Here is a 115343-nt window from a genome sequence, read left to right on the forward strand (position 1 = left end):
GGTAACACAATAAAAAAGTTCACTTTGAACTTATCTTTCATTTTCGTTCCCTGTGTGCGTACAGCTGCTATAGTCGTATCCGAAATGAAAGAAAGATTATCACCGAACATGGCACCACCAATGACCGCAGCCATGGAAAGGGCAACAGATATATCCGTTTGATCACTGATTCCTACTCCAATAGGTGCTAAAGCCACTATCGTTCCCATACTTGTCCCCATTGATAATGAGATAAAGCAGGCGATAATAAATAACCCCACCATTAAAAGATTTTGCGGAACAATTGAAAGTGCTAGATTCACCGTAGACGCTACGGCCCCCATCCCATTTGCCACTTCCGAAAAAGCCCCAGCCAATAGGAATATGACAACCATCAACATGATGTTTGAATCCCCGGCACCTTTACAAAAGATTTCTACTTTCTGATCGAATGATTCCTTTCGATTCATTGCCAGTGCCGTAGCAGATGCAATGGCTATGGCAACAATCACTGGAAATGTGTAAAAATCTTTTGTAATAACACCTGAACCTATAAATAATATCAAAAAAACGATAAACGGCGTTAAAGCCCATGGATTCCCTTTATTGTCTAAACTCATGATGTACACCTCTTTAGTATTTTGCATGGTAATGGTAATGGATACTCTTTTTGGACTCTCTAAATTTTCCGGCATCCCTTCATTTTAATATGGTCTTGATTATAGAATAGTAACAAACCATCAAGAACAGATTCCTATCCTATGAGTACAAAAAGACCTCTTCCGTTTTATTACAAGAAGAGGTCTTTTAATCTATAAACACTCCTCTTATCTTTCAGGTCAATCGCCTGCTGGATTTGGCACAGCACTCTAAATAAGTCTGCTGCCGAGACATCTTCGGGCCAGTCCCTCAGTCTCTCTTGATAAGAAGTAAGAAATATTCATTTTTTCAAAGCAAATATAAGAGTACAGCATTTTAAGAGTTTTCGCAAGGTAAAGTATTAAAGATTTTTATAAACTGATGGAATGCATTAGTTTTTAGCTTTCGGGGCGAAAAGGTAGTTAGTGTGAAAGCACCTTTATTCTTCTACATTGATGGGTACCACTTTTCCATCTTCGACCGCTCCTACAACGACTTTTGCTGCGAATCCACCGTTTTCGTCAATCGATGGTATATTGTAAATTTTCTGTTCAGGTGCCGTATTTGTCAGCCCATCCTGCATATGGTCACGGATCGCATTCACATCATCGACTGTTCCCGCCGCTTTCATTGCCTCCACAAAGGCATACATAGCAATGTAATTCAACCCCACTTCAGAACTAGCATCTTCCTTATAAATTTTTTTATATTTATCAATGAATGCCGGTATTGCTTCTTCCTTGGAATCGATTAGCGGAAGAACACCGATCGAACCTTCCAATGTTTCGTACGAGCCCGCTATTGGTTTCATTTGATCCAGTTTCGCCTGGTCCATGATAATGAAACCGCCTTTAAAGCCTAGTTCCCTTGCTTGTTTTGCAACCTTGGCCGTAGGCTCTGACGCCCCCCCGATGAAAAGGACATCAGGCTTTTCTTTTAGGGCATTTGTAACAGTCGTGAAGAAATCCGTTTCTTTAGAAAAATCAATGGAGGCATTATACACGACTTCACCACCCTGTTTTTCCCAATGAGGAAGTAGGTTTTCCGCCCAGTCCTTCCCGTACTGGGAAGATGGTGGCAATGCCGCAATTTTCTTTCCGAAGTTTTCCATTGCATACGTAGAAAACGGTTCAATATACCCTTCATAATTTGGCGGGATCCTCACCGTTAATGAATTACCGCTTTCCGTGATGGCTGGTTCACTCGAATAGCCACCGATGATGAATTTCTCTTTTTCGTTAAAAACCTGAAGGGCGAGTATCCCTCCACTATGAGGAGTGAAAATAATCGGAGTTTTGTATTCCTGAATTAAACGTTTAGCATTTGAACCCGTTTCATTCGGTAAGTACTTATCATCCAACGAAACCAGGTTGAGCGTATATTTTTCCCCTTCCACTTCAAACCCACCAGCATCATTGATTTCATTTACTGCCATCTCCACACCATTTAACGTTCGTTTTCCATATAAGGCTGCTGCTCCACTCAAAGGACCGCTAAAACCGATATTGACGACATTCTTCCCTTTACTGGCCTTTCCTCCCCCACTTGAGGCAGGGCTGTCTCCTTTGTTACAGCCGGCTAGTGCCGTTAGGACGAGTAATAGCATGACAAAGAATACACTCAATTTTTTCATGAAAATCCCCCATTCATTTTTAAACTCTTATGCTCCGATATAAGCTTTCCGTACTTCATCATTAGCCAATAATTCTTTTGCAGTCCCTTCGACGACAATTTCCCCATTTTCAAAAACATATCCCTTATCTGCAATGCTAAGAGCCGCATTCGCATTCTGTTCGGCTAGTAGAACGGTTATGCCTTCCCGGTTTATTTCTTCAATGACTTGGAACATCTGTTCAACGATCAAAGGAGCGAGGCCCACGGAAGGTTCATCTAGCATCAAAAGCTTTGGCTTAGACATCAAGGCCCTGCCAATGGCTAGCATCTGTTGCTGTCCACCACTCAAGCTGCCGGCTTCATCATGGAGTTTTTCTTTTAAAATAGGAAATAAATGATAGACATTTTCCAATGAGGCCTTGATTTCCATCTTTTTTTTTCGATGTACGTAAGCTCCCATCTTCAAGTTTTCCTGGACAGTCATCTGAGGAAACAGTTTCCGCCCTTCTGCACATTGCACGATTCCAGCTTGGACATTCTTATCCGGATCCCTACCTCCGATAGCCAGTTCCTCAAAATGAATTTCACCCTGAGCCAGCTTGCTTATGCCGCTGATAGAACGGAATGTCGTGCTTTTCCCTGCTCCATTCGCTCCCAGTAGAACGACAATTTCCCCTTTTTTCACTTCAATATTCACATGCTTGATCGCAGAGAAGCTCCCATAACATACAGTAACATCAGTTAACTTAAGCACTAGCACTACCTCCTAAATAGGCTTTAATAACCGCCTCATTCGCCCTGATTTCTTTTGGAGTGCCTTCAGCAATCTTTTCCCCGTAGTTCAGGACCATGATATGGTCAGCTAAGTTCATGATCATATGCATCTTGTGCTCGATCAAGCAAATCGTGAAGCCCGACTGATTCAACTCCTTGATCAGTTCTGTAAGCCCTTCTGTTTCATCAGGGTTTATGCCGGCGGCCGGTTCATCAAGAAAGATGATTTCCGGATCCGTCGCAAGGGCAAGGGCAATCGCAGTCCGCTTCTTTTCCTCTTGAGAAATACTCGAGACCATCTTATTTGCCGAATCCATTAAGCCGACAATTTTCAATACTTCCATCGCTTTATCACGACAGGCCTTTTCCTCCCGTTTTAACCTCTTCGTCCTTAGGATAGCATCTACCAAATTCGATTTAGTTCGAAGCCTATGCCCTACAATCACGTTATCCAAGATGGTGGATTGCTCAAAAAGACTAGTCGTCTGGAACGTTCTTGCTATGCCAAGCCCCGCTATTTCATTGGCAGGAAGCTTCGTGATGTCTTTCCCTTTGAAGAGGACTGCTCCAGAACTTGGACGATGGAAGCCGCTGATCAAGTTGAAAAACGTAGACTTCCCGGCTCCATTAGGCCCGATAATCGCATTGATCTTTCCTTTTTCAATGGTGAAATCCACATTTTTTACAGCTGCCAATCCCCCGAAACTCTTTGTTAAATTCTTCGTTTCGATAAACATCTTCATCCCTCCTCCGCATTAACCGGAACGTCCTTACTCATAATCAGTTGTTTCTTATCTCTTCGTTTAATTTTCCAATCAAAGAATGCACCCGAAATACCGCGTGGATAGAAAATTATGATCAACGTAAGTAAAGGTCCAAAGATCAACATTCGATACTCTTGGAGAAATTGTAGATTCTGGGATAGTATGACGAGAAGCAAAGTTCCAACCAAAGGTCCCGATAGAGTTCCTATTCCGCCGACCAGTAGATACATCAACAAGTCGAACATTATGGCCGTAGACCCGATATCCGGTCCGATAAACCGCACGAATGAAGCATATAAGGCACCTGCCAAGCCTGCAAAAAATGTAGAAAGAACAAATGCGGTCAACTTATTCTTCATCGTGGATATGCCTATCGTTTGGGCAAGTTCCTCACTATTCCTGATGGCCATATAGGTTCTCCCTGTCAACGAATGAACAATACGATACATGACCAAAATGACGCCAAGTAGGAAAATGAGCACCAAATAATATTGTGAAGCGGCCGTCTCGAAAGTGATGGGTCCGATATTTCCAGGGGCCGGAATCCCAATCAAGCCTCTAACTCCTTCTGTAAGACCTTCCCATTTATCGATGACCAGGTAGATGATATATCCGACGCATAAAGTATAAATTGCGAAAAAGTGTTCTTTTGTTCTCAATGCTATTAAGCCGACCAAAAAACCAAGCGCCCCGGAAATTAGGCAAGACAAGACCAGTGCCAACCAAAAGTTCATTCCCGCTTTTACCGTCAATAACCCCAATGAGTACGCCCCAATGGCAAAGTATCCAGCATGGGCAAGCGAAAGATAGCCCGTATAGCCCGCTAACAGATTAATTCCATATACCGCGATTGCCCAGATGAAAGACAACGTTAACATATGAACGTAATAGTCATTCTGCGCGATGATTGGAAATAAAAAGGCCAGGATGATCAAAATTAAGATGACATTTCGTTTTGATAAGATATTCAAACTACCTCTCCCCCTTTGCGAAAAGACCCGTCGGTTTGACCGTTAAGATGACTACTAAAAGGAAGAAGGCTATGATATCCTTATAATCATTGGATATATAGGTTGCGCCAAGGCTTTCACTGAATCCAAGAATATATCCACCAACGATTGCACCTGGAACGCTTCCCATCCCTCCTAGGATGATAATCACGAAAGCCTTTAATATCACTAAATGACCCATGCCTGGAAAAACTAGATTGATGGGAGATGCAAGGGAGGAAGCAATGGCGGCTAGCCCCCCAGAAATCATGAAGGTCAGCATGGCAACTTTATTGATGTTAATCCCGACTAGCGAAGCCCCTTCACGACTTTGGGACATCGCGATGATCGTGGAACCTGTATACGTCTTCTTTAAGAACAGATAGAGAACCGACATGACCACGATTGCCGCCACAATAATCAACAAACGTTGCATCGTGAACGTCAAGCCCATGATATTGACTACTTGTCCATAAGGAGATTGCATGGTTTGAAAATCAGCTCCCCAGACAAATTGTGCAAAGGCTTCAAGAAAAAGTAAAATTCCAATGGCTGCAATTTTATCATGCAACGGTGGAGCATCCCTTAACAAACGGAATACGAATCGTTCCAATAAAACCCCAAGAAGGCCCACGACAATGACGGACACGAACATAGCAATCCAGTAATTCAGCCCAGATAACGTCATCATCGACAACGTGACATACCCTCCTATCATATAGAGAGCACCATGGGCAAAGTTAGGGATATGAAGAATCCCATATACCAATGTCAACCCAAGGGCAACTAGGCTATATACGCTTCCGATTGTTAAACCATTAAACAATTGCTGAATTAAAATCTCCATTTCCTTCCTCCCTTATCCCAATGAATGTTCGTAGGTAATGCTTTACTTGAATACAACATCCCTAACCATAAGGAACTCTTCTCCATGACCCTATCGAATTGTTAATGCCAACCTTTTTTGTTAGCGCTTTCATTATTTCATCGCGTAATCCATCGAAAGGCTACCCGCTTCTTCTGTAACCTCGTTTCGACCCATTTTTCCGTAATCTTTATCTACTTTTTTAGTTGTCTGCATCCCATTTTATGATTTCATGAATACTATCTTCATATCTGTCAACTGAATAACGCTGTGCAATCGTCGGAAACGTTCCACAGTCACCTCACATTCCCCATAAATCATTTGTAAAGCATTTCCTTAATAACAATGCAAGTACTATGCCATCTTGAAAAAGCCATACTAAGTCACTTTACGAAATAAGAATGATTCACTTTTGATTCAAATAATTGAATTCATATGGCATAACCATCATTCACTTTTGACTGAACGAACCACTTTTGAATTAGAATGGATTGTCTTTCAGATTCATAGATATATTATTATCCAGATGACTACTAGGGAAGAAATGAAAAGGGGTATTCCCCTTACGGAAATCCCCCTTTGCTTACCTATTCTTTTCACTGACTCTCAATCCATATTTTTTTAGTTTCCTGACAATCGTAGCCTGGCTTGAATCAAGAGCTTCAGCAATTTCATATGTGGTCTGATAAGTTTGCGCTGCTTTTGTCAATATTTCTTTTTCAGCTCCCTCCACCGCTTCCTTTAGAGACTGAGAATCACGAGAGTTGGTTTGGCTCATGTTTTCTTGCTGATATTCTACAGGCAAGTCGCTTACCGAGATGACGGAACCATTCGTTAACACGACCAGTCTTTCCACTATATTAATCAGTTCTCGGACATTTCCCGGCCAATCATAATGAAAAAAATAATCTTTTAACGCTGAATCTAACTTTTTGGTCAATTTATATTGGTTGTTGGCCTTGGTTAAAAATAAATCAGACAATGCGAGGATATCTTCTCTTCTTTCCCTAAGAGGTGGAATCACAATGGGGATGACATTCAGGCGATAATATAAATCTTCGCGAAATTCTCCCGCTTTGACCATATCCAATAGATTTCGATTTGTGGCCGCGATAATACGAACATCGATTTTCTTCGGTTTCGTTCCTCCGATTCTTTGTATTTCCCTTTCCTGAAGAACACGAAGTAATTTTACCTGAAGCTGAAGTGGGAGTTCACCGACTTCATCCAAAAATAATATTCCGTTATCAGCTATTTCGAACATCCCCGGTTTCCCCTTGTGATTAGCCCCGGTAAACGCTCCCCCCTCATAGCCAAACAGTTCAGACTCCAATAAATCGGCAGGAATCGCCCCACAGTTTATTTTAACGAAATCCCCTTTTTTTGAACGGATGCTCCCGTTAAAGATATTGCGGGCCAATACGTCCTTTCCCACACCCGTTTCCCCTAATATAAGGACTGTCGCGTCAATGTCTGAAATCCTTTCAGCAATTTCGTAAATCTTCCTTATCTTTTCACTAACAAAAACGACTCCATCTTGATTTGTAATCTTTCTTAGCTTTTCGATTTCCTGCTTATACTGATTGTTCAATTCATTCACTTTCGTCAATTCATGCATCAGTTCATTCAAATCGGATAAATCACGTATATTCGTAACGATCTGTTCAATCTCCCCTTCACCATTAAACACCGGGCTTCCCGTGATCAGCGTCTCTTTTCCGGCGAAGTTATCCTGTACGACTGATACAGTCCTCCTCTGCTTTACCACTTTATGTGTAACCGAGGCATTCAGTATTCCACGCTTAATCAACTGATTTACTGATTTGCCGATATAATACTCTTTAGGAATCCCCGTAATTCTCTCAATAGCCGGGTTTGTATATATTGTCACTCCATCAGGATCGGTGATATAAATGCCATCATAGGAATTCTCAATGATGGCATCCAATGCGCGGTTCATTTTTTTGGTTTCCCCGAATTCTTCCATTACATCATCGACATATGAAGTTTGACCCCCTACATATAAATGCTCGCCTTTTTCCAATTGCATCACTGAGATAAATACATATCGATTGGTGCCATGGTATGCTGTTGCCAGCCTATTATTATCAAAAAATATCCATCTATCAAATAAATCTGAAAGGGTATTTCTATTCTGCATCTGTTCCTTAAAATATTGGCTCCATTCTTTAATCTTGCCTTCATCATCAAGGATAATGGCAGGAAATGGCCATTCTTTGATCCATTTGATCTGGGAATCCTGTTTCAGTTGATTCAATACATTCACCACCGCAAAAGAATTCTTTCTAATTCAATTCTCGATATCTTTCGAATCCCCTTTAATAATGTCGAAATTCCAATAAAAAATAGTGATGAAATAACTTCATCACTACCTATCATTCAATATACTTTGAATATGACCTCCCCACTGATTGTTTCCTTGCCTACTTGATTGACGGCAACTACAACAAAATGGTACGTATCTTCCTTTTTCTCTTTTAAATAGGCTTGAAGCGTGATGACATCATCTAGAAAAACCATACTCTTGAATCGTATTTTATACTCTTCAATAAATCCGATGTCATAAGAATCACTGAATAACTTTGCAAGGTTTCCCATCGTCCACATTCCATGGGCAATGATTCCAGGTAGACCGGCCTTTTTAGCTTCTTCATCAATGGTATGAATGGGATTGAAGTCACCGGAAGCACCAGCGTATTTAATGAGATCTAGGCGTGAAACAGGATCCAACTTTATCGATTGTACAGAATCTCCAGGATTCAATTCTTTTAACAAACTCATCGGCTCCCCACCGACTTTCTTACCGTATCATTGATGATGACCAATTGATCGGCAGTAAATACTATCTCACCATTTGCATCGGTTCCATAATTTTTTAATGCTAGAAACCCCAAATCCCCCTGTTTTCCACTCTTCTCATAATAATCCTTCACTTCTGTATAACACGTGATTTCTTCCCCTACCAGAAGGGGCCGCTTATAATGATAAATCTGCTCGCCGTGAATTAACCCTTTAGCAGGGAGGTTCAACCCTTCAATCACTCCATAATCAAAGACCCGTGGGAATGTAGGAGGGGCAATATTCGTGCCGTACCTTGATTGTTTTCCTATCTCTTCATCAATGAAAATAGGATGCAAGTCACCGATTGCTTCCGCGAATTTTTTCACGGCCCCACGTTCGACTGAATTTTTGACCGGTTTGGAACGTTTTTCGATACAATCTTTAAACATATCATCCCCACCTAATCAGTTAATTTTTTGGACCACCTGCAACGTAAAGAACTTGACCATTAACAAAGGAAGAAGCTTCATCAGCAAAAAAAGCAACAGCATTTGCGATATCACTTGGCTTCCCGCTTCTAGCAACTGGAATCTTCTTCACACTTCCCTCAACGAACTGCTCAAAACTGACCCCCACACGACGTGCAGTTTCTTTCGTCATCTCCGTTTCAATGAATCCAGGGGCTACCGAATTAGCTGTGATTCCATATTTACCGAGCTCAATCGCTAACGTTTTCGTTAACCCTTGCAGCCCCGCCTTTGCAGCTGCATAATTCGATTGTCCTCGATTGCCGAGAGCCGAAGTGGACGAAATATTGATGATTCTTCCATATTTTCTTTCAACCATGTATTTCTGAGCAGCACGGACTGAATTGAACGTACCCTTCAAATGTACATCCATGACTGTCTGCCAATCCGAATCGGTCATTTTGAATATTAGGTTATCGCGAATGACCCCCGCGTTATTGACAAGGATATCAAGTGAACCGAATGTTTCCGCTATTTCCTTGACAGCAGTTTCCACCTCTTCTGCCTCGACTACATTTGCCACTTTTGTATAAATGGTATAGCCTTGGTCACGTAGTTCATTTCCCGCTACATTCAGGACCTCTTCATTAATATCGATGATTCCTACCTTTGCTCCTTCACTTGCTAGTAGTTCAACGATTGCCCTTCCAATCCCCCTGCTTCCACCAGTTACTAATGCTGTTTTTCCTAAAAATCTTCCTGTCATGTTTGTTCCTCCTCATCTATTATAAAAATTGTCCTAGTTTAACATGTCCTTTAATTAAGTTCCTTGAAATGATCATACGCTGAATTTCATCTGTACCATCGTATATTCTCCAGAGCCTTGCTTCACGGTACCAACGCTCAATAGGCAGTTCTTTTGTATAACCCATGCCACCATGGATTTGCAAAACACGATCGACGACTCGATTCCCCATATTCGAGCCATAAAGTTTAGCCATCGAGGCTAGATGACGATTGTCTTCTCCATTATCAAGTGTGAAAGCTGCATTTAAGACTAACCACCTTGCCGCTTCAATTTCAACAGCAGAGTCTGCAATCTGCCATTGAATGGCCTGACGTTCCGCAATAGGCTTCCCGAAAGTTACCCGCTCCTTTGCATAGTCGATGGCCATTTGGAGTAATCGTTCAGCTGAACCCACTGCCCTTGCCCCAACAATCCATCTTGCAAAACCTATCCACTCGAGACCCAATTTGTAGCCACCATGTATTTCCCCTAATATATTCTCCTCAGGTACCCGCACATTGTCGAACACTAAACCGGCAGGTCCCCATTCGCCCATCGTATTGATATATTCTGATTTCCATCCCATGTCCCGATCCACGATGAAACAGGTGACGCCTTCCGTCCCCGTTGCCTGGTGACGTTCTTTGTCCGTAACCGCAATGACCATGACAAAATCTGCATCATTTCCACCGGTGATGAACGTTTTTTCGCCATTCAGCACCCACTCGTCTCCATCCTTAATGGCCGTCATTTTTATGTTGCGTGTATCGGATCCAGCCCCTGGTTCCGTCATCGCAAAACAAGACTTCTTCTCCCCATTGATCGTTGGAATCAGATATTTCTTCTTCTGTTCTTCATTTCCATAATACAGAATATTATCAGCTGATCCACCGAAACTGAAAGGAACGAATGTCTTCGAAACTTCCATCAGCACGATGGCCATCATCATTTGCCCTAAATCAGCCCCACCATATTCTTCAGGTGTATTAACTCCCCAAAACCCCGCCTTTTTTGCTTTTCCCTGTAATTCCTGTAATGTCTCTGCAGGTAAACTGGGCTTTCCGGCTATTTCATTCCGGAGCACTTCATTTTCCAGTGGAATCAGTTCATTTTCGACAAACTTACGAATCGTTTTTTGCACCATTCTTTGTTCATCCGATAAACGTAAATCCATTACAATCCCTCCAGCTTCCATTAAAATTATTTTGAATGCGCTTTCTTCAATTGCCCTGTAATGATGTTTTTCTGGATTTCCGACGTACCTTCATAAATTCTAGTAATTCTTGCATCCCGAAAGAAACGTTCGATAGGAAAATCCTTAATATATCCGAGTCCTCCATGAATCTGGACCGCTTTATCCGCCACCCGATTATATACTTCCGAACCGAAAAGCTTCAGCATGGCCGCTTCCTTAATGATTTTCTCTCCCTGATCGACCATCCAGGCCACTCTATAGGTAAAAGAACGAAGTGCCTCTATTTCCATTGCCATCTCAGCTATCATATGGGATACAGCCTGGTGTTCAATAATCGGTACATCAAATTGTTCCCGTTCCATTGCATAATGAATGGATAAATCCAATAAGTACTGACATGAACCTAAATTGCGTGCTGCGAGTCCTGCTCGACCGTTTGCCAGGATTTTAAGGGCATTGACGTATCCTTGGCCAACTTCCCCCAGTACATTTTCCAAAGGAACCTCGCAATTTTCAAAAATCAGTTCTGCAGAATGGGAACCTCGTAGCCCCATTTTCCTTTCCATACTACCTACTTGGAATCCTGGGAATCCCTTTTCTACGATGAATGAAGTGATTCCTTTTGCTCCTTTTTCCTTATCCGTAACAGCCATGACGGTGAAAATATCTGCCACATCCGCATTCGTTATATAGTGCTTTGTTCCATTCAGGATATATCTATCACCTGATTTTACCGCGGTCATTTTTAAATTTGTGGCATGTGATCCTGCAGCTGGTTCCGTTAAAGCAAATGCTCCGATTCGATTTCCACTTGCCATGTCAGAAAGATACTTTTGCTTTTGTTCTTCATTCCCCATCTCCACAATACCGACTGTTCCGATACCGGTATGGGCTCCTATCAACGTCGTATACCCATTATGCGTTTTTCCTATTTCCTCATATAAGGCACATTTTTCGACCATACCGATACCTAGTCCATCATACCTCTCAGGGATACTAAGACCGAATAAGCCCATTTCTTTAGATAATTGAATGAGAGAATCAGGGATACGGTCTTCCTCTTCAATCTGCATGGCAAATGGTTCGATTTCGTCTTGAATAAATTGCCGGATATTTTCTTTCAAAAGTAGAGTCTCTGCATCAAAGCGAAAGTCCATGCCGTTAGCCCCCCTTTTTTTTAAATTGGTTTCTGCCGATCGAACCTTTTTCACATGAGTTGTTTCTTAACTTAAAGCACTATGTATAGGCTTTTGTTTAAATGAACCGCAGTTTAATAGAAATACGAGTCGAAGATTAAAAAATATGTCTTTTTGACGAGCATGTAGGAAGGTCATTTCAATTTTTTTCAAGATTAGAATTCTTGTTATAAGATCTATCCATTTTTGCTCCCTTTCCTAATTCACAAAAATCAAGAAGATACAATTATCATATGCAAGTAATGTGCCAAATTAAAAACGCTACCAGGCTAGCAATCTGGTTTCATTAAAATTCAAATTTGAATTAATCATCCAATTATTGAGATTTTCTCATGGACACTACAACGATTTAATTTTGACTTAATCATTCACTTTTGAATTAAGAACATATTAAGTAGTTAGTGAGTAAAGAAGGCATCGGGGTAAATGTAAATGGTGTTATTTGACTACACGGACAGTAAGGGACGAATGAGCCTAGATTTGAACACAGATCAACCATAGAAATAAAGAAAAGGGATGCTGACCAAGTCAGCATCCCTACTATAAAATGAATGGATGTTACGAATCTTTTACAGATTCATCTTCTAATGAAATTTTCCATAATTCTTTTGCTTTTCCGCTTTCCGTTTCGTCAAAAATAAAGGAACCATTTGTGTAGCGATCATGATTTTTCAATGATGATGCATGAACGGTTTCAATTTTGCCTTTTTCAGAAAGAATGAACAAACTATCGGTTTTATTGACTGTATCAAATCCAATGACACGATGAGGATTTGATTTAAGTTCCCTTAATACGACAACCCCACGTTTAGCACGGCTTGTTTTTTCGAACTCCGTCAATTTCATTTTCTTGATGGCCCCGCGTTGTGTGACGATCAAAATGGATTCCTTACTATCCTTGGCTAATATCTTACCGCCAATGACATAATCATCTTCTTTCAAATTGATTCCCTTCACACCAGCAGCACGGATGCCTACAACACTCACTTCTTCTTCATCAAACCATAAGCCATAACCATTGTGGGTGACTATGAATAGATCAGCCTTGCCATCGGTGTGGTGAACATCAATCAATTCATCATCACCCTTTAAATTGATGCCTACTAGGGTTTTGGAATGACGCTGTGCTTTATAGGAAGCTAGTTCGGTCTTTTTGACCATGCCATTTTTCGTTATGAACACTAAAAACTCCGGCTGATTGAAATCTTTTATTGGAATGGCCTTAATGATTTGCTCATCCCGATCTATTGGGATGATATTCGCGATATGTTGGCCCGTTTCTTTCCAACGAATATCTGGAAGCTGATGGACTGGACAATATAGGAAATTACCTTTGGAAGTGAACAACAACAGTACGTCCGTCGTATTCATTTCCAGTTTCTGAAGCATGCGGTCTGAATCCTTCATGCCAAAATCAAGCCCGCCGGATGCCGAATAAGATCGTAGCGATGTACGCTTGACATAGCCCTCTTTCGTTACAGTGACCATAACGTCCTCACTTGCTATCAAGACTTCAAGATTGATCTTGATTTCTTCAATCTCATTCTCGATTTTCGAACGTCGGCCGTCATCAAACCCTTTTTTAATAAATCGTAATTCTTTTTTAATGACTTGAAGTAGAACCTTCTCACTACCAAGTATTTTAGTCAATTCCTCAATCTTACTGTTTAACTCCGCTGCTTCAGCTTTTAGAGCTGTAATGTCCGTGTTGGTCAAACGGTAGAGCTGTAAAGATACAATGGCTTCGGACTGAGCTTCGGTAAAGGTAAACTTGGCAATCAGGTTATCTTTAGCATCTCTTTTATCCTTAGAACCTCGGATGACAGCGATGACTTCATCTAAAATGGATAGAGCCTTTATTAAGCCGTCTACAATATGTGCCCTATCGTGTGCTTTTTGAAGTTCAAAACGAGATCGGTTAATTATAACCTCTTTACGATGGTCAATATATGCATCAAGCATTTTAGGCAGGCTCATCAATGTCGGCCGTTTTTTATAAATCGCCACCATATTAAAATTATAAGAAACCTGGAGATCGGAATTTTTATATAAATAATGCAAGACACCATTTGCATCTGCTTCTTTTCTCAATTCAATTACGATTCGAAGTCCCGTACGGTCGGTTTCATCACGAACCTCCGCAATTCCTTCAACTTTACGATCAAGCCGGAACTCATCTATTTTCTTTACAAGATTCGCTTTATTGACTTCATAAGGGATTTCCGTAACGACAATTTGTTGCTTTCCTCCACGTATCGTTTCCACATCAGCCAAGCCACGGACGATGATTTTACCTTTGCCGGTTTCATAGGCTTTACGAATGCCTTCGATTCCCTGAATGATACCGCCTGTTGGGAAATCGGGACCTTTGATAACTGTCATCAAATCCGCGACTGTCGCTTTCGGGTTATCGATCCTCATAATGGCTGCATCAATGACTTCGCCTAATTGATGTGGAGGAATCTCCGTTGCATAACCAGCAGATATACCTGTCGAACCGTTTACGAGCAGGTTCGGGAACATTGCCGGTAATACGATAGGTTCTTCGGATGTATCGTCAAAATTGGAGACAAAATCAACAGTCCGCTTGTCTATATCACGTAACATCTCGGAGGCAATGGCTGAAAGCCTTGCTTCCGTATAACGCATTGCAGCTGGTGGGTCACCATCGATACTACCGTTGTTTCCATGCATCTGAACCATGACCTTCCGCAACTTCCAATCCTGACTCATCCGTACCATGGCCTCATAAACTGAGGAATCACCGTGTGGGTGATAGTTACCAATAACATTACCGACCGTTTTGGCAGATTTTCTAAACCCTTTTTCCTGGGTATTCCCTTCTACAAACATGGCATATAAAATCCGGCGCTGAACCGGTTTTAATCCATCTCTTGCATCTGGTAATGCACGATCCTGAATAATATATTTACTATAACGCCCGAAGCGATCTCCAATAACCTCTTCTAGCGGTAAATCACGAAATGACTCTTCAAATACCATCGTTATTGACCTCCTCTTCAATCGACATATTTTCATTATCTAAAATATTCGATTCCTCTTCGAGACCAAAAGCAACATTGGCTTCAATCCATTTACGGCGCGGCTCTACTTTGTCACCCATTAACGTTGTTACACGTCTTTCAGCACGTGCCCCGTCATCGATTTTGACGCGAATCAATGTTCTTGTTTCCGGATTCATGGTCGTATCCCATAGCTGATCGGCATTCATCTCACCAAGACCCTTATAGCGCTGGATCATATAGCCTCTGCCTATTTTATCAATTGCACCCTGAAGTTCATCATCGCTCCAGGCATATTCTATAATCTCTTTCTTTCCCGTGCCTTTACTCACTTTATATAATGGCGGCAAGGCGATAAATACCTTTCCTGCCTCTATTAATGGCTTCATATAACGATAAAAGAATGTAAGCAGTAATACTTGAATATGTGCTCCATCCGTATCGGCATCAGTCATGATGATGACTTTATCATAATTGGTATCAGGGGTATTGAATTCCGCCCCCACTCCTGCACCTATGGCATGAATAATCGTGTTTATTTCTTCATTTTTGAAAATATCGGCAAGCTTAGCCTTTTCGGTATTGATGACTTTACCCCTTAGCGGTAGCACCGCTTGAAAACGTCGATCCCGACCTTGCTTGGCAGATCCTCCTGCAGAGTCCCCTTCAACAAGATATAATTCATTTCGCTCGGGATTTTTCGATTGGGCTGGCGTCAATTTCCCCGAAAGATTACCATCGGATTTTTTCCGTTTCTTTCCGCTTCTAGCATCTTCCCGAGCTTTTCGGGCCGCTTCACGAGCTTGGAAAGCTTTGATGGACTTTTTCACTAATAGTGTGGTAGTCGTCGGATCTTCTTCAAAAAAGTATGCTAAATGCTCTGAAACGATTGAATCGACAGCAGACCGCGCTTCACTGGTACCCAGCTTGCTTTTAGTCTGACCTTCAAATTGCAGGAGCTCTTCCGGAATGCGGACAGAAATAATCGAAGATAATCCTTCTCGTATATCCGATCCTTCAAGATTTTTATCTTTTTCCTTTAATAACCCCATCTTTCTGGCGTAATCATTAAATGAACGTGTCATCGCTGTCTTAGCCCCAATTTCATGGGTCCCGCCATCTTTCGTGCGGACATTATTGACAAAGCTTAGGATGTTTTCTGAATATCCATCATTGAATTGAAAAGCCAGATCCACCTCAATTCCATTCTGTTCCCCTTCTAAACTGACAACATTATGGAGCGTCTCTTTTTCCTCATTTAAATATTCTACAAAAGCTTCTATCCCAGTTTCATAATGGAATATTTCATGCTCGTTTTTCCGTTCATCTATCAACTCTATTTTCATGCCCTTTAAAAGAAAAGCAGACTCACGAAGTCTTTCAGAGAGCGTATCATAATTAAATGTGGTAACCGAAAATATTTTAGGATCCGGCTTAAAATGAATTCTTGTTCCGGATTGATTGGTTTTGCCGATTTTCTCCAAGGTGGTTTCCGGCTTACCCCCGTTGAAGAAACGTTGTTCATAAATGAACCCGTCTCTTTTAATCGTCACGACAAGCCATTCAGACAATGCATTGACAACTGATGCACCAACCCCGTGCAGACCGCCACTTGTTTTATATCCACCTTGTCCGAACTTACCTCCGGCATGAAGAATCGTCAAAATGACTTCAGGTGTAGGTTTCCCCGTTTTATGCATACCTGTAGGCATCCCCCGACCCTTATCCGTTACACTTACACTATTATCTTTATGTATTTTCACACTAATGTGGTCTCCATAACCGGCCAAAACCTCATCTACGGAGTTATCCACAATCTCATACACTAAATGATGAAGTCCACGTGCATCCGTACTGCCGATATACATACCGGGACGTTTTCTGACCGCTTCGAGTCCTTCCAGTACCTGAATTGCATCATCATTGTACTCGATTGTCTTTACTTTCTTTGCCACAGAAATTCCCCTTTCCTTACTAAACACAATTTCCGGGCCAAATCATACTGCAATGAAATGACTCTTAACCTTAAACCAAATAATTTATATGTTCGTTATCTTTACATAAAGTATAATGGTTTCGAACAAAAAGAACAAGTGTTCTATTTTTTTCGTCCCTTTATTAAACGTTAATATTCTTGATCGGAATTTATCATGTTCGTTTTATTGTAAAATCTATCTGATCCACCGTTCTAATTGTAGCCGTAAATTTTCATTTGGCAAATAGCGTTTTACTATTTCTCTTAAATTTTATATGTAGTTTAATTGCGATAACTATGTTTCGTTTTCAATTCAAGCTATGTTTTTCAAAAAATTTAATTCCCCACTTATAAAAAAAGAGCGGAAAAATCCGCTCTTTACTTTATTTTGTAAGAGCGTGTTCAACTTTTATACATCGATTCATAATAACAGTATAGCCTTTTTCTTTTAGAAAATTATATGCCTCTTCGTTTTCAACCCCTAGTTGTGCCCAAAAGATATCCGCATCAATTTCTGCGAATTCTTTTGCAATCTCCGGTAGGTATTCAGAGCGGCGAAAAACATTGACGATATCGACATGTCCAACAATATCTTTTAGTGATGCAACCGCCTTAACCCCCATCACTTCGGATACGGCAGGATTGACCGGAATGATTTCATATCCATTATCCTGCATAGCTTTTGAAACCATATATGAAGTTCGATCAGGATTATTCGATAGTCCTACCACAGCAATCCGTTTCGATTTTTTTAACATCTTGCCCATTTCTTCCCTACTAGGATTTTCAATCACTTTTATCAGTCCCCTTTAATATAAAATACAATACTAACGAATAGTTTTGCCTCATTAAGAATATTTTACAAAGAAAAGCAGTTTAATACCATTATTAAGAAAACCATTATACAAAAATTCATTCTTACCGAACAGATATTTCGTCTATTAATTTCATTTCAGACATAAAGGAATGGTTATCCCGATACTTGGATGGAAGTACACGTTACATTTCTTATATTAACGATAAACCCTTCTTATAAACCATTCAAATCATAGAATTCGAAGATATATCTAAAAAATTCATAAGGATTTTTCCAGACAGCCATGCCATTTTATCATGAAAATGTTACAATAAGATAAACTTATCAGGTATTTGAGGCTGATTTGGTCCTTCTATCACTTTCAGCCTGTTCATGCACGATAAAATATGAATATTCTTCTTTAAGAAAGGGTTATCGAATGCTTACAATCATCATTATTCTGGCTGCCTACTTAATCGGATCGATTCCATCAGGTTTGATAATCGGAAAAACCTTTTACAACATTGATATTCGGGAGCATGGCAGTAAAAACTTAGGTGGCACGAACACCTTCAGAACGCTTGGTGTCAAGGCTGGGCTGACCGTAACGATCATGGACATACTTAAAGGTACATTAGCCACGCTCCTCCCATTCTTCCTAGGTGCGGATATGCCTGAATTACTAGCTGGAATTTGTGCAGTAATCGGTCATATGTTCCCCATCTTTGCGAATTTCCGGGGTGGAAAAGCAGTTGCAACATCAGCTGGTGTCATACTGGCTTATGAACCTTTATTTTTCCTTTTTGCCGTTCTCATATTTTTTATATCCTTATACATAACCAAATATGTATCACTATCATCAATGATTGCTTGCCTACTGGCCCTCATATACAGCCTAGTATTCCATTTCGGCGACTGGGCTCTTATCATCGTGATCGGTATACTGACCGTTTTCATTTTTTACCGTCATCGTGCCAATATTAAACGAATTATCGATAAGACGGAACCGAAAGTGAAATGGCTATAATTCAGCAAGAGAAAAAGCCCATTAGATGGGCTTTTCATCACTTTTTCACCATTAAATATTGAATAGAAGATTAGGAGAGAAACCGTGAAACCTTTACAAATCTCATCAGATACCGCAATAAAGCTATCTGAGACACTTAACCTACCTTTAGAGCAAATTATGCATATGCCTACACCCATCTTGTTAAAGAAACTAGCCGAGGCCGAAGAAAAAGAAAACAAAAAATAGCATGATCCGCAGTTACGATTTAGGCATGCTTTCTTTTTGCATGGAAAGCATGCCATCTTTCTCAATATCCATTACATAATTCGATTCCGAAAAATACATCCCTATAAAAACACCGTTTTTTCATCTCTCACTTCTCCGTACCCTTAACTCCCATGTGTGATGTTAGGAATTCTTCATTACCCCTACTTTTATATTCATCTACATATGTACAGGAAAATTCATTTTAGTGCATGATTCATAAATAAAAAATGCTCTTTTATTTAGTAAGTAGTAGCGGATAATTATCAGGTAAGGATTTTTTTTCAAAGGAAAGTAGTCGTTCATTTTCATATGTCAAAGCAAATTCGTATAAAGACTGCTCAAATAAAGTTTCATTTAAATAATGTTTAATATTCGACACAGCTTCATCAGTCTCCATGACCCACTCGTAGGGCTTCCAGGCAAGTTCACCTTCATCACAAGCAATGAGTTCTCCACCTGTGTCTTCGGCCCGATAAACGTACATTCCACTCGTCTCGTTCCATGTTACGATACCACGGAAACACAGATTGTTCACTTTCAGCCCTGTTTCTTCGATTATTTCTCGAGCCATCGAGTCATTGACGGTCTCTCCTTCCTCGATTTTTCCACCAACGCCATTCCATTTATGTTTATTAGGTTCATTATTACGCAAAAGCATAAGAATTTCGACCCTGCCTGATCTTACTCGGGTAATAAAACAAATCGTATAGGGTATATTCATTCTTGATTTTCCTCCACAACATACTTTATTCGCATCTTTACTGCATTTATCTTATAATGAACATGTTCAATTAAAGGGAGGAGGTTCACTTTTTGAAACTACAAATTTCCGACCGGGCTGCCAAATGGTATATCGATGAGTTAGAATTGCCTGAAGGGGCTTATCTGCGCTTTCATGCACGATACGGAGGGGTAAGTACTGTCCAAAGCGGATTTTCATTGGGCATCATTCAGGAAGAACCTGAAGCCATAGCAGCTTCAGATACAATGAGATCAATCACCTTTTATGTAGAAGAAAAAGATACATGGTTTTTCGATGGACATGATTTATTAATCACTTTCAATGAGAAATCTGCTGAACCTGAATTCGTATACAAAAAAGGAGCTTGACCATGCAGCAGGGAACCCTGCTGCTGTCAGTTTCCCTTGTTTCGCCTTTTACTTGACTAATCTTTCTTTGATATCCTCAGCTTTAAGAATGTCTCTTTGCCGATCCCCCAACAGGTCAAAATGGGAATAACCATCCTTCCTGTGATGAATCCATTCTTTTCTCAAACCATATTTCTCTCCCCACTCCGCTAAACGATCCATGTCCTTACATCCGACTTTGGTCACTGTCTTGCAACCAGGAAAACGATCATCAAGCCAATAGTGAGTTAAAAACGCAATTTTTCCTTGGTCGATTTGACGTTTCCAGTTAATAACGTCGACCCGCTTAATCCCGAACGCCATACTGTTCACCTCGGTTATGTAAATATCACTTTTTATTTTTTTCATAGGCTTCATGCCACGCTGGAAATAGCCTTCTGATGGACACAGGTTTAAAGTTTTCCTTTTTTACGCAAACATGCACAGATTGGCCGGTTGCCGCCACTTTATTATCCTGGTTCATGATTTCATATCCATAAACGACACGGAGCCCATCATATTCTTCAATCCATGTCTTGATCAGCACTTTTTCACCGTAACGTACAGGTATTTTGTAAGTAGCCTGTATATCCATCACGGGGGAAAGGATGTTCTCCGCTTCCATATCTGCATAACGGAAACCTAAATCATTAATTAATTTCGTCCTGCCAAGTTCCATCCATACAAAGTAATTAGCATGATACACGACTCCCATTTGGTCCGTTTCAGCATACCGAACCTCTATTTCATTTTCTGCTATCCACATTTTGTTTCCCCACTTCCTTTTCAATCGTACTGTCATCATCTTATCATAATTGCAGAATACCTTTAAAGAATAGCGTCTCCGTTCTTATTCGGTTATGTTATTGAAATAGAAAAGGTAGAGAAAGAATAACTCCCTTCTCCACCTAGCCTTTAAAGACATGAATTCTTACTTACTCACCTTTAGTTTGAATGACTTGGGCATGCTTTCCTGAAGTATCTTGCATTTGCTTTCCTTTATTTCCTCCACCTGTTCTCGGTTGTGTACCCAGATGGCTCGGTCTAAAGTGTTGTGAATCTTTTTTTGGGTTACTCATTATAAATCGCCTCCTATTTTTAGGATGGTTTTAAAAATGAAATTCATGAGTTCCAGTTTTTGAGTGGTTTTCCGAGAATTCAAATGTTTTTACCACTGCATGTAAAAAAGAGCCAACAATGAAATATTCATCGCTAGCCCTTCTTTTTCATACCCTTATGCTATTATTCAGCCTTTTGCATATGTTTTTGTTCAAGTCGTTCTTCAAGTCTCTCCATCAGCTTTGTATCCATTAACAATTCCTTTTTATTTTCATTAATCAGTTCTTCAAAAGATCGTTTTCTTTTCTTCATATTTTCACCTTCTTACTATATAGTGTATATTCCATCTTTTCCAAATTAACGTAAAATTATGACTATACAGACAGTCTGATATAAAGTCTGAATAATCAGTCATTTTAGTTCGTACCAAACTCATTTCACGCGTCTTCTATACTTTAACCCAAATTGGCGGAGTGTAATCTATTTTTTGCAATGTTTTTTGATTTTTCTAAAAACTTGTGACAAATTAGACACATTTTTTAAATCCTACTAAATAAACGGAATCTTATTGATTCCGTCATTTCATACTATTGATGTTTTGTTCCATTTCATTAAATTGCATCGCTTTAACCATTTTATTTCGAATAATGCCCTCACTGTCAATAAAGTATGTTGTAGGTATGGCCATAACCTTATATTGATCGTTTACCGGTTGTTTAGCGCTTTGACTGTCCAATGGAATGGTAAATGTTATCCCATTATCATCAATAAATGCCTGCACATCATTTTCTGGATCAATGTTAACAGCCAATATAACGACATCTTCCCCAGCCTGCTTTGAGTATTTCTCCATATCTGGCATTTCTTTTTTACAAGGAGGACACCAAGTTGCCCAGAAATTCAACATCACTTTTTTTCCTTTATAGTCAGATAAATTCACCTGTTTCCCATTCAAAGTTTCTAAGGTGAAATCAGGTGCTTTGGCACCAATTTTCAGCCCCCCCATCGAATTTCCTTCTTCATTTTTATCAGGTTTATCATCCATTGCTTGAACGATTGCCACCGCTATCAGCGATAGTAAGACAACCGAGGCAATAATTTTCTTTAACATGACCCCGTCCCCCTAATTCCGTTACAATAAAAATATTCATTCGCCAAAAGAAATAGTACATATTCCATATCTGTCAGCCTCTTACATCATCTTACCAATAAAATCATGCTCAGAAAAGGTAAAATCGAAGTCCCTTGTTATATTTCATAACTTTGACACAAAAAAAACGACAAACCTGACAGGCAGGTTTGTCGTCTTCTAAAAGTTAATTAACCTTTAAGTTTGTTACGTAATACCATTTGAAGGATACCACCGTGACGGTAGTAGTCGATTTCGATTTCAGAATCGAAACGAACCAATACATCAAATTCTTTTACGTTGCCAGCTTCATCAGTAGCTGTAACAGTTACCATATCGCGAGGTTTAACTGTTTCGTCGATCTTAACAGCAATCGCTTCTTTACCAGTTAAGCCAAGAGTCTCCGCGTTTTCTCCTTCTTTGAATTGAAGAGGAAGAACACCCATCAATGCAAGGTTAGAACGGTGAATACGCTCGAAGCTTTCAGCGATAACTGTTTTAATGCCTAGAAGGTTCGTACCTTTTGCAGCCCAGTCACGAGAACTTCCCATACCGTAATCTTTACCAGCAATGACAGCAAGACCTGTTCCATCAGCTTTGTATTTCATACATGCATCATAGATAGCCATTACATCGCCTGTAGGCCAGTAAGTAGTGTAACCACCTTCTGTACCTGGAGCAACTTGGTTACGGATACGGATGTTGGCGAATGTTCCACGCATCATCGCTTCGTGGTTACCACGACGAGAACCATAAGAGTTAAAGTCACGTGGTTTCACTCCGTTTTCACGTAAGTAGATACCAGCTGGAGTATCTTTACCGATTGCACCTGCAGGAGAGATATGGTCAGTTGTAACTGAATCACCGAATTTACCAACTACGCGCAATCCAGTAAGTGGGTTAACTGAACCTGGTTCAGGTGATAATCCTTCAAAGAATGGAGGATTTTGAATATATGTTGATTTAGAATCGAAAGCATAGATAGCTTCATTGCTTGTTTCGATATCATTCCAACGTTTGTTATCGTTGAATACAGTTTCGTATTCTTTACGGAATAATTCCGGTGTAACTGTTGATTTAACAGCTGCGTTAACTTCTTCTTGTGATGGCCAGATATCAGCAAGGTAAACATCGTTACCGTCTTTGTCTTTACCAAGAGAATCATTATTAAGATCGAAGTCCACAGTACCAGCAAGTGCATAGGCAACAACCAATGTTGGAGAAGCAAGGTAGTTTGCTTTCACTAATGGGTGAATACGACCTTCGAAGTTACGGTTACCAGAAAGTACAGATGTTACAAGAAGATCTGCTTCAGCAACTGCTGCTTCGATTTCGTCTGCTAATGGACCTGAGTTACCGATACATGTTGTACATCCGTAACCAACGATGTTGAATCCTAATTGATCCAAGTATGGTTGAAGACCTGCATCACGAAGGTAACCAGTAACAACTTTAGAACCTGGTGCTAATGATGTTTTAACATAATCAGGAACAGTCAAGCCTTTTTCAACCGCTTTTTTAGCAATAAGACCTGCTCCAAGCATTACGTATGGGTTAGAAGTATTTGTACAGCTTGTGATTGCAGCAATAGCGATCGCACCTGTTTTCATAGTAGTTTCTTTGCCATCAGCAAATTTAACTGTTACTTCTTTATCCAATTCAGCATCAGTCATGCCAAAACCTTGGTTACCCATAGGTGCATTGATTGCTTCAAGGAAAGATTTTTTCATTTGAGAAAGTGGAATTAAATCTTGTGGACGTTTAGGTCCTGCAAGGTTTGGCTCAATAGCTGAAAGGTCGATTTCCACAACATCATTGTATGCTGGGTCTTCGTTTTCAGGAGTATAGAACAATCCATTTTCTTTGCAGTATGTTTCAACCACTTTAATTTGTTTTTCATCACGGCCTGTTAAGCGCATGTAATCGATTGCTTCAGCATCAACCGGGAAGAACCCAACTGTAGCACCGTATTCTGGTGCCATGTTAGCGATTGTTGCACGGTCAGCAAGTGGAAGGTATCCAACTCCTGGGCCGTAGAACTCAACGAATTTACCAACTACGCCGTGTGCACGAAGAACTTGAGTAACTTTCAATGCAAGGTCAGTAGCAGTTGTTCCGTTAGGAAGTTGACCAGTAAGTTTTACTCCAACTACTTTTGGAACTGGGAAGTATGAAGGTTGTCCAAGCATACCTGCTTCAGCTTCAATACCACCGACACCCCATCCAAGAACACCGATACCGTTAATCATTGTAGTATGTGAATCTGTACCGAATACAGAGTCAGGGAATACTTCAAAGTCTCCGTTTGGTGTTTCAACAGCATGGACTACGTTCGCAAGGAACTCAAGGTTTACTTGGTGAACGATACCAGTTGCTGGTGGAACAGCACGGTAGTTGTTGAATGATTTTTGAGCCCAGCTTAGGAACTGGTAACGCTCTGCATTACGTTCAAATTCAAGATCCATATTGGCATCAAGAGAATCAGAAGTTCCTGCTTTATCAACTTGTACTGAGTGGTCAATTACAAGGTCAACCGGAATTTCCGGGTTAATTTTATCAGGATCTCCACCAAGTGCAGCGAATGCATTACGTAGAGAAGCTAAATCTACGACTACTGGTACACCAGTGAAATCTTGTAGGATAACGCGTGAAGGCTTGAATGGAACATCTATATCTTGTTGCTCGCTTGTTCCCCATTTAGCAAGGTTTGCAACATGTTCTTTTGTAATAACTCTTCCGTCTACTTGGCGAAGTACCGCTTCAAGTAGGACTTTAATGGAATATGGTAGGCGTGATACTTTGCCGTCCCCTGCTTTTTCAATAGCATCTAAGCTGTAGTAGTTGTAGCGTTGTCCTTCAACTTCAAAAGACTTACGCGCTTGATATACGTCATTCTTTGTCATGAATATTACCCCCTATTAAACTGTCAGAACAATTCTGCACATAAAAGTAAAACCTGGTCATTAAAACCATGTTTACAATGGATATAAGTAAAAAAGTTAGTTTGATGAAATTTATCTCTCTTCTCCCACCCTAACTCTTCCTTCTACCTAATAGTAATATAGAATTCAGCATAAGTAAATAACAAGAAAGTTATTGTTTTTGATAAGTTTAGCTTATGTGAAATCCCTTACTTCTTATTAAGATGCCCATAGCACGCCCATTAAAGGCTTCATTATTCTTAGCTTTTCGCAAAAACAAGCTGATAAATTATTCCAACAAAACATATTTGAAGTTAATACATAATCATCGTTCCTTATGACACTCTATGAAATGGAGGTGATCTAATGGCAAAGCAAAAAGCAAATCATGTAATACCGGGAATGAACGCAGCAAAAGCACAAGGCAATGGCGTGGGCTACAATGATGAATTAGGTAATGAACCACCCTTAACCGAGGTACAAAGGCAAAACAATAAAAAGCGCAAGAAGAATCAATAAATAAGAAGGAATCCATAAAAGAGGCTTTTTGAAGGTGCTAATCTTCAAAAAGCCCATTTTATTAGGTAAACGCACATCTAAATCTGGGCCTATAGGATTCCTTTTTCAATAGTCATCTGAATTGACTTCGTTCACGATTTCCTGTATATCCTGTTCATACTGCTTCAATTGTTCACGCTGGTGTTCAGATGCGTTGACTAAAGCAGATTGAATTTGCTGATAAGCTTCATTCACTTCCTGTTTCACATGTTTCAGTTCCGTTCCATAATTCGGTGCCGTCTTTTCAATCGAAGAATAGGCATCATTTACTTGTTTGTAGCTTTGCTGGGCTTCTTGAAAAGATCTCCGCTTATCTTGTTTGTCCTGCATCAAATTCAGCTCCTCAATAAGTTTTCATCTTTAGGATGTACGATGCTTTTATAAATATGCTTGTGAATAACTTTCAACGAACTGATTATCTTAATAAGTAGGAGGGGATTCATATGAGTAAAAATGATGGAAAAGGCATGCAAAAGAATCAAGAAAAAAAATCAGGTCAGCCTGAACCTCTAAGTGGTTCTCACAAAGTAAAGAATAGACAGCACTCTCGACAAAAACATAACAGTAGTCACGATATGTAAACACCCCGTTTTAAGAAAAAACGGTGCAGCCACTAGCTGGACTGCACCGTTTTTTTTGTTTACTTCACCTTTATTTTATATGCTCCGCTCCCATATTGAATCAGAACATGATAACTCCCCTTTGGTAAAGACAAGCTGAATGAACTAGTACTAGGTTTTTTAACATGATAGTCGGTGTGTACCGTTTTATAGACCTTCCCCTTCGCATTCACTATCAAGATATCTCTTTGTTCTTTGGGTGTATTGTTATAAGTGATTGACACTTTCCTTTTATTCTTCACGGTGAACTTCAAATAATCTTTATCCGTAAATTCTTGTAGGGCACCATAATAGTTTTTACCTGTTTTTATCGTGTTTGCTGTTTTTACTGTATTGTTACTTTCCCTTTCATAATACTCGCTTGCTTTGAACTTAGCTTGCACCTTGTAAGGCTTATCTTTATTTCCGGAGATGACAATATAGTATGTACCCTTCTTTAATCCGATTTCGTTGGTTTCGGTACCATTGGTTGTTTTTGTGTAATAGTCATCAAGTCGGCTGCCCTCGCTGTCCAAGACTTCAACATACCAACTTCTACTTTTATACGTTTTAACAAAAACTTTCAAATTTCCATTTTTCTTGAGTTTGACTTTGAAAACCTGTTCATAATTAGTAACAGATAGCTGTCCCGTATAGTTTTTGTCAAGGCTTATCGTCTTCGCTTTTTTCAAATCCGTCGCTGCTAAAGCAGGTTGCAAACTCGTTAGCGATAGCACAAGGACGGCTAACGCACAAAATATACTTTTCCAATACTTTTTCAATGAAACCTCCCCCTTTTCTGGAATAAATTAGATAATATTCCCAAAATTAAAATAACCCATTTTCCCATTTACCACACTAATCTTCTTGTACTATTTTAGTTCTGATCCTTTATCTTTTTAAAAAATACCGGGCCTTTATACCCATTTAAGATGTAATAGAGTTGTTTTCTTCACTAAAAACCCCCATGAGTAGAAAATCTCATGAGGGTTAGGTTATACAGTAAGGACTTTTTCCAAATGTTTAACTGTCGGTGTCAAGTTTGCAAAGAAATATGCTTCCCTAAGTTTCCTCGATGGTGCGCTGTCTTTCAGATAACCGGCACTCCCATTATGAAGCATATTTGTTTGAACAGCCTTAAGGGTTAGGTAAGCGGTTTTAAGACGAATATCTGCAACCTCTTTCCAGTCAAGTGAATCATTATTGAATAAGGTTAAAATCTTTTCCTGTATGTGTCGCTCTTCTTCTTGCAGTTCATTTGATTGGGTTCTCAAGAATTGATTACAGCCATTCTGCTTTTGACATACCTTTTCAATCGCCATGATAGATGATTGGGTGACGCCCAGGCCGAGAGGAATTTGATAGGCAATAAATGCCGGACGAATTTTTTCCACGAACAAATCGGCATTTTCAGACAATACCCATTCTTTAGGTATAAATACATCATTAAAGGAACATGCATATGTAGAACTCCCATTAATCCCCAGGTAATCTACCTTTTCTTTTAGCTTTAGGCCGTCTAATTTACAAGGAACCACGGCCATCATTCGTTCATTTTCGCTAACACCTGCGATTAATCCAAACCAATGGTTCTCTCCAAGATTGGAAACGGACGCCAATACACCATTAACAATATAGCCACCTTCAGTCGGTTTCGCGCTCAAATTCAGTTTTTCTAGCCCCGCGTAATACTTCATTGGATTGGATAAACCTGTTGCCCCTAGGACTTCACCGTTTTCAAAAGCTGATAATAACCTAGTTTTCATTTCTACATTATCGGTTTTTCGGATATAGGTTAAGGCAGCCAAATGACACCAGAGACAAAACGCTGTTGTCATGCATACTTTAGCTGTTTCTTTAACTACATACATTTCATCTAATAAAATTTCTTTTTCCGTTTTATTAGTAGAAGAAAACAGACCGGCCTCACCGAGCTTTTTCAAAAATCCTTCAGCATAAAAAGCCTCAGCATCTATTTTCTTTACGAATGGTCTTAACTCCTTTTCAATTAATTGTTCGATCATAGGTTTTTTATCCACTACGCATGATTCCATGACCACAACTCCCCTATTTTCATTCCGCCTTTGTATAAAACCTTAAAAGTAATGACTTTAATGATGGTTCTTTTATGTATAGGATCGGACGACTATATTAACCTGTATTTTTTAAATGCTTTGGAAAAACACTTATTCATATTAGTTTAGTCGGTTTAAGGTTATTTTATTATACTGTATATAAAATTGCAACCATCTAATCAAAATTTTCAGATTATAATTCCAAGTAAAAAAGGACACCCAAACTTAAAGTTTAGGCGTCCCTCGTTTCTCAAATAAAATTATTTAGTTTCTGTATGAATTTCGGTAATGGAAGTAATGGGTGTTTGTACTGCTTCACGAGCACGCTTAATTGCAGCTTCATCAGGTGCATCATAGAAGCAAAGACATTTAGTCATATCTTCACACACATACGTTCTTGAGAATGCCACTTCAGGCACCTCTTGATAATGTACGGAATTCTTTTTCTTTCTTGCCAAGTATTGATCCATCGTAAGATTTTCCGGGATATTCCATTCAACTAAATAATTGACGACTTCATTGTTTTTCTTCACATCTTCTAATTCCTTACCAACTAGGCGAACTTCTTTCACAAGTTCCACAGGAATACTTGAACCTTTTAATGTCTCAGTTGCAGCATTTTGGTCTTCCCCTTCAATAATGAAGAATGAACGGGAGAAATCTTTCGATAGTTGAAGCTCCACTAATGAAGCGTTGCTCTCCTTTAAATCCGCTTGAAGTTTTGACACCTTTTGATCCAGTTCTTCTTTACTTGACACGATATCTTTCAATGATGATTCAATTAAAAATAGTCCCATGATAAAACCCTCGCTTTGTATTTTTTAAGTGGAAATCTTTATAAGGTTATTTTATTATACTTAGTTAAAAAAAGCAACTTTGTTGTTTTTTAACTAACTATGGTAAAATCAAATCAAACATTGGAGGGATACTTATGAAAACTAGGTACGATTTGCCTTGTAATATCGCACAGTCACTTAATATCATCGGTGATCGATGGACCTTATTGGTAGTACATGAAATACTAAACGGGCATACCATGTTTAACGAAATAAAAAAAGCGCTAAATGGAATTTCTTCCAATCTTTTATCAGAACGGTTGAAGTACTTAGAAAAGGAAGGTCTCGTTACAGCAGAACTTTATACGGACCACCCTCCTCGTTACCGTTATACATTGACTAAAAGTGGCGAAGAGTTAGAAGATGTCTTCAATTCACTTATCATTTGGGGAAGCCACCATCTGCAAAAATGCTATAAACAACTAATCGACCCTGTAACAGGCGACGAAGTGAGCATAGGCTATTATTCTAAAAAAACGGGAGAACTAGTTCAGGACATAAAAGTTGTTCCAGTAGAGAAAGAATTTCAAAGGTAAGCACCTATCCATCACCATAAAAAAGAGAACGTCCTAACACCTGAAAAGTATCAGGACGTTCTCTTTTTATCTTCCCCAAATAGCCAATCTCTCGTTGGCTTAATCCAACCTTTATTTTCCCGCTATACATTCAATTTATCTTTCTTCTACAACACTTAAGTGCTGTATAACACGCTAGACTTCATTTACATAAAAAAAGAATAATAGAACACTTTGAAAGAACCACTTTAAGAAATAACTTCTTTTAGTAGCTTTCTATATTCGAAAGGCGTCATTTGGGTGAATTTTTTAAATTTCTTATAGAAATGAGAAGTATCATAGGAACCGCTTTCGACAATATGCGTTTCTAGATTAAATGTGCCACTATAGATTTCTTGAAGCGTGTATTGGAAATTCAACAGTTCCAAAAAAAGTTTTGGTGGTATCCCGACCTCATTTTGAAAAAGCGTACGCAAATAACGCTCAGAGTACCCTGTATGCGCTTCAAAATCCTTGACGTGTATATTACCTTTCGAACGTATGCTAATGTCCATGCAACATTTCACAATAGCACTATTAGGTGAATGGGAAGTACAGTTACTTAGAAGAAATGATTCGAGTGTGTGTAGTTTTTCCTTTAATGTAGAAATTTCTAGGAGTTGATTATAAAGTACGGAAAAGGAAGGGGCAACCTCAAATAAGGCTAACTGAATATACTGGTTGATTTCTTTCATAGATAATACAAAAGAAAACAATGTCTGGAGTGGAAGTGAACGAATGCCAAAGTATGTCGTGTTTGTTTTAAAGCTATAGGCCTGCCTTATTTTGGGACTTGGAATCAAGAAACAATCGCCCTGATCCCCCTCCATATTAAAGATAATATCGACACACCCATCAGGTATTCCGGGTAATAAAACGGTTGGTTCTACATTTGATGACACTTTAAATTGGTATACATATGCAACAGAACTTTTTAAAAATAATGTAGGTTCGAGCAAGTTGATATGTTGTAATCTTTGATTCCACTCAGGTTGAATAGGCTTAAATACTGTATCCATAGGTTATACCCCTCTAGAAATATATTTTTAAGGAAATTTTATATTCATGTCAAAAATACTGACTATTTTCTTTGGGATTTTCAATCTACTATTAGATACTATTAGTTCCGTTTTTTACATTGTAAACTAAATATTCTGACTATAGAATAAATTTATATACGAAAGGAGATGTTACATGTGGATATTTTAAAAGAAAAAACTTTAAAGGTAAATCACCCGTTAGCACCACTTACCGTTGAAGAGATTCAAAAAGCTGTGAGCATAGTGAAAATCGAGAAGAATTTAAGCGAAAAGGTGCGCTTCCCAACAGTAACATTACATGAGCCTTTAAAAGAAGTAGTATTAAATTACACTGATGGAGATGACTTCGAACGAGAAGTTTTTATAGTATTACTAGATAACGAATTAAAGACAACGTTTGAAGTCGTTGTCTCATTAAATACATCGTCCATTGTTCGATTTGAAGAAATCCCAGGTGTACAGCCGGGAATAATGCTTGATGAGTTCTTAGAATGCGAGAATTTGGTTAAGGCAGACCCTGACTTTAAAGTAGCTTTATCTAAACGGGGAATTGATAACCCAGATTTAATCATGGTAGACCCATGGTCGGCAGGATACTTTAATATTCCTGAAAATGAGGGTAAACGGATCGCTCGTGCTATCTGTTGGCAGAAAAAATTCGCGGATGATAATGGGTACGCTTATCCATTAACAGGAATTGTCGCGTACGTTGATTTGAATAAAATGGAAGTTGATCGTATCGAAGACTACGGTGTACGTGAGATACCTACTGTTGATGCTAACTATTATCCTGAAACAAGTGATTCAATAGAGTTTAGAACGGACCTGAAGCCACTAGAGATCATTCAGCCAGAAGGTGCAAGTTTTACGGTAGAAGGAAATTTAATCAAATGGCAAAAATGGAGTTTCCGATACGGGTTTACCCCTCGCGAAGGACTTGTGCTTTACACTGTGAATTACAATGATAAAGGAAAGGACCGGCCCATCCTATATCGCGGAGCATTGTCTGAAATGGTCGTTCCTTATGGAGATGCATCCTTTGCACATAACACACAAAATGCTTTTGATGCCGGAGAATATGGAATGGGTCAATTAGCTAATTCGCTTGAGCTAGGTTGTGATTGTTTAGGACACATTCATTATTTCGACGCGGTATTAACGGATGGGGCTGGCAGTCCTCGTACGATTAAAAATGCAATTTGCCTACACGAAGAAGATTATGGAATCGGATGGAAACATACAGACTGGCGTACTGACCATGTAGAGGTACGTCGCTCACGGCGCTTAGTCATTTCATTCTTCTGTACAGTAGGAAATTATGATTATGGTTTCTATTGGAGCTTCTATCAAGATGGTACGATTGAGGTTGAAGTTAAGCTAACAGGTATATTAAATACCGGTACATTTAACGAAACCGGGCAATCAAAATACGGTACGGAAATTGCCCCTGGCTTAAACGCTGTACATCATCAACATTTCTTTAACTTCCGGTTGGATACATTGCTCGATGGTGTGAAAAATTCAGTGGTGGAAACCGAAACACTTGCTGAACCAGAAGGTCCGAACAATCCATATTCAAATGCATTTTATCCAGTATCACGTACATTCCAACATGAAAAAGAAGCTGTACGTATTTTAGATATGCCAACCCAGCGTACATGGAAAATCATCAATAAAAACTCAAAGAATGTCGTTAATCAGCCGGTTGGTTATAAAATTATGGCTGGTGAGAACTGCCTTCCATTTGCGCATGAAAGCGCAAGCGTCATCAAGCGCGCAGGATTTATCAAAAATCATTTACATGTAACACAATTTAACCGTAATGAATTGTATGCAACAGGAAATTACCCCAATCAACATAAAGGTGGAGACGGGCTTCCCAAATATATTCAAGCAAATCGATCGATCGATAATGAGGATATCGTTGTATGGTATACAATGGGACATCATCATATTACACGTCCGGAAGACTGGCCGGTTATGCCTACTGCCTATATAAATTTCCAATTGAAACCTGTTGGCTTCTTTGATCGTAACCCCGCGCTTGATGTACCGCGTGCCGCAAAACAAAATTCATGTTCCGTCAAGAATACTTCTTCAACCTGTTCACATTAAGAAACCATTATTTCACTTCTTACACAAACTGAATGGAGGAAGTTTATGATAGGACTAGTCAGTCTTAGTATTGTTGTAATTTTAACGGTGTTAACTGGCTTCACCTTTCGACAACATTATAAACAAAATCATATGGCTAGTTGTTTAGCTATGTTTGTGACAATGACCATGAGTACAATTATCGGAATTTTAGTAGCTATATGGATTCCAGACATGGTGCTATCCACCATAATCGCTATGATAGGAAGCTTGGTTTTAGTTATAGCATTAACCTATAAGTTGCCTGTAAAAATATTCATCGAAAGCCTAGGGGCACTATTTATGGGAGCGATGATGGGAGCAATGCTTAGCTTTATGACAACAAATTATCTAGAACTAAGTATTGTATTTTTTACAACAATCTATATTGCGAGCGTAATCATGGCAATCGGGCTATGGAATAAAGAAGAATACCCCATTTTCAGGAAAGCCATTCCTTCCACAATTATTGTGACCGTGTCGTTGGCTGTATTAATACTAGGCGTATCCACAGTAGCTACAACTTTAGGTACGTATGACGAAAAGGAAAAGATTGAGCAGCACCATCACTAAGAATATCATAGACGAAAAAACTGAAAGAAAGGCTTAGCACTGGGCTAGCGTTTCTTTCAGTTTTTGAACTATAATCACTGTTTAATTTGAAAAGCTTCCCCAGTGCTTGCCTACCCAGAGCTCAAACAAACCAATCAATCGATCCAATAGAAAGCCGCAAATACCGATGAAGACAATTCCAGCCAATACATAATCAAGATTTAATGTATTCCTTGCATCCACGATTAAATAACCAAGACCTGATTGGGCACCTACCATTTCACCTGCAACCAAGAAAATCCAGGCCGTACCAAGCGCAAGGTGAAGACCACTCACGACGGAAGGAAAAGCCGCTGGAAAAATAATCTTCATCATTAATTGCAGCTTCTTGATTTCTAGGTTTTCCGCGATTTTCAAATAAGAACGATCAATTTTCTTGACCCCCGCTACAGTCGTTAATAGTACAGGATAAAACGCTGCTATGAAAATGATCGCAATTGCTGGCATGTTTCCGATGCCAAACCATAGGACGATAAATGGGGACCAGGCTACCGGTGAAACCGGCCTCAGCACTTGTACGATGGGATCCACTATATTCCAGAGACGAGGAGATCTACCTAGGAACATTCCTAAAAGAACCGCTGGAATGACCGCCAATAAATAACCTGCAATAAACCTCCCGAGGCTCACTTTTAGGTGGACAAATAACGTTCCATTAACTATGAGAGCAACGATCGCTTTACCAACACTTAAAGGTGTAGGTAAGAGGGCTTCTTCATACCCCCCTATCCAAATGATCAATTGCCATAGTAGAACTAATACAACCATTCCGATAAAAAAATTCATTAGTTTTTTTAATAGTTCCATCATCATAATCACATCGCTTTATCAATATATGTATTGTCCACGAATTCTTCAAAAGATGGCGGGTTTTCAAATAAATCCATCTCGATCACTGAATTGCGGAGCTTATTGTATTCATCTTTTTCAATGCGTAATCCATCAAATGATATCCATTCAAGTGATAAGTCGAGTACTTCTTTCTCTACCTTCATATATTGATCAAATGAATTAAATAAATCTTTATCTTTATGTTCTGCCTGTTCACTGGTTTTTACGTATTGTGTCACCAGTGATTGGGTGGCGGTTTGGTTGGATTGAATAAAGTCATTCCTCAAAACAAGTACACAACAATACGAATTAGGCCATATTTCATCCGATTGGTGTAGCACTTTCCCTTTATCAAGTTGAACGGCCATCGCTCCAAACGGCTCGGCTACTGCATAACCCGAAATTCGATTTTCGGACAGTGCTGCCGGCATCTCAGCAGGAGGCATCTCGACAACGTCCACATCCTCATAGTTCAATCCTTCTTTTTTAAGCATTTTATTCAACAAAATATTCTGAGTCGAGTATTTATGAGGAATCGCAAATGTTTTACCTATTAAATCTTTTGTACTTTCAATCTCCTTCGATGAAATGATAACATTCCCATCTTTATGACCGAGTGCAACAGCTTTTAAATCAATACCTTTCACTTTCGCCTTCATAGCTAGCTCCACTAAAACAGAGGCACCTTCCACCCGACCCGTATTTAAGGCATCCATTAAATCGGGCCAGGAGCTGAACTTAACAAGCTCGATATTGTACTCTGCAAACTCCCCACCATACAGGTGGTTATCCATATAGAGAACACCAGCATGAGTAATGGGAAGATAGCCAATTTTAATAGTTGGTTTACCTTCTGGTTGCTGTGTAGGCTGTGCACATGAAGTCGTAAACAGCAAAATGAAAGCCATTAGTATCGAAGCACCCCACCTTTTCTTGCTCAAAACCCCACTCCCTCTCAGATGTTATACTCCGGAACGAATTGATTACCACTCAACTTGAATTCTTCTAGAATCTTCTTTCGATAATAATGAAAATCCCCATGTGCCCGATCACGTGGTTTTACAAGCTTAATAGGAATATCTTTAAATATTCTCCCTGGGTGTGACTCCATGATCAATATTCTGTCCGACAAATAGACAGCTTCATCTATATCATGAGTAACAAGTAAAATCGTCGTCTTCTTCTTTTCTTGTATTCGAAGAAGTTCGTCTTGTAAATGATACCGGTTGAATGTGTCCAGTGCCGCGAAAGGCTCATCCATTAAAATGACATCAGGTGCAATGGAAAGTGCACGTGCAATCGCAACACGCTGTTGCATCCCGCCAGATAATTGATGTGGAAACTGATGCAGATGTGCTTCAAGCCCTACTAACTTCAATGCTTCCATCACCCGTTCGTTTTTTTCCTCATTAGATAGCTTTTCTCCAGTAAGACCAAGCTCGACATTTTTCAGAACCGAACGCCATGGAAGGAGATTGATTTGTTGAAACAGCATGACACACTTTTTAGTTGGGCGATTTATAGATTTACCATCTAGAATCACGCTTCCTTCATCCGGCTTTTCAAAGCCTCCAACCATATTGAGAAGTGTACTTTTTCCACATCCGCTTTTTCCGAGTAACGTGACGATTTCCCCTTTTTCCACATGGAAAGAGACTTGATCAAGAACATGAATTGTTTGTTTATCAGTTAAAAACGATTTATTTACATTGGTTACTTCAATGATTTGCTGTTGCAAGAGCTATCCTCCTAAAATATATAAATATTCCAATTAGTTTAGTTGGTTTTAAGTTATTTTATTATACTGCATTCAAAATTACAACCTTAATTTCTGTTTATTTTCAATAATCCGCATATTTAATAGGAATCAAAGTGATTCCCATTTAAATGTTCTACTACAAAATGCTTTTTCTTTGCAATCAAAAAAAAGGATTCACCAATATCCTGGTGAACCCTTTTTTAGAGCGCTATATTATACGGTTTGAGCAAGAATCAATTTCTTATATGCTCCTTCGTGATGAATTAATTTTTCATGAGTTCCTTGTTCTTTTATTTGGCCGTTTTGGACGACGATTATCCGATCAGCATGCTTAATCGTCGCTAGCCTATGTGCAATGATAATAGTCGTTCGATTTATAGAAAGACGCTCCAATGCCTCTTGAACGGCCTTCTCTGTTTCGGTATCCAATGCCGAGGTGGCTTCATCAAGTATTAAAATGGGAGGATTTTTCAGGAAGATACGGGCTATTGAAACCCTTTGCTTTTGCCCACCTGACAATTTCACACCGCGCTCCCCGATTAGCGTATCCAACCCCTCAGGCAAATTATCAATCACACTCATTAATTGAGCATCCTCGATTGCCTTGTTCAATTGTTTGTCTGTAGCATTCGTGTTCCCATACATGATGTTCTCACGAATCGTTCCTTCAAAAAGGAATACATCTTGCTGTACGATTCCGATATGCTTTCGTAAAGAACTTAATGTGAAATCCCTGATATCCATGCCATCAATTTTTATGCTACCTGATTGAATATCATAGAAGCGAGGCAATAAACTGCTTATCGTGGTCTTTCCACCACCAGATGGTCCTACCATGGCAATCGTCTCCCCAGCTGGCACACTGAAGGTAATATCGTTTAGGATGTTTCTATTTGAGTCATACCCAAAAGAAACATTTTCAAATGTCACATCACCTTTAACCCCCTCGATGGTTACTGCCCCATCCCTGTCTTGGATGTCCGGCAGCATATCAACCAATTCGAGGTACCTCTTGAACCCTGCATACCCCTTTGGTAACGTTTCAATAATGGCGCTTATTTGTTGAATCGGCGCTACGAAAATATTGGATAACATAATAAAGGCTACAAATTCACCGTACGTCATTTTCCCGTGAATCACATACCACGCACCACAGCCCAATACTGTTAGGGCGACCAATTTCATCAGAAGGAAATTTATCGAGGTACTCCATGACATGATTTTATAGGCTAACAATTTTGTATGACGGAATTCTGAGTTTGAGCGGTTAAATAACTCTATTTCGTGAGATTCCTTGGTGAAAGACTGAACAACACGAATGCCACTAATATTATTTTCAATACGGGCATTGTAATTTGCAATGTCACCAAACATGGAATGGAACGCCTTAGTCATCTTACGGCTGAAGTATACCGACAAAACGATTAAAAAAGGAACAACGGCAAATACGATGACCGCTAGCTGCCAATTGATTTGAAACATGACGAAGAATGCACCAAAAATGGTCATGAATGCAATGAATAAATCTTCAGGACCATGATGGGCAACTTCTCCTATATCCATTAAATCACTCGTCATCCTAGAAACTAAATGACCCGTTTTATTATTATCAAAGAATGTGAAAGATTGTTTTTGAAGTTTTGAAAATAAATTTTTCCGAAGGTCCGTTTCGATATTAATTCCAAGTTTATGTCCGTAATATGTTACGACATAGTGCAACCCTGTACTCAACAAGTAGATACCAAGGAGCCCTACACAAGATAGGATGATGATCCTCCAGTTATTGCTCGGTAGTAATTCATCAATAACCTGGTTTACGGCCAAAGGGAATATCAATTCCAAAAGGGCGATGAAAACGGCACTTGAAAAGTCAATGATGAATAGTCCTTTATAGGGTTTATAATAAGCAAAAAAACGCTTGATGACGAAAAACATGCTATCACCTCATTTATTCCGAATTAAATCATACGTCATGCATAATGGTTTTCCTGTACGAGGATCCTCTACGATCTCCGCATCAATATTGAAAACTTCTTTCAGTATTTCTTTTTTCATCACTTCTTCACTCAGCCCTTCTTTTACAAGGACACCATCTTTTAATGCAATCATGTTGTGTGAAAATCGCGAGGCATGGTTTAGATCGTGCAGTACCATTATAATCGTCCGATTTTGCTTTTCATTCAAATCTTTCAACAGCTCGAGTACCTCAAGTTGATGTGCCATATCCAAATATGTTGTCGGCTCATCCAAAAAGATGATTTCCGTTTCCTGAGCTAATGCCATCGCAATCCAGACACGTTGCCTCTGTCCACCGGAAAGAGAATCGACGGGGCGAAATTTGAATTCTGCCGTATTCGTGGCCTCCAGGGCCCAATCTATTATTTCATAATCTCTTAAAGATAATTTACCAAACCCTTTTTGGTATGGAAAACGCCCGTAAGAAACGAGCTCCTGGACAGTTAAACCAACAGGAGCATCTTGGGTTTGCGGCAGGATGGCCATTTTCCTTGCCAATTCTTTAGTATTTTCCTTTGCTATCGACTGACCATCTAGCAACACACTTCCTCTCATATGAGGAATGATTCTAGTGATAGCCTTAAGCAATGTAGATTTTCCGCATCCATTCGGCCCAATTATAGTAGTGATTTCGTTACTCTTGAATTGAAGATTCATATTATCGACGATGATGTGATCTTGGTAGCCTACATACAAATCTTTTGTTAATAAGTGGCCCATATCATGACCTTCTTTCAGTAGATATTCACTCACAAAAACAGGAAGAGCAATTACACACTTCCGCAAAAAATAAAGGCTATCCTCGCAAAAGTGATAGCCTTTATTACACTATACTATTTTACTAAACTTTTTAAAATATTATCAATGATTTGCCCGTTAGCAATGGCACCTGTATACAACCAGCTTTCATTAGGAGAGAACTCATGAACATTCCCAGCCTTGACAGCAGGTACGCTTTTCCATAACGTATCGCTTAAAGCTTTTGAACCAGCGGAATCATCACTATTGATCAAAAATAGGTGTTCAGCATCCAACTCAACTAGTTTCTCTAAAGAAATTTCACTCCAGTTCCCAGTTGCGTTAGCGGAGATTTCCTTCACAACATCCGGTTCTTTTAACCCTAAGTCACCGTACATGACAGCTCCACTTGAAAGGTTATCGCTGACAATGAAGAATTTCCCGCCAACTAACCAAACTGCAGCTACAGAAGGATTCCCCACTTTTTCCTCAAGGGTTCCCTTTGCTTCTTTTGCTTTTTTATCATAATCCGTCAAAACCTTTTTGGCTTCGTTCTCTTTGCCGAATACTTCCCCGACGCGTTTCAATTCATCTCGCCAGTCATTATTAACTTCGTTTCCGATTACATATGTAGGTGCAATTTTATTATATTGGTCATATTTACCGCCTTCAACCATGGTGGCAGAATCCATAATGATTAAATCCGGTTCCACTTTTTGTACGGATTCAAATGGAAGATCATATGGAATGGTTGGAACGTCCTCTAGTTCACTTTGTAGATATCCTTGAACTTCTGCTCCATCACTTACACTCCATTGAGCGGCTGGCTTGATACCAAGAGCCACCAAATTATCTTCAAGATATGAAGCGATGATACGTTTCGGATTAGCTGGAATGACCACTTCATTTCCCATGGCATCCGTCAGTGTTTTTGATTTAACTGCTTCTTTACTTGATGTTTCATCTGTTTGACTTGTCGAAACATCGTCTTTAGTTGCATCATCGTCACCACATGCAGCTAAAGATATTGCTAATAGGCCGGCGCCTAGTAATTGAATGATTTTTTTCTTACTCATGACATTATACATTTGAATCCCCCTAGAGATATGATAGACTATTATTTGTTTGGTAATGATAATTGTTATCAACTAATTTAATTATAGAAAGGTAATATTGTCAATCATTTTTTAGAGAGTAGTTGTTAATATGGATTCAAAACTAAAGGAACACACCACATTGCTTCATACGAATAAGAATCTCTTTGTGAGTATGGTTATCCTACTAGTAGGTTTGGGCGGTATGGTCATTTCCATTATCTTGTCCGTTAATTTTGGAGCTGCAGATTTAAATTATCGCGATGTGTTTAATGCCTTATTTGAATTTGATCAGAATAATTCATCTCATGTCATCATTAGAGAATTAAGATTTCCCCGGGCCATTGCTGCAGTATGCGTAGGAGCTGCCTTAGCCGTATCTGGAGCCATTATGCAGGGTATGACAAGAAATCCATTGGCCGATCCTTCCATTATGGGAGTAACCGCAGGATCTTCCTTTTTAATAGCGATTGCCCTCGCTTTTCTGCCTGGCATGACCTATATAGGTTTAATGATGTTTTCTTTTGCTGGTGCAGGATTGGGTGCTGCCATTGTCTTCGGAATCACATCGCTTTCCAGGGGTGGAAGTACTCCAGTCAAGTTGGCGTTGGCCGGTTCAGCCATTGCTTCCTTACTAAGTTCCCTTTCCACAGCGATTGGTATCAAATTTAACGTCTCAAAAGATATTAGCTTTTGGTTTGTAGGGAGCATCTCGAGCGTCCAACCACAGCACATTTCATTTGCTCTACCCTTTATTCTGGGAGGGCTTTTGTTGGCTTTATTCCTTTCACGTTCCATATCCATCCTTAGCCTGGGTGAGGAAGTGGCACGAGGGCTTGGGCAAAACATTCCCCTGATAAAGTTCATTGGTACGATTGTGGTGTTATTATTAACAGGTGCAGCAGTATCGATTGCCGGAATGATCGGCTTTATTGGATTGGTCATCCCGCATATTGTGCGATTTTTAGTAGGAAATGATTATCGTTTGATCATTCCTTGCTCTGCTGTTTTGGGCGGAACCTTATTGCTAATTTCGGATATCTTAGGACGCTTGGTTAACCCGCCGTTTGAAACACCTGTTGGAGCCATAACGGCCATCATAGGTGTCCCTTTCTTCCTATATTTAGCTCGTAAAGAAGGGAGCGGAATGTAATGTACAAAAAGGGGAATCACTTTAAGTCTTTGCTTATTACAAGCATCCTTTTAATCGTACTTGTTTTTTTCATCAGCATTAATGCAGGCTACATAAAAATTCCTTTAGGGGATGTTATCAAAACTCTATTGGGCGATGGCACCCCTCAGAACGAGTTAACCATTTTTGAATTTCGTTTGCCGCGTATAGTCATGGCAATACTTGTCGGAATGGGAATTGCCATTTCAGGGGCCATTTTACAAGGACTTTCCCAAAATCCCTTAGCAGACCCCGGGATTATCGGAATCAATTCAGGCGCAGGGTTTGCCGTTGTATTGTATATGTTCTTCTTTCGGGGAACTACTTTCTTAACGGGCTGGGCATCCATATTCATCATGCCTTTCACCGCTTTACTTGGTGCATTTCTTGCCGCTTTCTTAATCTATGTACTATCGTGGAAAAATGGAAGAGTGACACCTGTAAGGTTATTGTTGGTCGGTATCGGTATAAATGCAGCATTTGGGGCAGGCTTGGTCATTTTTCAGATGAAAATGGAGCCAAATGATTTCATGAAGACCATCGTTTGGCTGGCAGGGACCATTTGGGGGACGAACTGGACATTTGTTTGGGCTTTATTACCATGGTTGCTCATCCTGATTCCGATAACCTTCTATAAATCAAGAATACTTGATGTTATGGGATTAGGTGACCAAATTGCCATAGGGGTTGGTCTCCCTATCGAAAAAGAACGCAGACTATTATTGCTTATTTCAGTGGCCTTAGCAGGCGCGTGTGTATCCGTTGGTGGCGGTATTACTTTCTTAGGCTTGATTGCTCCACACATAGCCCGAAAATTAGTGGGACCAAGGCATACGAGATTACTGCCAATGACGGCAGCATTGGGCGGTCTTCTTCTGTTATCCGCTGATACGATAGGCAGAGTCATCCTGGCCCCTATGGAACTTCCAGTAGGTATCGTTGTCTCCATTTTGGGAGCACCTTATTTTATTTATTTACTAGTTAAAAGCATGTAACAATAACAGGATCATAACTCCATTAAATAGAAAAACGAACTTCTATGCCAGCAAGTTCGTCAGGCTGTCGAGAAAATCTCGACAGCTTTTCTTTTGTAGAAAAGAAAACCCTAGGCTAGGCCTAGGGTTCTAAAAAGCTTTCAGCATGGTATTAAAAAAACTCTCCCATGGTGCTAAAATATTTTTGGTTCGCCAACCAAAATATCAGCATCACGGAGGAGTTTTATGTCAAAAGACACTAATAGTTTAGCACACACTACCTGGAATTGTAAGTATCATATCGTATTTGCACCGAAGTACAGAAGACAAGTGATTTACGGAAGGATAAAAAAGGACATCGGTCAAATATTGCGCACGCTATGTGAAAGGAAAGGCGTGGAAATCATTGAAGCAACGGCATGTAAAGACCATGTACATATGCTCGTGAGCATTCCACCAAAAATAAGTGTATCTTCATTTGTGGGTTATTTAAAAGGGAAAAGTAGTTTGATGGTATTTGACCGTCATGCCAATTTGAAATACAGGTATGGAAACCGAAAGTTTTGATGTACGGGATATTATGTAGATACAGTTGGACGAAACAAAAAGGTAATAGAAGAATACATACGGAACCAGATACAAGATGATATAGTCGCGGAACAATTAAGTATGATGGAATATATTGATCCATTCACAGGTGAAGAGATACAGAAAAAGAAAAGGAAGTGAGTGGAAGGCCTTTAAGGTCTGGCCAGTAAAAGTAGTACATTTGGCGAACCAATCAGGGGCCCTTTAGGGCCTGGTCAGTAATAAAGGCTTTCAGCCGCAGAGAAAACCACCCGTTATCACGGGTGGTCGTTATTTTGCCTAGTAAAATGATGAAGCCTGCTTTTTATGAACACCTTTAAAGGATACAGAGTTACCCGCATATTTTCTAACCGATCATACTATGTCCTCCGTTTACAGGAATAACCTGACCGGTTATCCAATCAGACCAATTGGACAACAAAAAGAGGGTAATTCCAATCACGTCATCCACCTTTCCTAATCGTCCCATCGGGTATTGCTTGATTAGCTTTTCTAACATGACGGTATCAAATGATTGACCTTGATCGATTAATCCTAGTGAAATGGTATTGCACTGAACATGGCTCTTGCCTACTTCTTGGGATAGGGATTTTAGAAAAGAGATAGTCCCACTTCTCGCTGCACCTGATATGATTAGGTTCTTATCACCAGTCCGGGCGGAGTCTCCCACTATATTAATGAATTTGCCCTGATTGTTATCCATCATATCCGGCATAAATGTATGTGCCAAATGAAGGACTCCATAAAAACAAACCTCCATTTCCTTTTTCCATTCACCCGGTTCATATTTAAAAAATGATTTAAATTGTGTCCATCCTGCATTATTAATGACACCATCAATGATTCCCAGTTCACGTTTAGTGACCACTTTCATTTCTTGGACTTCCTCTAACCTGGAAAGGTCAGCCTGTACAAGTACAAGTTTCACTCCACATTTTTTAATGTTTTCTGCTGTTTCTGCTGCCTCTTTCTGTGATTCATGGTAGTGGAGAGCAATATTGGCACCAGCTCTTGCCGCTGCTAAAGCAATTTCCTTACCTATCCCTTTGGCTGCACCCGTTATTAAAACATTTTTCCCCTTAAGGTTAAGATCCATAGCTCTATACCCCTATCCTTTGACTCCCTGATTTTCTTTGGTATTGCTTATGCAGCTGTGCCGCTATGATATTTTTTTGAATTTCAGAAGTCCCTTCATAAATCCTGGTAATACGTGCATCCCGATAAAAACGTTCGATTGGATATTCAGATATATAGCCAATCCCTCCATGTATTTGGAGAGCTTTGTCTGCCACCCGATTATACGTTTCCGACCCTAATAATTTAACCATGGCTGCTTCTTTAATAACGTTCCTTTTTTGATCTACCATCCACGCTACACGATAAGTCATTGAACGGAGTGCTTCCGTATCCAATGCCATCTCGGCCAAGTAATGTTGAATGACTTGCTGCTCAAAGATTGGCTTGTCGAATTGAATTCGCATATGAGCAAATTCAATCGACATCTCAAGTAACTTATCACACGAACCTAAGTTTCTTGCTGCCATTCCCGCACGTCCATTTGCTAAAATTTTCAATGCATTAACATACCCTTGCCCTACATCACCCAAAACATTTTCAACAGGCACCTCACAATCTTCGAAAAAAATCTCTGAAGAATGCGATCCATGAAGTCCCATTTTCTTCTCGATTTTTCCTATGTGGAATCCAGGAAAATCTTTTTCGACAATAAAGGAAGTGATGCCCTTTGCCCCTTTTGATGGGTCCGTAACTGCCATGACTGTAAAAATGTCCGCAATAGGCGCATTGGTAATATAATGCTTGCTCCCATTCAAGATATACTTATCACCTCTTTTAATCGCGGTCGTTTTAAGATTGGTAGCATGCGATCCTGCGCTGGGTTCAGTTAAAGCAAAAGCCCCGATTCTTTCACCCGATGCCATATCGGGAAGATATTTTCGTTTCTGTGCATCATTTCCCATCTCTACTATTCCGACGCCACCGATCCCCGTATGTCCGCCAATGACAGTGGTATAGCCGTTATGCGTTCTCCCTAGCTCTTCCAGAATGGCACATTTTCCCACCATATCAATTCCCAGTCCACCATATGACTCAGGAATACTAAGACCAAATAGACCAATTTCTTTGGATTTCCGTAAAATGCTTTCTGGAATTTCATCACTTTCTTCAATTAACATAGCATATGGCTCTACCTCATTATCAATAAACTCTCGGATACCCTGTTTTAATAAGGTAACATCGTCTGAAAATTCAAAATCCAAAAAATCCACTCCCTTCATAAGTCATTCCCTATCTAGTTTCCTTCCATTCTATGAAACATGCATTCTTTATAGGTCATTCAACTCTACAAGGAAAACCCTTACTCATTGGGCTTGTTAAGCCATCGTTAATCCTCCATTGACAGATAGGGTTTGCCCTGTGACGTATCCCGCTTCATCCGAAACAAAATACGCAACAGCACCCGCAATATCCTCCGGTTGAGCCAAACGACGGAATGGTATCGCCTTTACCAAGGCCCCTGTGATCCCTTCATTGTACGAACCAATCTCTTGAAATAATGGAGTGTCCGCTGGTCCTGGGGCAATGCAATTGATGTTAAGCTTATAACGGGCCATTTCTCTTGCAATTGTCTTCGTGAAAGCAATGACACCACCCTTTGCTGCGGAATAGACCGCTTCCCCGCTAGAGCCGACCCTTGCAGCATCTGAAGCAATATTGACTACTTTCCCATAATTATTTTCTATCATAAGCGGTAAAATTTCCTTACACGTATGAATTTGGCCGAGTAAATTAATATCGATGAGTCTTTTCCACGTGCTTGGATCACTTTTTAAGAACGGTTCTACCTTGTCCCACCCTGCGTTATTGACCAATACATCAATCTTTTTATAATGGCCCACCGAATCTTCCACAGCTTTTTTTACACTATCCAAATTCGTTACATCACAATAAACGGATTTAGCTTCATTCCCCTCCCGCTCGATTAAAGTAACCGTTTCATCCGCATTCTGACTATTGATATCTGCCACAATCACTCTCATATTTCTTGAAGCCAGTTTTTTTGCGATTTCTCTGCCAATGCCACTTCCTGCCCCCGTGATAAAAGCGACTCGTTTAGTCATATCAATCCCTCCATTTTTTCATTTTCTTTTAATCGATCATTTACCCTGGCCTTAAATGTTGTCTCCAATCTTTTCATTTATCATTTCCCTCAGACGAAACTTCTGAATTTTCCCGCTTGGGGTACGTGGGAATTCCGTCAAAATTTCTAGCTGTTCTGGCCAATATTGTTTAGCTAAGCCTTTCTTCGAGAGAAATTCCTTCATTGAATCCATTGTAATGGGAACCTTCCCTGGTTTCATGCTGATACAAGCGCATGCTTTTTCCTGAAGGCGTGTATCAGGTACAGCAATAACCTGTACGGTTGAAACATCGGGATGTTCGTATAATACGTTTTCTACATATGCAACCGGGATATTTTCTCCGCCTCGAATGATGATGTCTTTATTTCTACCGGAAATTCGGATATATCCATCCTCGTCCATTACCGCCCGGTCACCGGTAATGAACCAACCATTCTTATGTTCCGCTATGGTGTCTTCCATTCGTTTGAGATACCCGACAAACATCGCAGGGCCTCTTGCGAGTAAATCACCTTCTACATTAGGAGGACAACTTTCTCCTTTAAAATCGATTATCTTGAGTTCCATATGGGGAAAAGGGGCTCCATCCGTACTCGTTAACTTTTCTTCCGAATCATCAAGTCTTGTCAATGTCACTAAACCATTTTCCGTTTGTCCCCATCCCGACAATATTTTGAATGGGACTTTTTCTTTCGCTTCTCTCACAAGCTGTCTAGGAATTGGGGCACCTAAAGCTACAAAGGCTCGAAGAGATTGAATATGACCCCTTTCTATCCCTTCCAATTGAACGGTATCTTGCAGGAAGGGTGTTGCACCCGCAGTAAACGTTATCTTCTCCTTCTCGATCCACTCAATAAACTCATTCGGGTTCCAAATGTCTTGATAGACACCAGTACCTCCAAAATGGGTAGGTAACCGCACACCATACCCAAATCCCGTTTGATGGGCAAAGGTGGATGCCATGAAGAGCACGTCATCCGATGTTAAACGCAGATGGTCAATCCAATAATTTGTTGATACACAAAGCGTATTATGTGTATGCATGACCCCTTTTGGACTCCCGGTCGTTCCCGAGGTGAAGATGATTTCTGTAATATCGTTCGGATCATGCTTGATGGCATCTAGAATGGAAACATCCATCCGCTCTTCCCATGGTTCCTCAAGTAGGGAAGAGAACGCTTTCATTCCATTCGGTACTTCTTCACCGACCACAAAAACATGCTCTAATGAAAGCCACCGATGAGCTAGCCTCTCAATCATGTCAGGATAATAGTAGTCACGGAAACGATCCGGAACCACAATCATCTTAGATTCCGCCATCTCCACCATGAATCCAATTTCCCTATCACGATAAATGGGAATCAAGGGATTGCTTATCGCCCCTATCCGAGTGACGGCATAATGGAGAATAATGAATTCATTCCAATTTGGTAGTTGAAAAGAGATGACGTCTCCCTTTCCCATTCCTATATGAATGAGACCTAAAGCGACCCGATCGACCAGCTTTCCTAACTCCTTATACGTATAACGGCTTTTTTTATCAATGATTGCCGTCTTCTCCGGATTGTTCTCTATCACATCATGTAAATAATCCAGAATCGTTCGATTTGGCCAAATAGATTGGTATTTTTCCACATATTCCTGACTCAAAATCGTATCGAATTTCAATAGAGTTCATCCCCTTCATCATCTTCTGAATTGTTTAAAATCCACTGGCCTTTTTTCAAGAAAAGCATTTTTTCCTTCTTCTGATTCTGGTGTGTTATAAAACATCGCTAAACTACCCATCGATAACTGGGATATCCCTTGGATGTTTGCACTATCAGCATTAAAGGAATACTTAAGCATTTTCAATGCAGTCGGACTCTTCTCAAGAATCTTCATCGCCCATTCTTTTGCCGCATGTTGCAACTGATCTGCAGGGACGATTTTATTCACAAGTCCCATCTCTTTTGACTCCTGTGCGGAATATTGTTCACACAAATACCAAATTTCCCTCGCTTTCTTTTCACCGACTATCCGGGCAAGATACGCAGAACCAAATCCTGCATCATAACTCCCTACTTTTGGGCCACTTTGCCCGAATTTTGCCGTTTCTGATGCAATTGTCAAGTCACAGATGACGTGTAGGACATGGCCTCCTCCAATGGCATATCCATTCACTGCCGCGATGACAGGCTTTGGGATGTTTCGAATGGTTTGGTGCAGGGTTTCAATTTCTAATCCCATCCCACCTCCTAAGCCACCGGAATGATCATACCCTCCTTCTTCTCCTTTTTCTTTTTGATCACCACCGACACAAAACGCCTTTTCACCGGTCCCTGTCAAAATTACTGCACCAATTCTGTTATCATCCCATGCGTCACGGAAAGCCCAGATTAGTTCCTGGATCGTTCTTGCACGAAAAGCGTTGTAGACTTTAGGACGGTTAATCGTAACTTTTGCTATGCCCTCCGTTTTTTCATATAAAACATCAGTTAATTCCATCGTTTAATTCCTCCCTAACTTAATAGTTTTATCATGATTTTCCCTTGAATGACGTCAATACGCTGTTCATTCATACATCTCACTTTCATCGTTATCCAATGTCGCTGTACATCGACATCAATGATCTCTATCTCGGCAGTAATCGTGCTATCCATTTGTACCGGTTGAATGAACACCAGTTCTTTTTGAATGATGACACATGGCCCTTCAGGTAATTCCTTACTGATTGCCTCCGTGATGAGCCCCTCGCTTAAAATTCCTGGGACCATTGAGGGCCTTCCATCCCTTTTAGAAATATCAAGACCATACACATCATTGTAATCATGTGTCAGAGAGCTCCACCCTGTCACATCATCTTCTGTAAAGGTTTTTTGCACTCTGGCGATTTGACCAATAAAATAGCGATTTAAATTATCCATTCCTCCCTCCTCTATTCTAATAAGACCGGAATTCTTTTCCGATAATGTCTTTTGCAATGACCATCATATTGGCTTGTGCAGTTCCATCACCAATCTCTAATCCAATCACATCCCGCAAACGTTGTTCTAAGGGCATTTCCTTCGTATAAGCATAGTGCCCGTTCAACAATAAGCATTCATGAATGGCTTCCACACTATATTTGGGGCCTAACCACTTTACTGAAGCAGATTCTTTACTATGTTTCAAACCTTGATCACGAAGCCAAAGTCCACGATAAGCCTGCCATTTCACCAATTCCAATTGGGTAAAATGAGTCACGATGGGGAATGAAACCCCTTGGTATGTCGCCAATGGTTTACCAAAAGATTGTCTTACTTTAACGTGTTCAATCGTCTCATCGAGACTTTGCGAAGCAGCCCCTACACATTGCAGCCCGATTAATAAACGACTTAGGTCAAACCCATTCATCACTTGGGAAAAACCTTTATTTTGAAGTCCAATCATATACTCCTCTGGAACTTCAACATCATTCAAATAAATGGAGCCCCTGCCAATTGGTATATTCCCCATGTCTTTGTACCCTTTGCATTCCACTCCAGGAAGATCGGATGGAACAATGAATGCACTTATTCCTTGATTCCCCAAATCAGGTTCTGTCTTGGCGAATAAAACGAAAGCATCTGCACAAGTCGCTACACTTATTCCCGACTTTTCACCATTAAGGACATATACATTTCCATTATGTACCGCAGTTGTTTTGATTCCCCCGGCATCTGTACCCGCTGAAGGCTCCGTAATGGCAATGCCAACAATCTTCTCCCCACTTGCAATCTTGGGTAACCATTCGTTTTTCAATTCTTCTCTAGCATGATTGGTTATAATTTCGCCAATCAATGCATTCAGCATGACTGCATAGGTTAGATTGAAATCCCCACGCCCTATCTCTTCAGCAGCAATCCCGGTGGTGACGCAGTCAGCTCCGCTACCCCCATACTCAATGGGGATGCGCAAACCATTTACCCCTAATTCACCAAGCTTCTTCCACAAATGCCTTGGCGTGACTTCTTCTCGGTCCCACTTAGTATAGTGTGGCAGCAATTCTTCTTTGGCGAATTCCTTCAACATTTTTCGAAAATGCTCTTGTTCTTCCGTAAATGTAAAATCCATCATCTTATTCCTCCCTTTTTTTCAGAATTGTAAGTCTGGTGAAGAACATCAACTGTTCAAAACGAATCTACATATCGTTTCATGCCTCTTAAAAGGAAGAGGGAATTCTCCCTTGTTGTTATTCTATATTGCAAGATGCGTGCCAAGATGGATTTGTGCTTTAGAGGGTTTTAAAAGAAAAGTATTTTATCAGTTTTACTACTTTTCGCAAACTTGCAAAACAGAAATGCGAAATACAAAACTGAAACACAAAGGGGCTGTCCCAAAAGGTGTAATTACACCGAAATTGAATAAATAGTAAAAGGCAGAAACGTTGATTTAACAACATTTCTGCCTTTTTGTTTTTGCGAAATTCACTGGCATAAGGACTTATTAGACAGCCCCTTTGTGTAAAAACCATTTAATAACCATGCTATTTCAGGTTATACTTCGATATTTTTCTGTATAAGCTCGCAATATGAATCTTAAGTTTTTGAGCGGCTAAAGAACGATCTCCGCCACACTCCTTTAATGTACGCCGGATAGCCAATGCTTCAGCATTTCTTACCACTTCATCCAAACTCCCAAAGTAAGCGTTTTCTTTTGAGCCGTCATATGAGTCTCGCACATTCATGTGAGGAGCCAGAAGTGAAGAATCCATTTTCAATGTCGCCCCCTCAGCAAAATTCATCCCGCGTTCGATAAATGCTTGATACTCACGGACATTCCCAGGCCAATTATAGGAAGTCAACCATTCTTGAAGCGTGGGATCTATCTCCCTTACATCACATCCTAAAATCTTATTGAAGTGATTGATAAAATAATAGCCTAATGGAAGAATATCTTCCTTTCGCTCTCTCAATGATGGAAGTTTCAATTCAAACACATACAAACGATAATATAAATCCTGACGAAACTTTCCTTCTTGTATGAGCGTTTTTAAATCCCTATTCGTTGCCGCAATAATACGAACATCGATATTTTTACTCCCTGTTCCACCCAGTCTTTCTACTTCCCGTTCCTGCAAAACACGTAAAAGCTTTCCTTGGGCCTGGTAAGGAAGCTCTGATATTTCATCCAAGAAAAGCGTACCGTTCTGAGCTAATTCTATTTTCCCTGGCTTCCCTTCCTTTTTTGCTCCACTAAAGGCACCAGGTTCGTACCCAAAGACCTCAGATTCAAATAATTCGTCCGGAATGGCAGCACAATTTATGGGTATGAAAGGGTGGGCCTTTCTTGTACTCAAACCGTGTATTGCTTGAGCAAACAGTTCTTTTCCTGTTCCCGTTTCCCCAGTTATGAGTACAGTTGAATTGCTTATTGCAATTCTAGCCGCCAGTTCCTTAATCCGTTCGATTGCAGGACTATTTCCTATAATCCCTTCGAAGTCATACTTATTTGTTTCAATACTGGATTTTTTCCTATTTTTATACTTTTCCAATGCATTTGCATAAAATGATAAATCGGCATGCTCTAACTCTTCTTGCCGTATGATGACGTGATAAACGTTATTTTGATCTTTTCTAGTGATCCTAATAAAACACGCCTGGCCAAAAATGACACCAGAGAAGACATTCCTCGAATCACGACTTTCTAGAGGACTTTTCGGAGAGGTTTGAATGATATTCATGATTGATTTACCTATTACATCATCCTTCATGACACTAAAATGTTCTAAAAAATCTGGACTAACACCAAGTACTTTCCCTTTTAGGTTCACTTCTATTGAGCCCCAACTTTTTAATTCATGTATCACTTTTTCCATATACATCACAAAACAACTTGATCGTTTTTTAAGAGTAGAATCACAACTTGTCCTTTAATCACTTCGATTCCCGTTTGATTATAGCAAGTGACCTTTTGTGTAACCCAATTTCTATCGATATTAATATCAATTACTTCAAGTTCCGCCGTAATTAAATCACCAACGTGCACTGGATGATAAAAGATTAATTCCTTTTGTAATAAAACACAGGCACTACCCGGAAGTTTTTCACTAATCACTTGGGTGATTAACCCTTCCGTTAGCAGACCAGGAATGACTGGCTGGTCGTAATTGCTTTTCCACTCCTCTTTATTCAATTGATAAATCGGGCTATTGTCATTTGTTAATTCACTACATATCCTTACGTCTGAAATACTAAATGTACGTTGCAACCTTGCAATCTGCCCGATGAACATTTCAGAAATCGATAAGTTCATACTTCCCCTTCTTTCTATTTGAACTTTCATAATATTCAATTATATATAACGATAACTATACATGGTTTTAAAAACAAAGGAAAGCCGAAATAGAATGCAAATACATCGTTCGGAACAAATAATAAAGCAGCATCCTTAATGGATGCTACCTATCCAGGCACAGTAAGAAAGCGTTTACAAAAATGACTTTATTTCTTTTTCGACCAGCGAAGAGAACCTACATCATTATGTGGATGGTATTCTAACAAAAGTTTGCTATGCATATTTTCTAATTCAGTTAAAGATAACTTCAACAGTTGCTCCATGCTTTCATCTTGATAAGCGATACTCAGTTTATTAATTAACTTTTTTCGTCTTTCTTCCATACCCTTCCTTATCGTATCCCCCACACAACCCTCTCCTTTTTTATCACATATTTAAAATACCTACATGTATTTCCACATCCATAATCTATTTATTTTCTTGGATTTGAATTTTAAGATACTCTTCTTCTAATTCACATAACCTTAATTCATAAAGATGTATATTATTTTTTTTATAAATGCCTTTACTTATTAATTGATCAATTAGAAACTTTTTCTTTTCTAAAGTCTTTTCAAGCAATATCCCCAATATTTCTTTCCTCCTTTGATTCGTCCTTTGTTCCCATATGAATTTAATCATTCAAAGGCATAAAAATGTAAAAGGCTTTCCATCCACTTGAATGGGAAGCCTCCAGTAATCTGGTCAGCAGTCTTAGTAATTGTAAGTAAATACTAAGCTCATTAAACCCATTTGTCAAGTGCGAATTATAGGTGGATGCATGAATCTTGCCCTAAGAAATTTCTATCTTTTCCACCTATATCGCTTAACGAACACCTGGAAGGATTCACTAAATCTTTAACGCCCACATATATTTAATTGAATATTAACTATGAAAGGTGGAGGTAATACTGAAAACCAGTATTGTTATTCTCACATATAACGAATTACCTTTAACCAAACAGTGCCTTACCAGCATTAAAGAACATACCGATGACAAAGATATAGAAATTATCGTCGTTGATAATGGCTCTTCAGATGGGACAGTCGACCATTTAAAAAGTATTCCCTCTTTAAAGACCATCTTCAATGAAAAGAACGCCGGGTTTGCAAAAGGCTGTAACCAAGGGCTTGATATCGCAACGGGCGATACGGTTTTATTTTTAAATAATGATACAATCGTGACACAAAATTGGCTACAATCCATGCTCACCTTGCTTTATAGTGACAAAAAAATAGGCATGGTCGGACCCGTAAGTAATTATGTAAGTGGCCCACAGCAAATTGCAGTGGATTATAGCGACATTGACGGTATCGATGATTTTTCAGCGGATTTCTGTCAAAAAAATATTGGCAAGTCTAAGCAAGTCATGCGTTTAGTAGGATTTTGCTTACTAGTGAAAAAAGAAGTGCTTGATAAAATCGGTGGTTTTGACGAACGGTTTGAATATGGGTCCTTTGAAGATGACGATTTATGTCTTCGTACACTTATAGAAGGTTATCAATTGAGAATAGCCTATGATTCATTTGTACATCATCATGGCCATGCCACCTTTACAGCAAATCAAGATATCAACATCCAACATTTATATCATTTAAATCGGCAGAGATTTCTTGATAAGTGGAAAGTTGATCTAACTTATTACGTTCATCCAAGACCTGAAATTGTTAATCTCGTACTGTTAAGAATCATTATGAACGTGTCGATACGCTAAATATTGAATCATCGGACCTTCCATATCCAACCGCTACCTTTGATACGATTATTTTGGCGGATATATTAGAACACTTAGAAAACCCATGGAAAGTCAGTTTTCCCCCTAATTTTAGCTCTCCACCAATCTAAAGTCTCTTTCAAACTAGCATAAAAATCACGTTCCTGTTTCCAATGAACAGAGTTATTTATTTTCGAAGAATCGCCAATAAAGATTGGTACTTCGGAATGTCTGAACTTGTTTGGATCTACTTGAATGTTGTTGTCACGTACCAAAATACTTATTAAGTTCAACAAAATGTCCTCAACCTTTCTTGGAATCTCTGAACTTACATTATAAATTCCTGTTTCCACTTCGCTCTCCAATAATAATGCATAGGCCCTTACAATATCCCGAACATCGGTGAAATCCCGTCGTGAAGATAGATCCCCTACATAAATAACAGGCTAGGCTAGACCATATTCTATTTGGCAATTCGAGCTGAAAAATCGCTCACAACAAACCCTTCCGCTTGACCAGTCCCAAAACGATTAAAGGGTCTAACATGTACTAATGCTAGTTTGTTTTTCTTCGCTAATTGCAGCCCCACTTCACCAGCTTTCTATCCGAGAAGTCCTTACGGATTAGCAAAGCTATACAGTCATTGGATTTCATGGATTCAAATAGTATCGAAGAAATTTTAAATAAGGTGGATTTAGATGCAATCAGGAGTGGATTCGGATTGTTTTTCTTCTTGGATCAATCCAAACATCTCGCTTGTCGATGCTTGATAAACTTTACGGCAGGATTGGTAAACCATATCGCTTCCAATAAATTGACGACACCACCCCTGTTACATCTGCTGTAAGCATAGGATATTCCTATTATTTTCCAACAGAACTCTATGCTGCTAAATTATACAATTCATCTGTCTTGGAAATTTCCATCGCCTTTATTAAATAAGCTAGGTCAGTCATATCTCCTTCAATTAATTCCACTTCGTCTTGAATTTCCAGAAATGCTAATCTCCAAATTGTACTTGTACTTCTCCGAGCCATTAGCCCATATACTTTGTTTAATAAAAAGCGAGCCAAATAAGCTCCATCCTGCCCAGTAATTATTGCACTTTTCATCTGCTTCTTCTACAAATCGTATGCTTTTTTAGTTTACATAAAAAAATCATTCGGCTTTAACGATAACAGTCAATAAAAATAAGCAGAAGGTAACCTTTATATATGAATTTATTACTGTTGAATATCTGGAGTTTAATTAAGGAGAGGGGAGACGTCCATACTAACCATTAACCTTCTGCTTTGAATGGAAGTAGGACTATAAAGAAATGTTTTTTGATTTGAATTCTTCTTCAGTATCACAAAAAGTGAGTTTTCCGTAATTCAGACGGTTATCGATGTACTGGGGGATTCCTGCTTTTCTTAAATTGTCACTAAATATTACATATTCAAATCGTCCACTATTATCCAAATAACTGACTTGATTCAATACTTCCTTTCGAACCAAGTACGTACAATGAATTACCTCGACCTCAATAAGTCCTTTAATTGACCCAGTTAATATATCGTAGTATAAAGGGGAATGTTTGTAATAACCATTTTCATCTACAAGGTAATGGTAATTTGAATAATTGCTTAATTGGTCATCGCCATTCCTTAACAGGGGACCTATTACTGGCAATCTCGTATCTAGAAGCGTTTGAAGTGTTTCCGGGATAATAAAGTTATCGCAATCCACTACAAAGTAATGCGTCCCTCTAGCTAAAGCCCATTCAATCGATTCTTGTCGGAGACGTGCCAACACACTCAATTTCACCGGGTTCCAGTCATGTGGTCTAAAATCCTGTACACGCTCCACTACATCACTCGAGTCGATATGGATTTCTGAATATTTGTCTTTTACTTTTTCTACCCACTGTTCTAGTAATACCGCTGTTTGATCTCGATTGTTATTTGTACGTATATAAAGTTTAATTTTAGATGCTGGGTAAGTTTGTTTCTCAATTAAGTCCAAGTACATGGGCAAAACGTGAGCTTTCTCTTTGGCTAGAATGGCAATGGTTACAAATTCATTAGTTTCCATTTAATAAAACACAGCCTTCCATTAACGTTTTTTATTAATCTGATGTTTATTTACTTGTACAAAACTGAGAGGTCATTCTTTTTCTAGGTGTGTACAGTTGGCCTCCACTTCCTCCCAAGTCATAAAAATACGGAGGATGTCTTCCTCGATGAGTTCCGTACCACACTGCACTTCAATAATTTCCAAATCAGTAAGTGCTTTAATACCATGGGCAGCCCCTAAAGGAATTTCAAGAACATCGCCCGGGTTCACTACCCGGATTATATCATTAAGAACAAATAACCCAGTTCCATTGATAATTGTCCAGACTTCGCTACGATGGAAGTGTCTCTGATAACTGATGTTTTTATTAGCTGTTATACCAATTCTCTTAGTTAGAACTTCATTGGCTTCATCAAATTTTGTATAATCCAATACATGGTACCAACCCCATCGACGCTCTTCATACATCGGACGCTCTTCAATTTGAAGAGAAATTTCCTTGACTCTTTGGCTGGCCTCTTTATCTGTAACAAGAATTCCATCAGGGCTAACCACCACAACAAGATCTGAAACACCCAAAACAGATACAGGTATATCCAATTCATTAATCACATGGACATTTCGACAATCCGGACCAATACTTCCTTTGCCAACTATCGGCGTTTTCATTTCCTCTGTAAGAGTATTCCAGGTTCCAAGATCTTTCCATTCACCGTTATAAGGGACAACAATAATATTATTTGATTTTTCAACCACTTCATAATCAAAACTATTTTTCGGTAACCGATTAAACTGGTTAAATACTTCAGCATAGCTAAGTGGAAGTCCCTGCGTTTTAATATAATTTAATAAAAATCCCAGCTTAAAGGCAAAAATCCCACCATTCCATAATGCTCCCTCTTTTATCAATTGCTTAGCTTTGTCATGATTTGGCTTTTCTGTGAAATAACTCACTCTTTGAAAAGCTTCTTCATGTTTTGTATTTTGTGAGGCAATAGGAACTATATAACCATACTTTTCTGATGGGTAAGTAGGTGCAATACCTACTAAAGCTAAATCAGCCATTGATTGTTGCAAAACCTTCTCTAAAGTAATCATATGCTCGAAAAACTCATCTCCTGCAAAAGGATCGACGGGCATAACTCCAACCACTTCCTCAGGGTCTACACTTTCTACTGAATATAAATATAGAGAGGCTAAAACAATAGCCGGATAAGTATCTCTTCGACTTGGTTCCATAATCAGAGGTACATCATTACCTAATTGGCTAATTATCATATCAACCTGAGATTTATTTGTGGAGATAATCGTACGATCAGCTAGATTGACGTTTTCCAGTTGGTTCCACACACGTTGAATCATAGATACTTTTGAATTTGTTTTTTGCTCAGATGGCAATAGTCTTAAAAATTGTTTAGAACGGGAACTATTCGACAAAGGCCAGAGGCGCTTTCCCGAACCTCCAGATAATAAAATAAGGCGCAAATCTTTCACTCCTATAGACATTTAGTGTAAAACGTTTCACATTGATATGACAATTTACCTCTTCTGATATAGAAAGAGCAAATTTGAATTTCTCTGAATTATGTATAATATGTAAGCAAAATGAGAGGGTTACTTCTCCTGCTTATATTTTATATATTGTCATTCATTTTTCACATTCATAGCTATTTTCCAATACTATCTAGCCTAAATACAAAAAGGAAGATCGCCCACTAAGGGATATCATCCTAACATTAGAAGCTTATTAACAAGGTCTTTCTCTAATTTGAATGAGGCGATGAGCTGACCAAACAATACTATTATCATCTCGGCCTAAATCAATTCCTAAAGTTACCCCATCAGATTCATAAAATAATCCGACGAAATCTCCAGCATTTAATAAGACGTCACCTGCTAATGTCACTGTTCCATTGCCAAGAATCGCTATTAATATCTAATACCAAGGCAAAGTTTACATTTTATAATGGTGTTAAACCACTTATCAAATCAGTTACGAATGGAATTTATTACATTTCATTTTATAACGTTCAAAAAAATACTTCATCATAAGAAGAAAAAGTAAAGAAATGATCTACCTTTATTTGAAGGAAATTTATTTTTTAAGTTTAAATGCTTTTAAAATGGATATTATAATGATGTAAGATAATAATGCAGGTTTTACCATGCTAGGAGGTACTTAAATGGAACGTGGAAAAGTAAAATGGTTTAATAGTGACAAAGGATTTGGATTTATCGAGCGTGAAAATGGAGACGACGTATTCGTTCATTTCTCAGCTATTCAAGGGGAAGGGTATAAATCTCTTGAAGAAGGCCAGGAAGTTGAATTTGAAGTAGAATCAGGTCAACGTGGGCCTCAAGCAACAAACGTAAACAAACTTTAATTAAACTAATAAACAGGCCCTGAAAATCAGGGCCTGTTTTTATGCTCTAAATCAATAAAATCCACTTATGTAGCAATTAAAAAACAAAAAAATCTCTGGAGACTAACTAACTCCAGAGATTTGAAAATAAAGGGAACCCCTTATTTTACGGCTTCTTTTAATTCTTTACCCGCTTTGAATGCAGGAACTTTGCTAGCTGCAATTTGTATTTCTTCACCTGTTTGCGGATTTCTACCAGTACGTGCTGCACGATCGCGTACTTCAAATGTACCAAATCCAACTAATTGAATTTTTTCTTCTTTAGCTAGCGTAGTCGTGATTGTCTCAAACAATGCATCCACTACTTTTTTAGCGTCGTCTTTTGTTAATTCTGCTTGTGCTGCTACAGTTGTGACTAATTCTGTTTTATTCATATTAAAACACCTCATCCTTTTAATTCTATAAAGTATGTAGAAAACACACCATACCATATTAACTAAAGGTCTGTCACTTAATATGGCCGAAAAAAGGAAATTTAATCCTTATTTTATGCATTTTGATGGTAGAAATCAATTTGAAGCAAAATACCGGCAAGTCATCCTAATTTATGTAATAATAGATACATGACAAAAAAGTATAAGAACTTGAGGGATTTTCATTGGAAAGTATGGAACTACTACATACAAAAATAGAAATTTTGAGGAAGGAATTAATCTATACAGCTTTAAACCATGGATTCACCGCTCCAAAAACTTTACATATAAGCCAAGAACTTGATAAGCTGCATAACTTACTTTTACATAACCAAGAACCACTAAGCTATCAGTAAAATAAAACGTTTTATATCTATGTATAGGCAACAGAGCTCTTTCCATTACAAAATTACATACTCTAGACTCTCTTCTGCTAGAGTATGTAACCATCTATATTTCCAGGTGTCATTTTTAATTTTCGATTTGCAGCCATTGATAGATTGTATCCATATCAATATTTTCTTCCAAATGGGCAGCCAAGAGATCATACGCTTCCTCTCGTCGCTCTGAATCACTTTGCACATTATCCTCTACTTCATCTAACCCCAACCCTTTTTCCCGACGAATTTGATTGAATAAGGACCTAGTAAACAGACGATTATGAAAGATGCCATGAAGATAGGTGCCCATGATTTTACCATCACTGGAAATAGCCCCGTCTCCTCTTCCATCCTCTAACAAAAGTAAAGGAGTTACACTTGAAGATTCTAATGAGGTTCTCCCTAAGTGTATTTTAAAGGCTTGTCCCATATACAACTCATTTCAATATGTGTGTGGTATCTAAATTACAGTGAACATCCTTGATTTGAATTTTACTACATAGGCAAAAACAAAACCCTAACTGCAAGAGTTAAGGTTGAATTAACTAGATATGAATGATGAATGTAGTAATGATCTACACTCCCATTTATCTTATTGAAATAGAAAACACTACCGGTTTAAACCGGATTGTCGCATGATAATTATTTATTTTTTCTGTCAACTATATCAACTTTTCAGCAATTCAATAGGCTAGAATTGTTATGGACCGATTTCTATCAAAATATGCCGTATATTGTTTTACATAATAAAAGTTCTCAACAAATCCGTTCTATTAGGTTGGAAGAATTGTTTTTAGGAGAATTCACATCTGATGATACCTCAAACGCTTCCATTTGTTCGGCATCAAAAGACTTTAGGAATTGTTGGAGATAGTTCGTATCCTGAATGGTTGGGTCCAGCCAAACCTTTTCATCTTCAGGATTAAGAATGACAGGCATACGATCATGAATGCTTGTCATCAATTCATTTGACGTCGTGGTGATAACTGAACAAGAATAAACCGTACCTTTCGGTGATTTCCATGATTCCCATAGACCTGCCATTCCAAATGGATCATTATTCTTAAGTTTAATCCGCATTGGTATTTTACGTTCAGGATCCTTCTTCCACTCATAAAAGGAGTCGGCAAGAATCAAGCACCGTTTCTTTTTATAAGCATTCTTGAAACTGACTTTCTCGGCAATTGTCTCGGCCCTGGCATTTATCATCTTGTAGCCAACTTTTTCATCCTTAGCCCAGAACGGAATTAATCCCCATCGGAGATACCCTAACCGGTTCTTATTACCATCATTAATGACAGATAGAACGGAATGCGTCGGAGCTACATTATAGCTTGCATGGTACTCTTCATTAAAAGCAGCCTGTATATCAAAGCGATCAATGATTTCTTCAATGCCCGTAAAAAGGGTAAACCGTCCACACATACTATCACCTACTGTATTTTATGTTAACGCTCTAGAATATTAATATCGGTAAATGATTGATTGAACAATTCACTGTTAATCAATAGTGTACCTAGAACTTCCCTTTCATCTTCAGCTTTGATAACATCCGTCAGAATTACCATACTTCCATTCTTCACTGTCACTTTATATTCATTCATAATAAGTCTCCCTTCAATTGGTTGTTACCCGTATTATATACATTATCCACCAAAGGTAAAAACAAAACGAATTAGTGATCGTCCCCCTTGTTTCATTGCTCCTTGTTCCTTTTCAAATTGGACAATTATATGACCATGTTACTAGAACCCATTCCTTATCATTGGGCATGAAAAAGCCCTCCATAAAAGCATGGCTGGCTTTAATGGAGGGTTTCTTAATAAACTTAGTTGGTGATGGACCCATCATCGTCTATATCCTCGTAATCAGTTGGATCCTTTTCCAATAATACTACTTTATCTTCTTCGTTCCACTCCACTTTAAATCCTGATACTTTTCCGACCCTTAAAACGGGTAGGAATGATTTTTGATCTGGTTTATAGGTCTTTAAATCTTTTGTGCCTATTACGCCTAAACCAAGTAGCAATTTATCCGATTGAATATAAGGCTTACCATCTATTATCTTCATTTGTTTAGCTGTATACGGAAAAGGTACACCATTTACTTTTAATGTGAATGGACCTGGCTTCTCTTCTTTAATTTCAGGAGCTTTTTTCGACTTATAGTATCCCTTATCTACTCCAAGAACTGTTCCTTCTCTCGTATTATCCGCCGCACCATACATTTTTCCCGTTTCATAATCGAATACGACGGCCTGCACATTTCCAATATGCTGAGGTTTTTCTTCATAGACATGACCTTTTGCCATTAACTCCAATTTTGTATTTTGTTCAATTCCCGGCTCCCATCGAACAGTGGGATAGTTCGCTGAGTATATACGAGGTGATAAGATGGCTTCTTGGATTGGTAGCCCCTGATCGATTACATTCATGATGGTCTCAGACACGGATGCAATAATGGTAGCTCCCCCAGGAGAGCCCAAGGCAAGAAAAGGTTTTCCATCTTTTAAGACAAAAGTTGGTGACATACTGCTTCTAGGGCGTTTTCCTGCTTCTACCTGATTAACGCCCCCCGGTGTAGCATCGAAATCTGTCATTTCATTATTTAGCATGAAACCATAATCCGGTACCATTATGCCAGTACCGAACACTTGTTCAATCGTAGTCGTATATGACACCATATTCCCCCACTTATCCATCACCGAGAAATGGGTGGTTTGACCTTCAGGATGATTCTCCACCACAGTTGGCATGGAAGAAGGTTCTTTTCCTTCATATTCCCATGGATCTCCTTCTTTTACTTCTGCAGTTGATCTATTAGGATTAATTAGTTTTCTTCTTTCCTTTATATACTCCTCATCTAAAAGCCCTTTTTTAGGAACTTCATAAAAATCTTCATCAGCCATGTATGCTGCACGGTCAGCAAATGCCAAATGCATGGCTTCCGTTAAATAATGAAGATATTCAGGGGAATTAATTCCCATCTTCTTCACATCATACCCTTCCATCAATTCTAAAATTTGTTGGACCGTCAAACTACCTGAACTCGGCGAAGCGGCACCCACGACTTCAAATCCCCTATAATTCGATCGAATCGGTTCCCTTTCTTTCGCCTCATACCTTTTCAAATCATCCGTGGTCATGACGCCCTCTCGTTTTTTAACTTCCTTGACAAGCGCTTCACCGATTTCCCCTGAATAAAGTGCATCCGGCCCTTGTTTCTGAATAATTTTGAATGTCTTGGCAAGATCCGGTTGGATGAGCTTATCACCTTCTTTTAATGGTTCTCCCCCGGGAATGAACACTTTGGCAGCTGCAGGATTATTTAGAAGCTTCGCTTTATTTTCATCAATATATTGAGCTGCGGACCAATTTACTTTCACTCCTTTTTCCGCTTGTTTGATCGCAGGATTTATTACTTCTGATAAACTCATCGTGCCATAGTTCTCAAGAGCCATTTCCATTCCCTTTAAGGTTCCAGGGACCCCTACCGCCTTTCCTGTAATATGACGTTTACTGAAAGGTATAACTTTTCCGTTTTTATCTAGAAAAAGTTTAGGTGTAACGTTTTTTGGAGCTGTTTCACGGCTATCAATCATCGTAATTTTATCTTCCTCTTTACTATAAATCATGATGAAACTCCCTCCGCCAATTCCCGACATCATCGGTTCCACTACATTTAATGACAGCTGAATGGCTGCTGCTGCATCAACAGCATTTCCGCCTTGCTCTAAAATCTTTCTACCAGCTTCCGCTGCTATGGGATGGGAAACCGAAACGATTCCCTTTTTTGTTCCTTGCTTCATTGACTTATCTACCCCGGGCACACTTGCAATAACGGTAGAGACAACTAAAAAGATACTGAAAACAGCTATAATTAAACTCTTAAAATAGGTCATATAAAGTCCCCTTTCAAAACGGATATTAATCCTGTTCACTTAGAAAAACCTATACCTTTCTTCTGGTTAAGATTCTAAAGTTGGAGACAGTTCCTATGTTTATCATGGAGATAACTCAAGTAGACTTCAGACTTTTTAAACATCAAAATTATAAACTATATAAATTAAAGACGGTGGCTCAACCTCATATTACACACTCACCTCCTTAACTGATAAATGATGTAGTTGGGTAAAAGCCACCGTCTAGTGTCTTCAGTCCATTACCTAAATATTATGATTATTATCTAAAATGGTCGGCATGTTCCTTTTGTCTTGCTTCTTGAAATATTGGAAAGCAAGCAAGACGGCAAAGGAAGCTAATCCAATGATATCCGTAATGGTTTCAGGATAAATTAATAGTAAGCCGATAATAATGGCTGGGAATCTTTCTAACCAATGCATTCCGCGTATCCAATAACCGATGACCCCGGCCCCGATAGCAATCATTCCAGTCATTGCCGTAAAAACGACCCATACCACTTCCATCCAAGTTGAATCAATCATCAGCATTTGTGGGGATAGTACGAAAATGTAAGGAATAATAAAGGCCGCTATGGCTAATTTAGACGATTGGATCCCCGTCTTTAAGGGATCTCCACCAGAAACCCCGGCTGCTGCGAAAGCGGCTAGTGCCACTGGTGGTGTTATATCTGCAATAATCCCAAAATAGAAAACGAATAGATGCGCGGATAAATCCGGTACACCCAGTAAAATGATGGCAGGTGCCGCAATGGTAGAGGTAATTACATAGTTAGCAGTTGTCGGTGACCCCATTCCCAATACTAAGGCCGCGACCATTGTAAGCATAAGTGTTGGTATTAAGTAGCCACCAGCCAAATCGATTAATCCATTCGCCAGCTTTAGACCTAGTCCTGTCTTTGTGACAATCCCTACGATAATACCCGCACTAGCCGTTGCAGCCGCTACTGCCAATGCCGTTCGAGCCCCATCTACTAAGGCATGAATGATATCACTAAATTTCATCCGTACATCTTTGTTAATGAACCCTACAATAATCGAGATAAGAATGGAATACAATGCGGCATGTGTAACTGTTATATTCGACATCAGAAGGAGAACGATAGCAACGATTGGTATCAATAAATAAACTTTTCTTATCACTTCTCTCTTGTTCGGCATTTCTTCTTTCGTCAATCCCCTTAATCCAAGCCTTTTTGCTTCAAAATGGGTCATGATCCAAATCCCTGTAAAGTAAAGAATGGCTGGAATGGTGGCTGCTTTTGCTATATCCCAATACGTGATGCCATTCCCAATAAACTCGACCATTAGAAACGCTGCCGCTCCCATTATCGGTGGCATTAATTGTCCACCTGTTGAAGCAGATGCCTCTACTGCCCCAGCAAATTCCTTTTTGTAACCCAGATTTTTCATCATCGGAATCGTAAATGACCCTGAAGTGACAACATTCGCTACCGAGCTGCCGCTGATGGTTCCTTGTAATGCACTTGAAAAAATGGCAACCTTCGCAGGTCCGCCGACTCTTCTACCTGCAATCGCAGTTGAGAGATCATTGAAATATTGACCAACCCCGGTTCGTATAAGGAAGGCACCAAATAGTAAAAATAGGAAAATGAAGGTAGATGAAATCGCCAGCGGTGTTCCTAAAATCCCCTCTGTAGAGAAAAACATCGTTTGGACCATCCGCTCGAAAGTTAGACCGCGATGCGAAAGGAAACCAGGCATATATTGACCAAATAGACCATATAAAATGAATAGCACCGCTATTGTCGTTATAGGTATCCCTACTGCACGCCTCGTTGCCTCTAACACCAGTAAAATGGCCAGTAAACCAACCGTGAAATCCAACGTACCTAAACGACCGACATTCATGACCAAATCGTCGAAAAACAAGGGCCAGTACGCTCCGACTCCGATACTTAATACTGCTAGAATCATATCGTACCATGCTATTTGAAGCTTGCCTTTTTGGCGTTTCTTCCGATTTGCAGGAAATAATAAAAAGATTAAAGATAGCGCGAAACCTAAATGAATCGTCCGTTGAATTTGTGCTGTAAAAACCCCAAAGATGGCTGTATACAATTGGAATAAAGAAAATGCTAAGAGACCGAAAAAAGCAATATACCCCAATATGCCTTTTAATTTCCTGGTCCCTGCTTCAGGATCGTATTTCTCTAAAAGTTTCTGCTGCTCTTCCTCTGTTAAGTACTGCACTTTTCCTTTATCATCATCCATTGATATTCACCCCATCCAATTGCTCCCAAAAGGAAATTTTTTTCGTTGAAATTCTGATCCATGTTCCCGGCTTAATAAATCGTGATAATAATACAGTTTGTTTTCTATAGATTAAGCGATGATTGGCTCCAACCTGCCCTATTCTTAAATCAATATATTCAAATGTTCGATTCATATTTTTGATATGATATACACCGTCTTTTTCTTCAAAGACTTCCTCTCCCTCTGCATTAGAAGGCATGCCTACAGCAAAGTCTTCATATGCCAGCTCGGTTTGCTTAATGGAGTCCCTTGATAGCTGATAGGTTTCGAGAACGTCCGAGAGGTGAATGGAATGTGTATACTCTATTTGAAACGTCTTTTCTCTTTTCAAAGGTAAATAAGCCAACAACTCTTCTTGATCTTGATAGGAAAATGCAAGGACTTGTTTATATGGTATGAAACCAAGTAAAGCACTGAACAGAAATAGAGGGATAATAAAAAACACGAATCTCTTAAAAAAATTGCTGCTCATCGAAACCTCCAAACTTCAAGAAACAACGAAATCGATAGCGAACTATCGATTATCGTAGCATTTATTTGGCAATTCCCTTTTCTTCGAAATATTTAGCTGCACCAGGATGCAACTCCATTTCCCCTAATCCTTCAAGTGCCGTCTCTGCCGTAATTAATTTTCCTTTTGCATGCGTGATTTTGTCTGTATTGTCATAAATAGCCTTAGTCATTTCGTACACCAAGTCTTTGTCCATGTCTTTTCTTACAACCAACATGGCTTTCACGGCAACGGTCTTTACATCTGATTTAATCTTATAAGTGCCGCTCGGAATGGTATCCTCCGCATAATATGGATATTTCTTAACCAACTCTTTAATCTTTTCATCCGCAATTGGTAGGACAACAATATCATTTTGAACAGAAAGTGCCTCTACTGCACCAGTTGGAGTACCTGCTGTTATAAATGCTGCATCAATATTCCCAGCTTGTATTCCGTCGGTCGATTCGTCGAAGGAGAGATTTTGGGCTTTTATATCTTTAGCCGTTAACCCATGAAGCGCTAGAATTTGCATGGCATTAATGTATGCACCTGATCCAGGGGCACCAACCGATACTTTCTTTCCTTTTAAATCTTCCACTGATTTGATCCCACTTTTAGCTGTTGTTACAAGCTGTACAGTTTCTGGATATAAAGAGCTAATTGCCTGGATATTATCAATGGGATTCCCTTTGAACATTTCTTTGGCCTCAACTGCATATGCAGCAATATCCGTTTGCGAGAAAGCTATCTCAGCTTCTCCAGCTCTTAAGGTTTCCATGTTTTCTGCAGAAGCCCCGGAGGTTTGTGGTGTGATATTCGCATTGGTATTATCCGTGATGATATTTCCGATCTGGCCACCAAGTGGGTAATATGTACCACCAGTCCCACCTGTTAATAGACTCAAGTTTTGTCTTTCGTCTCCAGAGGTCCCTTCATTCCCCTTACTGCAAGCAGTAATAAATAGTAAGGACATGATCATTCCGAATAAAAAAAGGCTTTTACATCCCTTCACAAAAATCCCTCCTTTTTCAATTTCATCATCTTTAAATGCGACGATATTAATAGTATTCTGTGACCAACTCTAATTTCCTTCATTTTACATATGGGAATTTAACCCATATCCTCACAGTCATTATCGTGCGTTTTTTTAACCCACTTTATATTTGACTAAATTTTCAGTTTTTTTATATCCTTCTTTAAAGATAATATTGACTCTTGCATTTGAGAAATATATTATTGTTATAAACTTATAACTATTGATTATAAAATACCTTCTTATTGGCTGTATCCAGTTATTCTGATACCACTTAAACAAAAGGAGTGATTTTATCAATTTCCTATCCCTACGTTATTTTATTGAGGTTTCAAACCACCTTAGTTTCAGCAAAGCCTCCAAGGTCCTTCATATCTCCCAACCTGGCTTAAGCCAACAAATCTCATCACTTGAAAAACAATTAGGTTTTAAGCTTCTAAATCGCACAACAAGAAAAATCACATTGACTGAAGAAGGGGAATATATCTACAAGAAGCTCGCTCCTTCCTTCGATGACATCGAAAAAACAGTTAGCAATATCGTTGAAAACAAAATTGTCCCCAAACCAAAAATAAAAATTGCCACAATACCATCAGCAGCAAGTATTTATATACCAAATTTATTGAAAAAGATACGTATTGAATTTCCTGAAGTAGAAGTAGATCTTCAAGAGACAACCTCCGCAAGAGCAGTCAAGCTAGTCAAACAGCAAAAATATCAAATTGGTTTTATCCGAACACCCATACATGCCAATATACTGACAAATGAAGGGCTAAATATGATTGAATTCAACAAATCTCCATTGCAATTAGTCGTTTCTTTTGAACACCGGTTAGCTCAAAAAGAATCCATATATTTAACTGAGGCAAAGAATGAACCCTTTATTCATTATCATGCAGTACAAGCCCACTCTCTTCAATTTCTTTTGGAAAAGGCATGTTCGATTGCTGGGTTTTCTCCAAAAAAATTATGTGAAGGATCCGAGCTATTAACGATTGCAAACCTAGTTTCGAATAATTTAGGTGTTGCCCTCATGCCCAAAGATATGATTGATTTGTTAGGAACTAAAAAGGTAAAGGCCTTAAACATCGAAAATATGAATCTGTCTAGCTCAATATCAGCTGTTTGGAAAAGTAGCGAACATACACCTTTCTTGATAAATCAAATCATACATACCCTCCAATCTAATACTTCGTTGTGAGTTATAAGGATAAAGAACTAAAGTAAGTACAACTTGTCCCTTTTATAATCAAGGTTTATATGTATATAAAAATTTACTATTTTTGTTATGTTCCCTTCAATGTTAGCATTCGGTTATACAACATTTGAAAGGATGATAAATAAATGGTAAGTGGTATTTCGAAATTTTCCGTATTTGGCTTGGGTCCTATCGGCATGGAAATTCTGCGTAGTGCATATCTTACAAATCCTCAATCGATTATTGGTGCTGTAGATATTGATCCCCAAAAGGTTGGAAAGGATATTGGGCTGATCATAAATGAAAATAAAATGAATGTACATGTGGTCTCCAGTATTCATGAAGTAAAAACCAGTGTAGAGCATCCAATTGCCCTTCATGCGACCAGTTCCAATGCAAACCACGTTTGGCCGCAAATCAAGGAACTTTTAGATCATGGGTTCTCAGTGGTTTCTACCTGTGAACAGCTTTCTTTCCCGTGGCAGCGCTATCCTGAGCTGGCAAAGGAGATAGATATATATGCAAAGAGCAAAGGGCTCAGTGTCATCGGGACTGGCATTAATCCAGGTTTCATCATGGATACCATGGCGATCTGTTTTTCAACCGTTGTCACAACGGTAAACAGAGTCCTTGTCAATCGTAAGGTGGATGTTTCGAAACGCCGCCTCCCCTTACAAAGAAAAGTTGGAATCGGTATGACAAAAGGAGAATTTGAGGCACTGGCTGAACAGGATAAGATCGGGCATGTTGGGCTTGAAGAATCTGTTAGATTAATTGCATATGGGCTAGATTGGGAACTTACCAGTATAAATAATACCATTGAGCCAACAATTGCCACCGAAGATATAACCGTTCCACTTACGTCTCTAAAAAAAGGGGCGGTTAGTGGGCTACACCAAGTATCAAGAGCTTTGACCTCTACCGGAAAGGAAATCTGCTTGGACTTGAACATGTCTGTAGGAATTAACCAAGAGGATGAGATTATAATTGAAGGAAACGAAACACAAAGATTAATCATACCAAATGGAGTATTCGGTGATACTGCTACTGCCTCCATGGTTATTAATACAGCTAAACAAATTGATGCGATTCGAAAACCAGGGTTACTTACCATGGCTGACATCGGCCTGCCAAGAAACAGTCAGCAATCTGAATTTGTACCAATACGAGTCTAGACAAACGACATATCCATTTATAAGTAACTGCTATATGAATGTCTCTGCTATTCTTTAAAAATATCCTAACCTAAAGATAGCGTAAGCCCCGAATCGAAGACTTTTCTGTCTGTGCATTCGGGGGTTGTATATGGAAATAAGCCTAACGTTTCATTCTGATCAGCGTAAACCAACTTCATAGCGTTTCCTTCTGCATATTGAAGAAACCCAGCTAATCTCCTGTGAAGGTAGCTGGGTTTTAAAGTCGCATGTGCAAAATAGCACTTAGTAAGTGAAAATTATCACCTAAACTTACTCATCCAGAAAAGATTTATGACAATTTTAATAAATTAAGTTAATGATGTCCTATTTTGAAGTTCCGGATTTCCACTGGATTCTTCCACTTTTTGTGTTTCGTCATCTAGATAATCCAAACGACGATTTTTGGTTTCTGGGAATACCCAAGCCCAAATAGCTAATAGGAAGAATAAACCGGCCCCGCCTAAGATAATTGGTTCATACCCATACACAGGGAATATAGCTACTGTGATTAAGGGGGGTATCGCTGAAAGTCCGCGTCCAATTTGTAAAGCCCATGAAATACCTGTAGCCCGAACATCTGTAGGGAAGATTTCGCTAAATAATGACCCAAATACAGATGCTCCATTTGAACCAAAGTATAAAAAGAAAATAGGAACTAAAATCCATAGTGAGTTAATTAAACTAGACCATGTAAAGTAAAGGGCGATACCACCAAGAGCTGCAACAAGGCCAAGGTAACTTAAAGTTATTTTTCTTCCCCATTTGTCCGCTGTATAACCGGCAATAAATGATCCAACTAGACCTGCGAATGCAGTAAAGAATAGCCACCATCCCGCCGCACCCATTTCAAATCCTTCGTATTTTACTAAATACGTTGGAAGAAAATTTGTAATTCCATAGTAAGCGAAATATTGTAATACTGCAGCAATTAAAGCAATTGTGAATGGTTTCCAGAAGCGTCTTAAACCGTACTTTTTACGCCAATCGACTTTTTCACTAGCTTTTTGTTTATTTTTCACTTCTTCCTCCCAAACTTTTGATTCTTCTACATCTTTTCTGAGCCAAAGAGCAAATAAAACTGGAAGAGCAGAGATAATGAATGTCCAACGCCATCCGATTAAGGGGAGTACAAATCCACCCATAGTTGCTCCCAAGAAAATCCCCAAATAGGCGCCACCATATAGCATACTACTCCAAAATCCACGTTGTTTAGAAGGAACTGATTCGCTTACGAGTGCCTGAGCTGCACCGTATTCACCTCCTAAACCAAACCCAGCGATAGCAGTCCAAACAATTAGCCACTCATAATTGAATGTAAATCCACGCATTAACGTGGCTATACAGAAAATAACTAATGTTGCGATTAAAATCTTCTTACGCCCTACTCGATCTCCTAAATAACCAAAAAAAACACCACCAATCGCTAGGAAAGCAAGTTGAACTGAAAAAACTGACGCTATTTGTCCAGTAGTTAGCTGTAAAGCAGTTGCCATAGGAATTACAAGGAAACTTAACACAAACACTTCATAATAATCAAAAACCCAGCCAATATAAGCACCAAAAAAAATTTTATATTTTCCTTTATCCATTTTTTCATTATGTGGTTGAACGTTACTCGTCATAAACAAGTCCCCCCTGATTGATTATTAGAAAGTGTATACACTCTTTAGCAGTTCGACTAAAGAGCGTAAAGTTTTCTCATGTATTTACTGGTCTTCCAATTCCAAACGCTTCAATAGCTGTTGCTGTAACAGCTTTGGTTTTTTCAAGGCATAAATCAACAATGATTTCAGCAATATCAATAGGGTGTAACCAATTATCTTTATTAACAGTAGGCGCTAAGTCTTCCATCATTTTTGTGGCTACGGGTCCAGGGCATACGGCATTTACACGGATGTTAAAGGGCTTGAACTCTTCTCCTAATGCCTTGGTGAAACCGATAACCGCATGTTTTGCTGTAATGTAGGCACTACGATCCGGTCCGCCTTTTAATCCCCATATAGAGGAAATGTTTATAATAATACCTTCAAGTTGTTTAATCATGTTTGGAACTACTGCACGAGTCGCTAAATACATACCTCTAACATTTAAATCTTGCATGCTATCCCATTCTTCAATGCTAGTTTCTAAGAAAGGTTTGATAACCATAGATCCAGCATTATTAATTAGAATATCAACATGCCCCAGATCAGTCTCAATTTGTTTAAACGTTTGTTCGATGGTATCTCGTGAGGTTAAGTCACAAAAATAGGCCTTAGCATTGCCTCCATTAGAAATTATTTGGGTAACTGTATTGTTAATCTCTTCTTGATCATTTGATAAAACAGCTAGTGTGGCTCCCAATTGCGCTAATAGAATACTTGTTTCTTTACCAATACCTCGACCACCGCCAGTTACAACGGCAACTTTTCCTGTTAAAGTTGACATTCTATCTTCCCCCTTATACTTTTACACCTAAAGTATCTATCACATAAGATGAAGCATGAGTACCTGCACGTTTTCCATAAACTAACCCACGTAATACAGATGTTCCACCAGGATATTTTCCATAGTAAAGACCTGCTGTTTCGCCGGCAGCATACAATCCAGGAATTGACTCATCATCGTTTGAATAGACAGCACCATCAGTATTTGTCGCAAGACCGCCATTAGTAAATACATTTGAGCAAGCAATAGGATACGCAATAAAGGGTCCCGTTGTAATTGGTATAGCCCAATTTGATTTTTCAGGTGTAATACCAATCGCCTTCTTGCCATCTTTCTGAAGAGGATCAAAAATCCCGTCTTGTACAGCCATATTAAATTCTTGAACTGTTTCCTCTAGATTTTCAGCAGAAATATTAAGTAATTCAGCTAATTCACTTAAAGTATTAGCTACAATTGCAGGTTTATCTGTTTCTAGAGCTTGTTCATAATTTGGAATATCATACATAGTTTGATCACTAATCATATAGGCAACATGTCCAGGTAAATCATAGAAAATCTTTCTAGCGACTTCTTCGTAATATTCATCAATAGTTGTTTTCCCTTCGTCAAGGAAGCGCTTACCATTTTGATCTACTAAAATAGCGTAGGGGAAGAGCATTACAGCAGCTTCTTCTCGTTTACTTCGAGGATCTACCGGTTCAGCATGGAAAGAATCAAACTGTCCCGCGCTTTTTGCTCCGATTGAAAGTGCCATTTCAATAGCCTCACCGCTATTGAAATATCCACCTTTACACACAGCAGGAATTTTGTGAGCATCTCTACCGATATATTGAGCCATCATACGTTGATTCCCTTGGAAACCACCAGCAGCTAAAACAACCGACCCCACTTTTAACTCAAGTGAGTTTCCACCTTTAACTCGGATATTCAACCGACTTACTGCACCATCTTCATTTAATGAAATATTCCATGCTGTTGCTTCATAAATGATATCAACCCCTTGGATCCCAGCTTTTCTAGCTAACGTATCGATGATGGCACGGCCGCCTCCAACGGGTAGTAGCCTCGGTTTATTTGAAGTTAAAAACATGGTCGGTAAATAATCAAATTCGACCCCATGTTGATTTAACCATTGAAGTGTTGGTCCTGCTTCTTGAGCAAGTGTTTCCACATAACGAAGATCTGAAAAATTATCGGAAAAAGCAAGCATATCTTCCACAAAATTGTCTGCTACTTCATTCAAGTTTTTCATTCTCATATATGATGCAGTCCAACGCGAATTTCCTCCACGATGGTCAAAATCAGAGCGCTCTAAAATAGCAATTTTAAGTTTCTTATTTAAAACTTCAGCTTGTTCTGCTGCAGCTAAAGCGGCAGAAGTTCCTGCAACTCCACAACCAATTACAACAATGTCATAGTCGAGATTTGATGTCATATTTTATCCCCCTATTCTTTGCTTAAAGTAAGTTCTTCAATAATCGCTAAAGCAGCTTTGCATACTTGCATGTCATGTGAATAATGTCCGCCGCTAACACCGATTCCTCCAATTAATTCCTCGCCTAATTTAATTGGATATCCACCTCCAAAAATCACAAGACGCTCTGTGTGTACAATACCATGCAGTAAAGGTGGATCATCTTTTAATCTATCGTACCATTCATGTGTAGCGCGATTATAGGTAGCGGCAGAAAAGGCTTTGTTTTGGGCAATTTCTAAACTTAATACAGGTGCACCATCCATTGCTGCAAATGCTTTTAAATTACCTGGCTTATCTACAATTGCGATGCTAAAGTTGATACCTAGTTCCATTCCTTTTTGTTTGGCGACTTCTAACATTTTTGTTGCAAGTTCAATGCTAATATTTTTAGATTCAACAGCTAATTGTAATTCAGACATTTTTTATTTCCTCCTTAGGATCGATAGATAAGTATTTTTCTTCCCAAATATTAATTTGATTTAGTTTAAATAGTTTTTGACGATCCTCCCAAGAGCAGATAGCTTCGCCTAGATTTTTTTGAGAACATTCAAAATTCAGAATATTTAAAGCGTTTTTAATTCCTTGTATTGATGCGCGTAAAACGGTATTAGCACAAAGTACAATTTGATATCCTAACTCATGAGCTTCATCTAGCGTAATGAGTGGGGTTTTAGCTCCTTCAACTAGATTTATAAGTTGCGGGATATGTTTCAATGAGCTTGTAATCGTTTTCATTTGTTCGATTGAAGTAGGAGCCTCAATAAATAAAACATCCGCCCCAGCTTCTTTATACGCTTTAGCTCGATCAATAGCATCCTCAATACCATTAACAGCTAGTACATCTGTTCTTGCGACAATTACTAGATTCTCATCTTGTCGTGCATCTGCTGCAGCATGAATCTTATAAATCATTTCTTCCTTAGAAATAACACTTTTATTATTAAAGTGACCACATTTTTTAGGAGATATTTGATCTTCAATTTGTATGCCAGCTACCCCAGCTCGTTCAAACTCTCGAACCGAACGGATTACGTTAATAGCATTACCGAATCCTGTATCAAGATCAGCGATAATTGGTATATTAGTAACATCAGTCATACGCGCTACGATATCTAGCACTTCTTTCATACTAGTAAGACCTACATCAGCCCAACCGAGTTGGGCATTAGAAATACCTGCACCTGTAGCATAAATTGCTTGAAATCCTAACTCTTCAATTAAACAAGCTGACATTGAATCATATGCACCAGGTAACATAAATGAGTTAGGGGCATTTATGAGTTCACGTAAACGTAATTTTTTATCCAATATAGAACCTCCTTTTTAAGCTTTATCTATTTGATTAGATGAACTTTTATTGATTGAATTGCTGCATCTAAACTATTTTCGATATGTTCTCTCATTAATAATTCAGCTTGTTCGCCATCTTTTAGCTCAATAATTTTGTAAAGCGCTAGATGTTCTTTCGCAGCAGCAGAACTACGATATTTATTTGTCTTAGGACCTAGTCCACGGTAGCGCATAATATGATCATTCATATTATTTAAGATTTTTACAACTGTTCGATTTCCGCTAATATCGTACAACAAGTGGTGTACTTTATCCCCATATAAAATTACTTTATCACTGTCAGATTGCTCAGCAGCTTGAACTAATAAATCCGTGAACAATTTCAGTTCAGATAATTCCCTTTCGGAAATCTTTATTGCAGCTTCTTTTGCGACTTGACCCTCTAATAAACTACGAACTGTAAAGATTTCTTTTGCTTCTTGGACTGAAACAGGAGCTACTTTAATACGACCATTTGGGAGGCGTACGATTAATTCTTCGAGCTCAATTCGATGTAAAGCTTCGCGAATAGGTGTACGACTAATCTCAAGTTGTTCCGCTAAGGCTTTTTCATTGATTTGTTGAGAAGGCTCTAACTGTCCAGAAATTATAAGTTTCTTCAATTCCATATAGACAAAATCTTTTGCTGAATACCTTTTACTTTCCAATGAGGAAAGATCCATTGTAACCCCCTCCTCTCTGTATTTAGTATAATTGTATACATTTATACCTTAATTAAATTAAACATATTTTTCCATTAATTGTCAACTTCTTTCTTGAATATTTATTTTTTTAATTAAAACTAAATTATTAACTTAAGTTTTCGCACACCAAATTTGGCAGGTAGGCCCTGATATAGCTAGGTAAACCTACAAGCCATTGAAATAATTTCTGTATTTTTTTATTCGTTCTCTTGAAGAAGCTCAGTTAACTGCTGCAATGCGACAGCCCAATTGAGTATTTCGTTTAAAAGTCATAAAAAACCACCGAGTGTGTTTCGGTGTGACCGTAATTTTCCCACGCCAGTACAGCGTAACGAGCGAGAACAAAGTCGTATGGTGATAAGTAAATCATATGAGCGTCCTTGAAACTCTTTTAGTAAACAAAGATTTGATTATTGTCTTGAAAAACCAATCTAAAGACGGGTGATTTTTTGCTCAGAAGGGGTGCCATCTGTGTTTACAGTGGCAAGCCAGTCACTTTTCTTGTATCGTTTTTGAACGAAAATAACCTAAATAGATACTCCGTTTCCAATAAATCTTGAGTATCTTAAAAAAAATCTACTCTTAAATAATCGATAACCATTTTATGAAACATCTTTCCGATGAAATTAGTGAATCCGATTAAAAGATAGCTTTTTCATCTATAAGATAGCGTTACTGCATTTACTCATCGCTTATTCCCCTAGCTTTTTTTATATGCTTGCTTGTACCAATATCCTGTAAGAGGGTGCCCTCCTCATGCTGCATTTCTATTTGGCTGGCATACTTTTTATTTACTGAAATATCTCATGATTCGCCTTGCAATGAAATCCTTTTGGGGGGCTTCGTTACATCAGGATATTCTTTGATTCGTTCCAATTTCTCCTGCATTCTTTTCTTTTATGCCCGTTCATACTTTTCTTTTTTGTTGTTCTTGATTCTCCTTCTGGGATTATTGAGAACCTGCTTCAAACCTCATCCCTCAACTATCAGTTTCTCTTGGATTTTTTAACAAAAATCACAAAAAAAGAGACAGGCACAAGTCCTGTCTCAAATACTATTTGGTTATGCATGAAAATTCATACCGTCTGTTGTTGCTTTAATGACACCAGTGCGGACGACGAAGTTTCCAAAGTGTTCGCCTTCTTGCCGTTCTTTTGCGTAACGTGAAAGCAGGACACGCAATTCGCTTAATATTTCTTCTTCGCCAATATTTTCGCGGTACATTTTACTGAGTCGGCTGCCATCAAAAGCCGCTCCGAGATACATATTGTATTTACCGGGGGCTTTCCCGATAAAACCAATTTCTGCGAGGGCTGGACGGGCACAACTGTTAGGGCAGCCCGTCATACGGATGGTGATTTCTTTATCCCGTAGACCATTTTCATCAACAATGCTCTCGATTTTTTCAAGTAAATCCGGTAAATAACGCTCAGCTTCCGCCATCGCCAATCCGCATGTAGGAAGAGCTACGCATGCAAGTGAGCTACGACGGAGTGCTGAATAATGCTTGCCATCCGTCAAACCGTATTGTTCCATCAGTTCATTAATTATTTTCTTTTTTTGACTGGAGACATTGGCAATGATCAGATTTTGATTGGCTGTTAACCGGATATCCCCTGTATGGACTTTCGCAATTTCACGCAAGCCGGTCATCAGCTTGTAATCATCAAAATCGGCAATACGGCCACTTTGGACAAACAGGGTATAATGCCACTTACCTTGCACGCCTTTCACCCAGCCATAGCGGTCCCCATTATGATCGAAATGGTATTTCTTCGCTTCAGCCAAGTTCCAGCCAAGACGGTTTTCCAGTTCGGCTTTTACATTTTCCAAGCCAAGTCGATCAACCGTATACTTGAATCGGGCATTTTTTCGGACGGAACGATTTCCATAATCCCGTTGAATCGTAATGACCTTTTCCGCCACATCCAAAATTTGGTCTGGTGTACAAAAGCCGATTACCTTGGCAAGCTGAGGGTATGTCGCAGTGTCGCCGTGGGTCATGCCCATGCCCCCGCCTATCGCTACATTGAATCCGACAAGTTTAGCATCTTCAACGATTGCTATGAAGCCTAAATCTTGTGAATATACATCGATGTCATTCGATGGCGGAACAGCGATTCCAATTTTGAACTTCCGTGGTAAATAAAGCGGTCCGTACATCGGTTCCACTTCTTCTACTTCCGGTGTTCCGACCACTTTCTCTTCATCAAGCCAAATTTCATGATAGGCTCTTGTTCGAGGCAATAGGTAGTCACTCAACCTTTTTGACCATTCATATACTTCCGTATGTATCTCTGATTGATAGGGATTTGAGTTGCACATGACGTTTCGGTTCACATCACCGCATGCTGCAATCGTATCAAGCATGGACGCATGAATATCCTGTATCGTCTTTTTCATATTCCATTTTAAAATGCCATGCATTTGAAACGTTTCACGTGTTGTCAGCTTTAACGTGCCGTTTCCATATTTTTGGGCAAGTTCATCCATGACAAGCCACTGAGCTGGCTGGGCCACACCTCCAGGCATGCGTACACGGAGCATGAATTGATAAGCTGGTTCAAGCTTTTGTTTTTGTCGTTCATTTCGAAGATCCCGATCATCCTGCAAGTAACTGCCGTGATGCTTCATCAAACGATTATCATCATCGGGAATACCGGCACTTATTCGGTCTTGCATCACTTCCATGAGCGTTCCACGCAAGTAATTACTTCTTTCTTTTATCTCCTCGACGTCACTAGGCGGGCCGTCTGGTGCTTTTAGTATTGATTTTAATAAAGGATCCACCATTATTTTATCTCCTTTCCATCCGAAATCAGTATACATCTCGCTGATAGCGTTTTTCTTTTTGCATGTTGCTAAGATAGCTTACCGCTTCCTCATGGCTCATGCTGCCTTCTTTTTGGATAATTCCTATAAGGGTTTCATGGACATCATGTGCCATATTTTTCTCATCACCGCAAATATAAACAGCAGCACCCTCTTGCAACCAATTGAATAGCTCGCCACTATGTTCAAGCATGCGGTTCTGTACATATACTTTTTCGTCGGTGTCACGCGAAAACGCAACATCCATCTTAGATAACACACCTGATTTCAGCCACTTTTGCCATTCGGTCTGATAAAGGAAATCCGTCACGAAATGCTGATCCCCGAAAAACATCCACGATTTACCTTGTATTCCCGCTTCCTCACGTTCTTGCATAAACGAACGGAATGGAGCAACACCTGTACCTGGTCCTACCATAATGATTGGGGTGTCTGGATTACTCGGCAGCTTGAAATTTTGGTTAGATTGAATGTAGATTGGCAAGGTGTCACCTGGTTGTAACCGTTCCGCACATAATATAGAACAAACTCCATTTCGTTCACGTCCATACGTATTGTACCGCACTGTTCCGATTGTTAAATGGACTTCATCTGGATTCGCGGATAAAGAGCTCGCAATCGAATAAAGACGGGCCGGCATTTTCCGAAGAGTGGAGACGAACTCCTGTGCCGATTCCCCCCATTGACCAAAGTCACGGATTAAATCAAGCAAATCTCTTCCTTGACGGTAGGCTTTTAGTTTTTCTTCTTTTCCTTGTGACACTAGCTCCCGTAAGTTTTCATTGCTTGAAAGCTGTACCGCCTGTTCAAGAAGCGATTTAGTCAAAACAGTTATCTCCAAATGGGAGCTGAGTGCTTCTTTAAGCGAAAGAACATCTCCCTGTTTGTTTACGGTCACCTTTTCTTCAGGCTCCCACTCGATCTCCTCAAGTATAAGGTCTACAAGAGCAGGGTCATTTTCTGGATATACACCAAGACTATCACCAGGCTCAAATGTGAGTCCAGAGCCTTCTAGCGACAACTCCAGATGACATGTTTCCTTATTTGAACCTCGGCCATTCAAATTCAAGTTTTCCAGAACTTCGGCTTTGAATGGATTTTTTCTCGAATATACGGATTCACCAGCAACTGATTGCTCAGCAGGAGCAACAATAGCCGCTTCCCCGGCCTCACTTAAGCTCGCAATAACACCTTCTAGCCACTCCGTTGCAGGTTCATCATAATCCAAATCGCAATCAACGCGTGGATAAAGCCTTTTGCCACCAAGCTCTTCCAAACGCTCATCGAAGTCCTTGCCCGTTTGGCAGAAAAACTCATACGAGCTATCACCAAGCGACAACACGGAAAAATGGAGATCATCCAGTTTCGGTGCACGTCTTCCATTCACAAATTCATGAAACGTCAAAGCATTATCCGGCGGGTCACCTTCACCATGTGTACTAACTGCAATAAGAAGGTTTTTGACTTTCTTCAACTGATTCGGCTTGAAATCACTCATGGAGGAAACGGCTACTTGAAAGCCTTTTTCCTCTAACTTCTTAGCCGCGTTCTCCGCAATCCTTTGGGCATTGCCTGTCTGGGACCCGTAGAGAATGGTCACTTCTTTTGATATTGTCTTTCTAACAAGAAGTTCTTGTGATGGTGCCTCTGTTATCGCAGAAAAAGACTGCGTCGCAGACAAATAACCGTTCAGCCAAACTTTTTGCGTTTCTGTCAAAGTTGGCAAAAGACGATTAAGAAGTTCTACTTGTTCTTGGTTAAACGGACTGTTCATTACCTGAAGTTGCAACGATTTCCACCTCGCAAAAGAATAATAACTATCATTTTATGTATAACGAATATTCAAATAATTATTGTTATAGTCGCATAACCTTTTATTCTAGTATACAAGCATAACAATAATGAAACGACATTTTTTCAATTCTATATATTTCTAGTTAAACTTTACCAGATGTAAAATCATTAGTAAAATATATATATGTTATTTAAACTATTAGGAATACTAATGATTAGGTGGGATATATTTGTATTACGATGCATTAAAAACGTTTGTAACCCTTGTCGAAGTCAAAAATTTCACAAAAACTGCCGATAGACTTCTAATGTCACAGCCCAATGTTAGTTTACATATAAAAAAACTGGAACAAGAGTTTCAGACAAAATTGCTTCTGCGATCGCCAAAATATATAAAAATCACCCCAACCGGAGAAATTTTATACGAGCGGGCAAAGCAGATGATCACGATTTACGAACAAACGAGACGAGACATCGAGGAGCGTCACAACACGATAAAAGGAGAATTAAAGATTGGTGCTAGTTTTACAATTGGCGAGTATATACTCCCCTCTTTACTCATCGATCTGCAAAATGACTATCCCGAACTCGAGCTTCAAGTCATGATAGGAAATACGGAAGAAATCGTTCAATCCGTCCAGTTATACAAAGTGGATATAGGCTTGATTGAAGGCCAGACCAATGAAAAGGAGCTTTCCGTGCACTCCTTCATGCAAGATGAATTATTTATCGTTTCCTCCAACAAACATGAACTAGCTAATAAAAAAGATCTAACGATATCCGACCTGCAAAATCAGGCATGGGTCACTCGAGAAGTAGGATCGGGTACCCGTGAATACCTTAACCACCTTATCCGTTCAAACGGGCTGAAAGTCAAGTCGCTCCTGACCATCAGTAGTAACCAAGGAATTAAAGAAACACTTATAAAAAATGGAATGGGCCTCTCTCTCCTGTCCCGTAGTGTCATAGAAAGAGATGTACAGCATCATACCCTTTCTATCTTACAGGTGAAAAATGAGACGTTTCCACGTACGCTTTCCTATGTTTACTCTCCTATTATGAAAGATAAGAAAAACGTTCAAACTTTTATAAGTTCGTTAAAACAAAAATGGCCAACACAATAAGAATCAAACGAAATATAAAGGGAGGAAACGTCATATAAGTATTAACTTCCAAATGCAACCTGTTCTTACTGGCATTGAAAAGTAATGTGAGTAATATATATCATGTAGTACTGTTTAATTTCAATTAAACGGGATGGATTAAGGAGGTAAATCATTGACGAAGCCGATTGATTTTACAGTGTATGCGGATAGAATACCTGAACCGATTCGAGCTGACGGTGCTGGTGCAACAGATCTCGGACCACGTGATATTTTACGAGCATTGGAAAATCCGGATATGCTTGTGCCCCCAGTGACGGATGAGGGAACTGTTCCGAATTTACGGTTTTCCTTCTCCGACACGAATATGGTTTTAAAGCATGGTGGATGGTCAAGACAGATTACAATACGTGAATTGCCGGTCGCCACGACACTTGCAGGAGTTAATATGCGTTTAACGCCAGGTGGCGTAAGGGAACTGCATTGGCATAAAGAAGTCGAATGGAGTTTTATGCTTGCAGGCAGAGCGAGGATAACCGCTGTAGACCAGAATGGGAAAAACTTCATTGCAGACGTTGGTGTTGGCGACCTATGGTATTTCCCACCTGGCATCCCCCACTCGATTCAAGGTTTGGAGGAAGGGTGTGAGTTTTTATTGGTGTTTGATAACGGGGCTTTCTCGGATTTAGACACCTTCGCAATCTCAGATTGGTTCGCCCATACCCCTAAAGAAGTTCTATCTGCTAATTTTGGTGTACCGGAAAGTGCATTTAAAGATATCCCGAAGCAGGAAAAGTACATTTATCAAGGGGAAGTTCCCGGTCCAATCGATCAAGTAGCGATTCCAGATCCTTTCGGTACCCGGAATTTTACGCATAGCCTCCTTGGTCAAGAACCTGTTACATCTCCAGGGGGATCAGTCCGTGTTGCGGATTCCACCAATTTCCCCGTGTCGGAAAATATATCTGTAGCTCTTGTCGAAGTCTTGCCGGGTGCCATGAGGGAATTACACTGGCATCCGAATAATGATGAATGGCAATACTTCCTGACTGGCCAAGGACGGATGACCGGTTATGCAGCTGATGGAACAGCTCGTACGTTTGATGTAAGAGCAGGAGATGTTGGGTACATGCCGTTCTGCTTTGGACATTATATCCAAAATACAGGCAGCGAGACGCTTACGTACCTAGAAGTATTCAAAAGCCCCAAATATGCCGATATTTCATTAACACAGTGGATGGCATTGGTTCCTAAAGAAATTGTGGAAAGTAATTTAAATGTGGGATCTGAAGTGTTGGACGCATTAAGGAAAAAGAAATGGGAAGTGGTCAAATTCCCTGGATATACGTACAATGATTTCGAATAATGATAAGAAACCTTTCATCTAACAAATACGATTACTTCTTCGAACTGGGTCCCTTTAATAAAGGAACCCTGTTTCCTCTTGTTAGAACGCTCTGTTTCTCTCGAACGCCTGGTGATCTACTTTCTCACTTTACTTGTAGGTGGATCTGTTGCTTCGTTAAATGAAGTACTCCAGGAGTCTATTCTCGATAGCCAAACCATTTTTCTTAAGTTTCACAGGAAATAGAGCCCAAGCAGCTTCGCTACGGCTCTATTTTTTCACTTTTACATTTTTTCTTGATTTTCCTGTCCTGAACATCATTCACCGGCTTGATCACTCTATCAGGCAGGGTTTGAGCCAATCTCTTCAGAACAAACGAACAAGCTTCTGCTGCTATCCATGCATACAGAATACTGAAAACCGCTATGAGAAATAAGGATGGAAAATGAAAAGACGTACCAAAGCCTGGGCCTAACACAGGAAAGCGGAAAATGAAAAGAATCGCTATGATTCCCATAAATAAGGTAACTCCCGACAAGAAAACAACCATAAGCCTTGTTTTCGACTTATAGAAGGAAACACCAAGTACCCATCCTAGAATACCCGTTGTGAAGGAAAAAATAAGTAGTTCGCTAGGCTGGATAAACAATACCAGAAGGATTGTCACAGAATAAGAAAGAAATCCGTATCTGACCGATACAATCGTTGCTAAACATATAGGTACTGTCGTCATCGCACTTACGACAAAACCAATGCCGGGCATATATCCCCCTGCTGATTGAAATATGGCTGCAAACGAACTTAATATCGCGGTGAGTATTAGTTTAGTGGTAGGTAACCATTCCGTAAGGTCACGTTTGATTTCAAAAAAAGGATGCTGCCAATACTGTACGGCTATACTTTTTACCCTCTTCAGAAATCCCACCTCCATCAAATAGTAACCTAACCTTATATTATTCACTGTTTTATCTAAAAATCACTGGTTATCTATCCAACTTAACGATAGATAACTGATTTATGAAGGCATAGTACATTATGACAACCTCTTTTTCTAGCTGGCTACGAAAAGATGGTCAACTCCTAGTTCGCTCCTTCATTATTTGGTATTAATAAAACAGTTCTAATCATATCTTTATAAAAGAAAAACGAAGAAGGAGTGTAAATTTATTGAAAAGAGTGAAGGTTGGTTTACGGCCCATTGTAAGTAAGATAAATTTACCGACTGTTTTGAAAACAGCGATACTCCCGGGTGACTCAAAAGAAACAATATTCATCGCAACCCAAGTAGGGGAAATTTTTTATATAAGAGACGGAGTTATACGGACGTTTATTGATATTCGCCTGCGTATCGTAAAACTAGGTGCTTCTAGAGGTGGATATGATGAACGCGGTTTGCTAGGACTAGCTTTTCATCCCCAATTTTATGATAACGGTCTGTTTTACCTTCATTATTCAGTAGCTGGAGCACAGGGCCCTGGTGCTCTTCCTGATCCTTTTTCACCTAACCCGTGCGATTTAAGGACGTTAAACCTAAAGTGGGACGATAGAGAAACTCAATATGACCATATTGATACTTTGGAAGAATGGGTTTTACCTTCGAATGGTGAACCTCAACAACGACGGACATTACTAAACATAAGAAGACCATTTTCTAATCATAATGGTGTAAATAGCTTAAACTTTTCACCTGAAACAGGAAAACTCGTTTTAACCACAGGGGATGGTGGGTCAGGGTTTGATCCATTCAATTTAAGCCAGAACGACATGGAAATCGCCGGTAAAATAATTGAAATTGATGTAGGTAAGAATACATTCATCCGAAATCCCCCCATCGTCACACGGTTCAATGAACTTCCCCTACCTATTCAGGAAACACTTACGATGATTGTTAAAGGCGTACGTAATATACCTGGCATTTCATTTCAAAGATTTAATAATCAGTACATCAAATATGTGGGAAATGTCGGACAGGATGTGGTAGAGTCCATTTTTTCATTCGGTCCGTATAAACCAATACCGGTTACCCATCTTGCTCGAGCTTTCCTCATGAAATCTGAAGCGGGTCAAGAAGGATTGATTAACTTTGGCTGGCGAGCGTGGGAAGGTATCCTCCCTACTCCAATTGTAAAGGGTTGCTCTGCGAATCCAACTTTGGAAGAGAAAACAATGGCTTATTATGATGAGGCACTAAAAGTTTCAGGAAATCGTCTTGAACCTGTGACTAGTTATTTTCATAAAGATCCCCGACCCGATAAATTTGGAGGAACTGCACTGACAGGAGTGCAACCCTATATGGGGGATAAAATCCCCGCCTTAGCAGGAAATGTTGTGTTTACTGATCTTGCCCAGAAGGAAGAAAGTCAATCTCCGGCTAGAGGGGTTTTAGCTTACACTAGTATAAGGGAAGATTGTAAACTAAATGATTATAACGTGATTCAAACCGATTATAATTTTGGTTCCCAATCAGCTTATTATGTGAGCTTGGGAACAAATCTTGATCAAACTACACTATATTTAGGGGTTTATGGTTCGATGAAAGTGAATGATTTTAACCAAGGTACTATTTTTGAAATTATTCCGTGACGAACTTATCAAAGCAAAAACACCCTGAAGCCATTGAGGGCTTGTGAAATCAGTTTATTATTTTCTTATTGTGGAGGGTTTTTATTGAAAACACTTTTCAGATATAACTGGATGGTAAGAGAAGACTGGTATCGTTGGTGTGAAGAGTTAAGTGAAGATGAGCTTTTGCAAAACCGAACAGGTGGAATGGGAAGTATATTACATACACTTTTCCATATTATTGATGTCGAGTGGAGCTGGATACGTCTCTTACAGGGGAAAACTGATTTTCAGGAGAGTTTCCATAATTATAAAAGCTTGAATAAGGTTCGAAAATTGGACGCAGAATTTCATTTAGAAGTGGAAAAATTTGTGAATAACTGGGATGTAAGTATGGAAAATAAATCATTTTACGATACCCTGCCAGATGGAAAAATTGTAACGGATACTTGGGGCGAAGTTATGAGACATAGCATTGTTCACGAAATTCATCATATAGGACAACTATCAATTTGGGCAAGAGAATTGGGAAGAAAGCCTGTTTCCGCAAACCTTATCGGACGGGGTCTTTCCTCTTATTCTAAAAAATAATTCAAATAGATATTAGTTTATTCAGTTTCTGTTTCTGTTTATTAACGGATACGATGCTCTAGTTTTTTTGGAGCTAAAGGTGTTTGTGAATGTACTTATTCAAACAGGGACATTAGTTGAATAATCGAGTAGGAGGAGGCGCCTAGCCTCCGACCTCTCACACCACCGTCCGTACCGTTCGGTATACGGCGGTTCAGGTTATGTCCGACTTAGTTTTGTATATCATTCATATAAACCTTCTAACCCCTTATTATCAAGGGGTTTTATTGGGTTTGTGACATCATGCCGCCCATGCTTCCATTTAATCCACCCAATGCATTCGAATAAGTCATGAACGACCGACTACAAACGTAATGTGGCCTGGTTTCGGTTATCTTTCAACACTCTTGCAATTATCGATATACTTGCTTCCCCATTCCGTGAGCTCATTAATCGTTGGGAAGAGCTTTTCCCTCAATTCGGTTAGGGAGTATTCCACTTTTGGCGGAACTTGATGATAGACCTCACGGTGAATAAGTTGAAAGTTTTCCAGCTGCCTCAGTTGTTTAGTCAGTGACGAGTGCGTTAGGCCGTCAAATTTCCTTAAGAGTTCGTTGAATCGTATGGGTCCGTTCTTTAGATGAAAGATAATTACGAGGGACCATTTACCCGACAATACTTTCTGAGCTGTAGTGAACGGGCAAGTTAAGTCAGCACTTGTTAATTCAATCATGGAACTCCACCTCTTCCTTTACTCTAAGTTCATATTACCTCTATTCGTCATGCTAAAAAACAAGCCTGCATTTAACTGTTGTCCGCCTTTCTTAATATCCCCTTTGATCGTAACGACACACAAATATCGTACTATTCAGAATGATTATAATCTTTTAATATTGATTATGCATTCAATTTATCTTTAAAGGAGTAGATGATATGTCGACGAATAAAGGAAAATTCAATGGTAAAGTGGCATTGGTTACAGGGGCAAGTCGTGGGATAGGGGCTGAAATAACCAAAAAATTAGCTGTTGGCGGAGCGGCATTTATAGGTGTTCATTACGCCAATAATAAGGATGCTGCTTTAAAAGTTGTGGATGATGTCAAGTCCTTGGGTTCAAAAGATGTGGCTCTGCAAGGAGATTTAACCACTGGTATTTCCGGTATAAAAAAGCTTTGGACCGCATTTGAAGATGCTACTCGCTCGGAGTTGGGGACTGTACACTTAGATATCTTAATCAATAACGCAGGTATCTCACCGGCCATTCCATTTGAAGAAACATCGATTGAAACGTTTGAAGATATCATGAATGTTAACCTTAAAGCTCCGTACTTCATTACTCAAGCAGCTAGCCCATTTATTCGGAACGGTGGACGAATCATTAACATTTCTTCTGGCTTTACTCGTGTGGCTGGTCCCATGCATACCATTTATTCCGCTTCCAAGGGAGCCATAGACACACTTACTTTGGCCTTAGCTCCCCATTTTGCATCCAAAGGCATTACTGTGAATACAGTGGCCCCGGGAATTACGGCTACTGATATGAACGAGGATATGCTCGCCACCCCAGAAGGACGGGCCGGAGCGGAGGCATTTTCTGCATTCTCTAGAGTGGGCACCACTGAAGATGTTGCCGATATCGTTGCATTTGTAGCATCTGAGGAAGCACGATGGATCACGGGGCAAGTTATTGATGCCTCTGGTGGAAGCAGGCTTTAAAAGCAAAAACGGATATAAACTAGAGGATATGGATTTTATGCGAGTTAATAATAGACGGGAAAGCAAAAGAAAATATAGATCGATTTGCTATTGGTCCCTTTAATCAGAATAAGAGAAACCTGCATTGTTTGGGGTTTCTCTATACTTCGTTCTTGTGATATTTATTTTTAAATCAAAGTATGAATCCTTCTAAAAATAATATTCTGCCATGTTTATGACATCGGAAGACTCATATATTACAGAAAGCTGCCTCGTAGTTACCTAAGCAGATAATTTTCAGTCGTTTAAATACAAATGAAGCTCTATATACATTCCCTATAACTCAATATTTTGACATGAATCAGCTAGAGTTAATTGGAGCGATATTCATTCAAACACAAGCAATCAGAAAGAAAGTGTCTGGGAACACACCGCCTGTTTAATGTTTATTAGGTTCTCATTGATGCAGGAATCCATTCTATGAATATACATCACTCGTGAACGTCCATTCAATCAGCCACAATTAAAACATCGAGGTGTCTTGCTTCTCTTAAAAGTTGTGCGACAATCGAACCTTGAATGATTTCTTGCCACCTTTCTTTTGCTGAATGTCCAATGATGACTTGTGTAGCTTTTTTGTCTTGTAATTGTTTAGTGACTTCACTTACCACCATTCGCCTGTTGGTTGTTGAATACATTTCGAAAGTGCCACCTAATCGTTTCGTAAGGTTCTTTATTTTATCCAATATAATTTGCTTGTCATTAGGTAATGTTCGTTGATCCTTCACATACACTACATACCACTTTGCTTTAAGTCGATAGGCTATCCGGAAACCCCGTCTAATCAAACGCTCAGAGTCTGGTTTAAGGTTAACGCAAACAAAGATTACTTCTGCTTTTCTCCAAGGGCCCCTTACCCCTTCTTTTCGCTTGAATGATTCTAACCTATCGTCTACATCATCTGCTAATTCACGGAGTGCAAGTTCTCTCAAGGCTATAAGATTTCGAGTCTTAAAAAAATTATTCAAGGACTGCTCCACTTTATCCATGGTATAAATATTCCCTTCTTGCATTCGCTGCCTAAGCGCCTTTGGGGAGACATCAATTAATTCAAGCTCATCGGCCAATTGTAGAATCCTGTCAGGAACCGTTTCACGTACGCGAACCCCTGTAATTTGCTCTACACTATCATTCAAGCTTTCTACATGTTGAATATTCATAGTAGAAATAACGGATATCCCAGACTCCAATATGTTCATAACGTCTTGATAACGTTTTTGGTTTTTACTTCCTGGCACATTTGTATGAGCCAATTCATCTACCAGCACAACTTCAGGATTACGGATGATGATTCTGTCAAGATCCATTTCCTCTAACACGACGTTCTTATACGGAACCTGTTTCCGGGGTAATGTTTCTAACGTGTCAACTTGGGATGCCGTTTCTTTACGACCATGTGTCTCCAATAATCCAATCACAATATCAATTTCACTTTTCTTTAATTGATTGGCCTCCCTCAGCATGGTATATGTTTTCCCTACGCCAGGAGCAGAACCAATATACACCTTTAATGTTCCTCTTTTCACTCCCTGTATTTTTTCTTTTATTTCTTCAGGCGAGAGTCTACGGTATGGATTCTTTTTCTTTTTTTTTGACTGAACGGCAGGCAATACCCTTTCCCCTTCTCCTTTTGTCCTATCCGCTACAACACATACATCAATGTTTTTCGTTTGGCCCAATATCTTATTGACTATAGAACCATGGATGATTTCTTCCCATCTCGTCCTTTTGGATTGACCCAGGATAATCCGGGTTATATAGTGCTTCATGGCATATCCAACGATTTCTTTTGCAATATCACCCCCGTTTATGGCTCTTTCTTCAAACTTCCCATTTAGCTTTACGATAAGTTTTTGTATAGAACTTTTAAATAACGACTCCTCTTTAGATAGCTCTTTCTGACTTGGAATAAAGCTAACCACCACTAAATCTCCGCCTAATCGTTTGGCTATTTGATCGCCTCTTCGAATTAAAATGGAGCCATTCCAATGGTATTGTACACATACCAAGATTCGTTCAGAAGCACCTGATGGTCCCATTAACCCTTCCTGTTCTCTATGTTCAGTAAGATCTTCTTCTACTTCTCCAGCCAAAAAACGGAGTGACAGCTCCCTAAGAACCGCTAAGTTATCTCGATTATATAGTTTCATATCGGCTTCTGTTTTCTTGTTGTTTTCCATGATTTTTCCTTCTTGCAGACGTTTAAGTATTGCTTCGGGTGTCACATCCAAGAGGCGTACTTCGTCAGCCAGCGTCAACGTATTCTCGGGTAGGATCTCACTTACATGAAGCGGGAGATTCAGTAGGTGTTCAGCAACTTTCTTTACTCCTTTCAATTCATAAATATTTATTGTTGTGATAACGCTGATATCACCTTTTATTAATTCCATAACATCTTCTAATCTAGTCGGATTTTTAGCAGACGGCCGGTTTTTGTGAGCTAACTGGTCAACTAAAACCACTTCAGGATTTCTTTTTTGAATTTCATCTACATGTAAATCTTTCCTAATAAGTCCATTACTCTTCCATTCAATTGTGGGCACTGCCTCTAGGCAACCTACTTGCTCCATTGTCATTTGGTTGCACCCATCACTAATAATCCCGATAACTACGTCAATACCACGCCCTTTCAACTCATTTCCTTCCATAAGCAAATGATAGGTTTTTCCGGACCCACTAACAGATCCGAGTATAATCTTCAGTCTGCCTTTTTTGATGTCGGAAATAGATTGTAGAATTTCATCTGGTGTTTTCCTTCGAAAGTGTTCATTCATATAACTACCCCCAGATTCCTTTCTAGATTAATAGGAGAAAATAGAAATCTCCTAAACTCGATCATTTTAGATCATCCAAAGCAATATTTAATTTCAACACATTAATATGAGGTCCGCCGAAAAGTCCAAATGAACGATTTTCCGTATTTTCTTCGACTAGATTATATAAACTTTGTTCAGATATATCCCTCTCTTTTGCGATACGTGGAACCTGAACAAGTGCTCCTCTTGGAGAAATATTTGGATCAAGACCTGACCCAGAGTTTGTCATCAAGTCAGAAGGTATTTCCTCTTTTTTAATAGAAGGATTCGCTTTTAGAAATTCAGACATTTCACTTTTGGTTCGCTTGATCATTTCTTCATTAGATGGTGAATAGTTTGGCGACCCTGAGCCTGCAGCGTCGTATTCTATAGAAGAAACCCGGCCATGAAAATAGCCAGCCTCTTCAAAAGATTGACCAATTAATTCTGACCCGATGATTTTCCCTTTTTCATTTTTAATTAAGCTGCCTTCAGCTTGTGCAGGCATCATCACTTGTGAAAGCCCTGTTATGAGTAACGGATAAGCCATACCACATATCATGAATAGCACAAAAACTACACGTATATTTTTCAACATCTATTCTCACCCTTATATTTGATTTTAAGCTACTTTAAACAGTTCAAGTATTAGGTCTATACATTTAATGCCAATGAAAGGAACGACCACGCCACCTAATCCATAAAGAAACAAATTCTTAGTCAATAATCTTGAAGCGCTCATTGGAACATATTTTACACCCTTCATGGCTAACGGGATCAGGAGCGGGATAATAATGGCATTGAATATCAATGCTGATAATATCGCACTTTGCGGTGTGGCTAATCCCATTATATTTAAGGCATTCATTTGCGGGATAGCCAGCATGAACATAGCTGGTATGATCGCAAAGTATTTAGCCACATCATTGGCAATGCTGAACGTTGTTAATGCTCCACGTGTCATGAGTAACTGTTTTCCAATCGCCACTACTTCAATGATTTTTGTAGGATCTGAATCCAGATCCACCATGTTTGCTGCTTCTTTGGCCGCATTTGTTCCTGTATTCATTGCTAGCCCCACATCTGCCTGTGCCAATGCAGGGGCATCGTTCGTGCCATCCCCGGTCATCGCGACAAGTTTGCCTTCCGCTTGTTCACGCTTAATTACGGCAATTTTATCTTCCGGCTTTGCCTCGGCAATGTAATCGTCTACCCCGGCTTCTTTCGCGATCGTCGCGGCCGTTAAAGGATTATCTCCGGTACACATGACGGTTTTGATGCCCATTTTCCTCAATTCATCAAATCGCTCTTTCATACCTGCTTTAACGGTATCTTTCAAATAAATGACACCTAGGATCCGATTTCCTTCTGCGACTACTAAGGGCGTTCCCCCTTGGCTTGCTACTTCATCACTAATGTCTTGCAAATCGCTGGGAATGTTTCCGCCTTCTTGCTTTATATAGTTCTTTATTGAATCGACGGCACCTTTTCTGACGATTCTTCCATCGGAAAAATCTGTCCCGCTCATCCTCGTTTCTGCCGTAAAGTCAATGCCTTCCGAGTCACTTTTTTCCAATTCTTTTTCAAGTAATCCTGATCTTTTGGCAAATTCGACAACAGAGCGGCCTTCCGGTGTCTCATCATGTAAGGATGAATAGGCTGCGAATGTAGTAAGTTCCTTCTGATTCACACCCTGTACTGGCAGCAAGGCATGAGCCATCCGGTTACCATGTGTGATCGTGCCTGTTTTATCGAGAATGATAGTATTGATGTCTCCTGCAGCTTCTACCGATTTGCCCGATTTGGCAATCACATTGAATTGTGTCACTCTGTCCATTCCAGCTATGCCTATCGCTGAAAGAAGACCACCTATGGTTGTTGGGATCAAACATACCAATAATGCCACCAAAGTTGCGATTGGCAATGTCACTTTAATATAGTAAGCAATAGGTACGAGTGTCACGCAAACAAGCAAAAAGATAAGCGTCAAACTCACAAGGAGTGTACTAAGTGCAATTTCATTCGGTGTTTTTTGCCGTTTAGCTCCTTCTACCAAATCAATCATTCGATCCAGGAATGACTCCCCCGGATCACTACTAACTTTTATTTTTATATAGTCACTCATTACTTTTGTTCCTCCAGTAACAGAACTGAAGTCTCCACCCGGTTCTTTTATGACATTCGCGGATTCACCAGTTATGGCCGATTCGTCAACAGCAGCCGCCCCTTCAATGACCTCTCCATCACTAGGAATTAAATCATTGGCCTCCACTAAAACCATGTCACCTTTTTGCAGTTCCGTGGCATCGACTATCTTTACAGATCCATCTTTTTGGATTAACTTTGCTTTTGAATCAAGCTTTGTCTTTTTCAGACTATCCGCTTGTGCTTTACCACGACCTTCCGCTAATGCTTCAGCAAAGTTGGCAAACAGGATGGTTAGGAGCAAAATGAAAGTCACTGCACTGGTATATCCCCTATCTGATATTCCACCAAATAAATCGGGAAATATAGTTAGAAAAAGGGTCAAGACAAATCCTATTTCCACTACAAACATGACTGGATTTCGTGCCATGGCTCTGGGATTCATTTTTTTGAAAGCATCTTTTATTGCTTCAAAAAGCATTTCATTATTTACTTTTCCATTACGCATCGTATTCATCTGTACTACTCCTTTTCATCGTTTATCTAATCGTTAACCATTCTGCGACAGGTCCTAGGGTAATCACTGGAAAGAAAGTCAAAGCTCCAATAATTAAAACCGTACATAAAAGAATGACAAGGAATGTAGGATTATCTGTTTTAAATGTACCCATCGTCTCTGGGACACGTTTTTTAGCAAGTAATGATCCAGCAACAGCAATCATGGCTATCATGGAAAAATAACGGCCAAACAACATGACCAAACCTGTGGAAATGTTCCAAAAAGGTGTATTATCCCCTAAGCCCTCGAAACCAGAACCGTTATTGGCTGCAGCTGAAGTAAACTCATATACAATTTGAGAGAGCCCATGGAAACCTGGATTTGAAATGGCCGATGTCCCCATCTGTGCCGTTAGTGCAATAGCAGATGGTACCAAAATGATTAACGGATGTAGAAGGATCGTCATGGCTATTAATTTCATTTCCGGCCCTTCAATTTTCTTACCTAAAAACTCTGGTGTACGCCCGACCATCAGTCCAGCAATGAATACAGCCAATATGGAATACATAAGAATGTTCATCGTGCCTACCCCATCACCGCCAAATACACAGTTCAGCATCATCATGGCCAGTGGCGCTATACTACCGAGCGGTGTCAGCGTATCATGCATATTATTAACTGAACCTGTAGTGGCAGCTGTAGTCACCGTTGTAAATAGGGCACTCTGAGCCATCCCAAATCGGACTTCTTTCCCCTCTAAGTTTCCACTCTCTTGTGAAAGGCCTATTGCCTCCAATCGGGGATTGCCATTTTGTTCACTAGCGTAATTCACACTTAGGAAAACAAGCATCATGAGTCCCATTGCTGAAAATAAGATCCATCCTTGTTTGTTATTTTTCGCCATATATCCGAATGTTAATGGAAGGGCAGCAGGAATGAGAAACATCGATAAAATCTCTAATACATTCGTAAATCCATTAGGGTTCTCAAATGGATGCGCCGAGTTGACACCGAAGAATCCACCGCCGTTTGTGCCAAGGTGCTTTATTGACTCCAATGCAGCCACAGGTCCTCTTGCAATATGTTGGGTGGCTCCCTCTAACGTAGTAGCCATTACCGTAGAACCAAGGGTCTGTGGTACCCCCTGGGATACCAGAACCAAACTGACAAAAATGGAGAGAGGCAGTAGCACCCGAGTGATCGAACGAATTAAATCTACATAAAAGTTCCCTAAACTCCTCTGACCGGTCAAACCCCTGAAAAAAGCGATGCATAAGGAAAGACCGGTTGCTGGTGTCGTGAACATCAAGAAGATGATGACAATCATTTGTGATAAATACGAAAGTCCGGATTCTCCGCTATAGTGCTGTAAATTGGTATTAGTAAGAAAACTTGCTGCCGTATTGAATGCCAATGACGGATCCATGTTGGCTATCCCACTTGGATTACCCGGTAAAACTCCCTGAAGCCGTACAATCATGTATGAGATGACAAACATGACTAAGTTACTTAGGAGTAATGCCTGTGCATATTGCTTCCAATTCATATCAAATGTCTTAATACCAGATATTTTAAAAATGCCTCGTTCTAACCACCCGAACATACGATCTTGCCTTGTGGTTTCAAAGGAATATACTGCCGCTAAATATTGGGCCAATGGTATGGCTAGGATCACTACCAAAAACAACACCACAATGATTTGTAAAAAATCCATTTACATTTCCTCCGTTATCGTTCTATTAATATTTCTCTGGGTATAATAAAGCGTGAATTAAATACACGGTAACCGCTGGGACAATAAGAATGAATAACATGTTCTACTCCTCTCCTTTTTTCGTTATAACTTTGTTACAAAAATGAATGAATCCATAGAAAAGTAAAAAGGGTGTACCCATTAGAAAGATAGTTATAGCATCCATCCGAACCTTCCTTTCACTTTTTTAAAAATCTTTACAATTTACCTCCTTCACGATTAGTGGAGAAATTGGTGCCAAAAGAACACAAAAAATAGACCAATGCTTACTCCTTCTCCAATAGTCCGCATTGCATGGCTATCCTAGTTTCAATAGTGAAAAAAATGATTCACAATCCAAACAAGAATATTTGCAAAAGCAAACAGTATTAGTGGAGAAAAAGTACTCATTGGTCTACTTATCGCCCAGCAAGCTTTTCAGCGCTCTTTGCGATCTGTCTTCCAAGAAACCTTTTCATGTAATTATAGGCATAATAAAAAAGACCTACTGAAATGACAGGTTGCTATTTTGCTACAAACACAACAAAAAAGCCTCCTGGATCAAGGTGGTCTTATGACCTCCTTCGCTTTAGCCGACGAAGTTAGCTGACGGGTAGGATGGCGAAAGAGTTCACATCCCTTCTGCAAAAGCAGAATTAACCCCATAAATAATGGGTCCTCCGTTCTCAATTACTTGAGATTTGGCCGATATCAAATTGTTATTGATGAGCATATTCTACGCTCATCAGCAAACCTTTGTAAACCCCATTAAAATTCCATATATTCGCAAATAGATTCATATTCGACCATATACTTCTGTTTTTCTATATAAAAGTATTATTTACTCATTAATCCTATATATTTCTAATATTTTAATATATATACAAACTTGCATTGACAAAAACTTGAATCCGGCATTATGATGAATCCCATATACGATCGATGAAAAAAATCGGAGGCATTATGTTAAACCAAAAAAAGAAAATTGAAGCCGAAATTAGTGCAGCATTCATTAAATTCCAGCGTGATTTAATTGGCAGAGGGCCACAAGAAGTTAAAACCTACATCATTAATGACATGCTGATCACTCGTTTTAAAGGAGTCTTGACTGTCGAAGAAAAACACCTCGTCAGTCAGGATTCTGGAAAGAAGCTTGTAAAAAAAATGCGCTCTCTTCTACGTGAAATGTACAGTCAGGATTATGAAAAAATTGTCGAGGATCTAACAGGTTGTAAAGTCCTTTCTTCACACAGTGACATTAGTACCAAAACGGGTGAACGAATCGAAGTTTTCATAGTTGATAAGGATTTGGAGAAATACCTAGAAAATCTAAAATGAGTGGGGTGATTTAGTTGACATTGACTCAATTGGAAGAGCAGAAACATGGACAAAATTTCTGCTCTTCATGCTTTTATTATGACATCTCTAATGTATTTCACGCCTTCACCTTATCGGAAACGTGACTATTGGTTTCTTTTTATACTCATGTAAAAAAAGCAATCCCTTAATCTTACCGATTAAGGGATTAACATCATTTATACCTAAAAATCACTTGGCTAATTTGTTTTTCATTCACGTATTAAAGCCACAATATTTAAGGTTTTCTAGTAAAACTATAATACACAGCGTTACCAAACAAACAATCCAACAATCATGGCACTAAGCATGGAGACTGCCATTCCACTAAGCAATAGCTTCCAAACATTTCTTCCAATGATATTCGATTTCTCCTCGTCTAGAATCGAATTGAACGTTCCGTAAATCATGCCGACTGTACTAAAGTTTGCAAATGAGGTCAGGTACGTAACGGCCACAGCTACTGTATGCGGGGCCAAACCGCTAATCTGTGTTTTCAAATCGAGCAAGGCTACAAATTCATTCGTTGCCAGTTTGATTCCCATTAATTGAGCAACATACATCGTATCTTCCCAATTTAATCCAAACAAGAAAGCGAATGGACTAAAGATGACAGAGAAGATTTTTTGGATTGTTAATCCATCTACCGCAAGCCCTAAAATACCGTTAAGACTAGCCGTTAATGCGACATAGCCGATTACCATGGCCATAATGACGATCACCATCTTGACTCCAACTAGCATACTGTTTGAAATGGTTGAAAAGAAGTCTTTACGTTCCTCTTTTGTAGGAATATATACGACATCTTCCTCTTTACTGACAGTAACAGGATTTAACATATTGGCTATAAGCAAGGCATTTAAACAATTCAATGGAATAGCGACGAATACAAATTCAGCCGGAACCATGGATAAATACGCACCTATAATCGAACCGCTTATACTGCTCATACTCATAATTCCAAAGGTCAGCAAACGCTGATCCTTTAAAGAACTTAATTGCATCCTGATAACAGCGAGAGCCTCCGTATTTCCAAGAAACATCATCTGAATAGAAAAGAAGCTCTCCAGTTTCGGTAAACCGGACACTTTCGAAATGAGCCAACCGACTTTATCTATTATCCAGGTCAGTATGCCGAAATACGATAGAATATCAAAAAACGTAATAATGAAAATGATCGGCATCAACGCACTGAAAAAGAAATCCACTTGTTCGTTTGCCATAACAGAAGGAAAAACGAAAGAGATTCCTTCATTAGCACATGCAATCAACCAGGTGAAGAAAGTAGCAATCTGTTTAATGACCCATGTTCCGATGGTGGTCGACAACATGAACCATGTAATAATCAATTCAATGCCAAGCAACGTAAGAATGATTTTCCACTTCACGTTTTTTCTATTAGGTGAGCACAAGTATACGATACCCATGACAACCAATACCCCTAGAATATTCAATAAGAAATACATACGGCACCCTCTTCCTTTATCTTTTACTGTTGAATGCATACATAAAAAAGCCCTTATTTTTCATGCTTTCGGCCACTGGACAGAAAGCATGAAAAATAAGAGCCTCTTCAAAAAAACAAAGTAATAGTGGGACCTTCTGCAAGAATCACAAAGTGACTTACAAAATGCTACCTATAACTGTTTCATCTCTTTTATTCATGCTTCCCTGTAGTCCGGCTTTTTATGGCAGCCAGGTAGAAACTATCAGACCTTATCACTGATATTATACAAGGATATTTATATGATGATGATTCGTAGTAATGGGTATTATTCTAAATGAAAGTATTAACTATTACAATATGCTTTAAAATAGTCGGAATCATTCTACTACTATACTCTTTTCAGACAATTTATGGCGAAGTATATCGTTTAAAATATATAAGGCCATCTTGTATATTGTGTTACATTTTACCTTTTCAAAATTGCAATGTAGCAATCAATCCATTTAAGGGTACCTTTAACAAAAATAAATCATTGACTTGCAATATATATATTTTCTAAATTATTGAAACCTTATAGGTAATAGGGTTCACCCTTCACTTGCTCACATCAACATTCCGACACTTCGTAACATCCCTGTAATATAAGCAATGATAATTTAATGTTTAAATCAGAATTTTTTTCTATTTTTAATATTTTATTGGGTTAATTGCCTTATAATATTATTGCGCTATAAAAATAGTGCAATAATATTATAGAATATCAGGAGGAATCTTCCTTTTTATGAATAGTTCAAAAAAATCTTTCATTATCGCGGGTTCTATCATAGGTACCCTATTTGCCAGCAATTCAGCTTATGCTAGTACATACCATGTAAAATCAGGTGATAGTCTATATAAAATTGCTAAAGCAAATCATACAACCGTTCAAAAATTAAAATCGCAAAATAAACTTTCTAATAACCTTATCTTCCCTGGACAAGTGTTAAAGATAAATGAATCCACGGTGAAAAGTACAACTTCAACAAAGAAACATGTGGTTAAACTTGGGGATACGTTAAGTGGAATTGCTAAAAAATATAATCTTTCGCTAAATGCATTATTGAAGTTGAACCCTACCATTTCCAATTCGGACCGAATTCGTATTGGACAATCCATCATTGTTTCTGGAAAAGCTACTTCAACTAGTGCTACTGCTGCAAAAAGCAGTTCAACCAGTACATATAAGGTTAAGTCAGGAGACAGTCTCTCCAAAATTGCAAGCAAAAATAAAACGACCGTCAAAGCTATACTTTCATTAAATCCTAGCATCAAAAATGCTAATACTTTACGTATTGGACAGTCCATAAAACTTTCTGGAAAAGCCACTACATCTAGTGCAACCAGTACAGCAAACAAATCGGGCAGTACATATAAAGTTAAGTCTGGGGACAGTCTCTCCAAAATTGCAAGTAAAAATAAAACGACCGTCAAAGCTATACTTTCATTAAATCCTAGCATCAAAAATGCTAATACTTTACGTATTGGACAGACTATTAAACTTTCTGGAAAGGCAACTACAGCTGCTACAAAGACTGTGTCTTCTGCCTCTTCTGAAGTGGACCGCGTTTTAAACGCCGCTAAAAAATACTTAGGGGCCAAGTATCAATATGCTGCAAGCACATCGCGCACTGATGCCTTTGATTGCTCATCATTTACCATGAAAGCATTCCAAGCAGCAGGGATCTCCTTGCCTCGCACATCAACTGGGCAAGCTCAAATGGGAGTACCTGTTTCTTCATATTCATTGAAAAAGGGTGATTTGGTGTTTTATGATACTAATCATGATGGAGTGATTAATCACGTAGGAATTTATGCGGGGAATAATCAAATGATTAATGCTTCAACTTCCAAAGGTGTATCGTATGCAAACATCAACGGTTCATACTGGAAACCTCTTTTCGTAAAAGCCGTTCGAATTCTTAACTAATGATTTGAATGCCATTAAGCGCATTACAGAAAACCAACTAGAGTAAGCATCAAACACTGTAACTGTTTGATGTTTACTCTTTTTTTACTTCAGATTAGTATATCCCCGCTCTATACATTACATTAGAATGGGTTTCCCAGGATGAGTTCTTTCACCCCGCATACATACTTCGTCATTTGACACGTTATCGTTACATTTCTAAAATAATTAAGGTATGATAAGTTACATAGAATATGTCCAAAGAGTAAGCAAACCAGCTCTTTCATTTAAATCGCATATCGTAGCAAGTAGGAGGAAAGACGTTGAATAGTTTTATTGTCATGCAAGGTACTACTTATCAAGAAGAAAAACATTTAGGGATCATCTGGTCCCCTCAAATCGATAAATCCGGTTTAGTACCTCACTCATCTAAACTGATGCAAGAAGTTAAAAGTGGCGATCGGATTTTCCATTACGTAAAGGGATCGATTGTCGCGATAAGTATTGTAAAGAAGGGATGTCAAGAAGATAATAAACCTCAAAAAATTCGAAATCATACTAGATGGACAGATAATGGTTATCTAGTTGAAACCGAGTATCGTGAATTGGAGGTCCCCCTGAATATACGTGAATACTTTGACGGTATTGCTCCATATCTTCCTATTAAATATTCAGCATTCCAGGAGGATGCAACCGGCAATTCAGGATACCTATATCCTTGTAATGAAGAACTTACACTAAAACTTTTAGAATATATGAGTATGCTTAACATCTTCAATTCGGACGAAGATCAATTAGAACTCTCTGTCGATGAAGTCATTGCTAAAGAGCGGAATCCGCTACAAGCACTTCTTGCTGAAACAGAATCGGAAGCCAAAATGAACATTCGCTGTGGCCAAAAAAAATTCAGAAAATCGGTTATGCCTCTTTGGAATCATAAATGCCCGCTATGCGGAATAGAAATGGATGCCCTACTAAAGAGTAGTCACTCTAAACCATGGAAGGACAGTACCGATGATGAGCGCCTTAACCCGTATAATGGATTATTATTATGCTTCAATCATGATGCCTTGTATGAAAAAGGCCTTATCTCCTTTGACGGTCAAGGCAGACTACATATTTCTAATCAGATTCCCGAAGAAAAATATGATACGTACCAGCTAAGAAAGGGCATAAAAATCCCCCTTCATCCTGATAATAAACCATACTTTAAATGGCATAAGAAAAATGTATTCGTTGATTGAATAAACTATTATAACTTAACCATAGGAAAAGCCCTGTAAAATAAGACACTCTTATTTTACAGGGCTTTTTTTAATGATATTCTACCGAGATGTATGGAACAATAAGACGTTTAAGTCATTCATCCTCCTTAGTCCGTTTGTTCCTTCTTTTTCATATCTGCTTCATTTCTCTATCCTATCTTAGAAACACTTACATTAGGCTAACTATTACTACTGCCACCATAGATTGGGACTTACCTATATTTAGATTGCACCCAAGCCAAGCCGCACAAAAAAGCCCAGCCATTCCTTGAAATGGTTGAGCTTTTCTTATGAATCCATATCGACCCTAATATTTGTTTTACTTATCAATAAACACCAACATCACTTTCGGTCGTTTTGTAAATGTCTTCGATTTTCTTCCCTCTAGCTCGTGACAAAATTTCCATTCTGACTTTTAGCTGTTTCATAGCAAAATTCACGAATTCGTCGGGCTCATTATTGAACGCTTCCAGGTCAGGTTCTTGAAAGCCTTCATCTATAATCTTGAATGCCAAAGGAGTAAGCTCCTCCATTCGTTTCATGACGACATCATCATATATATGTGGATGTTCGCAAATCAATCGTTGCAACAGAAATGTTCCATACCCTATATGGCGAGATTCGTCTCTTTTCAAGTTACCGACTCCCTCAAGTAAACCAGGCATTAATTTCGATGTTTCCAAAGACTTATAGAATGAAAAATAACCAGTTTCAGCAAGAACCCCTTCGACAAACATGTTATATACAGTGGCTGCATCGGCAATGGCCTCTGGTGACTGATCTGTAATCAGACGCTCCATGGCAGTAGGTAATATAACATGGAAAACTTGCTTGTACGTGTCAGTTAACAAAGGGTTCAGTTCACCTTTTTCACCTATAGCATCCAAAACCGTCCTGAAGAATTCTGTATGCTTCGCTTCTTCAAATAGGAAAGTGGTCAGATACATCTCCTCTTCAATCCGTCCATCTTTTGCTATTGCCATGATGAGCGGTAATAAATCGAGGGTAACGGCTTCTTCTCCGGCCTGAAATTGCGAAAGTAGTCGAAGGATGCTATTTTTTTGTCCTATCGATAAAATCCCCCAGTCCTCAGCATCCTTTGTATAATCAATGGTAGCGGGATTCCATGTTCCCACCTTTTTTGCTTTTTGATATAAGCGATATGGAAATGAATCTATCATTAAGCCTCTTGAAGTTGCGGTAATGGTTTTTCTCATCATTGAAAACCCCTCTCAAGATTGGAAATCATCCTTTTTTAGAATCTGTTAAATCCGTCACATTTACCATTTTTCTTAAATGGGTCTTTAAAATCTTTCCTACTCCATTTCGTGGCAAACTATCTAAAAATATGATTCTCTTTGGCGTTTTATGTTTGGCAAGGTTGTCCTGACAATAAAGAATCAATTCTTCTTCCAATACGCACGAGGACGGGTCTTTCACAACACAGGCAACTAATTCCTCACCCATTCTCTCGTCTGGTACACCAACAACCGCAACTTCTGAAATGCCTGAATGCTTACTAAGGATTTCTTCCAAATCTCTAGAATAAATATTAAATCCTCCCCGAATGATAAGATCTTTTTTTCTATCGACAATGTATAGATATCCTTCATCATCCAAGCGTCCTAGATCTCCGGTATATAACCAGCCTTCCTTTACAGTACGATCGGTTTCTTCATCATTCCGGAAATAGCCAGGTGTCACATTATCTCCACGGACAAGTAATTCACCGATTTCTCCTCTTGGAACATCTTCGTTCTTTTCATTCACAATCTTTATTGTTACCCCTGGTATCGGAATCCCCACGGATCCTGGTTTAATCGGGCGATCTTTAGTATGTGCCGTTACGATGGGAGCCGCTTCTGATAATCCGTATCCTTCATATACCTTAGCGCCAAATTTTTGTTCAAATGTATTCAGTAATGCTATAGGTAATGGTGCAGATCCAGAACTTACTGATTCCAAACTGCTTGTGTCATAGTTACCGGCTGTGGGGAAAGCTACCAAAGCATGAATCATTGCAGGGACTACAGAAAACGCTCTTACTTTATGGGCTTCAATCGCTGCCAATACTTCTTTCGGTTCGAAGCGCGGGAATACTACAATGGAGCTTCCCACTATGTAGCATGTATGAGAAATGGTAAGCCCAAACACATGTGCAAGCGGAAGAATTCCAAGTGTCGTTCCACGTTCTACATTAGAGTGTTTTACTGAGTTTTCTGCATTGGAACATAGATTTCTATGAGTTAACTTGACTCCTTTTGGATTCCCGGTTGTCCCTGACGTGTAAAGGATGACAGCCGTATCCTCAGGCATCACTTCAATCAACTTCGCATCATAATCAGGTGATGGGGACAGATAATCATAGAAATTCTGGGCTTGTTCGGTAGTAGGTGCATCAACTACAAGTATCGATGGCCGCTTATCCATTAACTCAATCGCCTGTCCAATATTATCAAGAAGTAAAGAAGAGGTAATAATCAACTTGGCTCCGCAATTATCGGCAATAAAGGCGATTTCCTTTGGATGTAAAGTATACATGACAGGTACAATCACCGCTCCCGCCCTTGTGATTCCCTGATAGGCAAATAACACTTCCGGGGAATTCGGCATAATGACGATTACCCGTTCTCCGTTATCAACTCCATGATTTCGCAATCCATTGGCGAGTTGATTAGCATAGTTCATGGTTTCTACATTTGTATACTGTTTGCCTCCGGAGAATATAAAAGGATACTCACCGAACTCTCGAACGTTCTTATCAAGTAATTCTGAAAGCTTCATACCTGCACCCCCTGCAATGATATTGAGACCAAGCGATTCTCGGTGCTTTTTCATTCTAGATGTACTGTATAGCCCAGTCAGTCAAGATAACCATGAAGTCAGAAAAAAAGAATTTAACCTTCTCCCTATGCTATGGCAGCAATTTGTGACAAATGCCCTCGATATCACTTTATTCGGTAAAATCTCTTTTACTATAGAAATCATCCATAGTCTTTAATTGGTTGGGATAACGCTCATAATTTCTCACACTTAAAATTTTCAAAAAAGGAAGCGTTTACATTATGTTGCGACTAGAATAGCACGTTTCCGAATCATGCCCACATTTGAACATTCATGATTTTTCCCTATGAATCTTTTTCTTTTATCTAAACTAACCATAAAATAAAAGGTATATTTTTACAATAGGTAAAATCATTTATAATTTGGTTTTTAGATGAAATAGGGTAAACGAGGTGGATAAAGCAGGTTTGACCATAACGCCTTTATACCTACATTAACTAGTCCCCTAACGCAAAAGTAAAAGGCAGAAATGTTGTTAAACCACATTTTTGCCTTTCACTTTTGCAACTTTCGATGCACCTTTTCGATTAATTAAATAGATGCTAAGTAGGATGAGGACCATGCCTTCAAGGAGGGATATAGTAAATGGTTCACCTAAGAATATGGTTCCTATCCCTACAGCGATTAAAGGAACAAGAAATGTAAAAGATCCGACTTTGCTTGCTTCGCCAGAACTCATTAACTTGAAATACACTGCGGTAGCTAATGCCATACTAAAGATTGATCCGAAAATCAAACAGGATATGTACGTTACATTCCACTCAATATTGGATACATTTTCTACTGCCAAACCACTTCCTGTCAGAAACAAACCACCAATGATGCTTTGCATCGCCACCAGCCAAAGTCCATGCACTTGTGTACTGGTCTTCTTTACATAGACCACACCGAATGCCCATCCAGTTGCAGTAATAAGTGCTAGTATAATACCAACATAAGAGATTTTACCGGAAATTCCATCCAGACATACAAGCACCACCCCAGTAAAACCAATCATTAACCCCATGATTTTAATAGCGGATAATGATTCTTTCAACCATTTCCAAGCTATTAACACGACTAAAACGGGCTGAAGATAAACGATGACCGAAAACAACCCCGAAGGTAAATATTGAAGGCCAATCGTTTGGACACCATTGAATATGATTGTATTGAAAAATGCAACGATTACATAGATGTACCAATTTTTCTTCCACTGAATCTTCTTCCATTGGGGAAGAAGAGTTAAGGCTAATAACAGTCCGCCTAATAATGTACGCATTCCTGCATAAAGCAGTGGTGGTGAATAATCGAGTGCCACTTTATAGACCGGCCAACATAGTCCCCATATGATTACAACGAAAGCGATGCTTATCGCTGTTACTGGTCGAGAGAGTGATTTCATTCTCTATTCCCCCTACTGAAGGTCTTGGCTACATGAAACTATGAAGTTTTAAATCCCAATTTCCAAGAAATATGTTTAGCTACATTCGTTACTTTTTCAATTAATTCTGGTAAACGATCTTCTTTAAATCGTGCTTCGATACCCGCTACACTAATACCGGCGACAATTTGATTATCCCCATTAAGTATGGGTGCACTAACGGATTTTGTATAATTTTCAAGTTCAGAAGAAGTGATCGTATACCCGTTTTTCTTCGCTTCATCCAAAGCCTGACGAAGGATTGTTTTATCATTGATCGTTCCTATCGCCATTGACTTTAATTCTACCTTTTCTATATACGCTTCCCGCTCTTCTTCAGGTAAATAGGCAAGGATGATTCTAGAATCCCCTGCATAAAGTGGTGAGCGCCTACCAATGGAGGTATAAAGGCGTACAGGCTGCTTCGTATCAACTTTTTCTATATACATCGCTTCGTCTGCATCCCTGATAATGAGATTCACAGCCTCTTCAACGTCATCCCGAAGTTCTTTCATAATGGGGTAGGCGATTTTCCTAATATCTAAACGTTCACTTACTAGTTGACCAAGCTGTAAGAAAATAAGGCCTAATGAATAATAGCCATCATCATCTTTTGTTAAAAATGCCATTTCTTCTAATGACACAACCATACGATGCAATGAAGTTTTCGGTAGGTTGGAATACTCCATCATTTCATTAAATGACAGTTTGGGATGATTCAGGAAAAGGGTAAGAATTTGCATGGATTTGACTACCGTTTTATTATGAGCTTGCATACAATGTCCCCATTCTTATTTTAAGTATCCATTATTTATTGGAAGAGCTTTGTTCACCTCTCCTATATTTCATTATAAGTTATGGAAAAAAATAAGTAGAGCCCCATTCCCGAAAGAATGTCTTAAGTAAGGCGTTTATGGAAATTGAACCCTACCTATTTTAATGCTTCATTTAAACCCCTTCAGGGCTAATGCAATCGAAGTCTTCAATTCTTTTAGAAGTTGTTCCTTTTTAAGATATGACTGTTCCGCATCTCTTAAAGTAACCTTAGCAAATTGGATGGAATCCCCTGGTTTGACTTGTCCGATAAATGGGATATCAGCCGTAATGACTTGAGCAATTTTAGGGTATCCCCCGGTTGTTTGGCTATCCGCTAATAAGATGATAGGATTGCCATCCGGTGGAACTTGAATCGAACCATTTGTTACCGCCTCTGACAACAGCTCCCGCTTTTCTTTTAATTCAAGCGAAGGCCCTGAAATTCGATACCCCATCCTGTCAGACTGGTTGGATACTTTAAATGACTCTTGTTCGAATTGAACTTTACTGGACTCCGTAAAAAATCCGTATTGGCTTCCATTTGTAACTCGGATAACCGGCTTATTTTCGGGCATAAAATCCTTTGCGTTAACAAACCATTTGACTGTTGAGAATACGTTTACCCCGTACTTCGCATGATGAGGAGAAGCTTCATTAAAATCTAGCACATCATCCACTTGTAAGGCCCTTCCCTTATATCCGCCCATTCCTGCCCTTAAATATGTACTTTTACTATTCATGATGGAGGGAATGGAGTATCCACCCGCAACAGACAAATATGCGCGACAGCCTGATCGACATCCCGAGAATGCAAGAACCGCTCCTTTTTTCACAAAAATAGGTCTCCACATCGGCACGGCTTCTCCATTAATGGTCGGTGATAAATTGCCACCCGTTATTGCAATTAAACAATCTTTTTCTATTATAAGAGTCGGTCCCAATAAGGTGATTTCCAGGGCGGCCTCTCCTTCTTCATTGCCAACCAACATATTGGCAATGCGAAGAGAGTAAGGATCCATAGCTCCGCTTACGATCACTCCGTGCTGCTGAAACCCTTTTCTTCCAAGGTCCTGGATGCTTGTTAACAATCCTGGTTTCATGACACGCATACTCATTTCAACTCCTCCTTACGAGCAATTTCTTTATACTCCACAGAAGAAATGGGAATGAATTTCACCTTATCTCCTGCTTGTATTAAGCTCGGCGGTGATTCATTAGGTAGAAATAATGTAGATGGTGATTGGCCAATTAATTGCCATCCTCCAGGTGTTGAGATGGGATATACACCCGTTTGCATTCCTGCAATTCCAACTGCACCTTTTGGTATGTTCATCCTAGGTGACCGCCTTCTAGGCGTTGCGATTTTTTCAGAAAGCCCACCCAAAAATGGAAAACCAGGTGCAAAACCAATCATATAGGCTAAGTATTCTCCACTGGAATGGATATGAATGACTTCATCTGTGGTTAAATGATTGAAGCGAGCAACATGCTCCAGATCCGGTCCGAATTCCCCCCCATAACAAACAGGCAGACTAATCGTTCGTTGGTCCAGGGCTTTATCCTTCTTCACCCGCTTTAATTTTGCTTCGATGAATGTTTGAACGACTGCATATGGGGAAATGCTTGCCTCTTTACTTTTTTGCTTTTGTTCGTTATAAATCATCAACGCATCATAATAGACCGTCAAGTTTGTAAAAGCCGGTACACATTCTATGAAACCTATAAATGGTTCTTCTTCAAGCATGTCCTTGAATATTTTTATTTTTTTATGAACGTTACCCTTCATTTCATTTCCAAATGTAATCACGATTGCGGAATCGCCTAATGGAGATAGTACAACATTTGTATTACTTGAAAGCTTTTCCGGCATAGAACTCATCTCTTTCCTTTTATTATAAAACACCCAACTTTTCATCCCGGATATCTGTTATGAACATATGTCCTGGTGCATGCGTAATCATAATGGCTGGTTTTGTTTCCATCGCGATGGATTGAGGCGTCACGCCACATGCCCAGAAAACCGGAACTTCCCCTTCATGAATGGTTACCACATCGCCAAAATCCGGTTGATCAATAGAGGCGATGCCAATCGCCCCTGGGTTTCCAATATGGATTGGTCCACCATGTACGGCAGGAAAACGTGAGGTAACCTGAGCAGCTCGAACTACATCCTTTTGAGGAATCGGACGCATACTTACTACCATTTCCCCATGGAAAATCCCTGCTTCTATACAAGGAATGTTCGTTTTATACATAGGAACATTGCAGTCTTCCTCAATATGACGAATCGAAATATCATTGTTCAACAAAGCATGTTCGAAAGTGAAGCTGCAACCGATTAGGAATCCCACCATATCATCTTCCCAATAATCCGAAATATCCGTCACTTCTTCTACCCATTCACCGTATTTATAAATGCGATATTTAGAGATATCTGTCCGGATATCTCCTGCTTGAGCAGCGAACTTAGGAACAGGAGAACCTATTTCAGTTACATCCAGTAATGGACAAGACTTAGGGTTACGTTGACAAAATAACAAAAAATCGAATGCATGCTCCTTTTTTAAGATAGCTAGGTTTGCTTGGGCATAACCATTTGCCATCCCAGCAGTCGGTTTGGTCCATTCATTATTACGGATCATGGAGCGTAACTCAGCAGGGCTCGCTTTGGAAAAATCAATCATATTAGACATCTCCTATTTAATTGGATTTTCTCTTTTATTGAATGCTATTAAAATAGTGATGGTAGTTGGGTAATTAATGTATACCCACCCATTAATGCCATAACAACTACAACGAACACACCGGAAATCGTTAGCCACAATGGATGTTTATAGTCACCTACAATATTCTTCCTATAAGCGGCGATTAATAGTGTTCCAAGAGCTATCGGTAAAATGAGGCCGTTAATTGCCCCTACCACAAGGAGTACTTTAACCGGTTTACCTATTAATAAAAAGCAAATGGTGGAAAGAAGGATAAAGCCAATAATAATCCAATTCGCTTTTTTCTCTATCCTTTGGCTGAATGTTCTGATAAATGAAACAGAGGTATAAGCAGCACCTACTACTGATGTTATGGCAGCTCCCCACATAACAACACCAAAAATTTTATAGCCAGCATTTCCAGCGGCAAGTTGAAATACGGATGCTGCGGGGTTTTCAGAATCAATTTGTAAACCTTTTGAAACAACACCCAAGACAGCTAGAAATAAAGCAATTCTCATAACGGTGGTAATTAAAATGCCTACTACGGAACTTTTCGTAACTTCTGGAAGGGCACCGACACCTTTGACTCCCGCATCTAATAGACGATGTCCACCTGCAAATGTAATATAACCACCCACAGATCCCCCAACTAACGTAACGATTGCAATAATATCTATCTTATCGGGAGCAAATGTCTTCACTACCGCTTCCCCTACTGGAGGAGAGGTTGTCCATGCTACGTAAACCATCAAACAGATCATTACAAAGCCAGCAATCTGTGTAAATCGGTCCATGGCTTTTCCTGCTTCTTTCACCACAAAAATTAAAACAGCAATGACTGCGCTAATGGCTGCTCCAGTTGTTGGAGACATCCCTGTCATCGCGTTTAAACCAAGTCCAGCTCCAGCGATATTCCCTATATTAAATGCAAGACCTCCCAGAACGATGAGAGCCGCTAAAACGTAACCTAGCCCAGGTAGAACCATGTTAGCAATCTCTTGTCCTCTTTTTTCAGATACAGCAATAATTCGCCATACATTAGTTTGAGCAAAAATATCGAGAATAACAGAAATAAGAATCACGAATCCAAAACTTGCTGCCAGACTTTGAGTATAAACCGTTGTTTGCATTAAAAATCCTGGTCCAATAGCTGAAGTTGCCATAAGAAATGCTGCACCCAACAATAAAGTCTTATTGGTCTTTGGCTTATTTGGAATTTTATGTACCGATGTATTTTTGATTGGCTCCAATAGAATCTACCTCCTAGATGTTTGTTATTAAGCGAACGAACTAACAGTAATTTCAGACAACTTCAACGATTTTTTAACATGACTCGCAAAACTTAAGGCGTGAGTTCCATCTCCATGTATACAAATCGTATCTGCCTTTATTGCTACTTCCGTTCCTTGCTGGGACAAGACCTTTCCTTCCTTAACCATTTTAATCACTTGAGCTACAGCTTCATCGTCGCTTTCAATTAATGCATTCTTTTCCCTTCGAGATGTCAATGAGCCATCATCTTGATACGTACGATCGGCAAACACTTCACTAGCAGTCTGTAAACCAATAGATTGACCAGCGCGAATCAATTCACTTCCCGACAAACCGAATAATATAAGTTCGGGATTAATTTTATATACGGCTTCTGCAATGGCAAGTGACAGATTTTTGTTTTGAGCCGCCATATTATAGAGTGCCCCGTGTGGTTTGACATGTTGCATCCGGCCTCCTTCGGATTGTAAGAAACCATTCAATGCACCTATTTGATACACCACAATATCATAAGCTTCTTGGGGGGAAATATTAATATTCCGTCGCCCAAATCCCATTAAATCTTGTAAACCAGGATGGGCACCAATTTTCACATCTTTTTCTAAAGCTAGCTGAACTGTTTTTCTCATAACTGATGGGTCACCAGCGTGAAAGCCGCACGCAACATTCACTGAAGTAACGTAATTTAAAATTTCTTCATCATTTCCCATTCGATAGGCCCCAAAGCTTTCTCCTAAATCACAATTCAAATCAACTGTATGCATGATTATTTCCTCCATTTCAACGATAATTCCATTACGCTTCTCATAGATTGATAGTTTGTAAGCCAATTAATACAATTCCGAAATTCGGAATGTCAGTTTCACATTTCGGAATTTTCTAAATTGTATCATTTGTTTTTCAATTACACAATATACTTGTTAGATTACCTAACATTATGAAATGTTGAGATATGGAAAACATCACCCATTTTAATAGGTAGTTTTTCCTGAACGTTTAAATCCTGAATGACCCCGTACTCTTAAATGTTTCATGGTAGGAGCTGCCCGTTACTTCTTCACCCTTCTGACTTTAAGCCCATCTATACCCTTGAATAATTCCATAGTACTAATTAAAAAATCACCCAAAATAAACTATTGAAAAAATCCCAGTGTAACATCTCTAAAAAGTAAACAGGAAGTCAAGGGCAAGAGCAACACATAGAGCGCCATCAGATAATGGGAAGCAAGCTTTCCAGCTAGATATGAAACAACTGAAAGGGTCTTAATAAAACTTCTATATACATAAAAAAAGAACATGTCTGGAACCAAACTGTTCCAGACATGTTCTTTATCATTCTATTTATTTTCTATATAACCTTACCGTGCTCAGAAAATGAAGAGATTCATCTCCTGTCATCCTCGCGTACATTTTTTTGCAAAAGGTCACGGATATCCTTTAAATATTGTTCAGTTGCTGGTGCTTCCACCACTACCTCTTCTTGCTCTTTTTTTCTAAAAATGGAATTTGCCAACTTCATAAATATGAAAATAGCAAACGCAATAATCAAGAAATCAATCACGGCTTGAATAAACGATCCATATTGAATGACCGCACTTCCCACCGGTATGGACAGTGAAGAAAGATTGATTCCCCCTAGTAAAATCCCAACAATCGGCATGATAATATTTTCAACTAGTGACGAAACGATTTTTCCAAATGCCGCCCCCATCACTACTGCAATAGCCAGATCAAGTACGTTGCCTTTAGCAATAAACTCCCTAAATTCCTTAATCATAATACCTACACCTTTCAATCTATAAGTGCTACAAGTTTATCAGATTTACACGAAGAAATGAACAAGTCTAGAAGCATCAATAGAAAAAAGGCATAAGCTTAAGCACGTAAAACAATCCTGCATTCCTTTTTCATTAATCATTTCATACTAAAATCAGAAATTTTCTTGCTCTTTACCCTTTTTCGAATATCGAAAAGGACAACTATAAAAAATCCTGTGAGCACTACACCCGTGAGCATAAACCCTCCAGCGATACCAATCCGTAAAAAACCAAGAACCGATGAACCGACAACCACACCGATAGAGAAAAATGCATAAAAATATCCATAAGCCTGTCCACGTGTTTCAGGCGTCGTGGATTGTATCAAGAGTGTATTAATAGACGGGAATAAACTTGAGAATCCAATCCCGTATAGAATCATTACAAGATATAATGTCAACGTCGTCGTCATTTGCCCAATCAGCATTTGGCTAATGGCTAAAACAGCCACACCAATAAGCATTGTATACACAGGATCTACCCGGTTAAACACTCGATTTGTCGGTAAAATAAATAGGAAAACCGCTACAATTCCAAACATGCTCATTAGTGTACCGGACATCTGGGAACTATAGCCAAGTGCTTCTACATGCAAAGGCAGCAAATAAGCCAATGCCCCTTGGGAAAACATCAAAAAGAACGCACCCATAAATGCTTTTTGTACATCCCGGTTCCACTTGAATGAGACATGCGACGCTTCTCTCTCTTGCTTCTTGACGTGTACTTGACGTAATAAAAAAGAGCAAACAAGTAATAAGACACCGAGTGCGCCTATTACGGTGAAGACATTCGGAACGGATGTTTTACTCGCCATTATTCCACTGAAAGCTGGTCCTATAATGGCAGCAATCCCCACGAATGATCCAGTTACCGCACTCTTACTCCCCTGTTTATCATGCGCAGTTGTATTCGCTAGGAGCGTAAATGCAGCGGGTACAATTAGGCCACCAAAAAAGCCGTGTAGAGATCGAACGATAAGCAAAGTCAGAGGGTCATCAACGAAATGATAAGAAAATAATGATGCACTCGTAGCGGCCAGTCCAAATAACATCATCGAGAGTGGACCAATTTTATCCGTTAATATTCCCGATGCGATATTGCCAAATGAGTTCGTAAAAGAATATAAACCGACCACAATGCCTGCAATAAATGCACTCGCCCCTACTGACTTCGCAAATGTACTCATGACCGGAAGCTGAGCAAATAAGTCTATAAATGAAAAGAATATAATGCTATAGATAATCCATGACATTCGGAAAGGCTTAACAGGGTAGCGATCTTTCACTTTTTTTAAATAAACGTCAAAGATAAAATTCCCAAATGGAATAAAAGCGACAAATACAGCGGCAAGTGACCAACTAATCGACCACTGGATGCGAATAGCTGCATATAGAATGCTTCCAATATACAAGAGGAAAATACCCCCGTGTATACTACCATTAATCGTCACTGCAAGCGGTAAATCAGCAAAATATTTTAGTGGCATAGCAATAAGTAATAACGTCAGTAATGAAATACCATCCAAGATTCCTGCTATGCGTAAATAATCTATAGGTGAACGACGCATTTTAGCTCTCCTTATCATTAAAGTAGTTTCTTTTCTTAATTTATACAGGTATACAGTAATTTTACTATAATCATATCTTAATTAGATTAATATTTGAATAAGAGTGCTTATAGGTTCTATAAAGATACATTTAAAACGAAACTACGTATTATTATATTATTAAAATGAAAGGAATCGGTTAATACTTCAAATCACACTATATGGATAGATACTATCGTTCCTTATATATAATCATACACTGTAGAACTGAACATTGTTATTTATTTCAAAACTACATAAAATATGTAACGTAGATAAGTTATCAAATTTTATGGAGGATATGCATGAATGTAGAACTTACAAGATTTAGAGTGAAGGAAGGAAAATCAGAACAAGTAGATGAATGGTTAACGTTTCTTAATGAAAATATGAATGATGTGCTGATAACGCTTGAAGGTGAAAAGATGTATGTAGAAACGATATTTAGAGAGATTCTAAATGGTGAGGAATATCTATATTGGTACTCTGTCCAAGGTGATAATGGTCTCGAAGTGAACGATTCAGATCACTGGATAGATAAAAAACATGTAGAGTATTGGAAAGAATGTATCGATGAAACATTTAGGCCGGTCGATTTAAAAACCGAAGTAGTGATGATCCCTACTAATATAAGGGAAATGATGAAATGACCTCAATTTTTTGAGGTCTTTTTTGTATTTCACACCCCCTATTTTATTGGAAGCAGTAAAACTATCAAACCTTGCCTATCACCGCTTGAAAACATAATTTTAGGTTTATGAATTTTAAATTTAAATTTCCATATGATACATCATTTAAGATTAATTGGTACCTAAACCCATTTTCACTATCCTATCCAGTTACAAGTAATTATAACGTTTACTCTTCATTATACAGGGAAAAAACCTAATATAAATGAAGAAAAGGAGCTGGAATAATGCATAACTATATACAACAATATATTAATGGTGAATGGGTGGATTCCACAAGTACAGAAACGATTGAAGTTATTAACCCAGCTACAGAAAAAGTCATCGGGAAAATTAGTGCTGGTACTAAAGAGGATGTCGATCGTGCAGTTGAAGCCGCACGTGCTGCCTTCCCCTCATTCTCTAGAATGGATATAGAAGACAGAATTAAGCTTTTAGAGAATATTGCTAAAGAATATGAAAACCGGAAAGATGATCTTGTTAAAGTTATAACCGAAGAGTTAGGTTCTCCTATTACTCGTAGTGAACAGATTCAGTACGAGATGGGCTTACAGCATTTTAAAAAAGCTGCGGAACTTCTTAAATCCTTCGAGTTTACGGAACAAAGAGGAAACACCTTAATCAAAAAAGAAGCAATTGGCGTTGCCGGTCTTATTACCCCCTGGAATTTCCCGACAAATCAACCTTCTACCAAACTAGCAAGTGCATTTGCTGCAGGTAGCACGGTCGTACTAAAGCCTGCCGCCATGACACCATTTGCGGCAATCATCCTAGCAGAGATTTTTGATAAAGCCGGATTACCTAAAGGGGTATTCAACTTAGTAAATGGGTCGGGCTCAACCATTGGGGACGCCATCAGTTCTCATCCAGGTATCGATTTCGTTTCCTTCACCGGTTCGGGTCCCGTGGGTACGAAAATCATGGAAAATGCGGCTCAAGATATAAAGAAAGTGTCACTTGAACTAGGAGGGAAATCTCCGTTAGTTATTTTAAAAGACGCAAATGTTAAAGATGCGGCACGAACAGCCATTTTAAATGTTGCGATGAATACCGGACAAGTTTGTACAGCGGCAACACGGACCATCATTCCAAAATCGATGCATGATGAATTCATTGAGGCCGTCAAAGAAGCACTTCCTGATTTTCCCGTAGGTGATCCACAAGATAAAAATACCTTCATGGGACCACAAGTTTCTAAAGAGCAATGGGAAACTGTACGGTCTTATATAAATAAAGGTACAGAAGAAGGAGCCACTCTTGTCGCTGGTGGGCCAGGAAAACCAGATGGACTCGATAAAGGATATTTCTCAAAAATCACCGTTTTCACTAATGTAAAAAACGATATGACCATTGCCCAAGAAGAAATCTTTGGACCTGTCATGTCCATACTGACTTATGAAACCATCGATGAAGCCATCGAAATAGCCAATGACACAAAATATGGTTTAGCCGGGTATGTATTCGGTCAAAATCCAGATGAATTGTTCAAAGTGGCTTCAAACATTCGGGCCGGCCAAATCACGGTCAACAATCCAAAAACAGACTTCTCTGCTCCATTCGGCGGTTTCAAACAGTCAGGAATCGGTCGTGAATGGGGTGATTATGGAATTGAGGAATTCCTAGAACCGAAAGC

The 115343-nt window shown here is 39.2% G+C and carries 108 protein-coding genes, 2 pseudogenes and 3 riboswitches (2 of these 113 running past the window's edge); of the genes and pseudogenes, 26 read left to right on the top strand and 84 right to left on the bottom strand.

Annotated features, from left to right (window positions below; translation table 11 throughout):
- From ACIQXR_RS13135 to ACIQXR_RS13205, 15 genes are all read right to left on the bottom strand, one after another.
- Positions 1 to 599, bottom strand: the 5' end (the start) of a protein-coding gene (locus ACIQXR_RS13135; protein ID WP_403080147.1) for a Na+/H+ antiporter NhaC family protein. Its footprint begins 694 nt before the window's first position; the window shows 599 of its 1293 coding nt (coding positions 1-599); it begins with the start codon at positions 597 to 599; its stop codon lies beyond the left edge, outside the window.
- Positions 600 to 803: 204 nt separating this feature from the next.
- Positions 804 to 908: riboswitch (SAM riboswitch) on the bottom strand.
- Between the two features lie 149 nt (positions 909 to 1057).
- Positions 1058 to 2251, bottom strand: coding sequence for an ABC transporter substrate-binding protein (locus ACIQXR_RS13140; RefSeq protein WP_402872707.1), 1194 nt, complete (start codon positions 2249 to 2251; stop codon positions 1058 to 1060).
- Positions 2252 to 2278: 27 nt separating this feature from the next.
- Positions 2279 to 2986 carry an ABC transporter ATP-binding protein gene (locus tag ACIQXR_RS13145; protein ID WP_403080148.1) on the bottom strand — a complete coding sequence of 236 codons (708 nt, stop codon included), beginning with the start codon at positions 2984 to 2986 and terminating at the stop codon, positions 2279 to 2281.
- Entirely contained in the window at positions 2979 to 3743 is a 765-nt protein-coding gene (locus ACIQXR_RS13150) for an ABC transporter ATP-binding protein (protein WP_402872701.1), read from the bottom strand. The genes ACIQXR_RS13145 and ACIQXR_RS13150 overlap by 8 nt, the downstream gene beginning before the upstream one ends.
- Before the next feature lie 2 nt (positions 3744 to 3745).
- Entirely contained in the window at positions 3746 to 4741 is a 996-nt protein-coding gene (locus ACIQXR_RS13155) for a branched-chain amino acid ABC transporter permease (RefSeq protein ID WP_402872698.1), read from the bottom strand.
- Position 4742: 1 nt separating this feature from the next.
- A complete protein-coding gene (locus tag ACIQXR_RS13160) occupies positions 4743 to 5606 on the bottom strand; it encodes a branched-chain amino acid ABC transporter permease (RefSeq protein WP_402872696.1) in 864 nt (287 codons plus the stop codon).
- Between the two features lie 601 nt (positions 5607 to 6207).
- A complete protein-coding gene (locus ACIQXR_RS13165; RefSeq protein WP_403080150.1) occupies positions 6208 to 7902 on the bottom strand; it encodes a sigma-54 interaction domain-containing protein in 1695 nt (564 codons plus the stop codon).
- 122 nt (positions 7903 to 8024) lie between these two features.
- The gene (locus ACIQXR_RS13170; RefSeq protein WP_402872690.1) at positions 8025 to 8426 is read right to left on the bottom strand and encodes a MaoC/PaaZ C-terminal domain-containing protein; all 402 of its coding nucleotides are present in this window, start codon (positions 8424 to 8426) and stop codon (positions 8025 to 8027) included.
- Positions 8423 to 8875, bottom strand: a complete 453-nt coding sequence (locus ACIQXR_RS13175; RefSeq protein WP_402872688.1) for a MaoC family dehydratase N-terminal domain-containing protein — start codon at positions 8873 to 8875, stop codon at positions 8423 to 8425. Before ACIQXR_RS13175 ends, ACIQXR_RS13170 begins: the two co-directional genes overlap by 4 nt.
- Positions 8876 to 8894: 19 nt before the next feature.
- Positions 8895 to 9659, bottom strand: coding sequence for an SDR family oxidoreductase (locus tag ACIQXR_RS13180; RefSeq protein WP_402872686.1), 765 nt, complete (start codon positions 9657 to 9659; stop codon positions 8895 to 8897).
- Positions 9660 to 9678: 19 nt separating this feature from the next.
- Complete coding sequence (locus tag ACIQXR_RS13185) at positions 9679 to 10854, bottom strand: acyl-CoA dehydrogenase family protein (protein ID WP_403080151.1); 1176 nt, start codon at positions 10852 to 10854, stop codon at positions 9679 to 9681.
- Between the two features lie 26 nt (positions 10855 to 10880).
- Entirely contained in the window at positions 10881 to 12032 is a 1152-nt protein-coding gene (locus ACIQXR_RS13190) for an acyl-CoA dehydrogenase family protein (protein WP_402872681.1), read from the bottom strand.
- Between the two features lie 597 nt (positions 12033 to 12629).
- The gene (gene parC / locus ACIQXR_RS13195; RefSeq protein ID WP_402872678.1) at positions 12630 to 15074 is read right to left on the bottom strand and encodes a DNA topoisomerase IV subunit A; all 2445 of its coding nucleotides are present in this window, start codon (positions 15072 to 15074) and stop codon (positions 12630 to 12632) included.
- Complete coding sequence (gene parE, locus ACIQXR_RS13200; RefSeq protein WP_402872675.1) at positions 15064 to 17049, bottom strand: DNA topoisomerase IV subunit B; 1986 nt, start codon at positions 17047 to 17049, stop codon at positions 15064 to 15066. The genes parC and parE overlap by 11 nt, the downstream gene beginning before the upstream one ends.
- A gap of 403 nt (positions 17050 to 17452) precedes the next feature.
- A complete protein-coding gene (locus ACIQXR_RS13205) occupies positions 17453 to 17836 on the bottom strand; it encodes a CoA-binding protein (RefSeq protein WP_402873203.1) in 384 nt (127 codons plus the stop codon).
- 468 nt (positions 17837 to 18304) lie between these two features.
- Here ACIQXR_RS13205 and plsY point away from each other — a divergent pair, with 468 nt between their 5' ends.
- Together plsY and ACIQXR_RS13215 are read left to right on the top strand one after the other, a co-directional pair.
- Positions 18305 to 18892 (top strand): glycerol-3-phosphate 1-O-acyltransferase PlsY, encoded by a 588-nt coding sequence (gene plsY, locus ACIQXR_RS13210; protein WP_402989500.1) that lies wholly within the window; start codon positions 18305 to 18307, stop codon positions 18890 to 18892.
- Between the two features lie 84 nt (positions 18893 to 18976).
- Positions 18977 to 19120, top strand: a complete 144-nt coding sequence (locus ACIQXR_RS13215; RefSeq protein WP_402872669.1) for a YycC family protein — start codon at positions 18977 to 18979, stop codon at positions 19118 to 19120.
- Between the two features lie 256 nt (positions 19121 to 19376).
- Here ACIQXR_RS13215 and ACIQXR_RS13220 read toward each other — a convergent pair whose 3' ends face one another.
- Complete coding sequence (locus ACIQXR_RS13220) at positions 19377 to 19862, bottom strand: NUDIX hydrolase (protein ID WP_402959123.1); 486 nt, start codon at positions 19860 to 19862, stop codon at positions 19377 to 19379.
- 92 nt (positions 19863 to 19954) lie between these two features.
- Between ACIQXR_RS13220 and ACIQXR_RS13225 the strand changes: the two genes are divergently transcribed.
- Positions 19955 to 20251 carry a HesB/YadR/YfhF family protein gene (locus tag ACIQXR_RS13225; protein ID WP_402872660.1) on the top strand — a complete coding sequence of 99 codons (297 nt, stop codon included), beginning with the start codon at positions 19955 to 19957 and terminating at the stop codon, positions 20249 to 20251.
- Positions 20252 to 20299: 48 nt separating this feature from the next.
- Here the strand turns inward: ACIQXR_RS13225 and ACIQXR_RS13230 are convergent, their stop codons facing one another.
- The 6 genes from ACIQXR_RS13230 to acnA all read right to left on the bottom strand — a co-directional run bounded on the left by ACIQXR_RS13230 (position 20300) and on the right by acnA (position 25360).
- Complete coding sequence (locus ACIQXR_RS13230; RefSeq protein WP_402873200.1) at positions 20300 to 20593, bottom strand: hypothetical protein; 294 nt, start codon at positions 20591 to 20593, stop codon at positions 20300 to 20302.
- Positions 20594 to 20618: 25 nt separating this feature from the next.
- Positions 20619 to 21035, bottom strand: coding sequence for an acyl-CoA thioesterase (locus ACIQXR_RS13235; RefSeq protein ID WP_402872658.1), 417 nt, complete (start codon positions 21033 to 21035; stop codon positions 20619 to 20621).
- 169 nt (positions 21036 to 21204) lie between these two features.
- Complete coding sequence (locus ACIQXR_RS13240) at positions 21205 to 21348, bottom strand: acid-soluble spore protein N (protein WP_402872655.1); 144 nt, start codon at positions 21346 to 21348, stop codon at positions 21205 to 21207.
- Positions 21349 to 21511: 163 nt separating this feature from the next.
- Positions 21512 to 21640 (bottom strand): FbpB family small basic protein, encoded by a 129-nt coding sequence (locus ACIQXR_RS13245; protein WP_402872652.1) that lies wholly within the window; start codon positions 21638 to 21640, stop codon positions 21512 to 21514.
- Between the two features lie 265 nt (positions 21641 to 21905).
- On the bottom strand, positions 21906 to 22439 hold the full coding sequence (locus ACIQXR_RS13250; protein ID WP_402872649.1) for a TlpA disulfide reductase family protein: 534 nt from the start codon (positions 22437 to 22439) through the stop codon (positions 21906 to 21908).
- A gap of 209 nt (positions 22440 to 22648) precedes the next feature.
- Positions 22649 to 25360, bottom strand: coding sequence for an aconitate hydratase AcnA (gene acnA, locus ACIQXR_RS13255; protein ID WP_402959126.1), 2712 nt, complete (start codon positions 25358 to 25360; stop codon positions 22649 to 22651).
- Between the two features lie 384 nt (positions 25361 to 25744).
- On the opposite strand from acnA, the gene sspO reads away from it, so the two are divergent.
- Positions 25745 to 25897, top strand: coding sequence for a small acid-soluble spore protein O (gene sspO / locus ACIQXR_RS13260; protein ID WP_402872644.1), 153 nt, complete (start codon positions 25745 to 25747; stop codon positions 25895 to 25897).
- 105 nt (positions 25898 to 26002) lie between these two features.
- Here the strand turns inward: sspO and ACIQXR_RS13265 are convergent, their stop codons facing one another.
- A complete protein-coding gene (locus ACIQXR_RS13265) occupies positions 26003 to 26266 on the bottom strand; it encodes a hypothetical protein (RefSeq protein WP_402872642.1) in 264 nt (87 codons plus the stop codon).
- A 113-nt stretch (positions 26267 to 26379) separates the two neighbouring features.
- Here ACIQXR_RS13265 and ACIQXR_RS13270 point away from each other — a divergent pair, with 113 nt between their 5' ends.
- A complete protein-coding gene (locus ACIQXR_RS13270; RefSeq protein ID WP_403080153.1) occupies positions 26380 to 26517 on the top strand; it encodes a small acid-soluble spore protein P in 138 nt (45 codons plus the stop codon).
- 59 nt (positions 26518 to 26576) lie between these two features.
- Here ACIQXR_RS13270 and ACIQXR_RS13275 read toward each other — a convergent pair whose 3' ends face one another.
- From ACIQXR_RS13275 to ACIQXR_RS13285, 3 genes are all read right to left on the bottom strand, one after another.
- A complete protein-coding gene (locus ACIQXR_RS13275; RefSeq protein ID WP_403080154.1) occupies positions 26577 to 27317 on the bottom strand; it encodes a hypothetical protein in 741 nt (246 codons plus the stop codon).
- 213 nt (positions 27318 to 27530) lie between these two features.
- Positions 27531 to 28589, bottom strand: a complete 1059-nt coding sequence (locus ACIQXR_RS13280; RefSeq protein ID WP_402959132.1) for an acyl-CoA dehydrogenase family protein — start codon at positions 28587 to 28589, stop codon at positions 27531 to 27533.
- A 281-nt stretch (positions 28590 to 28870) separates the two neighbouring features.
- The gene (locus ACIQXR_RS13285) at positions 28871 to 29407 is read right to left on the bottom strand and encodes a DUF4242 domain-containing protein (RefSeq protein ID WP_402872634.1); all 537 of its coding nucleotides are present in this window, start codon (positions 29405 to 29407) and stop codon (positions 28871 to 28873) included.
- Positions 29408 to 29541: 134 nt separating this feature from the next.
- On the opposite strand from ACIQXR_RS13285, the gene ACIQXR_RS13290 reads away from it, so the two are divergent.
- The gene (locus tag ACIQXR_RS13290) at positions 29542 to 29982 is read left to right on the top strand and encodes a winged helix-turn-helix transcriptional regulator (RefSeq protein ID WP_402872632.1); all 441 of its coding nucleotides are present in this window, start codon (positions 29542 to 29544) and stop codon (positions 29980 to 29982) included.
- Between the two features lie 227 nt (positions 29983 to 30209).
- Here ACIQXR_RS13290 and ACIQXR_RS13295 read toward each other — a convergent pair whose 3' ends face one another.
- Positions 30210 to 31019, bottom strand: a complete 810-nt coding sequence (locus ACIQXR_RS13295) for a helix-turn-helix domain-containing protein (RefSeq protein WP_402872630.1) — start codon at positions 31017 to 31019, stop codon at positions 30210 to 30212.
- Positions 31020 to 31187: 168 nt separating this feature from the next.
- On the opposite strand from ACIQXR_RS13295, the gene ACIQXR_RS13300 reads away from it, so the two are divergent.
- Positions 31188 to 33155, top strand: coding sequence for a primary-amine oxidase (locus tag ACIQXR_RS13300; RefSeq protein ID WP_402872629.1), 1968 nt, complete (start codon positions 31188 to 31190; stop codon positions 33153 to 33155).
- Positions 33156 to 33323: 168 nt separating this feature from the next.
- The gene (locus tag ACIQXR_RS13305; protein WP_402959136.1) at positions 33324 to 33746 is read left to right on the top strand and encodes a hypothetical protein; all 423 of its coding nucleotides are present in this window, start codon (positions 33324 to 33326) and stop codon (positions 33744 to 33746) included.
- Positions 33747 to 33827: 81 nt separating this feature from the next.
- Here the strand turns inward: ACIQXR_RS13305 and ACIQXR_RS13310 are convergent, their stop codons facing one another.
- The 6 genes from ACIQXR_RS13310 to ACIQXR_RS13335 all read right to left on the bottom strand — a co-directional run bounded on the left by ACIQXR_RS13310 (position 33828) and on the right by ACIQXR_RS13335 (position 40217).
- Positions 33828 to 34592 (bottom strand): ABC transporter permease, encoded by a 765-nt coding sequence (locus ACIQXR_RS13310; RefSeq protein WP_402873195.1) that lies wholly within the window; start codon positions 34590 to 34592, stop codon positions 33828 to 33830.
- Positions 34593 to 34600: 8 nt separating this feature from the next.
- On the bottom strand, positions 34601 to 35524 hold the full coding sequence (locus tag ACIQXR_RS13315) for an ABC transporter substrate-binding protein (protein ID WP_402959206.1): 924 nt from the start codon (positions 35522 to 35524) through the stop codon (positions 34601 to 34603).
- Between the two features lie 47 nt (positions 35525 to 35571).
- Positions 35572 to 36354, bottom strand: coding sequence for an ABC transporter ATP-binding protein (locus ACIQXR_RS13320; protein WP_402872623.1), 783 nt, complete (start codon positions 36352 to 36354; stop codon positions 35572 to 35574).
- Positions 36355 to 36588: 234 nt separating this feature from the next.
- A complete protein-coding gene (locus tag ACIQXR_RS13325) occupies positions 36589 to 38310 on the bottom strand; it encodes an ABC transporter ATP-binding protein (protein WP_403080155.1) in 1722 nt (573 codons plus the stop codon).
- Positions 38311 to 38319: 9 nt separating this feature from the next.
- Positions 38320 to 39111 (bottom strand): ABC transporter ATP-binding protein, encoded by a 792-nt coding sequence (locus tag ACIQXR_RS13330; protein WP_402873187.1) that lies wholly within the window; start codon positions 39109 to 39111, stop codon positions 38320 to 38322.
- Positions 39112 to 39224: 113 nt separating this feature from the next.
- Positions 39225 to 40217, bottom strand: coding sequence for an ABC transporter substrate-binding protein (locus ACIQXR_RS13335; protein ID WP_402959140.1), 993 nt, complete (start codon positions 40215 to 40217; stop codon positions 39225 to 39227).
- A 118-nt stretch (positions 40218 to 40335) separates the two neighbouring features.
- Here ACIQXR_RS13335 and ACIQXR_RS13340 point away from each other — a divergent pair, with 118 nt between their 5' ends.
- From ACIQXR_RS13340 to tnpA, 3 genes and pseudogenes are all read left to right on the top strand, one after another.
- Positions 40336 to 41376, top strand: coding sequence for a FecCD family ABC transporter permease (locus ACIQXR_RS13340; RefSeq protein ID WP_402872618.1), 1041 nt, complete (start codon positions 40336 to 40338; stop codon positions 41374 to 41376).
- Positions 41376 to 42389, top strand: coding sequence for a FecCD family ABC transporter permease (locus tag ACIQXR_RS13345; RefSeq protein ID WP_402872616.1), 1014 nt, complete (start codon positions 41376 to 41378; stop codon positions 42387 to 42389). The genes ACIQXR_RS13340 and ACIQXR_RS13345 overlap by 1 nt, the downstream gene beginning before the upstream one ends.
- 225 nt (positions 42390 to 42614) lie before the next feature.
- Positions 42615 to 43097 (top strand): annotated as a pseudogene (tnpA, locus tag ACIQXR_RS13350) (IS200/IS605 family transposase).
- Positions 43098 to 43302: 205 nt separating this feature from the next.
- Here tnpA and ACIQXR_RS13355 read toward each other — a convergent pair.
- The 11 genes from ACIQXR_RS13355 to fbpA all read right to left on the bottom strand — a co-directional run bounded on the left by ACIQXR_RS13355 (position 43303) and on the right by fbpA (position 52984).
- Positions 43303 to 44052: an SDR family NAD(P)-dependent oxidoreductase gene (locus tag ACIQXR_RS13355; RefSeq protein WP_403080157.1), complete on the bottom strand. Its 750-nt coding sequence runs from the start codon at positions 44050 to 44052 to the stop codon at positions 43303 to 43305.
- A 4-nt stretch (positions 44053 to 44056) separates the two neighbouring features.
- A complete protein-coding gene (locus tag ACIQXR_RS13360) occupies positions 44057 to 45235 on the bottom strand; it encodes an acyl-CoA dehydrogenase family protein (protein WP_402872608.1) in 1179 nt (392 codons plus the stop codon).
- 114 nt (positions 45236 to 45349) lie between these two features.
- Positions 45350 to 46096: an SDR family NAD(P)-dependent oxidoreductase gene (locus ACIQXR_RS13365; RefSeq protein ID WP_402872605.1), complete on the bottom strand. Its 747-nt coding sequence runs from the start codon at positions 46094 to 46096 to the stop codon at positions 45350 to 45352.
- Between the two features lie 51 nt (positions 46097 to 46147).
- Positions 46148 to 47785, bottom strand: a complete 1638-nt coding sequence (locus tag ACIQXR_RS13370) for an AMP-binding protein (protein WP_403080159.1) — start codon at positions 47783 to 47785, stop codon at positions 46148 to 46150.
- A gap of 18 nt (positions 47786 to 47803) precedes the next feature.
- Positions 47804 to 48604, bottom strand: a complete 801-nt coding sequence (gene menB / locus ACIQXR_RS13375) for a 1,4-dihydroxy-2-naphthoyl-CoA synthase (RefSeq protein ID WP_402872601.1) — start codon at positions 48602 to 48604, stop codon at positions 47804 to 47806.
- Positions 48605 to 48618: 14 nt separating this feature from the next.
- Positions 48619 to 49023: a hotdog family protein gene (locus ACIQXR_RS13380; protein WP_402872598.1), complete on the bottom strand. Its 405-nt coding sequence runs from the start codon at positions 49021 to 49023 to the stop codon at positions 48619 to 48621.
- A gap of 16 nt (positions 49024 to 49039) precedes the next feature.
- On the bottom strand, positions 49040 to 50194 hold the full coding sequence (locus ACIQXR_RS13385) for an acyl-CoA dehydrogenase family protein (RefSeq protein ID WP_402959150.1): 1155 nt from the start codon (positions 50192 to 50194) through the stop codon (positions 49040 to 49042).
- A 409-nt stretch (positions 50195 to 50603) separates the two neighbouring features.
- On the bottom strand, positions 50604 to 51941 hold the full coding sequence (locus tag ACIQXR_RS13390; protein ID WP_402959152.1) for a sigma-54 interaction domain-containing protein: 1338 nt from the start codon (positions 51939 to 51941) through the stop codon (positions 50604 to 50606).
- Entirely contained in the window at positions 51941 to 52372 is a 432-nt protein-coding gene (locus ACIQXR_RS13395) for a hotdog family protein (RefSeq protein ID WP_402872589.1), read from the bottom strand. The genes ACIQXR_RS13390 and ACIQXR_RS13395 overlap by 1 nt, the downstream gene beginning before the upstream one ends.
- A gap of 188 nt (positions 52373 to 52560) precedes the next feature.
- Positions 52561 to 52761, bottom strand: coding sequence for a Fur-regulated basic protein FbpA (locus ACIQXR_RS13400; protein ID WP_403080161.1), 201 nt, complete (start codon positions 52759 to 52761; stop codon positions 52561 to 52563).
- Between the two features lie 61 nt (positions 52762 to 52822).
- Positions 52823 to 52984: a Fur-regulated basic protein FbpA gene (gene fbpA, locus ACIQXR_RS13405; protein ID WP_402872581.1), complete on the bottom strand. Its 162-nt coding sequence runs from the start codon at positions 52982 to 52984 to the stop codon at positions 52823 to 52825.
- Between the two features lie 320 nt (positions 52985 to 53304).
- Between fbpA and ACIQXR_RS13410 the strand changes: the two are divergent.
- A pseudogene (locus ACIQXR_RS13410) lies at positions 53305 to 54203 on the top strand (glycosyltransferase family 2 protein); the annotation flags it as partial.
- Here ACIQXR_RS13410 and ACIQXR_RS13415 read toward each other — a convergent pair.
- The 5 genes from ACIQXR_RS13415 to ACIQXR_RS13435 all read right to left on the bottom strand — a co-directional run bounded on the left by ACIQXR_RS13415 (position 54183) and on the right by ACIQXR_RS13435 (position 57648).
- Entirely contained in the window at positions 54183 to 54548 is a 366-nt protein-coding gene (locus tag ACIQXR_RS13415; RefSeq protein WP_403080187.1) for a GDP-mannose 4,6-dehydratase, read from the bottom strand. The pseudogene ACIQXR_RS13410 and the gene ACIQXR_RS13415 overlap by 21 nt on opposite strands.
- A gap of 254 nt (positions 54549 to 54802) precedes the next feature.
- A complete protein-coding gene (locus ACIQXR_RS13420) occupies positions 54803 to 54907 on the bottom strand; it encodes a GDP-mannose 4,6-dehydratase (RefSeq protein ID WP_402959154.1) in 105 nt (34 codons plus the stop codon).
- Between the two features lie 82 nt (positions 54908 to 54989).
- Positions 54990 to 55220, bottom strand: coding sequence for a GDP-mannose 4,6-dehydratase (locus ACIQXR_RS13425; protein WP_402872577.1), 231 nt, complete (start codon positions 55218 to 55220; stop codon positions 54990 to 54992).
- A gap of 196 nt (positions 55221 to 55416) precedes the next feature.
- Complete coding sequence (locus tag ACIQXR_RS13430) at positions 55417 to 56181, bottom strand: glycosyltransferase family 2 protein (protein ID WP_402872575.1); 765 nt, start codon at positions 56179 to 56181, stop codon at positions 55417 to 55419.
- Positions 56182 to 56253: 72 nt separating this feature from the next.
- The gene (locus ACIQXR_RS13435; RefSeq protein ID WP_402873178.1) at positions 56254 to 57648 is read right to left on the bottom strand and encodes a sugar phosphate nucleotidyltransferase; all 1395 of its coding nucleotides are present in this window, start codon (positions 57646 to 57648) and stop codon (positions 56254 to 56256) included.
- Positions 57649 to 58346: 698 nt separating this feature from the next.
- Between ACIQXR_RS13435 and ACIQXR_RS13440 the strand changes: the two genes are divergently transcribed.
- A complete protein-coding gene (locus ACIQXR_RS13440) occupies positions 58347 to 58547 on the top strand; it encodes a cold-shock protein (RefSeq protein ID WP_402872572.1) in 201 nt (66 codons plus the stop codon).
- 140 nt (positions 58548 to 58687) lie between these two features.
- On the opposite strand, the gene ACIQXR_RS13445 is transcribed toward ACIQXR_RS13440, so the two are convergent.
- The gene (locus ACIQXR_RS13445; RefSeq protein ID WP_402872569.1) at positions 58688 to 58960 is read right to left on the bottom strand and encodes an HU family DNA-binding protein; all 273 of its coding nucleotides are present in this window, start codon (positions 58958 to 58960) and stop codon (positions 58688 to 58690) included.
- Positions 58961 to 59193: 233 nt separating this feature from the next.
- Between ACIQXR_RS13445 and ACIQXR_RS13450 the strand changes: the two genes are divergently transcribed.
- Positions 59194 to 59355: a Spo0E family sporulation regulatory protein-aspartic acid phosphatase gene (locus tag ACIQXR_RS13450; protein ID WP_402959208.1), complete on the top strand. Its 162-nt coding sequence runs from the start codon at positions 59194 to 59196 to the stop codon at positions 59353 to 59355.
- A gap of 115 nt (positions 59356 to 59470) precedes the next feature.
- On the opposite strand, the gene ACIQXR_RS13455 is transcribed toward ACIQXR_RS13450, so the two are convergent.
- The 7 genes from ACIQXR_RS13455 to ACIQXR_RS13485 form a co-directional block, all read right to left on the bottom strand.
- Positions 59471 to 59809 (bottom strand): hypothetical protein, encoded by a 339-nt coding sequence (locus ACIQXR_RS13455; protein WP_403080163.1) that lies wholly within the window; start codon positions 59807 to 59809, stop codon positions 59471 to 59473.
- A 326-nt stretch (positions 59810 to 60135) separates the two neighbouring features.
- Complete coding sequence (locus tag ACIQXR_RS13460; RefSeq protein WP_402872563.1) at positions 60136 to 60804, bottom strand: SOS response-associated peptidase; 669 nt, start codon at positions 60802 to 60804, stop codon at positions 60136 to 60138.
- A 23-nt stretch (positions 60805 to 60827) separates the two neighbouring features.
- The gene (locus ACIQXR_RS13465; protein ID WP_402959161.1) at positions 60828 to 60983 is read right to left on the bottom strand and encodes a hypothetical protein; all 156 of its coding nucleotides are present in this window, start codon (positions 60981 to 60983) and stop codon (positions 60828 to 60830) included.
- A gap of 224 nt (positions 60984 to 61207) precedes the next feature.
- Positions 61208 to 63280, bottom strand: a complete 2073-nt coding sequence (gene ggt, locus ACIQXR_RS13470; RefSeq protein ID WP_403080165.1) for a gamma-glutamyltransferase — start codon at positions 63278 to 63280, stop codon at positions 61208 to 61210.
- A 264-nt stretch (positions 63281 to 63544) separates the two neighbouring features.
- Positions 63545 to 65533, bottom strand: coding sequence for a TRAP transporter permease (locus ACIQXR_RS13475; RefSeq protein ID WP_402872552.1), 1989 nt, complete (start codon positions 65531 to 65533; stop codon positions 63545 to 63547).
- The gene (locus ACIQXR_RS13480; protein WP_402959164.1) at positions 65526 to 66047 is read right to left on the bottom strand and encodes a DUF1850 domain-containing protein; all 522 of its coding nucleotides are present in this window, start codon (positions 66045 to 66047) and stop codon (positions 65526 to 65528) included. The genes ACIQXR_RS13475 and ACIQXR_RS13480 overlap by 8 nt, the downstream gene beginning before the upstream one ends.
- Before the next feature lie 61 nt (positions 66048 to 66108).
- Positions 66109 to 67080: a TAXI family TRAP transporter solute-binding subunit gene (locus ACIQXR_RS13485; protein ID WP_403080166.1), complete on the bottom strand. Its 972-nt coding sequence runs from the start codon at positions 67078 to 67080 to the stop codon at positions 66109 to 66111.
- A gap of 316 nt (positions 67081 to 67396) precedes the next feature.
- Here ACIQXR_RS13485 and ACIQXR_RS13490 point away from each other — a divergent pair, with 316 nt between their 5' ends.
- A complete protein-coding gene (locus ACIQXR_RS13490; RefSeq protein WP_402873173.1) occupies positions 67397 to 68302 on the top strand; it encodes a LysR family transcriptional regulator in 906 nt (301 codons plus the stop codon).
- 143 nt (positions 68303 to 68445) lie between these two features.
- Positions 68446 to 69474 carry an NAD(P)H-dependent amine dehydrogenase family protein gene (locus ACIQXR_RS13495; RefSeq protein ID WP_403080167.1) on the top strand — a complete coding sequence of 343 codons (1029 nt, stop codon included), beginning with the start codon at positions 68446 to 68448 and terminating at the stop codon, positions 69472 to 69474.
- 329 nt (positions 69475 to 69803) lie between these two features.
- On the opposite strand, the gene ACIQXR_RS13500 is transcribed toward ACIQXR_RS13495, so the two are convergent.
- The 8 genes from ACIQXR_RS13500 to ACIQXR_RS13535 all read right to left on the bottom strand — a co-directional run bounded on the left by ACIQXR_RS13500 (position 69804) and on the right by ACIQXR_RS13535 (position 80053).
- Positions 69804 to 71117: an MFS transporter gene (locus tag ACIQXR_RS13500; protein WP_402872540.1), complete on the bottom strand. Its 1314-nt coding sequence runs from the start codon at positions 71115 to 71117 to the stop codon at positions 69804 to 69806.
- Positions 71118 to 71193: 76 nt separating this feature from the next.
- A complete protein-coding gene (locus ACIQXR_RS13505; protein ID WP_402872537.1) occupies positions 71194 to 71922 on the bottom strand; it encodes an SDR family NAD(P)-dependent oxidoreductase in 729 nt (242 codons plus the stop codon).
- A gap of 13 nt (positions 71923 to 71935) precedes the next feature.
- Entirely contained in the window at positions 71936 to 73357 is a 1422-nt protein-coding gene (locus tag ACIQXR_RS13510; RefSeq protein WP_402872534.1) for an FAD-dependent oxidoreductase, read from the bottom strand.
- An 11-nt stretch (positions 73358 to 73368) separates the two neighbouring features.
- Positions 73369 to 73818: a GlcG/HbpS family heme-binding protein gene (locus ACIQXR_RS13515; protein ID WP_402872532.1), complete on the bottom strand. Its 450-nt coding sequence runs from the start codon at positions 73816 to 73818 to the stop codon at positions 73369 to 73371.
- Entirely contained in the window at positions 73811 to 74707 is an 897-nt protein-coding gene (locus ACIQXR_RS13520) for an isocitrate lyase/PEP mutase family protein (protein WP_403080169.1), read from the bottom strand. The genes ACIQXR_RS13515 and ACIQXR_RS13520 overlap by 8 nt, the downstream gene beginning before the upstream one ends.
- 26 nt (positions 74708 to 74733) lie before the next feature.
- Positions 74734 to 75411, bottom strand: a complete 678-nt coding sequence (locus ACIQXR_RS13525) for a GntR family transcriptional regulator (RefSeq protein ID WP_402872526.1) — start codon at positions 75409 to 75411, stop codon at positions 74734 to 74736.
- Positions 75412 to 76494: 1083 nt separating this feature from the next.
- A complete protein-coding gene (cysI, locus tag ACIQXR_RS13530; RefSeq protein WP_403080173.1) occupies positions 76495 to 78225 on the bottom strand; it encodes an assimilatory sulfite reductase (NADPH) hemoprotein subunit in 1731 nt (576 codons plus the stop codon).
- Between the two features lie 25 nt (positions 78226 to 78250).
- Positions 78251 to 80053, bottom strand: coding sequence for an assimilatory sulfite reductase (NADPH) flavoprotein subunit (locus tag ACIQXR_RS13535; protein ID WP_403080175.1), 1803 nt, complete (start codon positions 80051 to 80053; stop codon positions 78251 to 78253).
- A gap of 235 nt (positions 80054 to 80288) precedes the next feature.
- Between ACIQXR_RS13535 and ACIQXR_RS13540 the strand changes: the two genes are divergently transcribed.
- Positions 80289 to 81182 (top strand): LysR family transcriptional regulator, encoded by an 894-nt coding sequence (locus ACIQXR_RS13540; protein ID WP_402872517.1) that lies wholly within the window; start codon positions 80289 to 80291, stop codon positions 81180 to 81182.
- Positions 81183 to 81336: 154 nt separating this feature from the next.
- Positions 81337 to 82527: an oxalate decarboxylase family bicupin gene (locus tag ACIQXR_RS13545; protein ID WP_402872514.1), complete on the top strand. Its 1191-nt coding sequence runs from the start codon at positions 81337 to 81339 to the stop codon at positions 82525 to 82527.
- 241 nt (positions 82528 to 82768) lie between these two features.
- Here ACIQXR_RS13545 and ACIQXR_RS13550 read toward each other — a convergent pair whose 3' ends face one another.
- On the bottom strand, positions 82769 to 83437 hold the full coding sequence (locus ACIQXR_RS13550; protein ID WP_402872511.1) for a YybS family protein: 669 nt from the start codon (positions 83435 to 83437) through the stop codon (positions 82769 to 82771).
- A 236-nt stretch (positions 83438 to 83673) separates the two neighbouring features.
- Between ACIQXR_RS13550 and ACIQXR_RS13555 the strand changes: the two genes are divergently transcribed.
- Positions 83674 to 85089 (top strand): PQQ-dependent sugar dehydrogenase, encoded by a 1416-nt coding sequence (locus tag ACIQXR_RS13555; RefSeq protein WP_403080177.1) that lies wholly within the window; start codon positions 83674 to 83676, stop codon positions 85087 to 85089.
- A gap of 84 nt (positions 85090 to 85173) precedes the next feature.
- Positions 85174 to 85659: a DinB family protein gene (locus tag ACIQXR_RS13560; protein ID WP_403080178.1), complete on the top strand. Its 486-nt coding sequence runs from the start codon at positions 85174 to 85176 to the stop codon at positions 85657 to 85659.
- A 370-nt stretch (positions 85660 to 86029) separates the two neighbouring features.
- Here ACIQXR_RS13560 and ACIQXR_RS13565 read toward each other — a convergent pair whose 3' ends face one another.
- Positions 86030 to 86371 carry a winged helix-turn-helix transcriptional regulator gene (locus ACIQXR_RS13565; protein WP_403080180.1) on the bottom strand — a complete coding sequence of 114 codons (342 nt, stop codon included), beginning with the start codon at positions 86369 to 86371 and terminating at the stop codon, positions 86030 to 86032.
- Between the two features lie 200 nt (positions 86372 to 86571).
- On the opposite strand from ACIQXR_RS13565, the gene ACIQXR_RS13570 reads away from it, so the two are divergent.
- The gene (locus ACIQXR_RS13570) at positions 86572 to 87354 is read left to right on the top strand and encodes an SDR family oxidoreductase (protein ID WP_403080182.1); all 783 of its coding nucleotides are present in this window, start codon (positions 86572 to 86574) and stop codon (positions 87352 to 87354) included.
- A gap of 488 nt (positions 87355 to 87842) precedes the next feature.
- Here ACIQXR_RS13570 and ACIQXR_RS13575 read toward each other — a convergent pair whose 3' ends face one another.
- The 5 genes from ACIQXR_RS13575 to ACIQXR_RS13595 all read right to left on the bottom strand — a co-directional run bounded on the left by ACIQXR_RS13575 (position 87843) and on the right by ACIQXR_RS13595 (position 94646).
- Complete coding sequence (locus ACIQXR_RS13575; RefSeq protein WP_402872499.1) at positions 87843 to 90167, bottom strand: histidine kinase; 2325 nt, start codon at positions 90165 to 90167, stop codon at positions 87843 to 87845.
- Between the two features lie 61 nt (positions 90168 to 90228).
- On the bottom strand, positions 90229 to 90786 hold the full coding sequence (gene kdpC, locus ACIQXR_RS13580) for a potassium-transporting ATPase subunit KdpC (RefSeq protein ID WP_402872496.1): 558 nt from the start codon (positions 90784 to 90786) through the stop codon (positions 90229 to 90231).
- Positions 90787 to 90810: 24 nt separating this feature from the next.
- Entirely contained in the window at positions 90811 to 92850 is a 2040-nt protein-coding gene (gene kdpB / locus ACIQXR_RS13585; protein WP_402872493.1) for a potassium-transporting ATPase subunit KdpB, read from the bottom strand.
- Positions 92851 to 92872: 22 nt separating this feature from the next.
- Positions 92873 to 94546, bottom strand: a complete 1674-nt coding sequence (gene kdpA / locus ACIQXR_RS13590; protein WP_402872490.1) for a potassium-transporting ATPase subunit KdpA — start codon at positions 94544 to 94546, stop codon at positions 92873 to 92875.
- Between the two features lie 25 nt (positions 94547 to 94571).
- Entirely contained in the window at positions 94572 to 94646 is a 75-nt protein-coding gene (locus ACIQXR_RS13595) for a potassium-transporting ATPase subunit F (protein WP_402873169.1), read from the bottom strand.
- A gap of 494 nt (positions 94647 to 95140) precedes the next feature.
- A riboswitch (cyclic di-AMP (ydaO/yuaA leader) is annotated at positions 95141 to 95281 on the bottom strand.
- Positions 95282 to 95527: 246 nt separating this feature from the next.
- Between ACIQXR_RS13595 and ACIQXR_RS13600 the strand changes: the two genes are divergently transcribed.
- A complete protein-coding gene (locus ACIQXR_RS13600) occupies positions 95528 to 95902 on the top strand; it encodes a Na-translocating system protein MpsC family protein (protein WP_402872487.1) in 375 nt (124 codons plus the stop codon).
- 290 nt (positions 95903 to 96192) lie between these two features.
- On the opposite strand, the gene ACIQXR_RS13605 is transcribed toward ACIQXR_RS13600, so the two are convergent.
- Positions 96193 to 97386 (bottom strand): NupC/NupG family nucleoside CNT transporter, encoded by a 1194-nt coding sequence (locus ACIQXR_RS13605; protein WP_402872485.1) that lies wholly within the window; start codon positions 97384 to 97386, stop codon positions 96193 to 96195.
- A gap of 188 nt (positions 97387 to 97574) precedes the next feature.
- Positions 97575 to 97676, bottom strand: a riboswitch (purine riboswitch).
- A 472-nt stretch (positions 97677 to 98148) separates the two neighbouring features.
- On the opposite strand from ACIQXR_RS13605, the gene ACIQXR_RS13610 reads away from it, so the two are divergent.
- The gene (locus ACIQXR_RS13610) at positions 98149 to 99333 is read left to right on the top strand and encodes a C40 family peptidase (protein WP_402872482.1); all 1185 of its coding nucleotides are present in this window, start codon (positions 98149 to 98151) and stop codon (positions 99331 to 99333) included.
- Between the two features lie 302 nt (positions 99334 to 99635).
- Positions 99636 to 100556, top strand: coding sequence for an HNH endonuclease (locus ACIQXR_RS13615; protein ID WP_402872479.1), 921 nt, complete (start codon positions 99636 to 99638; stop codon positions 100554 to 100556).
- Between the two features lie 347 nt (positions 100557 to 100903).
- Here the strand turns inward: ACIQXR_RS13615 and ACIQXR_RS13620 are convergent, their stop codons facing one another.
- From ACIQXR_RS13620 to ACIQXR_RS13670, 11 genes are all read right to left on the bottom strand, one after another.
- Entirely contained in the window at positions 100904 to 101794 is an 891-nt protein-coding gene (locus ACIQXR_RS13620) for a R2-like ligand-binding oxidase (protein WP_402872476.1), read from the bottom strand.
- 28 nt (positions 101795 to 101822) lie between these two features.
- A complete protein-coding gene (locus ACIQXR_RS13625) occupies positions 101823 to 103361 on the bottom strand; it encodes a class I adenylate-forming enzyme family protein (RefSeq protein ID WP_402872473.1) in 1539 nt (512 codons plus the stop codon).
- A 535-nt stretch (positions 103362 to 103896) separates the two neighbouring features.
- Positions 103897 to 104805, bottom strand: a complete 909-nt coding sequence (locus ACIQXR_RS13630; RefSeq protein ID WP_402872471.1) for a DMT family transporter — start codon at positions 104803 to 104805, stop codon at positions 103897 to 103899.
- Between the two features lie 38 nt (positions 104806 to 104843).
- Positions 104844 to 105599: an IclR family transcriptional regulator gene (locus tag ACIQXR_RS13635; protein WP_402872468.1), complete on the bottom strand. Its 756-nt coding sequence runs from the start codon at positions 105597 to 105599 to the stop codon at positions 104844 to 104846.
- 168 nt (positions 105600 to 105767) lie between these two features.
- Positions 105768 to 106754: a 5-oxoprolinase subunit C family protein gene (locus ACIQXR_RS13640; protein WP_402872465.1), complete on the bottom strand. Its 987-nt coding sequence runs from the start codon at positions 106752 to 106754 to the stop codon at positions 105768 to 105770.
- Positions 106751 to 107509: a 5-oxoprolinase subunit PxpB gene (pxpB, locus tag ACIQXR_RS13645; protein WP_402872462.1), complete on the bottom strand. Its 759-nt coding sequence runs from the start codon at positions 107507 to 107509 to the stop codon at positions 106751 to 106753. Before pxpB ends, ACIQXR_RS13640 begins: the two co-directional genes overlap by 4 nt.
- Positions 107510 to 107531: 22 nt before the next feature.
- Positions 107532 to 108323, bottom strand: coding sequence for a putative hydro-lyase (locus ACIQXR_RS13650; RefSeq protein WP_402872459.1), 792 nt, complete (start codon positions 108321 to 108323; stop codon positions 107532 to 107534).
- A 47-nt stretch (positions 108324 to 108370) separates the two neighbouring features.
- Complete coding sequence (locus tag ACIQXR_RS13655) at positions 108371 to 109510, bottom strand: NRAMP family divalent metal transporter (protein WP_402873167.1); 1140 nt, start codon at positions 109508 to 109510, stop codon at positions 108371 to 108373.
- Positions 109511 to 109624: 114 nt separating this feature from the next.
- The gene (gene pxpA, locus ACIQXR_RS13660; RefSeq protein ID WP_402873165.1) at positions 109625 to 110383 is read right to left on the bottom strand and encodes a 5-oxoprolinase subunit PxpA; all 759 of its coding nucleotides are present in this window, start codon (positions 110381 to 110383) and stop codon (positions 109625 to 109627) included.
- A 620-nt stretch (positions 110384 to 111003) separates the two neighbouring features.
- Positions 111004 to 111396, bottom strand: coding sequence for a large conductance mechanosensitive channel protein MscL (gene mscL / locus ACIQXR_RS13665; RefSeq protein ID WP_402872456.1), 393 nt, complete (start codon positions 111394 to 111396; stop codon positions 111004 to 111006).
- Positions 111397 to 111533: 137 nt separating this feature from the next.
- On the bottom strand, positions 111534 to 113003 hold the full coding sequence (locus tag ACIQXR_RS13670) for an MFS transporter (protein ID WP_402872453.1): 1470 nt from the start codon (positions 113001 to 113003) through the stop codon (positions 111534 to 111536).
- A gap of 323 nt (positions 113004 to 113326) precedes the next feature.
- Between ACIQXR_RS13670 and ACIQXR_RS13675 the strand changes: the two genes are divergently transcribed.
- Positions 113327 to 113671, top strand: a complete 345-nt coding sequence (locus ACIQXR_RS13675; protein WP_402872450.1) for a DUF6176 family protein — start codon at positions 113327 to 113329, stop codon at positions 113669 to 113671.
- 266 nt (positions 113672 to 113937) lie between these two features.
- Positions 113938 to 115343, top strand: partial view of an aldehyde dehydrogenase family protein gene (locus ACIQXR_RS13680; protein ID WP_402872447.1) — the 5' portion only. Its footprint extends 22 nt past the window's final position; the window shows 1406 of its 1428 coding nt (coding positions 1-1406); it begins with the start codon at positions 113938 to 113940; its stop codon lies off the right edge, out of view.

This window comes from Peribacillus sp. NPDC097224 (assembly GCF_044761985.1).
Taxonomy (GTDB): Bacteria; Bacillota; Bacilli; order Bacillales; family DSM-1321; genus Peribacillus.

Bases quoted from the DNA above. Each gene is read 5' to 3' on its own strand.
- ACIQXR_RS13140 (WP_402872707.1), bottom strand. From the start codon at position 2,251: ATGAAAAAATTGAGTGTATTCTTTGTCATGCTATTACTCGTCCTAACG.
- ACIQXR_RS13150 (WP_402872701.1), bottom strand. From the start codon at position 3,743: ATGTTTATCGAAACGAAGAATTTAACAAAGAGTTTCGGGGGATTGGCA.
- ACIQXR_RS13160 (WP_402872696.1), bottom strand. From the start codon at position 5,606: ATGGAGATTTTAATTCAGCAATTGTTTAATGGTTTAACAATCGGAAGC.
- ACIQXR_RS13170 (WP_402872690.1), bottom strand. From the start codon at position 8,426: ATGAGTTTGTTAAAAGAATTGAATCCTGGAGATTCTGTACAATCGATA.
- ACIQXR_RS13175 (WP_402872688.1), bottom strand. From the start codon at position 8,875: ATGTTTAAAGATTGTATCGAAAAACGTTCCAAACCGGTCAAAAATTCA.
- ACIQXR_RS13180 (WP_402872686.1), bottom strand. From the start codon at position 9,659: ATGACAGGAAGATTTTTAGGAAAAACAGCATTAGTAACTGGTGGAAGC.
- ACIQXR_RS13185 (WP_403080151.1), bottom strand. From the start codon at position 10,854: ATGGATTTACGTTTATCGGATGAACAAAGAATGGTGCAAAAAACGATT.
- ACIQXR_RS13190 (WP_402872681.1), bottom strand. From the start codon at position 12,032: ATGGACTTTCGCTTTGATGCAGAGACTCTACTTTTGAAAGAAAATATC.
- parC (WP_402872678.1), bottom strand. From the start codon at position 15,074: ATGGTATTTGAAGAGTCATTTCGTGATTTACCGCTAGAAGAGGTTATT.
- ACIQXR_RS13205 (WP_402873203.1), bottom strand. From the start codon at position 17,836: ATGGGCAAGATGTTAAAAAAATCGAAACGGATTGCTGTGGTAGGACTA.
- plsY (WP_402989500.1), top strand. From the start codon at position 18,305: ATGCTTACAATCATCATTATTCTGGCTGCCTACTTAATCGGATCGATT.
- ACIQXR_RS13220 (WP_402959123.1), bottom strand. From the start codon at position 19,862: ATGAATATACCCTATACGATTTGTTTTATTACCCGAGTAAGATCAGGC.
- ACIQXR_RS13230 (WP_402873200.1), bottom strand. From the start codon at position 20,593: ATGGCGTTCGGGATTAAGCGGGTCGACGTTATTAACTGGAAACGTCAA.
- ACIQXR_RS13235 (WP_402872658.1), bottom strand. From the start codon at position 21,035: ATGTGGATAGCAGAAAATGAAATAGAGGTTCGGTATGCTGAAACGGAC.
- ACIQXR_RS13240 (WP_402872655.1), bottom strand. From the start codon at position 21,348: ATGAGTAACCCAAAAAAAGATTCACAACACTTTAGACCGAGCCATCTG.
- ACIQXR_RS13245 (WP_402872652.1), bottom strand. From the start codon at position 21,640: ATGAAGAAAAGAAAACGATCTTTTGAAGAACTGATTAATGAAAATAAA.
- ACIQXR_RS13250 (WP_402872649.1), bottom strand. From the start codon at position 22,439: ATGTTAAAGAAAATTATTGCCTCGGTTGTCTTACTATCGCTGATAGCG.
- acnA (WP_402959126.1), bottom strand. From the start codon at position 25,360: ATGACAAAGAATGACGTATATCAAGCGCGTAAGTCTTTTGAAGTTGAA.
- sspO (WP_402872644.1), top strand. From the start codon at position 25,745: ATGGCAAAGCAAAAAGCAAATCATGTAATACCGGGAATGAACGCAGCA.
- ACIQXR_RS13265 (WP_402872642.1), bottom strand. From the start codon at position 26,266: ATGCAGGACAAACAAGATAAGCGGAGATCTTTTCAAGAAGCCCAGCAA.
- ACIQXR_RS13270 (WP_403080153.1), top strand. From the start codon at position 26,380: ATGAGTAAAAATGATGGAAAAGGCATGCAAAAGAATCAAGAAAAAAAA.
- ACIQXR_RS13280 (WP_402959132.1), bottom strand. From the start codon at position 28,589: ATGGAATCATGCGTAGTGGATAAAAAACCTATGATCGAACAATTAATT.
- ACIQXR_RS13285 (WP_402872634.1), bottom strand. From the start codon at position 29,407: ATGGGACTATTTTTAATTGAATCATCATTGAAAGATATCGTGTCAAGT.
- ACIQXR_RS13290 (WP_402872632.1), top strand. From the start codon at position 29,542: ATGAAAACTAGGTACGATTTGCCTTGTAATATCGCACAGTCACTTAAT.
- ACIQXR_RS13295 (WP_402872630.1), bottom strand. From the start codon at position 31,019: ATGGATACAGTATTTAAGCCTATTCAACCTGAGTGGAATCAAAGATTA.
- ACIQXR_RS13300 (WP_402872629.1), top strand. From the start codon at position 31,188: ATGTTACATGTGGATATTTTAAAAGAAAAAACTTTAAAGGTAAATCAC.
- ACIQXR_RS13305 (WP_402959136.1), top strand. From the start codon at position 33,324: ATGAGTACAATTATCGGAATTTTAGTAGCTATATGGATTCCAGACATG.
- ACIQXR_RS13310 (WP_402873195.1), bottom strand. From the start codon at position 34,592: ATGGAACTATTAAAAAAACTAATGAATTTTTTTATCGGAATGGTTGTA.
- ACIQXR_RS13315 (WP_402959206.1), bottom strand. From the start codon at position 35,524: ATGGCTTTCATTTTGCTGTTTACGACTTCATGTGCACAGCCTACACAG.
- ACIQXR_RS13325 (WP_403080155.1), bottom strand. From the start codon at position 38,310: ATGTTTTTCGTCATCAAGCGTTTTTTTGCTTATTATAAACCCTATAAA.
- ACIQXR_RS13330 (WP_402873187.1), bottom strand. From the start codon at position 39,111: ATGGGCCACTTATTAACAAAAGATTTGTATGTAGGCTACCAAGATCAC.
- ACIQXR_RS13335 (WP_402959140.1), bottom strand. From the start codon at position 40,217: ATGTATAATGTCATGAGTAAGAAAAAAATCATTCAATTACTAGGCGCC.
- ACIQXR_RS13340 (WP_402872618.1), top strand. From the start codon at position 40,336: ATGGATTCAAAACTAAAGGAACACACCACATTGCTTCATACGAATAAG.
- ACIQXR_RS13345 (WP_402872616.1), top strand. From the start codon at position 41,376: ATGTACAAAAAGGGGAATCACTTTAAGTCTTTGCTTATTACAAGCATC.
- ACIQXR_RS13355 (WP_403080157.1), bottom strand. From the start codon at position 44,052: ATGGATCTTAACCTTAAGGGGAAAAATGTTTTAATAACGGGTGCAGCC.
- ACIQXR_RS13365 (WP_402872605.1), bottom strand. From the start codon at position 46,096: ATGACTAAACGAGTCGCTTTTATCACGGGGGCAGGAAGTGGCATTGGC.
- menB (WP_402872601.1), bottom strand. From the start codon at position 48,604: ATGGAATTAACTGATGTTTTATATGAAAAAACGGAGGGCATAGCAAAA.
- ACIQXR_RS13380 (WP_402872598.1), bottom strand. From the start codon at position 49,023: ATGGATAATTTAAATCGCTATTTTATTGGTCAAATCGCCAGAGTGCAA.
- ACIQXR_RS13385 (WP_402959150.1), bottom strand. From the start codon at position 50,194: ATGATGGATTTTACATTTACGGAAGAACAAGAGCATTTTCGAAAAATG.
- ACIQXR_RS13390 (WP_402959152.1), bottom strand. From the start codon at position 51,941: ATGTATATGGAAAAAGTGATACATGAATTAAAAAGTTGGGGCTCAATA.
- ACIQXR_RS13395 (WP_402872589.1), bottom strand. From the start codon at position 52,372: ATGAACTTATCGATTTCTGAAATGTTCATCGGGCAGATTGCAAGGTTG.
- ACIQXR_RS13420 (WP_402959154.1), bottom strand. From the start codon at position 54,907: ATGGTTTACCAATCCTGCCGTAAAGTTTATCAAGCATCGACAAGCGAG.
- ACIQXR_RS13425 (WP_402872577.1), bottom strand. From the start codon at position 55,220: ATGAAAAGTGCAATAATTACTGGGCAGGATGGAGCTTATTTGGCTCGC.
- ACIQXR_RS13430 (WP_402872575.1), bottom strand. From the start codon at position 56,181: ATGGAAACTAATGAATTTGTAACCATTGCCATTCTAGCCAAAGAGAAA.
- ACIQXR_RS13440 (WP_402872572.1), top strand. From the start codon at position 58,347: ATGGAACGTGGAAAAGTAAAATGGTTTAATAGTGACAAAGGATTTGGA.
- ACIQXR_RS13445 (WP_402872569.1), bottom strand. From the start codon at position 58,960: ATGAATAAAACAGAATTAGTCACAACTGTAGCAGCACAAGCAGAATTA.
- ACIQXR_RS13450 (WP_402959208.1), top strand. From the start codon at position 59,194: ATGGAACTACTACATACAAAAATAGAAATTTTGAGGAAGGAATTAATC.
- ACIQXR_RS13455 (WP_403080163.1), bottom strand. From the start codon at position 59,809: ATGGGACAAGCCTTTAAAATACACTTAGGGAGAACCTCATTAGAATCT.
- ACIQXR_RS13460 (WP_402872563.1), bottom strand. From the start codon at position 60,804: ATGTGTGGACGGTTTACCCTTTTTACGGGCATTGAAGAAATCATTGAT.
- ACIQXR_RS13465 (WP_402959161.1), bottom strand. From the start codon at position 60,983: ATGAATGAATATAAAGTGACAGTGAAGAATGGAAGTATGGTAATTCTG.
- ggt (WP_403080165.1), bottom strand. From the start codon at position 63,280: ATGACCTATTTTAAGAGTTTAATTATAGCTGTTTTCAGTATCTTTTTA.
- ACIQXR_RS13475 (WP_402872552.1), bottom strand. From the start codon at position 65,533: ATGGATGATGATAAAGGAAAAGTGCAGTACTTAACAGAGGAAGAGCAG.
- ACIQXR_RS13480 (WP_402959164.1), bottom strand. From the start codon at position 66,047: ATGAGCAGCAATTTTTTTAAGAGATTCGTGTTTTTTATTATCCCTCTA.
- ACIQXR_RS13495 (WP_403080167.1), top strand. From the start codon at position 68,446: ATGGTAAGTGGTATTTCGAAATTTTCCGTATTTGGCTTGGGTCCTATC.
- ACIQXR_RS13500 (WP_402872540.1), bottom strand. From the start codon at position 71,117: ATGACGAGTAACGTTCAACCACATAATGAAAAAATGGATAAAGGAAAA.
- ACIQXR_RS13505 (WP_402872537.1), bottom strand. From the start codon at position 71,922: ATGTCAACTTTAACAGGAAAAGTTGCCGTTGTAACTGGCGGTGGTCGA.
- ACIQXR_RS13510 (WP_402872534.1), bottom strand. From the start codon at position 73,357: ATGACATCAAATCTCGACTATGACATTGTTGTAATTGGTTGTGGAGTT.
- ACIQXR_RS13515 (WP_402872532.1), bottom strand. From the start codon at position 73,818: ATGTCTGAATTACAATTAGCTGTTGAATCTAAAAATATTAGCATTGAA.
- ACIQXR_RS13525 (WP_402872526.1), bottom strand. From the start codon at position 75,411: ATGGATCTTTCCTCATTGGAAAGTAAAAGGTATTCAGCAAAAGATTTT.
- cysI (WP_403080173.1), bottom strand. From the start codon at position 78,225: ATGGTGGATCCTTTATTAAAATCAATACTAAAAGCACCAGACGGCCCG.
- ACIQXR_RS13550 (WP_402872511.1), bottom strand. From the start codon at position 83,437: ATGGAGGTGGGATTTCTGAAGAGGGTAAAAAGTATAGCCGTACAGTAT.
- ACIQXR_RS13565 (WP_403080180.1), bottom strand. From the start codon at position 86,371: ATGATTGAATTAACAAGTGCTGACTTAACTTGCCCGTTCACTACAGCT.
- ACIQXR_RS13570 (WP_403080182.1), top strand. From the start codon at position 86,572: ATGTCGACGAATAAAGGAAAATTCAATGGTAAAGTGGCATTGGTTACA.
- ACIQXR_RS13575 (WP_402872499.1), bottom strand. From the start codon at position 90,167: ATGAATGAACACTTTCGAAGGAAAACACCAGATGAAATTCTACAATCT.
- kdpC (WP_402872496.1), bottom strand. From the start codon at position 90,786: ATGTTGAAAAATATACGTGTAGTTTTTGTGCTATTCATGATATGTGGT.
- kdpB (WP_402872493.1), bottom strand. From the start codon at position 92,850: ATGAATACGATGCGTAATGGAAAAGTAAATAATGAAATGCTTTTTGAA.
- kdpA (WP_402872490.1), bottom strand. From the start codon at position 94,546: ATGGATTTTTTACAAATCATTGTGGTGTTGTTTTTGGTAGTGATCCTA.
- ACIQXR_RS13600 (WP_402872487.1), top strand. From the start codon at position 95,528: ATGTTAAACCAAAAAAAGAAAATTGAAGCCGAAATTAGTGCAGCATTC.
- ACIQXR_RS13605 (WP_402872485.1), bottom strand. From the start codon at position 97,386: ATGTATTTCTTATTGAATATTCTAGGGGTATTGGTTGTCATGGGTATC.
- ACIQXR_RS13610 (WP_402872482.1), top strand. From the start codon at position 98,149: ATGAATAGTTCAAAAAAATCTTTCATTATCGCGGGTTCTATCATAGGT.
- ACIQXR_RS13620 (WP_402872476.1), bottom strand. From the start codon at position 101,794: ATGAGAAAAACCATTACCGCAACTTCAAGAGGCTTAATGATAGATTCA.
- ACIQXR_RS13625 (WP_402872473.1), bottom strand. From the start codon at position 103,361: ATGAAGCTTTCAGAATTACTTGATAAGAACGTTCGAGAGTTCGGTGAG.
- ACIQXR_RS13630 (WP_402872471.1), bottom strand. From the start codon at position 104,805: ATGAAATCACTCTCTCGACCAGTAACAGCGATAAGCATCGCTTTCGTT.
- ACIQXR_RS13635 (WP_402872468.1), bottom strand. From the start codon at position 105,599: ATGCAAGCTCATAATAAAACGGTAGTCAAATCCATGCAAATTCTTACC.
- ACIQXR_RS13640 (WP_402872465.1), bottom strand. From the start codon at position 106,754: ATGAGTATGCGTGTCATGAAACCAGGATTGTTAACAAGCATCCAGGAC.
- pxpB (WP_402872462.1), bottom strand. From the start codon at position 107,509: ATGCCGGAAAAGCTTTCAAGTAATACAAATGTTGTACTATCTCCATTA.
- ACIQXR_RS13650 (WP_402872459.1), bottom strand. From the start codon at position 108,323: ATGATTGATTTTTCCAAAGCGAGCCCTGCTGAGTTACGCTCCATGATC.
- ACIQXR_RS13655 (WP_402873167.1), bottom strand. From the start codon at position 109,510: ATGGCAACTTCAGCTATTGGACCAGGATTTTTAATGCAAACAACGGTT.
- pxpA (WP_402873165.1), bottom strand. From the start codon at position 110,383: ATGCATACAGTTGATTTGAATTGTGATTTAGGAGAAAGCTTTGGGGCC.
- mscL (WP_402872456.1), bottom strand. From the start codon at position 111,396: ATGATTAAGGAATTTAGGGAGTTTATTGCTAAAGGCAACGTACTTGAT.
- ACIQXR_RS13670 (WP_402872453.1), bottom strand. From the start codon at position 113,003: ATGCGTCGTTCACCTATAGATTATTTACGCATAGCAGGAATCTTGGAT.
- ACIQXR_RS13675 (WP_402872450.1), top strand. From the start codon at position 113,327: ATGAATGTAGAACTTACAAGATTTAGAGTGAAGGAAGGAAAATCAGAA.